The organism is Serratia silvae (assembly GCF_023282985.1).
Taxonomy (GTDB): domain Bacteria; phylum Pseudomonadota; class Gammaproteobacteria; order Enterobacterales; family Enterobacteriaceae; genus Chania; species Chania silvae.
The window spans coordinates 1-113,276 of record NZ_JAGQDC010000015.1; the positions used below are offsets into that span (position 1 = coordinate 1).

Below are 113,276 nucleotides of genomic sequence, written 5' to 3' on the forward strand. Positions count from 1 at the left end.
GCTGGCAACAAAGGATAAGGGTTGCGCTCGTTGCGGGACTTAACCCAACATTTCACAACACGAGCTGACGACAGCCATGCAGCACCTGTCTCACAGTTCCCGAAGGCACCAATCCATCTCTGGAAAGTTCTGTGGATGTCAAGAGTAGGTAAGGTTCTTCGCGTTGCATCGAATTAAACCACATGCTCCACCGCTTGTGCGGGCCCCCGTCAATTCATTTGAGTTTTAACCTTGCGGCCGTACTCCCCAGGCGGTCGACTTAACGCGTTAGCTCCGGAAGCCACGCCTCAAGGGCACAACCTCCAAGTCGACATCGTTTACAGCGTGGACTACCAGGGTATCTAATCCTGTTTGCTCCCCACGCTTTCGCACCTGAGCGTCAGTCTTTGTCCAGGGGGCCGCCTTCGCCACCGGTATTCCTCCAGATCTCTACGCATTTCACCGCTACACCTGGAATTCTACCCCCCTCTACAAGACTCTAGCTTGCCAGTTTCAAATGCAGTTCCCAAGTTAAGCTCGGGGATTTCACATCTGACTTAACAAACCGCCTGCGTGCGCTTTACGCCCAGTAATTCCGATTAACGCTTGCACCCTCCGTATTACCGCGGCTGCTGGCACGGAGTTAGCCGGTGCTTCTTCTGCGAGTAACGTCAATCCAACAGCGTATTAAGCTATTGGCCTTCCTCCTCGCTGAAAGTGCTTTACAACCCGAAGGCCTTCTTCACACACGCGGCATGGCTGCATCAGGCTTGCGCCCATTGTGCAATATTCCCCACTGCTGCCTCCCGTAGGAGTCTGGACCGTGTCTCAGTTCCAGTGTGGCTGGTCATCCTCTCAGACCAGCTAGGGATCGTCGCCTAGGTGAGCCATTACCTCACCTACTAGCTAATCCCATCTGGGCACATCCGATGGTGTGAGGCCCTAAGGTCCCCCACTTTGGTCCGAAGACGTTATGCGGTATTAGCTACCGTTTCCAGTAGTTATCCCCCTCCATCGGGCAGTTTCCCAGACATTACTCACCCGTCCGCCGCTCGTCACCCAGGAGCAAGCTCCTTGTGCTACCGCTCGACTTGCATGTGTTAGGCCTGCCGCCAGCGTTCAATCTGAGCCATGATCAAACTCTTCAATTAAAAGCTTGATTTGCTTCAACTCGTGAAGCGATGCTCGAAAATTAACTTTCGTAATAATTCATTCGCATGAATTACTGCTTGGTCACTCTTCAAGACTTGATATTTTTTTGCTACCGAAGTAGCTGGATATCGTCTTGTGAGTGCCCACACAGATTGTCTGATAAATTGTTAAAGAGCGTTCGTTACCGGGAAGTATCTCGGTAACGCGGGAGGTGCATGTTACGCTTTCCCGCTGAAGAGTCAACCTTTTTCTCTTACGAGACGCGGTGTTTTCACCGGGTTGCTTCTTCCTGGCTGGGCGACATTCTTTGCTATAAAGAGTTCGTTGTTCCCGGTCAGTGGAGGCGCATTATAGGGAGTTCTCAGAACGCCGCAACCCCTAAATTCATTTTTTTTGCTGACCGTCGAATGTTTAAGCAAAATCCCATTAAAGCGGCAGTTTTTTCAACGATTTAAAGCCATAACCCTGCAAAACGGGCAATAAAGCATCGGTGTCTTCATTCAGCGCCATGCAATACGCCAAATTATCTTCCTGAGTTGAGACCAGGTTTTCCTGATTAGAGATAAGCCAGGCGGCTCTGCGGGCAATCGCCGCACCCGAATCCACCAGACGCGTCCCCTCAGGCAGGACTTGCATCAGCTCTTCAGATAATAGAGGGAAGTGAGTACAGCCCAACACGACCGTATCTGGAGGTTCGCGCATACTCAACCACGGCTGCAATATTTTCTTCAGCGTTGCCAGCGGTACCGGTTCACCATGCAGTTTGGCTTCTGCCAGTTCCACCAGCTCAGAAGAGCCTAACAGTTCGATTTTGCAATCCGTCGCAAAACGCTCGATCAGTTCATGAGTATAAGCACGCTGAACCGTACCGCGTGTGGCCAGCAAACCGACGATACCGTTGGCGGTCAGTTTGGCTGCAGGCTTGATCGCCGGCACCACACCCACCACCGGGAAAGCAAAACGCTCACGCAGTGCGGGTAAGGAAACGGTACTGGCGGTATTACAGGCGATGATGACGATTGCCAGGGGATGGCGCTGCTGAACCGCACTGACAATTTCCAGCACGCGCTCAACGATAAACTCTTCGGATTTCTCACCGTAGGGGAATGCCACGTTATCGAAGGCATAGATATAGTGGAGATCCGGCAGCAGTTGCCGAACCTCCTGGTACACCGACAACCCGCCGACGCCGGAATCAAAAACCAGCGCCGTCGGGCGAGGAGCCGCAGTGGCGTTAGAAGGTATAGCTGCCAGTGAGGTAGTACTCTCTTCCTGGAGTAGCGTAGCCATAAGCCGTCTCATAATCTTTATCAAACAGGTTGGCAATTCTACCACGAACTGTCAGCTGAGAGGTTATTGGATATGTGGCGCTCACGTCGACCGTGCTGTAACTCGGCAATACGCGCTGCTCAGGGTTATAAGTAGAAGAGATATTGTCGTAACGCTTACCGTAGTATTGATACGAGATATCCATGTCCAGGTTGAACATCGTCCAATCCAACTGATATTTGGCCTGACGTTTCGAACGGCGTGCCAACACCTCATCGGTCTGGTCATTACGCGGATCGATATATTGCAGCGTCAAGCGGTGGGTGAACATCCAGGTATCAAAGCTACCCGTCCATTCCACACCTTTAATCGTTGCCTTATCCACATTGTAATACTGCCCCTGATAGGTCACCGGGTCAGAATCATAGTTGATCAGGTTCTGGATTTTGTAATGATAAGCAGACAAACGCCAATCCAACGGCCCGGTCAAACCTTCCAGACCCATTTCCCACTGTTTGGACTCTTCCGGCTTGAGGTTGCTATTGGAATCAATGCCAAAGCGTTTTGAACCATATTGCTGGCCCAGCGATGGCGTCAGGAAACCCGTACCGTAAGACAAGGTGGCTCGATAGCCATCAACAAACTCCCAACCTGCCGCGGTCTGCCAAGTGCCGTGCCAACCAAAGTCACCTGCCTTGTCTTCACGCCCAGAGGCTTCCAACGTCACGCTGCCAAACTGCTGCTGGCCACTCAGGTACAGGCCCGTGTTGTCTCTTTTATAGGTATCGGCAAAGGAATTGTCGGAAGAAGTCAGGCGCTGTTGCTGGAAATCGGCACCGGCGGTAACGCTGCCGTGCTCGAAAGCATAGGTGTTGCCCCATTGCAGGTTACGCTGATCCATATCATCCAGCGTAGTGCTGATGCCATAACGGCCATTCTGGCTGCTGTAGTTGTAATCCTTCTGTTTCTGATAGCTGCCCGTCAGCTGAGAGGAGAAAGCCCCAGACAGGAAACGCAGCCCCAAATCATAGGTGTGGCTATACAGACGGTCTTCATCATTACTGTACTGCGGGCTGTAAGGTACACTGCCGACATCGTAGTCCGAGTTATTGGTATAACCATAACCCCGCACGAAGCCTGAGAAATTCTGATTGAACTGCTGTTCCAACCCGCCCCAGAAGCTTTTATTACGGAAACCATCACGATCGCTGTCGACCGAATAAGGCGAGCCTGGCTTCACATTGAAGCCGTTGGTCATCTGATAGCTACCCGCAACGGTAGCAACAGTGTTATCAAAACGCTGGCGCAAGGCACCATCGTACTGCTGGTATCCTTTAGAACCGATACCCGCCTGAACTTTGCCGCCCTCTTTATCCGTCTGGGTAATGATGTTGATGACCCCGCCGATGGCACCAGAACCGTAAATGGCCGAGCGTGGCCCACGGATAAACTCCACACGCTGAACCAACGCCAACGGAACCTGGTTAAAATCGACGCCGTTGCTGATCCCCAAACGGGCCATTGGCACGCCGTCGATCAGTACCAATACATGACGAGCTTCAGTGCCGCGCACCGAGAGGGATGAACCCTGCCCCATACCACCGTACTGTGAAATATCGACACCCGGCAAACGACGCATCACATCATTGAGGCTTTTGGCCTGCCAGCGATCGATATCTTCGCGGGTTACCACATCGGCAGGCGCCAATACGGAAGAGACCGGTTGAGGGAAGCGATTAGCGGTAACCACCAAATCATCGCTGCTTTTAGCCGTAGTGTTTTCTTGCGCCCATCCAGAAAATGCCGTCACGGAGGAGACCACCGCCAGCAGTGTATTTTTTATCATTGTCATTATAAAAAGCATCCAAACTTCATTGGGGATGCCGCAGGGCCACGGCCGGTAGTTCGCGACGGCTATGGATATTGCGACGTACACCGGTAGGTTTTCGGGCTTGGGATTTGCCGATTGCCTGTGGCAACCCGCACCGGGCGATGACTTCCCATCCTGCAGTGGACAGTGTCTGCGTCATTAAAACGCTATCGCCGTGACTTCCCCATACCGCTGCGCGTCAGCTCCAGATTTGCACTGGATTCCCTTTTCACTCGCTGCTTGAGACCGGACGGCAATGCTACAATCAATGAAAATGGATGTCTAGATTGCCAACAGTGTTTCAAAATAGCACCACAACAAAACTGGACTTCACCGACTGATTCCCTACAATCCCCGCTGATCCAATTTGCCTGACGAGAGAAACCATGACGCCCGAGAATTTGCCCATTGAACGCTATGACGACCAACTGGCGGAGAAAACAGCCCGCCTGAAGACCATGATGTCACCGTTCACGGCGCCCGAGCCGGAAGTGTTTCGCTCGCCAGTCAGTCACTACCGGATGCGTGCGGAATTCCGCATCTGGCATGATGAGGACGATATGTACCACATCATGTTCGATCAGCAGACCAAGCAGCGTATCCGTGTCGATAGCTTCCCGGCGGCCAGCGAGCTGATTAACCGCCTGATGAGCGCCCTGATGGTGGCCCTCAAGCCCAACCCGGTGCTGCGCCACAAGCTGTTCCAGATCGATTATCTTTCTACGCAGAGCGGTAAAATCATTGCCTCGCTGCTGTATCACCGCAAGCTGGACGAACAATGGCAGCAAGATGCCACTGCACTACGTGATGCGTTACGCACAGACGGCTTCGATGTACAGCTGATTGGCCGCGCCTCGAAAATGAAAATCATGCTCGATCAGGACTATGTCGACGAAGTGCTGCCGGTTGGTGGCCGCGAAATGATTTATCGCCAGGTCGAAAACAGCTTCACCCAGCCCAATGCGGCGATGAACGTGCAAATGCTGGAATGGGCGCTGGATGTGACCCAAGGTTCAAAAGGAGATCTGCTGGAGCTGTATTGCGGTAACGGCAACTTCTCGCTGGCCCTGGCCCGCAACTTCGAGCGGGTGTTAGCCACTGAAATTGCCAAACCTTCGGTGGCGGCGGCGCAGTACAACATCGCGGCCAATCATATCGACAACGTGCAGATTATCCGCATGGCGGCAGAAGACTTCACCCAGGCAATGAACGGCGCTCGCGAGTTCAACCGGTTAAAGGGGATCGATCTGAGCAGCTATAACTGTGAGACGATTTTCGTCGATCCGCCGCGCAGCGGGCTGGATGAGGAAACGGTGAAGATGGTGCAGGCCTATCCACGCATCCTTTATATCTCCTGCAACCCGGAAACCCTGTGCGCCAATCTGAGCACCTTGCAGAACACGCATAACGTTACCCGTCTGGCGCTGTTCGATCAGTTCCCTTACACCCATCATATGGAATGTGGCGTATTGCTCGAACGCCGCTGATCTAGACGGGTTCAAAAACAAAAAAAGGCACTCCGCAGAGTGCCTTTTCTCGATAAAACCATTTTTAATGCTGAACAGTGACGGTATTGCGTTTCTTTAACTGGAAACCAATCCAGAACACCAACACCACACAGACAATCGAGGGCAGGAAGTTCGAGCCGATCTGCGGGTATTCCGCACGCACGATCGCGCTATATCCCAAGATGCCCAACAGGAAACAGCCGGCCGCCAGTTTTGGCATGCCATCCGGCATTGGCTGGTTCAGGTAACGCTGATGCAGGCAATACACCGCCAACACCAAAGCAATCAACGGGAAGGCTGAAAACGACACCACCGAGCTGAACAGCGCGGCAAAGGAACCGTTTACGGACAGGCCGGCAATCAACGCCAGCAGTAAAGTACCATTCTCACGGCTTAGTTTTTCCATGACTTTCACCTTGTTATACGTGGGATACAGATGCTTTTTCTTGCTCGCGGCGATACCAGTAATAGGCTCCTTTGGAGATCATCCGCAGTTGCAACACTAACCTTTCTTCAAGCTGCCGCCGTTGTTCAATATCAATATCCAGCGCTTCCGCACCGGCACTGAACACGATTGTCACCATAGCTTCCGCCTGCGCCTCGGTAAAACTGCGCGGCATATGGTTTTCCAGCTCCAGATAATCTGCCAGTTCGGCGATAAAATGTTGGATTTCCCGTGCTACCGCCGCACGAAACGCAGCCGAGGTGCCAGAACGTTCACGCAGCAACAGCCGGAAGGCGTTGGGGTTATTGCCGATAAACTCCATAAAGGTCGATACCGACGTGCGGATCACGCTGCCGCCTTTGGCAATACGCTGGCGTGCCTGGCGCATCAACTGGCGCAGCATCAGGCCGCTTTCGTCAACCATGGTGAGCCCAAGCTCATCCACATCGCGAAAATGGCGATAGAACGACGTGGGCGCGATGCCCGCCTCTCGCGAGACTTCACGCAGGCTCAGGCTGGCAAAACTGCGCTCGGCACTCAGTTGGCTGAAAGCCGCCTCAATGAGGGAACGACGAGTGCGTTCTTTTTGTTGTGCTCTGACGCCCATTTGCATATCCGGATGACTTCCCTTCTTCAGTCTAACGCCGCAGAACTGGCAATATAGCAAATTTATTGCAACAGCATTGATACAAACGCGCTTTGTCACAGTTCTGGGCCGCACCGATTGTGCTTTGCCACAAAAAGGCTAATGGTAATTGGGCACACAGCGCTATGATGTTAAGATACCGTTGTAAATTTGTATAAGAACAGGTCTCTCCTACATGCAACAACACTATCAATTTGATGCCATTATCATCGGCTCCGGCCCTGGTGGTGAAGGCGCAGCCATGGGTCTGGTGAAACAAGGTGCTCGCGTGGCCGTGATCGAACGGTACAATAACGTGGGCGGTGGATGTACTCATTGGGGAACTATCCCCTCAAAAGCCCTCCGCCACGCCGTCAGCCGTATTATCGAATTCAACCAGAACCCGCTTTACAATAACTCCCGCACCCTTAGTGCCACCTTCCCTGACATTTTACGCCACGCCGACAGCGTGATTAACCAGCAAACGCGCATGCGCCAAGGGTTCTACGAGCGTAACCAGTGTAAGCTGTTCGCCGGTAACGCCAAGTTTATCGACGCCAACACCGTCAGCGTAAGCTATATGGATGGCACGCAGGATACTATCCGCGCCGACCATATCGTGATCGCCTGTGGTTCGCGCCCTTATCATCCTAACAGCGTTGATTTTAACCACTCGCGCATTTATGACAGCGACTCCATCCTGGAGCTGAACCACGAACCGCGCCACGTGATTATCTACGGTGCAGGGGTAATTGGTTGCGAATATGCTTCTATCTTCCGTGGTTTGAACGTGAAGGTGGATTTGATCAACACCCGCGATCGGCTGCTGGCGTTCCTCGATCAGGAGATGTCAGACTCTCTGTCTTATCACTTGTGGAATAACGGCGTGGTGATCCGCCACAACGAAGAGTTCGAGCAGATCGAAGGCACTGACGATGGCGTGATTGTGCATCTGAAATCCGGCAAGAAAGTGAAGGCAGATTGCTTGCTTTACGCCAATGGTCGTACCGGTAACACCGATGCGCTTGGCCTGGAAAACGTGGGTCTGGAATCAGACAGCCGTGGCCTGCTGAAGGTCAACAGCATGTATCAGACCGCCGTGTCCCACATTTATGCCGTGGGTGACGTGATCGGCTATCCGAGCCTGGCATCTGCCGCTTATGATCAGGGCCGCATTGCCGCTCAAGCCATCTCCTCAGGGGAGGCCAGCGGGCATCTTATCGAAGATATTCCAACGGGCATCTACACCATTCCGGAAATCAGCTCCGTCGGCAAAACCGAACAGGAACTGACGGCGATGAAAGTGCCCTATGAAGTGGGCCGCGCCCAGTTCAAACACCTGGCCCGGGCGCAGATTGCCGGCATGAACGTGGGTAGCCTGAAGATCCTGTTCCACCGTGACACCTTGCAGATCCTGGGGATCCACTGCTTTGGTGAGCGCGCGGCAGAGATCATTCACATCGGTCAGGCGATCATGGAACAGAAAGGTGAAGGTAATACCATCGAGTATTTCGTCAATACCACCTTCAACTATCCGACCATGGCCGAAGCCTACCGTGTGGCAGCGCTAAACGGCTTAAACCGCCTGTTTTAAGTTCGCGTCCAGATAGTTCTGCATGTGTTCGCGAATAGCCTCGGCCAACTGCTCGTAGCGGCTACGCAGCGGGGAGCCGGGGCGATACACCAGAGCAATGGTGCGCTTCGGTTCCGGTTTGTAGCACTCCAGATAGCAGACGCCGTCACGCTCGCGCTCACGCGGTACTGCCAAGGCGGGCAACAGCGTTATCCCACTGCCTGCGGCAACCATATTACGCAGCGTTTCCAGACTGGTCGCGCGGAAGTGGGTATCCTCATCCGCACCGGCCTGGAAGCAGAAGCCCAGCGCCTGATCGCGTAAACAGTGGCCATCTTCCAGCATCAGCAGTTTTTCGCCCGCCAAATCGGCCATCGCCACGCGTTCGCGCTGCGCCCACGGATGGTCGGAATAGACTGCTAATTGCATCGGCTCATCGAACAAAGGCACTTCAATAAAGGCTTCGGTCTCTTTCACCAAGGCAAGAATAGCGCAGTCCAACTTGCCGCTGTCCAGCTGTGCCAGCAGTTGATGGGTTTGTGCTTCGTGCAGGTACATTTCCAACTTGGGAAAGGATTTATGCAGCGTCGGGATAATCTGCGGCAGCAGATAAGGCCCCACGGTAGGGATCAGGCCGATATGCAACGGCCCGGACATCGCTTCCCCTTGCTGGCTGGCCATTTCCTTCAAGACTTTGACTTCGCGTAGCACGGTGCGCGCCTGCTCCACCAGCAGTAAGCCTGCCTGCGTGAATAACACCTTGCGGCTGGTCCGTTCGAGCAACATTACGCCCAACTCGTCTTCCAGCTTGCGGATCTGCCCACTCAATGTAGGTTGGCTGACATGGCATGAGTCGGCAGCGCGCCGGAAATGGCGGTGCTCGGCCAAGGCGACCAGATACTCTAAATCACGAATATTCATTGTTTCCCTCCTGGCCATGATAGCTCATGGCGATAGATAAGATAGCAACGAGTGATTAGAACTATCAAGCCCCGCAGTGAATAATGTCCACCAACGAAGCGCAACGGCGCCAACATAAAAAATTCATTTTTCTAATTAAGGGGTTAATTCATGTTTACCAGTCAAGAAGGCAAAAAAGTCCCTCAGGTTACCTTCCATACTCGCCAGGGCGACCAATGGATCGATGTCACCACGGATGACCTGTTCAAAGACAAAACCGTGATCCTGTTCTCCTTGCCGGGCGCGTTCACCCCAACCTGCTCATCAAGCCATTTGCCGCGCTATAACGAACTGTCCAGCGTGTTCAAGCAACACGGTGTTGACAGCATCCTGTGCGTATCGGTAAACGACACCTTTGTGATGAACGCCTGGAAAGCGGACCAACACGCCGAGAATATTACCTTCGTACCGGACGGCAACGGTGAATTCACCAAAGGCATGAACATGCTGGTTGAGAAAGCCGATCTGGGCTTTGGCCCACGTTCATGGCGCTACTCCATGCTGGTGCGTAACGGCGTGGTAGAAAAAATGTTCGTCGAGCCAAACAAGCCGGGCGACCCGTTTGAAGTCTCTGACGCCGACACCATGCTGAAGTACCTGGCACCTGAATTCAAAGTGCAGGAATCGGTCTCCCTGTTCACCAAGCCGGGCTGCCCGTTCTGCGCCAAAGCCAAACAAATGCTGCAAGATCGCGGGGTTCAATATGAAGAAATCGTATTGGGCCAGGACGCTACCACGGTCAGCCTGCGCGCAGTCAGCGGTCGCGCTACCGTGCCACAGGTGTTTATCGGTGGTCGCCACATCGGTGGTAGCGACGACCTGGAAAACTTCTTGTCAGCCTGAATGATAAAAAGTAAACCCGACGGGTCTCAGGCACAGTTCAACAATCTGTCGCCTGAAAAACCAACGGCATAGAAGCAATGTGACTTTTGGCGGGTGCTGACCCGCCCTTTTTTTATACCCGATGGCACGCCATAGGGTATCCAGGAGCGGATATGAAACTGTTGAATGTCGACGTCGCCGTTATTGGCGGTGGCACTGCCGGACTAGGCGCTTACCGCGCTGCAAAACTTTCTACCCCCAGCGTAGTGATGATTGAGGGCGGGCCTTTTGGCACTACCTGTGCCCGCGTTGGCTGTATGCCTTCCAAATTACTGATCGCTGCGGCAGAAGCGGTGCATCAGATCGAACGGGCTCCAGGGTTTGGCATCCACCCGGCGGGAAAAACCACCATCAATGGCCGTGAAGTGATGGATCGCGTCAAACGCGAACGTGATCGCTTTGTTGGTTTTGTACTGGAAGGGGTCGATAGCATCCCGGCCGCAGACAAAATTCAGGGCCATGCCCGCTTCATTGACGACAATACCTTGCAGGTTGACGAGCATACTCGCATCGTCGCGCAGCGTATCGTGATCGCCACCGGCTCCCGCCCTAGCTGGCCTGCGCCGTGGAACGACCTGGGCGACCGCCTGATCGTCAACGACGATGTGTTTAACTGGGATGATTTACCACAGTCCATCGCGGTATTTGGCCCAGGAGTGATCGGATTGGAGCTGGGCCAGGCGCTACATCGCCTTGGCGTTGCCACTAAAGTGTTCGGCGTTGGCGGCGCTGTTGGCCCGCTGACCGATAGCGTAGTACGGGAATATGCCGCTAAAACGCTGGGCGAGGAGTTCTATCTCGACCCGGATGTCAAAGTAGACATCATGCAGCGTGAAGGCGACAAAGTGTTTATCCGCTACCAGGATCTGCACGGCCAAACGCAGGAAATGATGGTGGATTACGTGCTGGCCGCCACCGGTCGCCGACCGAACGTCGACAAGCTGGGGTTGGAAAATACCACTCTGTTGCTGGATGCCAAAGGCGTGCCACAGGCCGATCGCTTAACCATGCAAACCAGCGTGCCGCATATTTTCATCGCCGGAGATGCCAGCAACCAATTACCGCTGCTGCACGAAGCCAGCGATCAGGCTCGTATTGCCGGGCACAACGCGGGCAGCTTCCCTGAAGTGACGCCAGGCCTACGCCGCAGTGCGATTTCCGTGGTGTTCTCAGACCCGCAAATCGCCATGGTCGGCTCAACCTTCCGTGAACTGAACCAGAAATTCAGCGCCTGTGGCTGCTTTGAAGTGGGTGCCGTATCGTTCGAAAACCAGGGCCGTTCGCGGGTGATGCTGCGCAATAAAGGCATCTTGCACGTGTATGGCGAACAAGGAACCGGTCGCTTCCTGGGGGCTGAAATGATGGGGCCGGACGTAGAACATATCGCTCACCTGCTGGCCTGGGCACATCAGCAACAGATGACCATCGACCAAATGCTGGATATGCCGTTCTACCACCCGGTGATCGAAGAAGGGCTGCGTACCGCGCTACGCGATCTGCAAGCCAAGCTGAAACTGGGTGAGTCCGAAGCGGAACGCTGCCAGCGTTGCCCTGGCGAATAAGCCTTTCGCTCCGCTATTAGCCACCAGCCACCGGGCCTTCGCGCCCGGTTTTTTGCGTATGGCATTCCAGCCTTGAATCTCCTTGCTTGCCGAGTTTTGGTTTTAGCGTCATTTTTATGCTCCTTTATCTTGAAATGATACTATTATTGATACTAATATAGGAGCAGCTAAATGAAAGGACTCAGAGAAACCATTGACGATCTGCAACAGCGGCAAGCCAATATCAAATTCAACGCATTGGTAAAGATCTGCACCTACTGGTTTGGGCCACCCCGCTTGAACGGTGGCAGTCACAAGGTCTACAAAATGCCTTGGCCGGGGGATCCACGCGTGAATATCCAACGTGCAGATAGCGGTATGGCAAAGGTATATCAGGTCAAACAGGTGATCAGCGCGCTGATCAAACTGGAGGAAGAACATGGAAAAACATGAGCACTACACTTACCGCATCACTTGGTCAACTGAAGATAGCGAGTATGTCGGCCTCTGTACGGAGTTTCCCTCTCTGTCATGGCTGGCACCTACCCGCACGGCAGCGCTGGACGGTATTGAAAAACTGGTCCGCGATGTGATTGCCGATATGCTCACCCAGGGCGAAACGCCGCCAGAAGCGCTGGCAGAGAAAAACTTTAGTGGGAAACTGGTACTGCGGATGACACCGGAACAACATCGCCGTCTGGCGATTAATGCTATGGATGAAGGCGTTAGCCTGAACCGTTATTTGTGCGCTCGGCTGGCAGGGTAAGGGCAGCATTGCGCTGCCCTCGCGTAACTTAGAACAGGCGTTTTTTCGCCTCGGCGATCGCATAGGCAACCTGCTGAGGAGAAACACCGCCCTTGGCCGCGCGCTTATCCAGGCAAGATTGTAGCGACAGGATCGGATAAACGTCGTCGCCAATCACGCTGTTGAATTTCTGCAAATCGCTCAACGGCAGGTCTTCTAACGGCTTGCCCTGGCGGATCGCTTCCACTACCGCTTCGCCCACAATGTGGTGCGCTTCGCGGAACGGCACACCTTTGGCAACCAGATAATCGGCCAGTTCGGTGGCGTTGGCATAACCTTGCTGAGCCGCTTCCTGGCAGCGCGAACGCTTCACCTGAATGCCGTCCAGCACCAATACCGCCATCTGCAAGCAGTCCATCCAGGTGTCGAGCGCGTCGAACAACCCTTCTTTGTCTTCCTGCATATCTTTGTTGTAGGCCAACGGCAGGCCTTTCAACGTCATCATCATGCCGGTCAAAGCCCCTTGCACGCGGCCAGACTTGCCACGGATCAGCTCTAACGCGTCCGGGTTTTTCTTCTGTGGCATCAGGGATGAACCTGAGGTCACGCGATCTGAAAGCTCGACAAACGCCGCTTCGCCGCTGTTGAAGAAGATCAAATCTTCGGCAAAGCGCGACAGGTGCACCATACTGATGGCGGCATTGGACAACAGCTCCAACACGTGATCGCGATCGGAGACGCTGTCCAAGCTGTTGCGCGTGGCAGAGGCAAAGCCCAGCCAGCCAGCCAGTTGTTCACGGTCGATCGGATAAGCAGTTCCGGCCAAAGCACCGCTACCTAGCGGGCTGACGTCCAGCCGTTTCAACGTATCCTGCAAGCGGCTTTCATCACGCGCCAGCATCTCTACGTACGCCAGGCACCAATGGGCAAAAGTCACCGGCTGGGCACGCTGCAGGTGAGTGTAACCCGGCATCACCGCATCCTGATTAGCTTCGGCGGTCTCTACCAACGCCTGTTGCAACTGTACCAACGCCTGATGCAGTTCGCTGACCTGGTGCTTGCACCACAGTTTCAGATCGGTGGCCACCTGATCGTTACGGCTACGGCCGGTATGCAGCTTTTTGCCCAGATCGCCGACTTTATCGATCAGCTTCTGCTCAACCCAACTGTGAATATCTTCTGCATCGCTGTTGACGATCGCCAGAGGATCGGCCTGCACTTCTTCCAGCAGCACGTTCAGCGCCTGCTCAAGCTGCTGTTGCTCTGCTGACGTCAATACGTTGACGGTCACCAGCGCTTTTGACCAGGCGACGGAGCCCACAATATCCTGTTCCGCCAGGCGATAGTCGAAGCGCAGGGAATCATTTAACTGCTTGAACCGCTGATCCGCTGCCTGACTAAACCGTCCGCCCCAAAGTGCCATAATCTTGCTCCTGAATAAGTATGCGAAAGGGCGCAGCATGCTGCGCCCTCAAATTGACGCTAAACCAACGACGTTACTTTTTCTTCTCGTTCAACGCGCGAATACGGGAAGAGAGCGAGAACAGACGGATAAAGCCACCCGCATGGCTGTGATCGTAAACTTCGTCTTCGCCAAAGGTCGCAAATTCTTCTGAGTACAGGCTGTTGGCCGATTTCTTCTGGATCGCCGTCACCTGGCCTTTATACAGTTGCAACACCACTTCGCCGTTAACTTCTTCCGCCAACGCTTGGGCGGAAGCCTGAATAGAACGACGCAGCGGAGCAAACCAGCGGCCATCGTAGACCACGTAGGACATTTCCAGGCCCAACTGCTCACGCCATTTAAAGCTATCACGATCCAGCACCAACTGCTCGATCCCACGCAGCGCAGCAACCATAATTGTGCCCCCTGGGGTTTCATAGCAACCACGGGATTTGATCCCTACCAAGCGGTTTTCTACGATATCGATACGACCCACGCCGTGTTTGGCACCCAGCACGTTCAGGATTTCCAGACATTTGTACGGGCTCATCGCTTCACCGTTAACGGCAACAACGCAGCCTTTCTCTACGGTGACGGTCACTTGTTCTGGCTTGTCCGGTGCTTCCAACGGATCGACAGTCCAAACCCAGCAATCTTTATTTGGTGCATTCCACGGGCTTTCCAGTACGCCGCCTTCGGTAGAGATGTGCCAGGCGTTTTCGTCACGGCTGTAGATCTTCTCCAGCGAAGCGGTGGTAGGGATATTACGCTCTTTCAGATAATCCAGCAGGGCCTCACGGGAACGCAGATTCCACTCACGCCAAGGCGCGACCACCTTCAGGTGCGGAGCCAGTGCAGTATAGGTGGTTTCGAAACGCACCTGATCGTTGCCTTTACCGGTTGCCCCGTGGCACAACGCATCGGCACCCACTTTCAGCGCCAGCTCAACCTGAGCTTTGGCAATGATCGGACGCGCCATTGAGGTACCCAGCAGGTAGCTGCCTTCGTACAGAGCGCCGGTCTGCAGCACCGGATAAACGTAGTCACGGATAAACTCTTCACGCAGATCGACAACATGACACTCAGAGGCACCAGATTGCAGAGCTTTCTGCTCAACGCCTTCCAGATCGCCGCGCTCCTGGCCGATGTCCGCCACAAAGGCTACCACTTCACAGCCACCGTAGTTCTCTTTCAGCCATGGAATGATGGCCGAAGTATCCAGGCCGCCGGAGTACGCCAGAACGATTTTCTTGATGCCTTTGTTTTGCATTGTGTTATTCCTTGTTAATTCTAAATTTAAGCGAGGATCCGGGTGCCAATCGACACACCATTAAACAGAGCAGGAAGCTTTTCGGCATTACGCCAGCTGGCGATATCCACCGGGCGGCCAAGAGTACGTGCAGCATCCAGCGCCGCATTAACCTTCACCACCATACCATCGGTAATGATGCCTTGAGCAATCAGTTGCTCGGCTTTTTGTGCTGTCATTTCCGCGATACGCTGCCCTTTGCCGTCGAGAATACCGCTGACATCCGACAGCAAGATTAAATCCGCCCCCAGCGTGGCGGCCAAGGCCGTCGCAGCCTGATCGGCGTTCACGTTCATCAGTTGCCCTTCGGCAGTAATGCCGATGGAGCTGACCACCGGAAGGTAGCCAGCGCCCAACAAGGTATTGAGCAGCGCAGGCGTTCCTGGCACTGCATGGCCCACGTGGCCCAGCGCTGGGTCCAGTTGCGTAACCGCAACGCTGCCGCCGTCTGCCAGGCTCAGGCCAACCGCATTAATTTTGTGCTTCACCGCCCAGGCCAGCAGGGTTTTATTGGCCGTTCCTGCCAGTGCGCCAGTGATGATGTCGATCTGATCAGCGGGAGTAACGCGCAGGCCGTTCTTCTTCACTACTGGCAGGGAGAGCTGCTTCATCAGCTCATCCACAACACAGCCACCGCCGTGAACGATCACCAGCGGACGCCGATGTTCCTGGCGATAGACATCCAGCGCGGTAAACAAACGCTCCAGCGCTTCTTCACTGTCCAGTAGCACGCCACCTAGTTTGATAATCAATGGATTCATTGCTGTTTACTCACGCTGATTTAAAGTAAGGATTGGGTTTCCGGGAAGCCGAAACGGATATTCAGACACTGCACCGCCTGAGCTGCCGCACCTTTCAGCAGGTTGTCTTCTGCGGCTACGGCGATCAAATGCTCGCCCTGCACGGCAAAGCCGATATCACAGAACGGCAGGCCCACCACGGATTTCAGTGCTGGCACCCCTTGGTCATACAACCGCACCAACGGTTTTTCGTCATACGCCGCATGGTAAGCCGCTGCTACATCCTGCGCAGTGACGCCCTTGTTAAGACGGCAGGTGATGGTTTCCAGAATACCCCGTGGGAAGTTACCCAAGTGTGGAGTAAAGATGACCGGCACCCCGAGATGGGCAGAAATCTCTGGCTGATGACGATGATTGAACAGGCCGTAAGGTTGCAGGCTGACTTCACAAAAACTCGTGGTGACGCTGGCTTTACGCCCTGCACCACTCACGCCGCTGACGGCGTTGATGACCGGCCATTGATCCAGGTTCAGCAATTGCTTGTCTAGCAGCGGTTTGAGCGCTAACTGCGCCGCCGTTGGGTAGCAGCCCGGCACGGCAATCAGCTGCGCCTGCTTGAGCTTTTCACTCTGCCACTCCGCCAGGCCGTAAACTGCCTGCGCCAGCCAATCGGCATGCTGGTGTGTAAAACCATAATACTGTTGATAAAAATCAGCATCCTGCACGCGGAAGGCACCGGAGAGGTCGAACACCACACAACCCGCGGCCAGGAATGCTGGCGCGATATCGTGGCTCACCTCATGGGCGGTCGCGAGGAAAACAACATCGATGCCTTTTGCCGCTGCGGCAACGTCAACCAGCGGTTGTAATGGCAGATCGACGATGCCTTTTAATTGAGGGTGCAGTTCGGAAAGCAATTTTCCTGCATCTGCACTTTGCGCTGAAACCGCTAAAGCGGTTATGTTCATGTGTGGGTGGCGATTCAGGTAAGCCGTGAGTTCTGCTCCGGCATAACCGCTGGCACCAACAATCAGCGTATTCAACATGTGGCCTTTCACCTTCTTGGCTAGCAATCTAAGAGTCACTGGCGACCCTGGTAGCAGGGCTTGGTCGCGTTGTTGCGCGGTTCACCCACGTGGTTGAGCGTGATGTTTTTATCAACATCCGGGTTGCAGGTTCCCTTACGCTCTAGCTTACTGTATTTTTATTCAAAATAAATGCATGAATATTGATACTATCCTAACCAAAGGCTGTCAACAGTGAAGATGAAATTACCTCCATTTATTGAGCTGTACCGGGCGTTGATCGCCACTCCATCGATCAGCGCCACCGATGGCGCCCTCGATCAGAGTAATGAAGCATTAATCAACTTGCTGGCTGGCTGGTTCAACGATTTGGGCTTCCGCGTCGACGTGCAGCCCGTGCCGGACACCCGCAACAAATTCAACCTGCTGGCCAGCCTTGGCGAAGGCAGCGGCGGCCTGCTGTTGGCGGGGCATACCGATACGGTGCCTTACGATCAGGGGCGCTGGACACGAGATCCCTTTGCCCTGACCGAGCACGACAACAAGCTGTACGGGCTGGGCACCGCCGACATGAAGGGTTTCTTCGCCTTTATCCTGGATGCCGTGCGTGATATCGATGCCAGCAAGCTGACCAAGCCACTGTACATTTTAGCCACCGCCGATGAAGAAACGACGATGGCTGGCGCACGTTACTTTGCTGCCTCCAGCAAGATCCGCCCGGACTTTGCCATCATCGGTGAGCCAACCTCACTGCAACCGGTGCGCGCGCATAAAGGCCATATCTCCAGTGCGATCCGCATCGTCGGCCAGTCGGGACATTCGAGCGATCCGGCGCGCGGCGTCAACGCCATCGATCTGATGCATGAGTCCATCGGGCATCTGATGGAATTGCGCAAAACGCTACAGGAGCGCTACAACAACCCGGCGTTTGCGGTGCCTTACCCGACAATGAACTTCGGCCATATCAGCGGCGGCGATGCGGCTAACCGTATCTGCGCCTGCTGTGAACTGCATATGGATATCCGCCCGCTGCCGGGGATGACGTTGGATAACATCAACGAACTCCTGCATGAAGCGTTGGCGCCGGTAAGCCAACGCTGGCCAGGCAGCTTGACGATCGATGAACTACATCCGCCGATCCCAGGCTACGAATGCCCAACCGACCATCACATGGTGGCGGTGATTGAAAAACTGCTGGGTTCACGCACCGAAGTGGTCAACTACTGCACCGAAGCGCCGTTCATCCAAGAAGTATGCCCAACGCTGGTGCTCGGCCCTGGTTCGATCAACCAGGCGCATCAGCCGGATGAGTATCTGGACACCGCGTTTATTGAGCCAACGCGTAAGCTGCTGGGCCAGTTAGTCGACCATTTCTGCCGACAATAAACCTTAGTAATAACATGGGAATGCGTTACCAATCCCTACCTATTAAGAAGTAGTGATTTAAGCCGATAAGCCAGACTGATAACCGGCAGCGCGTAATTAAATTTCAGAAAATACGCCGAATTTGATGTTTTTTTGCTAAAAATAGTGTCAATTGATGATTGGACAGGCACGTGATCGACGAAAACCGGCAGGCTGCGACGGCACGTGAAATTTACTTACAAGATGAAAAATCACGTACTCATCGTGTTCAGGTCGTGGCGAAAAACGCCACGATCGGAGGATGATAAGTATGCAAAGAACTGGGTCAGGGATTATATGAACGAACAATATTCGGCAATGCGAAGTAATGTCAGTATGCTCGGCAAACTGCTAGGCGATACCATTAAAGAAGCGCTGGGCGAGCATATTCTCGATCGCGTTGAAACTATCCGTAAGCTTTCCAAATCTTCACGTGCCGGTAACGAGGCACATCGTCAGGAGCTGCTCTCAACGCTGCAGAACCTGTCTAACGATGAACTGCTGCCCGTTGCCCGCGCCTTCAGCCAATTCCTTAACCTGACCAACGTTGCCGAGCAATACCACAGTATCTCGCCGCACGGCGAAGCGGCCAGCAACCCGGAAGCCTTGGCGCAGTTGTTTACCAAGCTGAAAGACAACAAACTCGATAATAAACAGCTGCAAAAAGCGGTGGACGATCTTTCCATCGAGCTGGTACTGACCGCTCACCCAACGGAAATCACCCGCCGCACCCTGATCCACAAGCTGGTTGAGGTGAACACCTGCCTGAGCCAGTTGGACCATAACGATCTGGCCGACTATGAGCGCAATAAAATCATGCGCCGTCTGCGCCAACTGGTCGCGCAATCCTGGCATACCGACGAGATCCGCAAAAATCGTCCTTCCCCGGTCGATGAAGCCAAGTGGGGCTTTGCCGTGGTGGAAAACAGCCTGTGGGAGGGCGTACCGGCCTTCCTGCGCGAGTTCAACGAACAGTTGGAAAACTCCATTGATTACCGCCTGCCAGTAGAAGCCGTGCCTATCCGCTTCACCTCCTGGATGGGTGGCGACCGCGACGGCAACCCGAACGTAACCGCTGAAATCACGCGTCACGTGCTGTTGCTGAGCCGCTGGAAGGCCTGCGATCTGTTCACCCGTGATATCCAGGTGCTGGTTTCCGAACTGTCGATGACCGAATGTACCCCGGAGCTGCGCGAACTTGCCGGTGGTGACGAAGTACAAGAACCTTATCGCGAATTGATGAAGCAACTGCGCAGCCAACTGATGAGCTCCCAGGCCTACCTTGAAGGCCGCCTGAAGGGCGAACGCGTGCTGCGTCCGCACGATCTGCTGGAAAATAACGAGCAGTTGTGGGAACCGCTGTACGCTTGCTACCAATCTTTAGTGGCCTGTGGCATGAGCATTATCGCCAACGGCCAACTGCTGGACACGTTGCGCCGCGTACGCTGCTTTGGCGTTCCGCTGGTGCGCATCGACGTACGTCAGGAAAGCACCCGCCATACCGAAGCCATTGCCGAACTGACCCGTTATCTGGGCCTGGGAGATTATGAAAGCTGGTCAGAAGCCGACAAACAGGCGTTCCTGATCCGTGAGCTGAACTCCAAGCGTCCATTGGTGCCACTGAAGTGGGAACCGAGTGCAGACACTCAGGAAGTGCTGGAAACCTGCCAGGTGATCGCCGAAGCGCCACAAGGTTCGATCGCCGCCTACGTTATTTCCATGGCACGCACCCCGTCCGACGTCTTGGCCGTGCACCTGCTGCTGAAAGAAGCGGGTTGCCCATTCGCCCTGCCGGTCGCCCCGCTGTTCGAAACCCTAGACGATCTGAACAACGCCGACGACGTGATGACCCAGTTGCTGAACATCGACTGGTATCGCGGCTTTATTCAGGGCAAACAGATGGTCATGATTGGCTATTCCGACTCGGCAAAAGATGCTGGCGTGATGGCTGCCTCCTGGGCGCAATACCGTGCACAGGACGCGCTGATCAAAACCTGTGAGAAGGCAGGAGTGGCGCTGACGCTGTTCCATGGCCGTGGTGGTTCAATTGGCCGTGGTGGTGCACCTGCGCACGCCGCTCTGCTGTCACAACCGCCGGGTAGTCTGAAAGGCGGCCTGCGCGTAACCGAACAGGGCGAGATGATCCGCTTTAAATTCGGCCTGCCAGAAGTCACCATCAGCAGCCTGGCGCTATACGCCAGTGCGGTGTTGGAAGCCAACCTGCTGCCGCCGCCGGAGCCTAAGCCAGAATGGCGCACGCTGATGGATGAATTGTCCGAAACCTCGTGCAACATGTATCGCAGTTACGTGCGTGAAAACCCAGACTTTGTGCCTTACTTCCGCGCCGCTACGCCTGAGCAGGAACTGGGGAAACTGCCATTGGGGTCGCGCCCGGCCAAACGCCGCCCGAACGGCGGTGTTGAAAGCCTGCGTGCTATTCCGTGGATCTTCGCCTGGACGCAGAACCGCTTGATGCTGCCAGCCTGGCTGGGTGCTGGTGCGGGCCTGCAAGAAGCAGTGAAGGCCGGCAAGCAGGAGCAGTTGGAAGCCATGTGCCACAACTGGCCGTTCTTCTCTACTCGTATCGCAATGCTGGAAATGGTGTTCGCCAAAGCCGATCTGTGGCTGGCGGAATACTATGACCAGCGCTTGGTAGACAAGTCACTGTGGCCGCTCGGCCAGCAGTTACGCGATCAATTGGCCAGCGATATCAAGGCGGTGCTGACCATCGCCAACGACGATCACCTGATGGAAGACCTACCGTGGATCGCCGAATCTATCGCGTTGCGCAACGTCTACACCGACCCGCTAAACGTGTTGCAGGCCGAGTTGCTGCACCGTTCACGCCAACAGGAACAACCGGATGCCCGCGTTGAGCAGGCTCTAATGGTCACTATCGCTGGCGTAGCTGCCGGGATGCGCAACACCGGCTAATATTGCTTCATCATTTGCTGCAAGCACCGATGCGATCGGCGTCGGTGCTTATTTCCCTCCCCGGTTATCCCCGTTCCTAATCTGCGGATTTTTGTCCTAGTCGTCACTCAGGGCGAGTTATCAATGCTATTATTGCTGACACTCATTTTGAGTCCAGGCTCCGTTTGGCCGCACCTTTTTATACCCTATGGATTTCAAGTTGCAGCTAGGCGACAAGCTTACCCATCCCCAGGAGCTTACTATTGTAAGTGACTGGAGTGAGTGAGCGCAGGTAACAACGCTGCAGCTTGAAAGACGACGGGTATATGCGATGAATTCAGTCAGGAAGAGATAAACGATGGGCGATAAGACCAATATCACTGAAACAGATTTCGTTGATCGTTTAATCCAGGAATGGTTAGACACGGTACCTACTTTAGATTTGTCTGGCCTGCCGGTGATCGCCAGGATCGTGCGCATGAGCCACTATATCTCGCAGTTTGTCGATGCCAACTTCGCACGCTATAACCTGACTATTGGTGAATTCGAAGTGCTGGCTGCCCTGGCCCGCAACCCCGACCGCCAACTTTCGCCCAAAGATCTGCAAGAGAAAATCCTGATTTCCTCCGGCGGCCTATCCAACCGGATTAATCGCCTGGAAAATAAAAAGTATATTGTCCGCATGCCCGATCCTTCGGACAGACGCGGCGTGATCGTTAAAATCACGCCGGAAGGCCGGAAATTAACCCTGGAAACGGTAGAAACTCATGTGGCGATCGAAAAAGCCTTGATCCAGGGGCTGGGCGCAGAAGATCAAGACCAGCTGGCGGATCTACTGAAGAAATTGATCCTCTCGCAAAAATCACAGTTGAACGAAAAAACCAAATCAGCCTAATAATATCAACAAACTCGTTAGGGTGAGGGCATCTATTGATTGGGCGCTCTCTCACCGCGCAATACCAACCACAGTCCGGCTAAAATCAGGCATAACCCACCAAAGGCCAACATGCTGATCGGCTCCCTTACCACCACGATCGCCAGCGCAAAGGCCACGATCGGCTCAAACAATCCCAAAGCAACACAGGTCGCCGCACTCATGTGTTTCAATGCCAGGGTAAACAGCAGGTAGGCGATGCCGGTGGTACAAATCCCCAGATAAGCGATGATCAGCCAGGTTGGCAAGGTCAGTGACGGCGTACCCGCCATCCTCCAAGCCACCGGCACGGCGATCAGCATGGCGATGGCAAAGGTGTGTTTGGTGATGGTTAACGGTGACGCGATGGCCACCAGCCGCTTGCTAAGCAAGGTATACAGCGCATAGCAAAAACCGGCCCCCAGACAGGTCATCAGCCCGACCGGGTTAATCACCCAGGAAGCCGATTGTGAAAGCACCATCCAGATCCCACCACTGGTGGCACACAACACCCCTCCCCACCACAATGCGCTCGGTGACTTTCTCAACCAGACGGCTTCCAATATGCCAGCCCAGATCGGCGCGCTACCAATCGTCGTGGCTGTGCCCACGGCTATCCCGGTAGCTTTTACCCCGGCAAAGAAAGCCAGATTATATAGCCCCATGCACACCCCGGCACCGACCACAAAGCCCCAGTACAGATGGCGTTGTGCCGAAACCTGCTGCCCTTCGTCGCTGGCCGTTGCCGTATTTTTAGCCTGGCGGTAAGCAAACAGCAGTTGGAAGAATAGGCAAGCTAGCACCAGCCTCAGTGCCCCGAGCCAGTAAGGCGACGCCGAGCCGGGTGCCAGGCTTTGCGCCGTTCCCACCGTGCCCCACAAGAAAGCAGCAGATAATGTTAACAAAACGCCAATTAAAGAGAACTTTTTCATACTGGTGGCTTATCCGTAGGCAGAACATCCGTAGAAATTTATCTTCACGTTAAGATACTTTCTTTGCATAGTAAATGCCGAATTTCTTGCCCAATAAGGAACCCACAATAAATGCAATTAAGATCAAAATTACCGGTACTATTCGTTGCAGGTAATAGACAAAGCTCTTACCTTCTTAAAAGTATCTTCACAGAAAGATATTTATCATGAAGATTGATGATGACAGGGGAAGCAAATGGATGTAGCACTAATAATCAGCTTGGCAGTGCTCGTGGTGGCCGGTTACGCCATTGCCAAGAACTACGACACCAAGCTGGTGTTGTTTAGCGCAGGGATCGTACTCATGTTGGCGGCAGCCACCTTGGGTTTACCTATTTTGAGTGTCGGGACAGGAACAGGCACCGTCTGGCTGGATCCGTTAAAACAAATCGAGCTGGATTTCATCAAGCAGTTTAGCCGGGCAGGCATCATCATCATGGTGCTGTTCGGCTTTTCCGCTTATATGTCGCACATTGGCGCAAACGATGTCGCGGTTAAAATCATGTCAAAACCCATCGCCAAGATCCGCTCCCCCTATATTCTAGTACCAATCGTGTTCTGGATAGGGTCACTGCTGTCGTTGATCATTCCCAGCGCCGCCTCTCTTGCCGTGATTTTAATGGCCACGCTTTACCCCATTCTGCGCGTGGCAAAAATGTCCTCACTCAGCGCCGCTGGGGTCATTGCCACCACCGCTACCATCGTGCCCACACCGCTGGGTGGCGATAATGTGGTCGCAGCCAAAATCCTGGGTTTCGAGCACGTGGTGGACTACGTCACTATGCACCATGCCGTTATCTCACTGCCGGTGCTGGTCATTATCGGCATCGCGCACTATTTCTGGCAAAAGTACATGGATAAACGCCAGGGTGCAGCCGCATTTACCGACGTCGATGAAAGTAAATTGACCACCAACAACCAACTCCCTCCGGCTTACTACGCCCTGTTCCCGCTGATCCCGTTATTCCTGATCGTGTTATTCGGCCTGTTCTTCCGCCAGATCAAAATCGGCCTGGTGGAAATTACCCTGTTCTCTTTTGCCTTGGCTTTTATTGTCGAACTGATCCGCAAAGGCGACCTGCGTGAGCAAATGAAGAACTCATCGCTGTTCTTCACCGGCATGGGGCAAGGTTTCTCACAGGTTGTAGTGTTGATCGTTGCTGCCAGCACCCTGGTAGCCGGGTTGACTGCCATCGGGGCCATCAGCACTGTGGCCTCGCTGGTTAAAGAGGTCAATAACGTCGGGATCGGCCTGATGTTTATCTTCTCCGGCCTGACCGCGCTGATCACACTGATCAGCGGTAGCGGTAATGCGGTGTTCTACTCCTTTATTGAGCTTATTCCGTCCATCGCCACGCAGGCTCACGTCGATCCGGTGATGATTGCCTTGCCTATGCAGCTGACCTCAAACCTGATCCGCGCGATATCGCCAGTCTCTGCGGTGGTGATCATCGTGGCATCAGTAGTCAAAGTCAGCCCGATTGAGGTGGTCAAAAGAACCTCGGTGCCGTTGCTAGTCGGGTTCGTCGCCACCCTGATTTTCACGCTGATCCGCTATTCATTCTGAGGAAATGACCATGAGCACTATCGCCCCCCGCACCCTGATTAACTGGCGGCGTCAATTTCATGCTTACCCGGAAACCGGCTGGACCGAATTTGCCACCACCGCCCGCGTGATCCAGACGTTGGAATCCATGGGGCATCAGGTGTTAACCGGGACACAGGTTATCAATCCCGACTTTGTCCGTGGCTACAATCAGCAGGCGGTAAAGAACTCGCAGGCCGCTGCTAAAGCCGCCGGCGTTGATGAGGGCATTTTGCTCAGGATTGGTGATTACACCGGTTGTGCTGCGGTTTTCGATACCGGCAGACCTGGCCCGGTGGTGGCGCTGCGTTTTGAACTGGATTGTGTCAACGTGCAGGAGTCAACCTGTACGTCCCATACGCCGCAGCAGGAAAACTTCGCCTCTAGCCAACCCGGATTTATGCATGCCTGCGGCCACGACGGCCACATGGCGATAGGACTCGGCGTGGCGCAATGGCTGATGGATCACCGTGACCAACTACATGGCTGCGTCAAGCTGCTGTTCCAACCGGCGGAAGAAGGCGTGCGGGGTGCGCGTCCAATGGCTGAAAGCGGCATTCTGGACGATGTGGACTTCTTTGCCTGCGGCCACCTGGGCTGTGACATCCCCAGCAACACCATCGTAGCTGCGCCGGAGAAATTCCTCTCGACGCTGAAGATCGACATGAGCTTCCAAGGCAAAGCCGCCCATGCCGGTATGGAGCCCCATCTGGGTAAAAACGCCCTAGCAGCGGCCTGCCACACCACGCTGCAACTCCTTAGCCTGCCGACACACGGCGAAGGTATGACGCGCGTTAACGTCGGGGTGCTACACGGCGGCGAAGGGCGCAACGTCATCCCAAGCCATGCGCAAATGCAGGTCGAAGTGCGGGGCGAGAACGAAAAAATCAATAACTTCATGTATGAAGAAGCGATGCGCCGCGCCCAGGGGGCCGCGCTCAGCTTTGACGTGCAGCTCGAAACCCAGATCATGGGGGAAGCGGTCAACTTCGTGCCCGATGATGAAATGACGGAGCTGATCATGTCCATCGCCAGGGACATCCCCTCAGTGGAACACGTGCAACGCAGCATGAACTTTAACGGCAGCGATGACGCCACCGTGCTGATCAAGCGAGTGCAGTCTCACGGCGGCAAGGCGGCCTACTTTGTGATTGGCTCCGATCTGAAGGCGGGCCACCACCAATCCGAGTTTGATATCGACGAAGACCAGCTGTTCACTGGCTATACCCTCTTCACCCAGTTGCTTGAGCGCCTCTTGCTGGCCCGTTGAACGCGGCCTATTTTCCAAGGAGAGAGAAATGAACAAATCGACACTGGCCGTTCTGTTGGCAAGCACGCTACTCGCCCTGCCGGTAGCCGCACAGACGGGGAAACCCCAAGTCACCATCCTGGCGACCGGCGGCACCATTGCGGGCAGCTCAGCCTCCAAGACGGACACCACTGGTTATAAGGCGGGGGCCGTCGGCATTGATACCCTGATCGCCGCCGTGCCTGAAATGGCGCAGGTTGCCGAGGTGAAAGGTGAGCAAATCTCCAATACCATCAGCGGCGACGTCAATGACCAGGTTCTGCTTACCCTGAGCAAGCGAGTCAATCAGCTGTTGAACCAACAGGGGCAGCAGGGCGTCGTCATCACGCACGGCACCGATACCTTGGAAGAAACCGCCTTCTTCCTCGATTTAACCGTTAATAGCAAACAACCCGTGGTAATGGTTGGATCGATGCGCCCGGCAACGGCCATCAGTGCGGACGGCCCAATGAACCTGCTGGAAGCGGTGACGCTAGCCACGGCCAAGCAGGCAGAAAACCGGGGAACGCTGGTGGTGTTAAATGACCGCATCGGCTCCGCCTTTTACACCAGCAAAACCAACTCCACCACGCTGGACACTTTTAAAGCCACGGAACCCGGCTATCTGGGGCTGTTTGTCAGCGGACAACCCAAATTCTACTACACCGCCGCCCAGCCAATCGATAAGCGCTATTTTGACATCAGTAAACTCACCAACCTGCCGAAGGTTGAAATACTCTATTCCTACCAGGCACAGGACACCGCCATCCTGAATGCGGCTCTAAAGAGCGGCGCTAAAGGCATTGTCATCGCCGGTAATGGCAACGGGAACGTGTCTACCAGTGTGGAGGAGGCCATTGGCAAGTTACACCAGCAAGGTATCCCGGTGGTGATGTCCACGCGTACCGGCGCAGGCTATGTCAGAACGTAGCGCCCCTTCGGGGCGAGCACGGCAGCAAAGCTGCCTCAACCGTCCTTAAGACCCTGCCTCACATCAACGCCGGCGGCAGCTGATCGTGCCCAGCCCCTCGCGATGGCGCCCCCCACTGCCGCGTTGACGCCCGCATAAATTAGCACGCCTGCGACGTGAGCCGGCTGACGCCGAGGCTCTTTTCCCATGCCCTGCCACCCTCTATACTCTGCACAATGTATATTCCGCGACCCGCAAAGCTGCTGTTCCAGCATGACGACGGCTGGAGCCAGTACCTGGATAAACATGGCGACACCCTCAGCGACTGGACCAAACTCGCCGTCGAGCGCATGCTCGCCTGCGGCACCTGCCTCATGGGCATTCGTCGTTACTGCTGTGCCTCACAGCACAGTACCCATTCCCGCTTCTTCTGCCAGAGCTGCAAGTCCAAGGCCTGCAGCAGTTGCGGCCTCAAGGCCACCGAGCAGTGGATTGCCGAGCAACAACACATCCTGCCCGACTGCGACTGGCAGCATATCACCTTCACCATGCCCCACTTGTTGTGGCCGTTCTTCAATAACAACTGGCCCTTGCTCAACGACCTGTTTCGCTGCGCGACCCGCGCCATGCTCCGCTGGGCACGCCGGCAGGGTATCGAAGTCGGCATCTTCTGTGCTCTCCACACCTACGGCCGACAGCTCAATCAGCACCCACATATCCACGTCTCCGTCACCCGCGGCGGGCTCGACGTCAAACACAGCGCCTAGCGACAGCTGTTCTTTAAAAAGAAACAGGTAGAGCACATCTGGCGCAACGCCGTTATTTACCTGCTGCGTGACAACTATGCGCGCATCAACCCCAGTGGCCTGCCGGGCCTAGGCCATATACGTAACGAGGAGCGGTGGTACCGCTACCTCCATGCGCAATATCGTCGAGCATGGAAAGTGCACTTTGCCAAAAAGACCCGGGGCGCGTGGCACAGCGTGAAATACCTTGGCCGTTATCTGAAACGCCCGCCGGTGGCGGCCTCCCAGCTCCGGCATTACCGCGGCGGCGCTGTGGTTCATCAATATTACGACCACCGCACGCAGCAGCACAAATGCCAGAAAATCAGCCAGGAAGAGATGCTGCGGCGCTATATCAGCCATATTCCGGCACGGCATTTTAAGATGGTGCGTTACTACGGCTTTTTGGCCAACCGCAAACGGGGCCAACTGTTGCCGAAGGTCTACGAAGCGCTGTCGATGACGGTGCGGGATAAGCCCAAACGGCCCGGGTTCGCGGTGTTGATGAAATGCTGGCGCAGGGCCGGGTAGACGGTAGCTGGCTGAAGCACCTGAAACAACTGCAAAAAACGCAGGTGCTAATCCTGGACGATCTCGGTCTGGAACCCCTGAGCAACGCGCAATGTAACGACCTACTGGAAATAGTGGAAGACCGGTACGGACACCCTGGTGGTGAGCCAATTCCCGGTAGATAAGTGGCACGGGCTGATGGAAAGCCCGACAACGGCAGATGCGATCCTGGACAGACTGGTACATAACGGCCACAGGCTGGTACTGCAAGGAGAATCGATGAGGAAAAGCAAAACAGCAGTGGAAAGCGAGGAAAAAACAGGTTAAAAAGCAGTAGAAAAAGTTAGAGCATCCCGGTTGACCGAATGGATACGAAATACGTGATCGAACTTCGATGCCAATCCGTGATCGAACAGAGCGGAATACGCAGGGATTGTCACCTGCGGAACAATTTTATCTGTTGGCTGCCTAAATAACCGGCAGCGCCACTTTTGCTAACTTCTTACGCTAATGCGACAGAGCCCCACCGACGACCCACTGAGCGTTTATGTCGGCGAAACGCCTTATCCAGCAAGGGCACCAGGCGGATGACCCAGCGGTGAAGCGTGGAATGGTCAACGACAATGCCGAGTTCTGTCATCATTTCTTCCAGGTTGCGCAAACTCAGGGCGTAAGCGAGATACCCGCGAACACACTGGGCGATAACATCAGTGGGGTAATGCAGGCGACGGAAGGCTTTTCGGATCAGAGACATGGGCAGGCAACATCGTAAAAAAACAGCATATTACCTGACGACGCCTTAATGCGACAGAACCCAATAAATGCCTTTGAGAGACTTCTGTAAAAATATCATAGACAGAAGCCCATTTGATAGAAATGCCGTGCAGGCAGATAGGCTAATATAACGTATTGTTTTTTTCTCGGGATATGGATATTACGGATGAAATTTACCGAACTGAAACCTTCACCACACCTTCACCCCTGGATTAGTCGATACTGGTCCTGGCAGGACGAGATACAACTCCCCCCTCTGCTACCAGGTAGTGGGGCTGAACTCTTTTTTTTCTGGCGGCAGAAAATTAAAATTTCAGATAAAAAACAAAGTTTTAGCAGCCACCAGCGCAGCGTCATTCTGCTACCACGTAATAACCACTTTCATTTCCATTCCGAGGTGCCTGTAAGCTTCATTGCCGTTAGATTTCGCGTTAGTGCATTACGTCACTTTTGTCCTCAGAATGAAGTTGAAATGGCAGATACCTTTCTTCACCCGGCTGATATATGGGGAAAAAGTATCTTACAGTTAGAAGATCAACTCAGCGAGACCCAAAATTTGACAGGGCAAGTTAAGATAATTGAAAATTTCTTAACTGAGAAACTAAATCGATATCATAGGGATAATCACCCCTGGTTAGATGCCGCAGCTAAAATGATGTATTACGAGCATAAAACGGCCTCTCAGCAGGATTTTGTTGCGTTATCTGGTTTTGGTCGTCGCTATTTTCAGCAGGTATTTAGGCAACATTTCGGCATAACCCCCTGTCATCTCCATCGTATCATCCGTTTAGAGCAGCTTACCCGCCATCTTTTACTTAACTGCCAGCGGGATTATCTGGACAGTGCCCTAGATTATGGATACTACGACCAGTCGCACTTCATAAAGGATTTTCGTCATTTTATCGGAACTACGCCGAGTGTTTTTTTTCTGGAGCATAACTTCTGTTCGCATTTTTACAATCCGCCCATTGTGCCATGAACTAACCTACTCCTTCTCACAACAGCGACAACTATGTTGCTATTTAACATTAAATAAAGGAATAGATATGTCTCTTAAAGCGGCGTTTATTTTCTTGGCTCCAGAAGGTAATGCAGATATCCACCATAGCAATGTGGTCACTGACAGTGTCAGTGTTAACACGTATGCCGTCAGGAGTTATCAGGCAGCCTGTGAACTTTCTCAAAAACTGGTTTTACAAAATATCACAGCCATTGAATTATGCGGTGGATTTGGTATCGAGGGCGTGGCAGCTGTAAAACGTGCTATTGAAGGCAGGGCTGTTGTCGGTGTTGTTCGTTTTGATTGTCACCCAGGGCTTCAGTATCAGAGTGGCGATACTTTGTTCAAATAATGTCAGACATGCATGTGTGCTCAAAGTGTCACCTTTGGGCACTTTTATCGGCTCTGTCACATTAGCGTAAGAAGTTAGCAAAAGTGGCGCTGCCGGTTATTTAGGCAGCCAACAGATAAAATTGTTCCGCAGGTGACAATCCGTAAGCGTATAGCGACGGCCGTATTGACAGCCACCGGGTAGCTTATTCTCTTGATGGTTAGGAATCTGGATCAAATTTTTTGAGGATTCCTGACCATGAACGACTCAATCAACGGTTGCAGAATGGACACCGGCTTTTCGGTCGGATGATGACGATTGCCGGTGTATTCCCAGGGCTGCACATCAGAGCGGGGTTGCGCCGGCAACGCCGGGCGCCCTTTTGCCAAAATGTAGGCACATTCATGCTGGTAGCCGACAAAGGCCGATTTGGAGGCGTAGGGTTTGGTAAACACCATATGTCCGACGACGCGGAACCCGGCCTGTTTCCAGGCGACCATAAAGGTGCCGCGTGTGGGATTTTTAAAAGGGGTGCAGACGGACTTCGCTCGTCTGCTGACGCAGGAATAATCCGGGCAACGAAGCGGGAGCTTCATTAACGTAAAAATGGAATCAATGAAGCCCTGAGCGGCACGTAGCGTGAGGCGAAAGACGCGTTTGAGCATCAGTACAGTGGAAATAGCTAATGCAGAATAACGTTATGGACGCCCTCGTGAAGCGGTTTTTGGGTCGTCGTACCAGGCCTGGATGGCCGACTCATCAAGCCAGAATGTCAGTGAACCCCGATTGACGAGAGCCTTGTTGTAGGCGTTCCAGTTGGTGATTTTGAACTTTTGCTTTGCCACGGGATACCGCCAGAGGGGCAGGAATGTGGTGATCTGATCCTGATTGCGGCCAAAAGTTCGATTTATTCAACAAAGCCGATGGGAGGCTCCGCCAGCCGTGGCAACCATACGCCAAACGCGGAGTTTAATATCTACGTGGATCCCGAGGCCGCCAGCATGGTGTTTGCCAGCGGTATCCCGATTGTCATGTGCGGGCTGGACGTCACCAACCGGGCTACGCTCACCGCCGAGATGATCGCCAGCTTACCCACGCTGAACCGCACCGGGGCCATGCTGCATAGCCTGTTCCAACACTATCGGGGTGGGAGTATGAGCCGTGGGTTGAAGATGCACGATCTGTGCGCTCTGGCCTATCTGGCAAAATCCGAGTTATTTACCACTCAGGCCTGCCATGTGGCGGTAGAGACGCAAGGTGAACTGACTAGAGGAACGACCTGCGTCGATCTGGCCAACCGTCTGAAACTGCCAGCCAATGCCGAAGTCTGTCTGGAAATCGATGTCGAAGGATTCCGGCAGTGGTTCCTGGAGATGCTCACCCACCCGGCCGTTCCTTGATGATGGCGCGGTTGCCGCAACGGCAACCGCAATCTATCAGCCAGCCACTGCACAAGGGCGCACGCCCAGGGTATGGCAGATGGCGTAACTCATTTCCGCACGGTTTAGCGTATAGAAGTGGAAATCTTTGACCCCTTCGCGGCTGAGGATCTTCACCATATCCATGGCGATATTAGCACCGACCATCTTGCGGGTTTCCGCATCATCATCCAGCCCGGCAAACATGCTGGTCATCCAGCTTGGCACCCGCACGTTGGTCATGGTGGCAAAGCGCTGGAGCTGCTTGAAGTTGGAGACCGGCAAAATACCCGGCACGATTTCGACATCAATACCGGCGGTCACACAGCGGTCACGGAAGCGCAGATAGCTTTCAACGTCGAAAAAGAACTGGGTGATGGCACGGTTGGCACCGGCATCGATTTTACGTTTCAGGTTGATCAGATCTGACTGTGCGCTTTTTGCTTCCGGATGCACTTCCGGGTAGGCCGCAACGGAAATATCAAAATCGCCAACGTCTTTGAGCAGTGTGACCAGATCTGTCGCGTACATTTCCGGCTTGCCACCGCCTGGTGGTAAATCGCCGCGCAGCGCGACAATATGGCGGATACCGCTGTTCCAGTAATCGGTAGCGATCTCACGCAGTTGCGCCGGGCTGGCATCAATACAGGTCAGGTGAGGGGCAGCTTCCAGGCCGGTACGCTCTTTGATCCCCTTGATGATGCTGTGAGTACGGTCGCGCTCACCGGAGTTGGCACCGTAGGTCACAGAGACAAACTTGGGTTTGAGGCTGCTCAGGCGATCGATCGACTGCCACAAGGTGTCTTCCATCTCGCTGGTACGCGGCGGGAAGAACTCAAACGACACGTTAATCTGGCCGTTTAACTCTGCCAGACTCTGATTCAGCGCTTCCCGCTGGTTTGCGTGATAAAAACTCATACCCTGTCCGCCTCTTATCGATCACTGTTTTGCTTCGTTATAATAAGCGTCTATACGTTTAGACGTCTAGATAGAAAATGCCGGATGTTGCCTGAAGAGTCAACAGGAAAGTGAGGGGGATACGATGATTAATCCTCACGCAGGATGAGAGAATTTCATGTTGAATGATTGAAGGGGGGCAGCGCAGCGCCACCCCCGAGGCTAAAGTGAGGATTTAAAGCAGTTGTGCCAAGCGGTTAAGGTCGGACTGGATGGCTCCAGCAGTCACGTCGCGACCGGCCCCTGGCCCACGGATCACCAGCGGGTTGTCCCGGTACCAGCGGCTTTCGATGGCAAACACGTTGTCACAAGGCAGCAGCGAAGCCAGCGGATGTTCTGGCCGCACGGCCTCAACGCCAACGCGCGCTTTGCCATTGGCATCGAAACGCGCCACATGGCGCAGCACCAGGCCCATTTCGTTGGCCGCTTCGAAGCGCTGTAACATTTGCTGATTCAGCGCATCGCCGTTCTCGAAGAACTGATCGATCGAGCCTTGCTCCGTGCCTGCAGGCACCAGCGACTCCACACGCACCTGATTAGGTTCAATGTCATAGCCCGCCTCACGCGCCAGGATGACCAGCTTACGCATCACGTCTTGCCCAGACAGGTCAACACGCGGATCCGGTTCCGTCAGCCCCTGCTGCCACGCCTGATCCACCAACTCGGTGAACGGTACCGTGCCATCAAATTGCAGGAACAACCAGGACAGCGTGCCGGAGAAGATACCGCTGATCGCCAGAATGCTGTCCCCGCTGTCGCGCAGATCGCGCACGGTATGGTTCACCGGTAACCCGGCCCCCACAGTGGCGTTATACAGCCAGTGGCGGCCCGTTTTGGCAAACGCATCGCGGATCTGGCGGTAATTGGCGCTGCACGAGGCCCCCGCCAGCTTGTTGGCACTGATCACATGGAAGCCATAGCTGGCAAAGTCCAGATATTGCTCCGCCAACTCCTCGCTGGCGGTGACGTCGAGCACCACCAGATCGTCGAACGGGTGTGCCCGCATCCACAGGAACAGCGACTCTTCGTCCAGCTCCTGCGCTTCATCTTCAAAGAACGCCAGCGCGCGGCTGGCATCCAGCCCTTCGTAATTGAGCAGGCTACGGCGGCTGTCCACCACCCCGGCCAGGCTAAACTCAAAGCCACTACGCGCAGAGATATTCTTCTGTTCGCGAGCAAACAGCTCCAGCCAACGCGAACCAATATTGCCTTTGCCAAACAACACCAAGCCAATACGCTTTTCCGCACGGAACAACGTTTGGTGCAGGCCCTGGATCAGCAGACCGGTTGGACCCTGACGCAGCACCGCCACCAAGCTGATACCATCCTCAGCCTGCCAGATGAACTCCACCGGCTGGTCCTTCAACTGCTGATAGAAACGGTGGCTATGCAGCGGATTCTTGCACACGCCCGCCCCCACCAGCGCGACCAGCGCCAACCCTTCACGCAGTTGCAACTCACCAGGTAACCCGGTCTCCTGCAAAATACGCAGCACGCTGCCCACCACTTCCGAGGTGTAGCACAGCTGGATCAGGTTACGGTCAGGATGCACCCCTATGGCCAACGGTTTGATCTGCGCACGCTTGAGCACCAGATCCAACTCTTTCTGCGCCAGCTTGAAGTCATGCTGCGGCGCAACGCTGAGTTCGATCAGGCAGACATCATCGTGGCTGGTGACAATTTTGGCTCCGGTACCGGAAGCCAGCACGCGCTCGATACGGGTTGAGCCCTGCTCCGGCTGATAGCTACAGCGCAGTTGCAAATCGATATCGCTGCCAGACACCGGCTGCAAGGTGCGGGTATGCAGCACCGGAGCCGCCAGACGGGCCAGTTCACTGGCCTCATCCAGGCGCAACAGCGGCAGCAGGCAGGCATCTTTCACTTTGCGCGGATCGGCGCTGTAAACCCCGGCCACGTCGCTCCAGATGGTGACTCGCTCCACGCCAGCCAATGCGCCAACCTGCGTGGCGGAATAGTCACTGCCGTTGCGCCCCAACAGCACGGTTTCACCGCTGTCATTACGCGAAATAAAGCCGGTCACCACCAGACGTTTGCCCGGATGTTGTGCCAACAGTTGCTGCAATAGCGGATAGGAACGGCCTTCGTCAACCTGCGGCTGTGCTGCACGTTCAGCACGGAGGAAATCACGCGCGTCCAGCCATGCCGCTTGCATGTCCTGCTTGTTCAGCACCGCAGCCATCAGGCGGGCTGACCAGATCTCGCCGTGCCCCACCACTTCGGCATACACCGCATCATCAACCTTGCCGTCCAGCAGGATCGCCAAGCGCTCAAGATCGTGGATAAATTCGGCAATCAGCGGTTCCGCCGTCTCCGCAGGCAACAACCCGCCGATCAGTTCACTGTGGTAACGGCGCAGCGTTTGCTGCACCTGATGCGCGGAAAGACGATCGCTCTGGCTGAGCTTCAGCCAGCTAATCAGTTGGTTGGTGGTGCTACCCGCCGCCGACACCACCATCATGTCACCCGGCTGGCTGTATTCGGCCATGATCCCGGCCACCCGCAGATAACACTTCACATCTGCCAGGCTGCTGCCGCCAAATTTGTGCAGTTGACGCCCGCTAACCGGCCCTGCTACCGCAATTGCATTCATGACTTACCTCGTAGCCGCCGCCTGGAAGGCTTGTTCCAGATCGGCAATCAAATCTTCGCTGTCTTCAATCCCCACGGAAACACGCAGCAGGCTTTCGGAAATCCCCGCGGCGGCACGCGCTTCTGGCGCCATACCGGCGTGAGTCATGGTTGCCGCATGTGAGATCAGGCTTTCTACGCCACCCAGGGATTCCGCCAGCGTAAACAGCTCCAGAGCAGACAGGAAACGGCGCAGCAGCGCTTCATCTCCGTCCAGTTCAAAGCTGAGCATGGCACCGAACCCACGTTGCTGACGGCACGCAATCTCATGGCCAGGGTTTTCTGGCAAGGAAGGATGATACAGCTTTTTGACTAAGGGGTGCTGCTGTAAATAGCCGACAATCGCCTCGGCATTATGTTGTGCCGCCTTGATACGCGGCGACAGGGTACGCATCCCCCGCAATAACAAATAGCTATCGAATGCCGCGCCGGTGACGCCAATATTGTTGGCCCACCAGGCCAGTTCAACCGCCAGATCTTTATCTTTAGCGATCACCGCGCCCGCGACCACGTCGGAGTGGCCGTTGAGGTATTTGGTACAAGAGTGGACGACCAGATCGGCACCCAGTTCGATCGGCTGTTGCAGCGCCGGGCTGAGGAAGGTGTTGTCTACCACGGTCAGCGCACCGGCTTCATGGGCAACTTTACAGATGGCGGCAATATCCACTACGCGCAATAGCGGGTTGCTTGGGCTTTCGATCAGCACCAACTTCGGCTTTTGTGCCAATGCCTCACGCAGTGCAGCTTCATTCCCTTGATCGACAAACAGCACCCGATACGCCCCGCGTTTGCTCAGGCTATCGAACAGGCGGTAGCTGCCGCCGTAGCAATCATGAGGGGCCACCAACAGATCGCCCGGTTTGAGAAGTACCGTGGTCACCAGATGGATCGCCGACATCCCGCTTCCGGTCATCACCGCACCCGCACCTCCTTCCAACTCCGCCAGCGCACGCTGCACGACATCACGCGTCGGGTTCCCACGGCGTGAGTAATCATGGGCTCGGGGTTGGTTGAAATCGGTGAAGTTATAGGTGCTGGAAAGGTGGATCGGCGGGACGACGCAGCCGTACTGTTCGTCATCATTCAGACCGCTACGTACGGCAATCGTGGCTGGTTTACGCGTCATAGGGTGGCTCGGCTCTCGGAAAGTGGGGGAATGAGGCCTAAAGATTAACCGCAGCGGATATGGACGTCAATACATCTGGACATCTAAACTTCTTTGCGTATAGATTGAGCAAAGGGACAATACTCGCTAAAATTATGGCGGTTTGTGATGACGATGAGATGTTAATCCAGAATGTATATTAAACGACCAGAATCAGTGATCCTTATCGTGTAAGATTGACATTTATTTAGTGAGCACAGTGAAGATCGGGCATAATTGGCCGGTTTTTAGAATTTTGTATTTTTCAGACAATTTTAAGGTGTCCCATGGCTGAGTGGAACGGCGAGTATGTCAGCCCTTACGCTGAACACGGTAAAAAGAGCGAGCAAGTCAAAAAAATCACGGTATCCATTCCGCTGAAGGTGCTGAAAATCCTGACGGATGAACGGACTCGTCGCCAGGTAAACAACCTGCGCCACGCCACCAACAGCGAACTGCTGTGTGAAGCATTCCTGCACGCCTTTACCGGCCAGCCGCTGCCGAACGATGAAGACCTGCGCAAAGAACGCAGCGATGAAATCCCGGAAGCCGCGAAAGTACTGATGCGAGAATTGGGTGTCGACCCTGATACCTGGGAATATTGATATGGCCGCTATCTGTTGAATACCGATGGCATAAATCAAGAGAGGGGCACTCCTCACGGAGCGCCTCCTCCCAAACTGCCGTCTTCATACATTTTGACTGTTCCCCGCCCTACCTTCACCTCACAGCCCATTACTTGCTTTTAGTTAAACAGGCTGCAGAAACGTATCTTTACTCCATGTTTCTGGTGTTCCACTGCTCACGCCTTCAGCCAGCAGTCCCTCGATATTCAGATCAAGGGGCTTAAAGAGGCGGGGGTGAAAGCCAGAAAGTTTATAATTCACACTAGGCCGATTACCGTACCCCTTACCGTCAAAGCCGAGCCGAATAAATGCGCGAAGGCGTTCGGCAATATCAGCATCATTGGTGGTAATAAAACCGCCTTCCCCTGTTGAAAGCAGTTTGTACTCATGGGTACTGAAGCAACCAATACGACCTTTTAACCCTTCCCTTCCACAGGGCGTTGATGCACCAAAAGACTGTGCTGCATCTTCCAGAACAGGAACGTTAAACCGTTCAGACAGTGACAGCATGGCTTTTGACGTACCGGGATTCCCCCACATTCCACAGGCGATGACCACCTTCAGACCTTTTTCCAGTTCACATTCCAGCTGCTCCATCCCCATTCAAGATAGGAGTCTGTTGTATCACCTGCCAGAGGAAGAAATACCGGAGTGATATAATCAATCAGGTCGATGTCAGGATCCGCCGGTGAGATGAATTTTAGTGCGCTGCATTTATGTGGTTCGGTATTGACGGGTTGCCCCTGCCAGCTGACAGCTTCCATAAATACGTCGATGACCCGACGATCTGCGGTTCTGCGGTGCATCATGGAGTGAAATACCCAGTCCGTTTCCGGGACGTTCAGGCCCGTTTCTTCTTTTAACTCGCGACTGGCCGCAGCGGTCAGAGACTCACCTTCATCAACGTGCCCGGCAGGGAACGACCATTTGCCATCAGCATAGCCGGTGTTTGCCCGCCTGAGCATAAGCACATGACTGCCATCGCGGACGATGCAGTAAATTGCCAAATAGGGACGTTCGCGTTCAGTTGTCATTTAACTGACTCTCCTGTTCATTGTTTGTGTCATTCCCATCGCAATAATTGAAATGATGACGAGTATTTCACCGGCCAGCTGGAGTTGACCGCCTGCATAGCCGAAAAAGGGTAGTGATATCAGCGTGACGACCACTGGTGACAACGCACGTAGCGCTGTGGCAACATGAAAATCAATGCTTCCCGCTGATTTAATGTAGGCAAACATCGAGTAAAAGATGAACGCGGCACTCAATACGCTGTAAACGACGCCCTGAATCGCAATCTCACTGAAGTACCATTCCCCTTGATGACCGGCAAAACAACTGACCAGTACCAGCAGAAAAAAACCGTTGATTCCCAGAGGCGCACAGGGATGAACATCAGCAGTTTTCTTTTTCAATACGGCGTAATTAAGTGCAAAAAACAGTGAAGAAAGCAGAGTAAACATCACTGCTTCGAAGGTAACATTACCTGTAGCGTCAGGCAGAGAAGAAAGTGCCACCCCAGAAATGCAGGCCAGCAGCACAAAAAGCTTTGTCATTGTCAGTTTTTCGCGAAACCACAGCACTGATATCAGTGTGCCGAAAATAATGTAGCTACGTGCAATGAAGGAATGCGTTCCCGGCGTCAGTTGTTCAAGCCCCTTGTAGAAACACCAGGTACCAAGCGTATTGAAGATAACCGATGCCATACCATTGCGCGAACAGAGATACCGGGCCATCTCGCTCAGGCGGGCATGCATTAACGCCAGAGCAATAAATGTCAGGGAATAAATAATAAGAAAAGCATTTTCACTGACCCGGCTGAAGCTGACTTTAGCCAGTAGCACGGAGAGTGCATTCAGAAAAATGGAAAGAAGCTGATAATACATGGATCACCACAGGTAGTTTTTTATGATATCAGCGATTTTGCTGATGATGATGTTTTTCTTATGCAGGGATGAGGGAGAACGCCCTCGTGCCAGATCGTGGTGTATTCTCTGAATAGAAATTTCACCTGTCCGCATACAATAAACCAAATCCTTTTAATAATTTTAATTCGACAGTAAAGTTTGACTCTCGATTGTTACTGAAAAATTTCGTCAATATTGCAAATGAAAGACAGATAGAGCGCACAAACGCTGGGCAGAAGAAAAAAAAGGAAGCAGTACTTGCAAGGTGAGAGTGGAGAAATAAATATCAAGATTAACAATGATTACATTGTTAGCGTACGTTTTCGCTCCATTGGCCCTCAGACCCCGTGGAGGGTGTTTTGAACATGGCGGCAATCTAATGAATTGCACTGAGTTTGCTCTAAAAACGAAAAAAGGCGCCCGAAGGCGCCTTTTTCATCTGACGATAAGAAAACTTATTTCTTAACGCCTGGTACGCTGAAACGCTTGTTGAAGCGGTCAACGCGACCACCGGTAGCAACATCACGCTGCTTGCCAGTGTAGAACGGGTGGCATTCGCCACAAACGTCCAGGTTCAGATCGTGACCCACGGTAGAGCGGATTTTGATCACGTTACCGCAAGAGCAGTTTGCAGTAACTTCGTCGTATTTAGGGTGAATACCTTTTTTCATGGGAGAACCTCAGTTAAGGCCGTGTCGCTATCCAGCCCTGTTCCGCCAGACACCACACGTGGTTGATAATAGGTTTTGATATGGGATTATACCAAAGGCGGCAAATTATACAGAATAAAATGTAGCGCGCAATCGGATCCGTACATTTGCCAGCCTACCGTGTAAACTAGCCAACACTTTTTTCTACCTGGACAGCCACATGCCTGTTGTACACGTTGCTCTACCGGTTCCCCTTGCCCGCACCTTCGATTATCTGCTGCCCGCAGGCCTGCAGCCGATCATCGGCGCGCGCGTCAGTGTGCCTTGGGGAAAGCAACGGGCGATAGGCATCATCACCGGCAGCAGCGAGAGCAGTGAACTGCCGCAGGAAAGGCTCAAGCCCATCGATAGCCTGCTGGATAACGACTCGCTGTTCACCACCAGCCTGTGGCGCATCCTGCTATGGGCCAGCGAATACTACCATTACCCGATCGGTGAAGTGTTGTTCCATGCGCTGCCTATTCTGCTGCGTCAGGGTAAGCCCGCAGAGGCCGCTCCGCTGTGGCAATGGTTTGCTACCGAACAGGGGCGCGCAACCCCGCCGGAAAGCCTGAAGCGTGCGCCAAAGCAGCAGCAGGCACTGGCGGCACTGCTGCAACGCCCGGTGTATCGCCATCAGGTCAGCGAACTGGGGCTGACTGAAAGCGCACTCCAGGCGCTGCGTGCCAAAGGCTTGATCGACCTGCGTTCGCAAACAGTGGCAACGCAGGATTGGCGGCCGGGCTTTGCCGTGCTCGGTGAACGGCTGCGGCTCAATACCGAACAGGCCACCGCCGTGGGTGCTATCCGCAGTGAAGACGACCAGTTTGCCGCCTGGTTACTAGCCGGGGTCACCGGCTCCGGCAAAACCGAGGTTTACCTCAGCGTGCTGGAAAATATCCTGGCGAAAGGTAAGCAGGCACTGGTGTTGGTGCCGGAGATCGGCCTGACTCCGCAGACCATCGCACGCTTTCGCGAACGCTTCAACGCGCCGGTAGAAGTTCTGCACTCAGGCCTGAACGACAGCGAACGGCTGGCCGTCTGGCTGCGCGCGCGCAGCGGTGAAGCCGCCATTGTGATCGGCACCCGTTCGGCGTTGTTCACCCCCTTCTCGCGCCTTGGGGTGATCATCATCGACGAAGAACACGACAGCTCCTATAAACAACAGGAAGGCTGGCGCTATCATGCTCGCGATCTGGCGGTGTTCCGCGCTCACGCCGAAAACATCCCACTGGTGATGGGCTCGGCGACACCGGCGCTGGAAACGCTGCACAACGTGCAGCTAGGCAAATACCGGCAGCTCAAACTGACCCAGCGGGCGGGCAACGCCAAACCGGCCAATCAGCATCTGATCGATTTGAAAGGCCTGCCGCTGAAGGTTGGGCTCTCTCAGCCCCTGCTGAAAAGCATGCAGTATCACCTGAAGAACGGCAATCAGGTGATCCTGTTCCTTAACCGCCGTGGCTATGCCCCCGCGCTGCTGTGCCATGAGTGTGGCTGGATCGCCGAATGCCAGCGCTGCGACCATTACTATACGTTTCACCAGCATCAACGCCAGCTACGCTGCCACCACTGCGACAGCCAGCGCCCGGTGCCACATCAGTGCCCGCAGTGCGGTACCACCAACCTGGTTTCCGTCGGCGTCGGTACCGAACAGCTGGAGAACGAACTGGCTCCCCTGTTCCCGGAAACCGCCATTACCCGTATCGATCGCGATACCACCAGCCGCAAGGGGTCACTGGAACAGCATCTGGCCGATATTCACCGTGGCGGCCCACGTATCCTGATCGGCACACAAATGCTGGCCAAAGGCCACCACTTCCCAGATGTCACTCTGGTGGCGTTGCTCGACGTGGACGGCGCGCTATTCTCCGCCGATTTCCGTTCTGCCGAGCGTTTTGCCCAGCTCTATACTCAGGTTTCAGGCCGTGCCGGGCGGGCGGGCAAGCAGGGCGAGGTGCTGCTGCAAACCCATCACCCGGAGCACCCGCTACTGCAAATCCTGCTGCAACAGGGCTACGACGCCTTTGCCAAGCAAACCCTGGCCGAACGTAACAGCGTCTTTCTGCCGCCCTATACCAGCCACATCATCGTGCGTTCGGAAGATCACGATAACCAGCAGGCACCGCTGTTCTTACAGCAGCTACGCAATCTGTTGGAAGCCAGCCCGCTGAAGGATGATTCGCTGTGGGTCATGGGCCCGGTTCCTGCCCTGCAACCCAAACGCGGGGGTCGCTTCCGCTGGCAACTGTTGTTGCAGCACCCATCCAGAAAACTGTTACAGCATCTAATAAAAAGCACGTTGCCATTGATTGGCACCTTGCCACAGGCGCGTAAAGTTAAATGGACGTTAGACGTTGATCCCATTGATAGTTGAGTGAGAAAATTCTCAATTGCACTGGCAAAGGCAAACGTTTACACCACAATTTGCGAGCGAACTCGAAAAAACCTTCCTGCGTCACACTTTTCATGCAAATTAGGTAACAAAAGCGATCCGTAATCTGTTTAGAATGTCGGTGAAGGCATTTTTCAGCCAGGCAATGGAATGCTTGAACGTGGATGACGCTAAAAATAACACCACCACCGCATGCCAGAATTTGTGAGCAAACTGAAGTAACCGCGTTAGCTGGGTGCTGACGCAAGGAGAAAGGCGTTGGAACACAAGCAAGAACTACCCATGGCGACCATGAAAGACGTTGCCGAAATGGCCGGCGTTTCCACGGCAACCGTGTCGCGTGCGCTGATGAATCCGGAAAAGGTGTCAACGCCAACGCGCCAGAAAGTGGAACAGGCCGTGCTGGCCGTGGGTTACTCCCCTCATGCCCTGACACGCAATATCAAACGCAATGAATCCCGCACTATCCTGGTGATCGTCCCGGATATCTGCGATCCGTTTTTTGCAGACGTGATCCAGGGGATCGAGCAAACGGCAGCGCAGCAGGGTTATCTGGTGCTGATCGGAGACTGCGCGCAGCAGAACCAGCAGGAACGCACCTTCGTTAACCTGATCATCACCAAACAAATCGATGGCATGCTGCTGCTCGGCTCCAACCTGCCTTTCGACGCCAGCAAGGAAGAGCAGCGCAACTTGCCGCCAATGGTGATGGCCAACGAGTTTGCACCGGAGCTGGAACTGCCAACGGTGCATATCGATAACCTGACCGCTGCGTTTGAAGCCGTACATTATCTGCACCAGCTTGGGCATAAACAGATCGCCTGTATCGCCGGGCCAGAGCAGATGCCGCTGAGCCATTATCGGTTGCAAGGCTACATTCAGGCGCTACGCCGTAATGGCATTACCGTCGAAAGCAGCTATATTACCCGGGGTGATTTCACTTACGAAGCTGGCGCGCAGGCATTAGCCTCGCTGATGGCGCTGCCGAAACCGCCAACGGCGGTCTTTTGCCACAGCGACGTCATGGCGATCGGCGTCTTGTCCCAGGCGAAAAAGCTGGGCTTGCGAGTACCGCAGGATCTGTCGATTGTCGGCTTTGACGATATCAAGCTGGCACAGTATTGCGATCCGCCGCTGACCACGGTGGCACAACCCCGCTTCCAGATTGGCCAGCAGGCGATGTTGCTGCTGCTGGAACAGTTGCATGGGCAAACCGTGAACAGCGGTTCCCGGTTACTGGACAGTGAATTGATCATCAGAGGCAGCACCGCAGCCCCTAAACGCTAGTCAAATATTTTCGGGTTAAGTAACATGGCTGACCCAGCGCCTGCCAAACCGGCGTAATGATTATTGTTGTGGTCATTTTGCCAGAACTGCTCCCCGGAGCCTGCCGACAAGGCAGCAAGCTGACGCAAAATGGCCGATAAAATAGCTAGAGGATAGGTTTTAACCTCATCACGACACAGCGGAATTATAGTGGCACAGAGAGACTATGTAGGCCGCGGGCGCTCAGGAGCAGCGCGGCGCAAGACCCCCAGCCGTAAAAAACGCAGTTCTCCAAAGGTATCCAAAACCGTGGTGGCGCTTGCCGTCGCCATTCTGGTTGTCTTTATCGGTGGTCTTTATTTCATTACCCACAACAAACCGGACGAAACGCCGATTTTGCCTACGCATGGCACACGCCCGGGCAACGGTCTGCCACCGAAGCCGGAAGAGCGTTGGCGTTACATCAAAGAGCTGGAGAACCGCCAGATCGGCGTCAAAACACCTACCGAGCCGACGGCTGGGGGAGAGGTCAATTCCAAAACTCAGTTGACCGACGAACAACGCCAATTGCTGGAGCAGATGCAGGCCGATATGCAGCAGCGTCCAACGCAGCTGTCTGAAGTGCCTTACAACGATCCTTCACAACTGCGTAACGGTGGGCGTCAGCAACAGGTACAACCGCCGGTACAGCAGCAGATAGCGCCACCAGTGCAGCAACAGCAGGTCACTCAGCCTCGCAACCCGTTCAACAACGGCGCTGCACCCGTTCAACAACAACCGGTGCAGCAGCCGAAGCCGCAGGTACAGCAACCAAAACCACAGGCAGTGACTCCGCCGGTGCAGACCCGTCAACCGGAAGCAGCACCGAAGCCAGAAGTGAAAACGGAAGCGGCCAAGCCGGAAACCAAACCTGAGTCGAAGCAGAAGTGGATGGTGCAATGTGGTTCGTTCCGCGCAGCCGATCAGGCCGAGTCGGTGCGGGCACAGCTGGCGTTTGAAGGGGTTGAAAGCCGGGTCACCACAGGCGGTGGCTGGAATCGCGTGATGCTCGGCCCATACAGCAGCCGCGCAGCCGCAGACAAAACCCTGTCGCGCCTGAAGGGCATTGGCATGTCAAGTTGCATTCCCCTCTCCGTTGGGGGTTGAAAAGCGTCAATCTCCCCCCATCTATACTCTCAATATGCCTCGTAGTCTCTGCCAACGCAGAGGCTGCGGGGACTTCTTTCCGTCTGCAACGAGGGTCTGCTCGTGACAACAATTGTAAGCGTACGCCGCAACGGCCAGGTAGTGATCGGTGGCGATGGCCAGGCCACACTGGGCAACACGGTAATGAAGGGCAACGTCAAAAAAGTCCGTCGCCTGTATAACGATAAAGTGATTGCCGGTTTCGCCGGGGGTACGGCTGACGCTTTTACCCTGTTCGAACTGTTCGAGCGCAAGCTGGAGATGCACCAGGGCCATCTGGTGAAAGCGGCCGTTGAGCTGGCGAAAGACTGGCGTACCGACCGCATGCTACGCAAGCTGGAAGCACTGCTGGCAGTAGCCGATGAAAATGCCTCACTGATCATCACCGGTAACGGTGACGTGATCCAGCCTGAAAATGATTTGATTGCTATCGGTTCTGGTGGCCCTTATGCCCAGTCTGCCGCTCGTGCGCTGTTGGAAAATACCGAATTAAGCGCTCGCGAGATCGTGGATAAATCCCTCAACATCGCCGGTGACATCTGTATTTACACCAACCATTTCCACACCATTGAAGAATTGCCTTCCAAAGCGTAAGGATCGAATACCATGTCTGAAATGACCCCGCGCGAGATCGTCAGCGAACTGGACAGCTACATTATTGGCCAAAACAAAGCCAAACGTGCTGTCGCCATTGCCCTGCGCAACCGCTGGCGCCGGATGCAGCTCAACGAGATGCTGCGTCACGAAGTCACCCCAAAAAATATTCTGATGATCGGCCCGACCGGCGTCGGTAAAACCGAGATCGCCCGTCGTCTGGCTAAACTGGCCAACGCTCCCTTCATCAAGGTAGAAGCCACCAAGTTCACCGAAGTGGGCTATGTGGGTAAAGAAGTGGACTCTATCATCCGCGATCTGACCGATGCCGCCGTGAAAATGGTGCGTCTGCAATCGATCGAGAAAAACCGCACCCGTGCGGAAGAGATGGCAGAAGAACGCATTCTCGACGTGCTGATCCCACCGGCCAAGAACAATTGGGGCCAGCCAGAAGAACATCAAGAGCCTTCTGCCGCACGTCAGGCATTCCGCAAGAAGCTGCGTGAAGGCCAGTTGGACGATAAAGACATTGAGATCGATCTGGCTGCAGCACCGATGGGCGTGGAAATCATGGCCCCTCCGGGCATGGAAGAGATGACCAACCAGCTACAATCGATGTTCCAGAACCTTGGTGGGCAAAAACAGAAGCCCCGCAAGCTGAAGATCAAAGAAGCCTTCAAACTGCTGATCGAAGAAGAAGCCGCCAAGCTGGTGAATCCGGAAGAGCTGAAAGAGCAGGCAGTGGAAGCGGTTGAGCAACACGGTATCGTGTTTATCGATGAGATCGACAAAATCTGTAAGCGCAGCGGCCAGAGCTCCGGCCCAGACGTGTCCCGCGAGGGCGTCCAACGCGACCTGCTGCCGCTGGTGGAAGGCTGTACGGTATCGACCAAGCACGGCATGGTGAAAACCGATCACATTCTGTTTATCGCCTCCGGTGCGTTCCAGACCGCCAGCCCTTCCGACCTGATCCCGGAACTGCAAGGCCGTCTGCCAATTCGCGTTGAGCTGCAAGCGCTGACCACGGAAGATTTTGAGCGTATCCTGACCGAGCCAAGCGCGTCGCTTACCGAGCAGTACAAAGCGTTGATGGCCACCGAAGGCGTCACCATCGATTTCACCGCTGACGGTATTCGCCGCATCGCCGAAGCCGCCTGGCAGGTTAACGAAAGCACCGAAAACATCGGCGCGCGTCGTCTGCACACCGTACTGGAGCGTCTGATGGAAGATATTTCGTACGATGCGAGTGAAATTGGTGGCCAATCCATTACAATTGACGCCGAATACGTACGCAATCATCTGGATGAACTGGTAGCGGATGAAGATCTGAGTCGTTTTATCCTATAATCGCTCTATCACTGTCCTGTCAGTTATCTTTGTGGGAGGCATTGCCTCCCACATTTGTTTTTAACGGACACCGTCTTTTGACTTACTGAAGCGAAATATGAGCTCATCAACCACCACCACCCCGGCCAGAGCCTGGCTGGAAAGTTTACGACCACGTACCCTGCCATTGGCCTTTGCCTCTATCGTTGTCGGTTCCGCGATTGCCGCCTGGCAGGGCAGCCTGAAGCCCGGTGTGGCGCTGTTGGCTCTGCTGACCGCAGGTCTGCTGCAGATCCTCTCCAACCTGGCCAACGATTACGGCGATGCAGTAAAAGGCAGCGATAAAGAAGACCGTATCGGTCCATTGCGTGGCATGCAAAAAGGCATGATCACCCAAAGCCAGATGAAACGGGCCTTGATGCTGACGGTGGTGTTGATCGCCATTTCCGGTTGCTGGCTAATCGCCGTCGCCTGTGAAAAACCCAGCGATGTGGTGGGCTTTCTGGTGCTGGGCGGGTTAGCTATCGTCGCGGCCATTACCTATACCGTGGGCACCAAACCTTACGGTTATCTGGGGCTAGGCGATATTTCGGTATTGGTGTTTTTCGGCTGGCTCAGCGTGGCAGGTACTTACTATCTACAGACTCACACTTTCGACAGCGTCGTGATGCTGCCAGCCACCGCCTGTGGCCTGTTGGCAGCAGCGGTGTTAAACATCAATAATCTGCGCGATATCGAAAGTGACCGCGCCAACGGCAAAAATACTCTGGCCGTTCGCCTTGGCCCACAGAATGCGCGCTATTACCACGCAATGCTGCTGATTGCCGCCGTGGTCTGCTTTGCCCTGTTCACCCTGCTTAACCTGCACAGCCTATGGGGCTGGCTGTTTGTGCTGGCCATCCCGTTTCTGTATCGACACGGTATGCGTGTCTTACGTGACCCTACGGCCGTCGGTATGCGTCCGATGCTGGAACATATGGTCAAGGCCGCCTTGCTTGCCAACGTGCTGTTTGCTATTGGTGTGGTGCTCAGTTAGGTGAAACTCAGGTGCCAGAGCGCATACTGGCACTGATGATTTTGCCAACGGGGCGAATAAAGGGATATACTGGTTATTCCAGCGGCAAACAGACGTAAAATCCTATGAAATACGATACTTCCGAACTTTGCGATATCTATCAGGAAGAGGTCAACGTAGTTGAGCCTCTGTTCTCCAACTTTGGCGGGCGTACTTCATTTGGCGGGCAAATCACTACGGTGAAATGCTTCGAGGATAACGGCCTGCTGTTTGAACTGCTCGAAGAAAACGGCCTTGGCCGCGTGTTAGTGATCGACGGCGGCGGCTCGGTACGCCGTGCCCTGATCGACGCGGAGCTGGCCCGTCTGGCGACTCAGAACGAATGGGAAGGCATCGTGGTTTACGGTGCGGTGCGCCAGGTGGACGATCTGGAAGAACTGGACATCGGTATTCAGGCGATGGCAGCGATCCCGGCAGGGGCCACCAGCGAAGCAATAGGCGAAAGTGATATCCGCGTTAATTTCGGCGGTGTTACCTTCTTCTCTGGCGATCATCTGTATGCCGACAACACCGGCATCATCCTTTCTGAAGATCCGCTCGATATCGAGTAACCGCAGAAAATGACAAAGGGCGCCTGAGGCGCCCTTTTCGTTGGTGCTAATGGATCAGACTTCTTCCATTTTACCCAGCAATGCGCGCAAACGATCTTGCCACACGTGCTGCTCTTCTTTCAGCTGCTGGTTTTCACGCACCAGTGATTCGTGATTACCCGCAGCGCTCTGGACTTCCTGAGACAGGGAATTATTTTTCTCTTTCAGCTCTTCAATTTCCATCTGCAACAGCGTGATGGTATCAATCGCCTGCTGAACTTTTGCTTCCAGTTTTTCAAATACTTCAAATGACATTCTTCAGTCCCCTCATGATAGCAAGGCGTACATCCATAAGTAGCGCCGCAACATCAGCTGCAGCTACTGCGAATATGCTCGCGTAACCAACAGGCCCAACGCCTGTCTCGATAAAACCTTTCCCGCAATAAAAACGATTGTAAGTAGCCAGCCTCCCAGTGTCTAGCAACATACCGACCCAACGCGCACTCTGTTGCAATTTTCCCACTGTGGCTATCGGTCAAAACTGAAAGTCACCGCGGCCAAGCGGCAGGGTTGTTAACAAATAGAGACAAAATAACTGGTCAGATCACCTTTTTATGGTGCAGAAAGAACACCAAACAACGCGAATTCGCTCAATTTTATGACGAGGTACACACATTTTGATTTCGCTATTTCTCGTTTATGCTCGTTAACGATAAATTTACATCACGCCCTCAACCGATAAGGGGACGTGAAGAAAAACTCTGTAGCCCAAGGCCAAAACGCCAACGCGTCAAGCCTAGATAACCTATAACCGTCGTCTGCAGGACAATAACATTATGAGCCAAACCATCAGTCCGACCTTAAAAGGCCAGTGCATCGCTGAATTCCTCGGCACCGGTCTGTTGATTTTCTTTGGCGTAGGCTGTGTTGCAGCGCTGAAACTGGCAGGTGCCAGCTTCGGCCAGTGGGAAATCAGCATCATTTGGGGCCTGGGGGTGGCGATGGCCATCTATCTGACCGCCGCCATTTCCGGGGCTCACCTGAACCCGGCTGTCACACTTGCGCTGTGGCTGTTCGCCTGCTTTGATGGACGCAAAGTACTCCCTTACATCGTTGCGCAGATTGCAGGTGCCTTCTGCGCAGCTGCACTGGTCTACGGGCTGTATTACAGTTTATTCTTCGATTATGAAGCCGCCCATCAGATGGTACGTGGCAGCAATGAAAGCCTCGAGTTGGCCGGTATCTTCTCGACTTATCCCAACGCGCATATCTCCGTCGGCCAGGCCTTCCTGGTAGAAACCGTGATCACCGCCATCCTGATGTGCCTGATCCTGGCGCTGACCGACGATGGCAACGGCATTCCACGTGGCCCGCTGGCACCGCTGCTGATCGGTATTCTGATTGCCGTTATCGGTGCCTCTATGGGACCATTAACCGGCTTTGCACTGAACCCGGCGCGTGACTTCGGCCCGAAACTGTTCGCCTATCTGGCAGGCTGGGGCAAGGTCGCCTTCACCGGCGCTCGCGACATCCCTTACTTCCTGGTGCCAATCTTCGGCCCCATCGTCGGTGCCGGTTTGGGCGCCTTTGGTTATCGCGCGCTGATCGGCCGCCATCTGCCTTGTGACGTTTGTGTCGAGGAAGCACAACCCGCCCCTAAATCAGAACAACGTAAAGCGTGATTGGCACGGCTTTAAACGGTTAACCACAGTAGGACTAAAAATGATGACAACCGAAAAAAAATATATTGTCGCCCTCGACCAGGGAACCACCAGTTCACGTGCCGTAGTGCTCGATCACGATGCCAATATTGTTGCGGTTTCTCAGCGTGAGTTCACCCAGATCTACCCGAAGGCCGGCTGGGTAGAACACGACCCAATGGAAATCTGGTCCTCACAGAGTTCCACCTTGGTCGAAGTGCTGGCCAAGGCCGATATCAGTTCCGACCAGATCGCCGGGATCGGTATTACCAACCAGCGTGAAACCACCATCGTCTGGGAAAAAGAGACCGGTAAACCGATTTATAACGCCATTGTCTGGCAGTGCCGCCGCACCGCCGACATCTGTGAAAAACTCAAGCGCGATGGCCTGGAAGAGTATATCCGTCACAATACCGGCTTGGTGGTTGACCCTTACTTCTCGGGAACCAAGGTCAAATGGATCCTCGACCACGTCGAAGGCGCTCGCGAACGTGCCAAGCGCGGTGAACTGCTGTTCGGTACCGTCGACACCTGGCTGGTGTGGAAGATGACCCAAGGGCGGGTTCACGTAACCGACTACACCAACGCCTCGCGTACCATGATGTTCAACATCCATGAGCTGGACTGGGACGATCGTATGCTGGAAGCGCTGGATATCCCGCGCGCCATGCTGCCAAAAGTCCGCCCTTCTTCCGAAGTGTATGGCCAGACCAACATCGGGGGTAAAGGCGGGACGCGTATTCCTATCGCCGGGATCGCCGGTGACCAGCAGGCGGCGCTATATGGCCAACTCTGCGTCCAGCCGGGTATGGCGAAAAACACCTACGGCACTGGCTGCTTCCTGTTGATGAATACCGGCAAGGAAGCAGTACGCTCCAGCCACGGCTTGCTGACCACCATCGCCTGCGGCCCACGCGGGGAAGTGAACTATGCGCTGGAAGGTGCGGTGTTTATTGGTGGCGCCTCTATCCAGTGGCTGCGTGATGAGTTGAAATTGATCAGCGATGCCGCCGACTCTGAATACTTCGCCACCAAGGTCAAAGACAGCAATGGCGTCTACGTAGTACCCGCCTTTACCGGCCTGGGTGCCCCCTACTGGGACCCGTATGCCCGTGGCGCCATCTTCGGCCTGACCCGTGGTGTCAACAGCAACCACATCATCCGCGCTACGCTGGAGTCTATCGCCTACCAGACCCGCGATGTGCTGGATGCCATGCAGGCCGATGCCAATACCCGTCTGCAATCGCTGCGTGTGGACGGTGGTGCGGTAGCCAACAACTTCCTGATGCAGTTCCAGTCCGATATCCTCGGCACCCGTGTCGAGCGTCCTGAGGTGCGTGAAGTGACGGCGTTGGGCGCGGCCTATCTGGCCGGGCTGGCGATTGGCTACTGGAGCGATCTGGATGAGGTGAAGAGCAAAGCCAACATTGAGCGTGAATTCCGGCCGGGAATCGAAACTACCGAGCGTAATTTCCGTTACAGCGGCTGGAAAAAGGCCGTGGCTCGTGCACAAGCCTGGGAAGATCACGACTGATTCGTTTTACCCTGCAACAGCGCTGCCTACGGGCAGCGTTTTTTTTGCCTCGCCCTGCCTCCTTCCCCCTGTGGTAAACTTTGCCAATATTTTCTTCCCTTTACTCACTGACAGGTTTGCCATGAAACGTGAATTAGCCATCGAATTTTCCCGCGTTACCGAAGCCGCCGCACTTGCGGGTTATAAATGGTTGGGACGCGGCGACAAAAACGCCGCCGACGGTGCCGCCGTCAATGCCATGCGCATTATGCTCAACAGGGTGGATATCGATGGCCGGATCGTGATCGGTGAGGGTGAGATTGATGAAGCCCCGATGCTGTATATCGGCGAAAACGTCGGCACCGGGCTAGGCGATGCGGTGGATATTGCCGTCGATCCCATCGAAGGCACGCGCATGACCGCAATGGGGCAATCCAATGCCCTGGCGGTCCTGGCAGTAGGCGATCGTGGCACATTCCTCCACGCACCTGATATGTATATGGAAAAGTTGGTCGTCGGCCCGCAGGCGCGTGGAGTGATCGATCTCAACTTGCCGCTAGCCACCAACCTGAACAACGTCGCGGCCCGCCTAGGCAAGCCATTGAAGGAGCTAACGGTGATCACGTTGGCTAAACCGCGCCACGATGCGGTGATCGCAGAAATGCAGCAACTCGGGGTGAAGGTTTTCGCTATTCCCGACGGTGATGTCGCAGCGTCGATCCTGACCTGTATGCCGGAAAGTGAAGTGGATGTGATGTACGGCATCGGTGGCGCGCCGGAAGGTGTTATCTCCGCTGCGGTGATCCGTGCGCTGGATGGCGATATGCAGGCCCGCCTGCTGGCTCGTCATCAGGTCAAAGGGGATAACGAAGATAATCGCCGTATCGGCGAGCAGGAGCTGGCCCGCTGTAAAGAAATGGGCATCGAAGCCGGTAAGGTGTTGGTGCTGGATGAAATGGCGCGCAACGATAACGTGATCTTTGCCGCGACCGGCATCACCAAGGGCGATCTGCTGGAGGGCATCAGCCGCAAAGGCAATATAGCCACCACCGAAACCCTGCTAATCCGGGGCAAATCGCGCACTATCCGCCGTATCCGTTCGACCCACTATCTGGATCGCAAAGACCCCGCGCTGCACGAATTCCTGCTATAACGCTTAGGGGCGCAAGCACGCGCCCCTTCTCGATCAGGCGGTATGTCCCTGATGCTGCATGCGGTTCGATAGCGGCCACCAGCACAGCAGGATTAGCAGCGCCATGGCAAACATCAGCAACCCAAGGCTGAACTGCCCGGTTTGCGGCAGCATGGCTGACAGCCAGGTAGCCAGGCCAGACCCCATATTCTGCATTCCGCCCACCAGAGCACCCGCCGCCCCAGCCAGATAAGGGAACGGCTCCATCGCGCCAGTGGTCGCCAAGGGGAATAGCATCCCGGCACCGAAGAAGAACAGCGCCGCAGGCACGATCAGCGTCCAGATGTTCATCACCCCGAACCAACCAGGGATCCACATCATCAGCCCCGCCAGCAGGCAACTGATCACCGAATGCCACATCAAGCTGTGGAAGGATTTGCCGTCACGCCCGGCATACCAGGCACCAAAGAACGCCGCCGGGATCGGCAGGATAAACAGAATACTGACGGTCAAACCGCTCAGCCCCAACACCCCGCCCATCAACACGCCGCAGCTGGCTTCAAAGACGGCGATCCCGGCCAGAGCACCGATCAACATCACCAAATAGCAGCTGAAGGTGCCATCCGCCAGCAGTTGGCGGAAGCTGGAAAACATGCGGCGTTTTTCCGTTTGCTGCGGCCGGGTTTCTGGTAGCCAGCGGAACATGGCAAACGCCACACCGGCACAAAGCACCAGCAGAAAGGCATAGCAGGCCCGCCAGCCAAACATCATCGCTAACCCCCCACCAATCACCGGAGCCAACAGCGGGCTGACCAGAATACCCATATTCAGCAGGCTATTCGCATAACGCAAGGAAGTGCCCGCATACAAGTCGCGCGGCATGGTTCTAGCCATCACGCCTGCTACGCCGGTACCCATCCCCTGAACCGCGCTGGCGGCCACTAACATCGATAGGCTATTGGACAGCAAAGCGCCCAAGGCACCGAGCAGGAAAATCATCATGCCAGCCAGGATCACCGGGCGGCGGCCAATACGATCGGAAAGCGGCCCGTAGATCAATTGTGAGAAGCCGTAGGTCAGCAGATAAGCCGCCATAACGCGCTGCACGGAGCCGGAGGGCACCGAGAAATCGCGGGCAATATCGGCGATAATCGGCACATAAATGGTTTGCGCCATCTGACCGACGGCAACCAGCAGGATCAGCATCACCAGCAGGTGGAAATTCTCAACTTTTCTCATTATCTTCATTAAATTATTCAATCTTGCGACACTCAACCCCGCCCAATACCCCAGGGGGAACCACAGAGCAGCTTCTCAGCGTCGCATAAGCTAACAAATCTGATTTTTTTAGCGAGTTTCGGACAAATATAGATCGCCGTCACACTGGCACCTATCGCTACCAGTCTCGTAAATCAAACTGTACGTTTCCCCGTCGTCTTTCAAACTGGTCGCGATAGCATGGATGCGTAAGAGCGACCAGTTTGAAAGACGACGGGGATATAACAGGAAAGAGTTAAAAATGATAAGCTTGCGGTAGTTAAGCTTTAGCACTTAATCGATAATTATTTCCATCAACTTGAAATAAGATACCGCCACAGGGATTTGGGTTTTATGAAAACACCAGAGCTGATTTTATTGCAGTTAAAAACCTTGGGTCCTCATTCTGCCAAAATGCTGGCAGAGCGGCTTGAAATCACGCCGATGGGGATCCGCCAGCATCTGCAATCCCTTGAACAACGTGAGCTGGTTTGTTACGAGGAAACGCGTGCCAAAGTAGGCCGCCCGACGCGTTATTGGTCACTGACCCAGCAGGGCCACGCCCAGTTTGCCGACGGACACGATCGGCTTTCGGCTATTTTGCTGGAGTCTGCGCATGAGCTGTTCGGCGCCAACGGCATAGAAAAGCTGATCCGCGTTCGAGAGGATAAACTCTATCACCGGTACGCTGATGAGCTGGCTGAGGAAGAAGACCATCTCGGCAAGCTCAACCGCCTGGTTAACCTGCGCCAGCGTGACGGCTACATGGCGGAACTGTTGGAAAGCCCACAGGGTATGTTGCTGGTGGAAAACCACTGTCCGATCGGCGTGGCGGCCCATACTTGCAGCAACCTGTGCAACTCCGAACTGCAACTGTTCCATCGCCTGTTTGGTAAAGGCTACCGGATAGAACGTACCGCACACGCCATCTCCGGCTCACGACATTGTGCTTATTTGATCCGACCACGGGAGCGTTAAAAGTATGGCTGAATGGGTTAATGGCAAAGTGACAGGGGTACAACATTGGACCGATGGCTTGTTCAGCATCACCGTCAATGCCCCGATCGACAGTTTCACCGCCGGGCAATTTGCCAAGCTGTCACTGGAAATCGACGGCGAGCGCGTTCAGCGCGCCTATTCTTACGTTAATGCCCCCAGCGATCCCAACCTGGAGTTTTATCTGATCACGGTGCCGGAAGGAAAACTCAGCCCAAGGCTTCATCAGCTGCAGCCCGGCGCTGAAGTACTGGTCACCAAAGAAGCCGCCGGATTCTTTGTGCTCGAAGAAGTGCCAGACTGCGACACCTTATGGATGCTGGCGACTGGCACTGCCATCGGCCCTTATCTGTCGATTCTGCAAGAAGGCAAAGATCTGGAGCGCTTCAACAACCTGGTGTTGGTGCACGCCGCACGATTTGCCCGCGATCTCAGCTACCTACCGCTGATGCAGCAGCTGCAACAGCGTTTTAATGGCAAACTACGCATTCAAACCGTAGTCAGCCGCGAAGAGGTGGCCGGCTCATTGACCGGACGCGTTCCGGCTCTGCTGGCGAACGGGCAGCTGGAAGCGGCGATTGGTTTGACCCTGGATGCCGAAACCAGCCATGTGATGCTGTGCGGCAACCCGCAGATGGTGCGAGATACCCAGCAAACGCTGAAAGAGAAGCACCAGATGCGCAAACACCTGCGCCGCAAGCCAGGCCACATCACCAGCGAGCATTACTGGTAGTTCAGCGGAATTTTACCGGTTCGGCCTCGGGTCCGAATCGGTTATCCCCTGGAGTACCAAGAAAAGCCCCCAGATCGATAGCCATCATCACCACAATCAACGTCGGTATAAAACGCCCAACGCCCCACTGCCATACCGGCAGCAACATCTGCCAGTTACCAGCCGCCAATATCCACGCCAGGATCAGCAGCAACGCCCACCAGCCCTTTTTATTACGATCGTGCAGGCGCTTGACCAGCACCGCCGCCGTTGGCCACAGCAGCGCCACAATACAAAAGGCGATGGTCTGGATCGCCACCACATCGTAGCTGGCAAGCGTGAAGGCCACCACCATCAGCACCACCCAGACTGCCATCCAGATCCAGAAGTCGCGCCGCCCGATGCGGCCATTAAATGAAAAACACCATTGCTGTAAGGTCATCGATTCATGCACTCTTGGCCTGCCCATATTCTGCGCCGCAGTGTAACATAGGCCATACCGGGTTGAGCTAGCCCCGGCAAAGCGCAGACCATCGCACCGCCTTGCATCAGCAAACGACAATCACGCGGAATTTTTGACAATTCGCCCGGGTTATCGTTTTAATCGGAGTCATCTTTGTTACCGATGCCGTATACCATGCTGAAAAAAATCATCGTTATAACCTGCCTGTGCTCCCCCATCGGCAGTGCTTGGGCCGATCCACCGGATACGCCTACCGAAGCCCCGGCGAACGCCCCCTACTTACTGGCTGGCGCCCCCACCTTTGATCAGACGGTGGTGCAATTTCGCGAAAAGTACAACCGCGACAACCCAACGTTGCCGATTGGTGAATTCCGCGTCGTCCCCTCCAGAGAGGATGACTCTCCTTTGCTAACCCGCGCGGCCAGCAAGATTAATGAAACCCTGTACGCCTCTACCGCGCTGGAAAAGGGCACCGGTAAAATTAAAACCATGCAAATTACTCATTTGCTGTTGCAGGATGGCGAAGAAAAAGCCGCCAAAGCCATCGCGGTGAACTACATGGCCGCCCTGAGCCGCCAGTTTGAACCGGCACTCACCGTGGAAGAAAGCATCATCAAGGTGAACAACCTGCTGGAAAAGGGCAAAGGCTCCTACTTCTACCAGCAACAGGCCGGGGCAATACGCTATGTGGTGGCAGATAACGGCGATAAGGGGGTAACTTTCGCCGTTGAACCGATTAAGCTAACGCTATCTGAACCCTGATACCCCAGCAATTAATGACAAAAAGCAAAGCCTTTGCGCTGATTCATCTCTATACTGTTGGGCAGGTAAACTGCCTGTCCGGCAGTTGTCATTTAGACTATCGCGTCCCCTTTTTGGAGGAAAACACATGCGTCATCCATTAGTAATGGGTAACTGGAAGCTTAACGGCAGCGTTCACATGGTTAACGAACTGATCGCCGCCTTGCGTAAAGAACTGAGCAGCGTTGACGGTTGTGGCGTAGCCATCGCACCTCCGGTGATGTATCTGGATCTGGCCAAGCACGAACTGGGTGGCAGCCGCATCGCTCTGGGCGCACAGAACGTCGACATCAACCTGTCTGGCGCCTTCACCGGTGAAGTTTCTGCCACCATGCTCAAAGACGTGGGTGCTGAATACATCATCATCGGCCACTCAGAGCGCCGTACCTATCACAAAGAAACCGACGCAGCGATCGCAGAGAAATTTGCCGTGCTGAAAGCCGCTGGCCTGATCCCAGTGCTGTGCATCGGTGAAACCGAAGCAGAAAACGAAGCGGGTAAAACCGAAGAAGTTTGTGCACGCCAGATCGACGCCGTGCTGAAAACCCAGGGCGCTGAAGCGTTCAAAGGCACCGTCATCGCTTATGAGCCAGTGTGGGCTATCGGTACCGGTAAATCTGCTACCCCAGCACAAGCTCAGGCAGTGCACAAATTTATCCGTGACCATATCGCCAAACAAGACGCTGCGGTCGCAGCCGAAGTGATCATCCAGTACGGCGGTTCCGTGAACGATAAGAACGCCGCAGAGCTGTTTGCTCAGCCAGACATCGACGGCGCGCTGGTTGGCGGCGCATCACTGAAAGCAGATGCTTTCGCCGTGATCGTCAAAGCCGCTGCCCAGGCGAAAAAAGCCTGATTCTATCCGGCCTGAATAACAAAACCCCGGCTTGCCGGGGTTTTTTATGGCCAAAATGTGGCGATCAGCGCTTGCTGATTTCGTCAAATATCCCGCCGGTGGCAAAGTGTACCTTCTGCGCTTCAGTCCAGCCGCCAAAAGTATCATCCACGGTGAACAGCTTCAGTTTTGGGAACTGCTCGGCAAATTTGGCTGCAGTGGCTGCGTCACGCGGACGGTAGTAGTTCTTGGCCGCAATGGTCTGCCCTTCCGGTGAATACAGATACTTCAGGTAAGCCGTGGCCACATCACGGGTGCCGCGCTTATCAACGACCTTATCCACCACCGATACCGTCGGTTCGGCCAGAATGGATTCGCTCGGGGTGATGATTTCAAACTTGTCTTTGCCCAGCTCTTTCTCTGCCAGCAAGGCTTCGTTTTCCCAGGCGATCAGCACATCGCCGATACCGCGTTCAACGAAGGTATTGGTTGCGCCACGCGCGCCGGAATCCAGCACTTCCACATTGCGGTACAGTTCTTTAACGAACTCCTGAGCCTTGGCTTTATCGCCACTGTTCTGGTGCAGAGCATAGCCCCAGGCAGCCAGATAGTTCCAACGAGCACCGCCAGAGGTTTTCGGATTCGGGGTAATAACCGATACGCCGGGCTTCACCAGGTCAGCCCAATCATGGATCTGTTTTGGGTTGCCCTTACGCACCAGGAAAACGATGGTCGAGGTATAAGGTGCTGAGTTGTCCGGCAAGCGCTTGATCCACGCTTTATCAATGCGACCACGCTCGGCAATGGCGTCTACGTCGTAAGCCAACGCCAGCGTGACTACATCCGCTTCGATGCCATTAATTACCGAGGTCGCCTGCTTGCCGGAACCGCCGTGTGACTGACGCACGGTAACCCGATCACCGGTCTGCTGCTGCCAATACTTACCAAACGCCGTGTTATATTCTTGGTAGAACTCACGCGTTGGATCGTATGAGACGTTCAGCAGCTGAATATCTTTCGCTATGGCTCCCGATGCCAACAGCAGTAAAGTCAGACCCACACCCCATTTTTGCATTGCCGTTCCCCCAGAAAATGACGCAACCTCAAGCGGTTGATTTAGCATCAAAGCCTGCCAGAAACTTCCCTCACAATTAAAGAATAAAAAATGTGGTACTAGACCATTCTGGAATATAGCGATCACAGACAAAAAAAGCCTCCCAAACGGAGGCTCCAGATTGATGACCAAGTGGCAATGCTGCGGGGCGGATTTAGTACAGCTTTTTCGCCGTTTCCAACCAGTCACCTTTGAACGGACGCTTCATGTTTTCAATCGCGTCAACGATGTCGTGGTGCACCATCTTCTCGTTCTGGATCCCTACGCAGCGGCCACCGTAACCTTGCAGCAGCAGGTCGATGGAATAAGCACCCATGCGGGAAGCCAGAATACGATCATAGGCAACAGGTGAACCACCACGCTGAATGTGACCCAATACGGTCGCACGGGTTTCACGCTTGGTTTCCTGCTCGATATGGCGTGCCAGTTCGTCGATATCACAGATATGCTCGGTGATCGCCACGATGGCGTGCTTTTTACCTTTGGCGATCCCGGCTTTGATTTCGTCAACCAGATCGTCACGGCTGAATTCGATTTCCGGCAGGACGATAAATTCACAACCACCGGCAATGGCCGCCGCCAGGGTCAGGTCGCCACAGTAACGCCCCATCACTTCTACGATGGAGATACGTTGGTGCGATGAAGAGGTATCGCGCAAGCGGTCAATGGCTTCCACCACGGTTTCCAGCGCGGTGAAGTAACCGATGGTATAGTCGGTGCCTGCAACGTCGTTATCGATGGTGCCAGGCAAACCGATGCAAGGGAAGCCCTCTTCGGTCAGGCGCTTCGCACCCATATACGAACCGTCACCGCCGATCACCACCAGCGCATCAATGCCGCGGTTCTTCAGGTTTTCAATCGCCTTGGCGCGCACGCTGTCATCCCTGAACTCTGGAAAACGCGCAGAACCCAAGAAGGTACCGCCGCGATTGATCATGTCAGACACGCTATAGCGGTCTAATTGCTCCATGCGATCTTCGTACAAACCAAGGTAGCCATCGTAAATACCAAATACTTCCAGACCTTCTGTGAGCGCAGCACGCACAACGCCACGAATGGCAGCGTTCATACCTGGGGCGTCACCGCCGCTCGTCAGTACACCGATTTTCTTGATCATGACTACCTCTGAACTGTAGATGCAATTTCTTAAGAATTCTGTATTCGCCGACTCACCGGGCGGCGCAAAACCAGCTTTACGGCTTTTATTACTGGATATTATAACAAAAACACCCAGCTGAATTGATTCAGGTCACGCAACATCAAGGAAAAAAATCCACATGGCACGGCGTGCTAACACCGTGATTTCTCAATCCACCCAACATTGACCTATGTCTGTTGATTATAGTTCCCAATGCCCCTGTCGGCCCTGAGGAACAACAGAACAGGGATCTTGGTGAATAATCACGTCGGCTCCAGGAAAACGATGCAACAATGCCTGCTCCACCTGTTCTGCCAGAATATGCGCCTGCATCAACGGCAGGGCGTCTTCCATTTCCAGATGCAACTGGATAAACCGCGTTGGTCCAGACTGCCGCGTACGCAGATCGTGCGCACCTTTCACACCCGGCCAAGACGACACCACATCGATAATTGCCTGACGCTCTTCATCCGGCAAGGCGCGATCCAGCAGGGACTGCACCGCCTCGTACCCCATACGCAGCGCGCTATAGAGAATATAAACCCCAATGCCCAGGGCAAACAGCGCGTCCGCACGGTGAAATCCGTACCAGCTTAGCCCAAGTGCTATCAAAATAGCACCATTCATCATCACATCTGACTGATAATGCAGCATATCGGCACGTACCGCCTGGCTGCGCGTTTTTCTGACTACCCAGCGCTGATAGGTCACCAGGATGAGAGTGCTAATCAACGCAATGATAGTCACTGCTATCCCAATACCCGGCGAATTCAGGGGCTGTGGGGAATACAGATGCTGGAAGCCGGTCAAGAACAGGAACAGGGCAGAACCGGAGATAAACATGCTTTGCGCCAGCGCCGCCAGAGACTCGGCCTTGCCGTGACCGAATGTATGCTCTTCATCAGCTGGCTGCAACGAGTAGCGCACCACCAGCAGGTTGGTTAACGATGCGGCAATATCCACCAACGAATCCACCAAAGCTGCCAACAGGCTGACCGAGCCGGTGAGATACCAGGCAACGACCTTGATCAGCAGTAGAACGGAGGCCATCCCGGTGGCGGCTAAAGCAGCGGACTGCACCAACCGCGCGTATTGCTGTTCCATAAAAAACCCCAACCAAAGTTTATCGACTTCAGTATAACGGAATGTCAGGCAAAAAAAGTCCCGCCATGATGACGGGACGATCGGGAAATCCAACAATAACTACTTCGTCAGCAGGGTGTTGCCCTTATTAGTTATGCAAGCTTCATCCGTTCATTTAGGGCTTCGACAATAAACGCGTTAATGGAAACCTGATGCTCGGCGGCAGCCAAGGTTAAACGCTCGCCAAAGGATTCGGGATAGCGCAAGGTGAAGGTTTTAATTTTTTCTTCGCGCACATAGGGTTCGATCCCGTTCTGAAGACAATCCTGTAGGTATTCACGCAGTGAAATCTCACCTTCGGTCTGTAGCCCGGAGATGCTGTCTGCCACAAAATCACAATACCCAGACAGGCCGAGAAATTTACCCCTGAATGAGCGCAGCTCAGGAATATAGCTGATGATTGCAGGTTGCCCGGCAATCATCATGGTGTTTGGTATGTTGCAGACTTTCATAAGCTTACTCCTAAAACTCTCTAACCATTCCCGTAAACTGACTACCGCGCCTTTATCAGTATCCGGTGACGGATGCGGGCGGTGGAATCTAGCAAGGCTCCCTTGTAACAAGAACCTTACCCGAGATCCATTACCCTGTTTTACTTCTCCCCCCAAAGCCACTATCAAAGATTCTATGCTTTTCCATTTAATACCGGACGGTGGCGGAGTGGTGAATACCTGTTGCAGGGTTTCTCTCTGCTTTTTCCGTAAAGCCTCAACCTTGCTTTTCATACCTCATCCTTGACTTCGCATAATGAAGTCATTTTACGCTTCACAGCCATGAAGTCAAATAATGAAGTCACTCATCAGCTACTCAAGGGAAGAGTGGGATGCTATCTGCCCCTCAACACCAGAGTGTCAATGAGCAACGACCTCGTGTCTAAAAGCTGGGGAATACTTGGTCTTAAAAACGGCTCTCTTACTCGTTAGTTATTCAACTTTCGGGGGGGCAGTTCAACTGTTGGGGCTTTCTTAGGATACAAAAAAGCCAAACCGTAGGCTGACTGTGATGATCTTAGCTTATTGGTGAGTTACTGAAACACGCAAGATCTACCGGATGGGCTACCAATAATACGGGACATTCTTTCACAAATGATGGTCACTTTCTGGCCCTTTTTTAAGTTTATCGCAGCGCCTTTTTGAGAATTCTTCATCCCCATTAAAGCAGGCATAAACTGGTTATTTGTTTTCAGGTGGATCACTACGGAGCCAGTGAAATCTTTATCGATTGATTGAACAATGCCGGTAACAGCAATTAATTTCCCCTTCATCTGCTCATCAATAGCAACCTCATTCTCCTCGTATGCGTTGAAAAGCTTATTGGCTGTTGTCTGGAAAATCTCTTTCTCAGGCTTGGCGCTTCTCTTTTGACTGCTGGTTTTCGCTTCTGATGGTACTGCCGCTGATGATACCGGTGCTGATGTTACCGGTGCTGATGATTGGTCTTCACCTTTTCCAGAGAAATGCCCAATAATAATCAATGCAATAAATATATATAACATCCATTTCAATAACTTTTTCATATGTATTCCTTTAAGAAAGTTTATATTTACGGGGGTAGGCGATTCTATTAAATAAATTTACAGAATTCTAGGTTCCGTGTTGTCGTTTGCCATCGCTATGTAACCTGGCTGCACCTAGACTGGCTAACGATCGCCCACCACTCAGCCGTCGCCAGACCGCGGTAAAAGAGCCGCAGGTAAAGCAAATGGATGCTTTTTAAAACATCAAGTTAACCAAATAATGAGTCGCGCCGGCTGTCCGATTTTTTACATAACGTTGCAATCCATTGCACGCAGTGCAAGACCGGCAGCACGTCAAAACTCCAGATAGGGTGTAGGGTGGTGGTGGGTGGTTGTGCTTATCCGTAACGCGCCATACCCGGCGCACATAAAAAAAACCCCCTCATCATGAGGGGGAAGACAGGGATGGTGTCTATGGCAAGGAAAAACAGGGGGTTACTCAATCATACTCAACTTCTGGGCAGAAGTTTGCTGCAAACCAGAAATCTGTTGCTTCATCAGCTGCACACGCTGCTGATGCTTCTGGTCTAAAACACTTTTTTGCTCTGGCGTCAGCAGGTTATACATTTGGTTGCGTACCCGGGCCATTTCGACCTGGCGCTTAACCTGTTCCTGGGCCATTTTTTCCGCCTGGGCCTGCACGGCGGCTTCATCAAATTTATCTGCGGTGACCAGCTTATGCATGGTTTCCACTTCGTCTACATTAACACCAGGCAGATCGTAACGGGCCTGGCGCATCAAATCGCGCATTTGCTGGCGTTGCTGCTCACTCAAGCGGACGCCGTCGAACATGTGATTCTGGCCAAGCGCTCTCAACAGTGCATCATTAGCAGGAGGTTGGGCAGTTTCCGGTGTAGTATCAGCAGCAAAGGCAGCGGTAGAACCTAATGCCAATATTGATGCCATAACTACTGCGGTCACCTTAACCATTTTTACTCCTCGAGCTTTCTCACTTTGCGAATCAACGAGGAGCAGTGTATCGCTGCACCTGCAAACATGCGTCAGTGCATGTAAAACTACGTAAAGTCATGGAATGGCAACAGTTGATGACGTATTTTGCGTCAGGAGGTAAATCACTTATGAATAAAATTCTGTTAGTTGACGACGACCGCGAGCTCACCTCGCTGCTGAAAGAACTGCTTGAAATGGAAGGCTTTAACATCGTCGTGGCCCACGACGGTGAACAGGCGTTGTCGTTACTGGACAGCTCCATCGATCTGCTGTTGCTCGATATCATGATGCCGAAGAAAAACGGTATCGATACGCTGAAAGAATTGCGTCAGCACCACCAGACGCCAGTGATCATGCTAACCGCTCGCGGCAGCGAATTAGACCGGGTACTTGGCCTGGAACTGGGCGCGGACGACTACCTGGCAAAACCTTTTAACGATCGCGAACTGGTTGCCCGCATCCGGGCCATTCTGCGCCGTTCCAACTGGAGCGAACAGCAGCAGAATGTGGATACCAGCGCACCTACGCTGGACGTTGACGGCCTGCAACTGAACCCTGGCCGCCAGGAAGCCAGCTTCGACGGGCAAGTGCTGGATCTGACGGGCACCGAATTTACCCTGTTATATCTGCTGGCACAGCATCTCGGCCAGGTAGTTTCCCGTGAACTCCTCAGCCAGGAAGTGCTGGGCAAACGCCTGACACCGTTCGATCGCGCCATTGATATGCATATCTCCAACCTGCGGCGCAAACTGCCGGATCGCAAAGACGGGCATCCTTGGTTCAAAACCCTGCGCGGACGGGGCTATTTGATGGTATCTGCAGCATGATCAACAGCTTGACGGCACGCATCTTCGCCATTTTCTGGTTCACATTAGCTCTGGTGCTGATGTTGGTGTTGATGGTGCCCAAACTCGACTCCCGCCAAATGACCACGCTGTTGGAAAGCGAACAGCGGCAGGGGTTGATGCTGGAACAGCACGTCGAAGCCGAACTGCAAAACGATCCGGCCAACGACCTGATGTGGTGGCGCCGCCTGTTCCGCGCCATCGAAAAATGGGCACCGCCGGGCCAGCGTCTGTTGTTGGTGACCAGCGAAGGGCGAGTGATCGGCGCACAGCGCAACGAAATGCAGATCGTACGCAACTTTATCGGCCAGTCGGACAACTCAGACCAACCGCAAAAGAAAAAATATGGCCGCGTCGAGCTGGTTGGCCCGTTCTCGGTGCGCGATGGTGAAGACAGCTATCAGCTGTACCTGATCCGCCCGGCCAACAGCTCGCAGTCCGATTTTATCAACCTGATGTTCGACCGGCCGCTGCTGTTGCTGATCGTCACCATGTTGATCAGCGCCCCGCTGTTGCTGTGGCTGGCCTGGAGCCTGGCTAAACCGGCGCGTAAGCTGAAAAACGCCGCCGATGATGTGGCTCGTGGCAACCTCAAACAGCACCCAGAGTTGGAAGCCGGGCCGCAGGAATTCCTAGCCACCGGGGCCAGTTTCAACCAGATGATCAGCGCACTCGAAAGGATGATGACGGCCCAGCAACGGCTGATTTCCGATATCTCCCACGAATTGCGTACCCCGTTAACGCGCCTACAGCTGGCAACCGCCTTGATGCGCCGCCGCCACGGCGAAGGCCATGAACTGGCGCGTATCGAAACCGAAGCCCAACGGCTGGATTCGATGATTAACGATCTGCTGTTGCTATCCCGTGGCCAACAGAAAAGCGAGCTGGTACGCGAACTGCTGAAAGCTAGCGAACTGTGGGCCGACGTGCTGGACAACGCCAGTTTCGAAGCCGAACAGATGGGCAAACAACTGGAGGTCACCTCCCCTCCTGGCCCATGGACGATTTACGGTAACGCAGGAGCCCTGGACAGCGCGCTGGAGAATATTGTTCGTAATGCCCTGCGTTACTCCAATACGCGTATCGCGGTGGCATTCAGCGCCGATAATCAGGGGATCACCATCGTGGTGGACGATGATGGCCCTGGCGTCAGCCCAGAAGATCGTGAACAGATTTTCCGGCCGTTCTATCGCACCGATGAAGCACGCGATCGCCAATCCGGCGGCACCGGGCTGGGTTTGGCCATCGTCGAATCCGCCGTCAATCAACATCGCGGCTGGGTGAAAGCGGAAGACAGCCCGCTAGGTGGCCTGCGCCTGGTGTTGTGGTTGCCGCTGCATCAGCGTTAATCGCCAGCACCCAAAGATTTTGCTATCCTGCGCCCCTCGTCATGAGGGGCTTTTTACATGCTGAATATCGTTTTATTTGAACCTGAAATTCCACCGAACACCGGCAACATCATCCGCCTGTGCGCCAACACCGGTTTCCAACTGCATCTGATCGAACCTATGGGCTTCCCGTGGGACGACAAACGCCTGCGCCGTGCCGGGTTGGATTATCATGAATTTGCCTGCATCAAGCGCCATGCCGACTATGCCGCCTTCCTCGCCAGCGAAAATCCACAGCGGCTGTTTGCTCTCACCACCAAAGGTACACCCGCGCACAGCGCGGTCAGCTATCAGGCTGGGGACTATCTGCTGTTCGGCCCGGAAACCCGTGGCCTCCCTGCCAGCATTCTGGATGCGTTGTCCGCACAGCAGAAGATCCGTATTCCCATGCAGGCCCAAAGTCGCAGCATGAACCTGTCCAACGCCGTTTCCGTAGTGGTTTATGAAGCCTGGCGCCAGCTGGGTTATGCGGGTGCGCAGCTCAAAGAATAACCCACATTGGGCGATCGCCTGCCAGCCAGACATCGCCCGACCGCCGCCCTGCCAAATTTGTGATCGTCAGCACCCACACCCGCTGAATTTTGCCATGCTCCCCCATCCTCCGGCAGCCAACCGAAGGTTCCTTCCCTGGTGCCTCTTTAGACTCCCTGTTCATCCGTGGTCTCTGCGTTCTACGTCACCGCGCTAACAACAACAAGGATAACAAGATGAACAACGCCATTCTGCTAGGGATACTCTGGCACCTGGTCGGGGCAGCCAGTGCGGCCTGCTTCTACGCGCCATTCAAACAGGTCAAAAACTGGTCTTGGGAAACCATGTGGTCGATCGGCGGTTTCGTTTCCTGGCTGATCCTGCCCTGGGCCATCAGCTATATGCTGCTGCCCGATTTTTGGCAGTATTACGGCTCATTCAGCATCGCCACCCTGCTGCCGGTGTTCCTGTTCGGCGCCATGTGGGGGATCGGTAATATCAACTATGGCCTGACCATGCGCTATCTCGGGATGTCGATGGGGATTGGTATCGCCATCGGCATCACGTTGATCATCGGTACGTTGATGACGCCGCTGTTGCAGGGCCGCTTTGAGCTGCTGTTCGGTACCGCCGGTGGTCGCCTGTCGCTGGTTGGAGTGTTTGTGGCGCTGATCGGCGTGGTGATCGTCAGCTATGCGGGCCTGCTGAAAGAGCGAGCCATGGGCATTCGCGCCGAGGAGTTCAACCTCAAAAAAGGGCTGGCGTTGGCGGTGATGTGCGGCATTTTCTCCGCCGGCATGTCCTTCGCCATGGACGCGGCCAAACCGATGCATGAAGCCGCCGGAGCACTGGGCATCGATCCGTTGTACGTTGCCCTGCCGAGCTATGTGGTGATTATGGGCGGCGGCGCGCTGATCAACCTGGGCTACTGCCTGATCCGCCTGGCTACCCTGAAGAATATCTCGGTGAAAGCCGATTTCTCGCTGCCGAAAAAACTGCTACTCGCCAACGTGCTGCTCTCAATGCTGGGCGGTCTGATGTGGTATCTGCAATTCTTCTTCTACGCCTGGGGCCACGCCAAGATCCCGGCACAATACGACTACATGAGCTGGATGCTGCACATGAGCTTCTACGTGCTGTGCGGCGGCATCGTCGGGCTACTGCTGAAAGAGTGGAAATGCGGGAGCAGAAAGCCGGTGGCGGTACTGTGCCTCGGTTGCCTGGTGATCATCCTGGCGGCCAACATTGTCGGCCTTGGCATGGCAGCCTGAGGACGAGCTAGCCAATAAACCGCTGGCGATACTCACGCGGAGTCATTCCGGCCTCGCGCGTGAATACTACGGAAAAGTAGTTACTGTCTTCAAACCCGCATCGGGCGGCAACATCGCTGATGCGGTATTCGCTACGGCGTAGCAGACGTTTGGCCTGGCATAAACGGAGCTGGCGCAGATAGTGGTTGATAGTCATGCCGGTTTGCTGGCGGAACAACAGCTTCAACGCCCGTTCGGTAAGCTGGTGACGTTGGCAAAATGCCGGTAGGTCAAAATCGCCGTCGATGCCGCTTTGCAACGCCGCCATCAACAAGTCCAACTGTTCCCCATCCGGCAACATATGCACGCAGTCCACCGCATAGCGATAGCGTTTGATCACGATCGCCAACTGCAGCAACAAAGCCTCCGTCAATTGGATCGATAACGAATCGGTTTTACGGCTCTCCTGGGAAAGCTGGGCAATAATCGGCCGGGCCTGCACCATGCCTTGGGTAGAGAGCCGCCAGTAGCGCTCGCTGGTGGTATCAAACGGCGGCAGCAGGCTTTCCCACTGTGCATTCAACCGCAGGCGCTCTGGGCAATAGATAATATTATCCAGCACCAGATCGTGTACCGACTCGTAGCTATGACAATCGCTGGCACGGATATAAAAAATATCCCCACAGGTGATCCGGTAAGGGCGATCATTCAGCACGTGCAGGCCATTGCCCCGCCAAACGATAACAATCTCGCAAAACTGGTGAGTATGCGTGGCAAATCCCATCTGGGGATAGCGCTCTGCCACAGCCACCGGCATCTGTTCAGAGGGCAGGTAATCGCGGCTCTCTAACAGTAATGTCTCCCTCATCTCACACCTTTCCTATTTGGCACGACTGGGCATTATTGCCGAACCCACGGCGAGGAAAATTGACGCACTCGTGATTTTCACGCTGCTAGCGCATACCTCGTAGCGCACGGGGTGGGCAGGTAAACTCACGTTTGAACAGGGTAGAAAAATGGTTGCTGTCGCCGAAACCACAGCGAAAAGCGATATCGGTGATGCTGCTATCGCTGTGGCACAGCATATGGCGAGCCTGTAGCAAACGCAGGTGGGTCAGATAGCGCTGTGGCGTCATGTTGGTGTGCTGTTTCAGCTGCCGGTGTAGCGTACGCAGCGGGATGGCAAAGCGATCAGCCAGTTCTGACCATTCAATCGATTCAGCATAGTGGCCCTGTAGCCAGTCCAACAACTGATGCAAACGCCCTTCCTGATCGTCCCCCTGGCGCGCCAGGCAGCCCTGCCACAGCTGCACCAGCAGTTGCATGAACACGCTTTCATGCAGCGCAATCTCTTCTGGCCGCTCACCTGCAGGAGCCGCCACCAGCAGCGCAATCAACCCCTTGACCTGTTGCAGCACTTGCTGGCTGATGCGCCAATGGGCCGGGTAGACACCATCGGCCTCACGCGGCAGGAACTGCTCCACGCCGGAGACAAAGCGGAAGGCATCCGGCGCCCGGAACAGGATATTGGTCAGGATCAGGCCGTCGGTCTGTTCAAACAAGTGGCGATCGTGATCGCGCACAAAACAGACGCAGCCACTGTTCAAGGTATAAGGGTTGCCATTAAATACATGCACCCCCGCCCCCTGTTCGACAATCACAATTTCGTAAAAATCATGGTGATGTTCTGGAAAAGCCTGCTGCGGCTCGCGGGGTTCGATCACCACGGGCGCACTACAGGAAGGGAAAAAATCACTACTGTGCAATAGGTTCATCTTGCCCCCCGGAGCTTTGGCGCGGCGGGATTACCGCGCAACGTCGGTTATCGATAGTAAGAGAAGCGTCCGGTAACAAACCTTAAGGTTTTGACCGAAAAGTGCGCTAAAGCTGCGCGTTTTTTAAGAAAGCCGTAGCAATGTTGAGAAATGCGTACAAGGTCACAACCGGGCGAAAACCGGCCCGAGTCGCAAACTGTGAGCTACTTCACCTTTACCTTTGCCATTTTGCCAATCCCCCTCTGGCGTTGGCAGTGGCGAGAAGGCCCGGGCAGCGGCAACTTCCTACACTGCTCGCATCAAGCAATCACGGGCTTTCTCTCATGACTATTCGCAATACTGTCGCCATCGACCTTGGAGCCTCCAGTGGACGTGTGATGCTGGCGAGCTATCAACCAGAGCAGCAACAACTCAAGCTGCGTGAAGTCAGCCGCTTCACCAACCGTTTGCAGCACCGGGCAGGGCAAGACTGCTGGGATCTGGATGCGCTGGAAGGCAACATCCGTCAGGCGCTGGCGCAGCTTGATGCAGAAGGCATTCGCCTTGATAGCATCGGCATCGATACCTGGGGCGTGGATTTTGTGCTGTTGGATGCCCAAGGTGAGCGGGTCGGCCAGGCCGTTTCTTACCGTGATGCCCGCACCCAGGGGCTGATGGCAACAGCCCAGCAGGATTTGGGCCGCAGCAATATCTATCAACGCACCGGCATTCAATTCCTGCCTTTCAATACGTTGTACCAACTGCGTGCCCTGCGCGAACAGCAGCCAGAACTGTTAGATCGCGTGGCTCACCTGCTGCTGATCCCGGATTACCTGCACTTTCGCCTGACGGGGGAGCTGAACTGGGAATACACCAATGCCAGCACCACCCAGCTCCTGAATATTGAAAGCGATCAATGGGATGAGGAACTGTTGGCCTGGGCCGGGGTACCTGCCAGCTGGTTTGGCAAACCGACACCGCCAGGCAACCGTGTGGGCTATTGGACCAGCGCCAGTGGTCAGCAGATCCCGGTGATTGCCGTGGCAACGCACGACACCGCCAGCGCGGTACTTGCCACGCCATTACAAGACGCCAATGCCGCCTACCTCAGCTCCGGCACCTGGTCATTGATGGGCATCGAAAGCCCGATCCCGGTGGTTCACCCGGCGTCATTGGCGGCCAATATCACCAATGAGGGCGGCGCAACGGGCTATCGCGTGCTGAAAAACATCATGGGCCTGTGGCTGCTGCAACGCGCTACTCAGGAATTGAACATCAGCGATCTGCCTGCCCTGATCGCTCAGGCGGCCCAACAGCCAGCCTGCCGTTCATTGGTGAATCCCAACGACGACCGCTTTATCAACCCGGCCAACATGTGCCAAACCATTCAGGACAGCTGCCGCGAGCGCGGGATGCCGGTGCCGGAAACCGCAGCCCAACTGGTGCGTTGTATCTTCGACAGCCTCGCCATGCTCTACCGCCAGGTCGCGCAGAAGTTGGCGACGATGCATGGCCGCCCGCTCAGCCATCTGCATATCGTCGGCGGCGGCAGCCAGAACCATTTTCTTAATCAGCTGTGTGCCGATGCCTGCGGGCTAGCCATCAGCGCCGGGCCAATCGAAGCCTCAACCCTGGGCAACGTCGGCTGCCAGTTGATGGCCTTGGACGCCGTCAGCGACATTGGGCAATTCCGCCGCATCGTGGCACGAAACTTCCCACTACAACACTTTACCCCTCGCGACAATCCAGACTTTGCCGCCCACTGGTCGCAATTTCAGTCGTTGAGTCAATTACCTAAGGAACTTTGCATATGAAAAGCTCGATCAATCAAGCTTGGGAACTGGCAAAACAGCGCTTTGCTGCCGTTGGCGTAGACGTTGAAGCCGCGATTAGCGCAATGGAAACCCTGCCAGTGTCGATGCACTGCTGGCAAGGTGATGACGTGGCCGGGTTCGAAAATCCGGAAGGCTCCCTGACTGGCGGCATTCAGGCCACCGGCAACTACCCGGGTAAAGCGCGCAACGCCAAAGAGCTGCGGGCCGATCTGGAGCAGGCGCTGGCGCTGATCCCTGGCCCAAAACGCCTGAACCTGCACGCGATCTATCTGGAGTCTGATACGCCAGTAGCCCGTAACAAAATTGAGCCACGCCATTTTAAAAACTGGGTGGAATGGGCCAAACAGCACCACCTGGGTCTGGATTTCAACCCGTCGTGCTTCTCACACCCGCTGAGCGCCGACGGCTTCACGCTTTCTCACGCCAACCCGGAAATCCGTCAGTTCTGGATTGAACATTGCCAAGCCAGCCGCCGCGTCTCCGCTTATTTTGGCGAACAGCTCGGTACGCCTTCGGTGATGAACATCTGGATCCCGGACGGCATGAAAGACACGCCGATCGATCGCCTGGCACCGCGCCAACGTCTATTAAGTGCGCTGGACGAAGTGATTAGCGAAAAACTCGACCCGGCACACCATATCGACGCGGTGGAAAGCAAGCTGTTCGGGATTGGCGCAGAGAGCTACACCGTGGGTTCCAATGAGTTTTATCTCGGCTATGCCACCAGCCGCCAGACCGCACTTTGTCTGGATGCAGGCCACTTCCATCCGACCGAAGTGATTTCCGACAAGATCTCCAGCGCCATGCTGTATGTACCGCGCCTGCTACTGCACGTTAGCCGCCCGGTGCGCTGGGACAGCGACCACGTAGTGCTGCTGGACGACGAAACACAAGCCATCGCCGGTGAGATCGTGCGCAACAACCTGTTCAACCGCGTCCACATCGGCCTGGACTTCTTCGACGCCTCCATCAACCGCATCGCCGCCTGGGTGATCGGCACCCGCAACATGAAGAAAGCCCTGCTGCGTGCGCTGCTGGAACCAACCGAGATGCTGCGCAAGATTGAAGAGAACGGCGATTACACCGCCCGTCTGGCCTTGCTGGAAGAACAGAAATGCCTGCCGTGGCAAGCCGTGTGGGAAACCTACTGCCAACGTAATGATGTCCCGGCCGATGCCAGCTGGCTCAACAACGTACGTAACTACGAACAACAGATCCTCAGCCAACGTTAAGGGTAGCGCAATGCAACAGATAGTTTCTTCCTGGTTCGTCCAGGGCATGATCAAAGCCACCAGCGATATGTGGCTCAAAGGCTGGGATGAACGCAACGGCGGCAACGTCAGCCTGCGGCTTTTGGCGGAAGATGTTGAGCCTTTCCGTAGCGACTTCGTGGCCGAGCCGCGCTGCGTAGAGCTGACGCAACCGGCAACCGAGCTGGCCAACTGCTGGTTCCTGGTCACCGGTTCAGGTAAGTTCTTCCGCAACGTGCAGTTGGCACCGCAAGAGAATCTGGTGCTGTTGCAACTGAACCACAACGGCACCGCCTACCACATCCACTGGGGGCTTTCGAAAGGAGGGTTGCCGACCTCGGAACTGGCGGCGCATTTCCAATCGCACATCGTGCGTATGAACGTTACCTCTGGCCGTGATCGCGTCATCATGCACTGCCATGCTACCAACCTGATCGCTCTGAGCTTTGTGCAGGAACTGGACAACGCCAGCTTCACCCGCCTGTTGTGGGAAGGCAGCACCGAGTGCCTGGTGGTGTTCCCAGACGGCATCGGCATCGTGCCCTGGATGGTGCCAGGAACCGACGGCATCGGCACCCAGACCGCCGAACAGATGCAGGAACACAGCCTGGTGCTGTGGCCGTTCCACGGCATTTTCGGCTCTGGCCCAACGTTGGACGACGCTTTCGGCCTGATCGACACCGCAGAAAAATCGGCCGAGATCATGGTGAAAGTGCTGTCGATGGGTGGCAAGAAGCAAACCATTTCCGGCAGCCAACTGACGGCGCTGGCCAAACGTTTCGGCGTGACGCCACTGGCCGCCGCGCTCAAGGATTGAGACATCGGTGCCCTGCGTCCGCTACGGCGGGCGCATCACAACGGTTTCTCATTTCAGGAGCAATATCATGAGTTTCATGCTGGCATTACCGAAAATCAGTTTGCACGGCTGCGGCGCCATTGAAGATATGGTCAAGCTGCTGGCGCAGAAGCAATGGGGTAAGGCGCTGATCGTCACCGACGGTCAACTGGTTGAGCTCGGCCTGCTGGAAGGCCTATTCAATGCCATGCAGCAGCATGCGCTGCCTTATGCCATGTTCAATGAGGTGTTCCCCAACCCTACTGAAGAACTGGTGCAACAGGGCTGGCAAACGTTCAAACAGCAGCAGTGCGACTATCTGATTGCCTTCGGCGGCGGCAGCCCAATCGATACCGCCAAGGCGATCAAAATCCTGACCGGCAACCCTGGCCCCTCTACCGCCTATTCCGGCGTTGGCAAAGTCAAACATCCGGGCGTAGCCTTGGTGGCCATCAATACCACTGCGGGCACCGCAGCCGAGATGACCAGCAACGCGGTGATCATCGACAGCCTGCGCCACGTCAAAGAAGTGATCATCGACACCAACATCATCCCTGACATCGCCGTGGACGACCCACAGGTGATGTTGGATATTCCCGCCAGCGTAACTGCCGCCACCGGTATGGACGCGCTGACCCACGCGGTGGAAGCCTATGTTTCCGTGGGCGCTCACCCGCTGACCGATCACTCGGCGCTGGAAGCCATCCGCCTGATTAGCAACTGGCTGCCTGCCGCTGTAGATGACGGCAAAAACCTGCAAGCGCGGGAAATGATGGCCTATGGGCAATATCTGGCGGGGATGGCGTTCAACAGTGCCGGGCTTGGCCTGGTGCACGCATTGGCTCACCAACCGGGTGCGACCCACAATCTGCCGCACGGCGTCTGCAATGCCATCCTGCTGCCGGTAATCGAAGAGTTTAACCGCCCGAATGCCGTGGTTCGCTTTGCCCGTATTGCGCAGGCAATGGGGGCGGACACGCAAGGCATAAACGAAGAACAGGCCAGCCATCTGGCGATAGCCGCCATTCGCGCACTTTCGCTGCGCGTAGGTATCCCGGCAGGCTTCTCGGCCCTGGGTATCAAGGAAGCCGATATCGAAGGCTGGTTGGATAAAGCGCTGGCTGACCCATGCGCCCCTTGCAACCCACGCACGGCAGATCGCGAACAGGTTCGTGCGCTGTATTTAGCCGCGCTGTGACCCTTAAGGAAACCCTATGATCCGTAAAGCTTTTGTGATGCAGGTAAACCCGGACGCGCATGCCGAATACCAACAGCGTCACAACCCGATCTGGCCAGAGCTGGAACAGGTGCTGAAGGAGCACGGTGCACACCACTATTCCATCTTCCTGGACGAAGCACGCAACCTGCTGTTTGGCTATGTGGAGATTGAATCTGAAGAACGTTGGGATGCTGTGGCCAACACCGCCGTCTGCCAGCGCTGGTGGCAGCATATGGGCGATGTGATGCCGAGCAATCCCGATCATAGCCCGGTCAGCTCACCGTTACGTGAAGTGTTTTATCTAGATTAATATACCCGTCGTCTTTCAAGCTGTAGCGTTGTTACCTGCACTATCTCACCCCAGTCACTTACTAAACGTAAGCTCCTGGGGATGAGATAGCTTGTCGCCTAGCTACAACTTGAAATCCATAGGGTATAAAATAGGGAGTAGTTAAATCCCGTCGCCTTATTTTTTAACGCCGTGTTATTTCTTGCTATAAATAATAAATGAAGTTCTTTGGCCGATTTTATCGTACAGCGAACGGGCAGAGGAGTTAAACTCCTGGGTCATCCAGTAAACGCGGCTTGACTCTCTCACTTCCGCCTGTTGATAAGCTTCATTAAATAAGCTCTCTGCCACGTTTTGTCCCCGCGCACTTTTATCAACGAACAGATCCTCAATATAACAATAGTTTTTATCACTCCAGGTCGAGGCGTGATAAACCAAATGCATAAAGCCGAGGATCTGCCCCTGATCGTTAACGGCGACCAAGCCGACCAAATCCTGTTTTTGGCACAGGCGGATAAAGGTTTTTTCGGTGATTTCGGCGCTGACATCGGCACGATAAAAGTGCAGATACTGCTGCCACAGATGTTCCCAATCCGCTCTATCTGAAGCGATTATGTCCCTAATGGTAACGCCATTTTTAGTCATCAACATAGTCCTACCCCTGCATGTTCAAAGTGGCGCAAGTATAGGCGATGCCATAGGGCGGGGTTAATGGACCAATCCGCTATAGATACCGGACCATTTCAGCGGCTAATTATCCATCTCGTTTAAACAGCGCGTTAGCAACTGGGAAAACTGCTCAACGTTATAGGCTATCTCAATAGGATCCAGAGCCGCGAAACCCAGCAACCAGCCAGATAAGGGAATATCTGCAGTACAAAACTCGGAAAGGCTTCTCAGGGTTAAATTATACTCAGAAGCACGATAGGCAACAGCTTGCTCAAGCAGTTTATTTTCCACCAGGCAGAGTATTTGCAAGCCGCAGTTAGGCACAATAACCTTCACCTTTAAGCCACAGTGCTTGTTGATCTCGTTAATAAACAGCGCCGCACGGGATGAATATATTTTCTTCATGGTCAGGACATGTTCTCGGTAATGTCCCTGCATAATGAATTTTGCCAGCGTGCGCTGAGCGATCCCCGAAACCTGGCTGTCCGTATTCGCTCGTGCGGCGGTCATGGGTTTTACCAGCGATGCTGGCAGCACCATATAAGCCACATGCAGATCCGGGAACAGGGTTTTACTGAAGGTGCCCATATAAATGGTGCGCTGATGGGGGTCTAACCCCTGCAAACAGGCCGTCGCAATGCCTTGGTAATGAAACTCGCTGTCGTAGTCATCTTCAATGATCCACATATCCCGAGCTTTGGCCGCCTCAATTAATGCCAACCGCCTGGCCAGCGAAAGTGCTCGCCCGGTCGGATATTGGTTGGAAGGGGTGACATAGACAAATTTGCCGTTAACCTGAGAGCGAATGATTTCATCGGTACAGATCCCCTGCTCATCCACGGTAATCGGGATAGGCGTTAGCTGGGCCGCCCGGAAGGCCTTAATCGCACCGGTATACCCCGGATTTTCGATAAAGACGCTATCGTCAGCATCCGCCAGGACCTGCGCACATAAAGACAGCGACTGCTGCGTACTGCTCACAATCAGAATTCGATCGGCCTGCGCCTTCACGCCCCGCTCGGCCAGCAGGAAATCGCAAATCGCCTCCCGCAGGTGAATATTACCCTGCAAGTTGCTGCCCGCCGAGATAGACAGCCCCTCTTCTTTGACGGTTTGCTGATATAGCCTGAGCCAAGTATGGATCGGGAAATTACGGGTTTCAGGCATGCCCGGGCTAAATGCCCGCTGCTGGGACAGGTTGCCTGGTTCAGGCCTGGTATGCTGTGACGATCTCCGGCTCAATGTGAGCTGGCCGCCAGAGGGTGCAGCTGAGTGCTCGCTAGTCAGGCCCAGCAAAGGTTGCTGTCTTTGCGCGACAAAGCTTCCCCGCCCCACTTCTCTGCAAACGTATCCCTCAGTTTCCAGCGCCGTATAACAGTTCTCGATGGTCCCTCGGGATAACTGCAATGAGGCTGCCAACGCACGGCTGGCCGGTAAACGTTGCCCGGTGATGAACTCGCCCTGCTGGATCATCGTCTTGAAAGCAGCGGCCAGAGCCGTAGTTAATGAAACTTCGGGGACTGTTTGCTTGGCGAGGTTTTTTTGCAGCAAGAGAGTCTGGAGCTGCTTTTCGGTCAGGCGGTTCAAGGCGCAGCTCCACGGAGAGAGAAAATAACGCTGTCGTTTATCAGAAGGAAATCGTCACATGATCAATACCGCAAGCTTTTGCATAGCGAGCAATGGTTTCAACGCTCGATTTCGTTACGTTGTTTTCCATTCTGCTGACTGTTGAAGCATTCACACCCATTGCCTTTGCGACTTGTGCACTAGTAAGTCCTGCGATATTTCGCCACTCTGCCAAGGTTGCCTGCAAACGCTCTTTGCGCATTTCATCCTCAATCGCAGCCTTAAACTCGCTGTTTTCCATCATCTCGGCCTGAACTTGCGAATGTGTTTTATACTTTGTCATTGATCATTTCCTCCAGTCGCTGCATGGCCAGATCTATCTCATTTCTTGGTGTTTTTGGCGTCTTTTTAATAAAAATTCTGAGCATAAAGATCCTCTCACCCTTCTGATAAACCCACATGCCACGTGCGATATCTTTGCCCATGGAACGGATCTCATAGAGTCCATTACCTAGGGGCTTTGTATCTGGTTCTCTCAGTTGTCGCGGATCACTTTCAAGCTTGCTGATAATCCGGGACAGTTTTGCCGCAACGGTCGGGGGCAACGCCTTCAATTCCTTTTCCGCTTCGTAGTGATAGATTACTGTAAACATCTTTCCATCCCTGTGTCTTTGCCACTATTGCACTATAATGCAACTTGCATTGTAGTGCAATTTCCATGTCTTTCTTCAGGAGGGCACACAGGGATAAACCGGTATGTGATTTTGTTTCCACATGCCGGTTTACAAGGGGTTTAGTGGGTATTAGAGATAATTAGCAATAACGACTGAAAAGCTATTCAGATACCGTCGCCATACTCAAACCCGTGATTGGCACCGTTGAAGTACTGGTCCATATCCATCGATGGCGTATCGCTTTCCGGGCGGCCAACAATACGTGCGGGCACGCCTGCGGCGGTGGTATGTGGTGGCACGGGTTGCAGCACCACGGAACCGGCACCGATCTTGGCCCCTTTCCCCACTTCGATATTGCCGAGGATTTTAGCCCCCGCGCCAATCATCACGCCTTCGCGGATTTTAGGGTGGCGATCGCCGCTGGTTTTGCCCGTCCCGCCCAGAGTTACCGACTGCAGGATAGAGACATTATTCTCTACCACGGCGGTCTCACCGATCACAATGCCGGTAGCGTGGTCGAGCATGATGCCACAGCCGATGGTGGCTGCCGGGTGAATGTCCACCCCAAAGGCGACAGAGATTTGATTTTGCAGGTAGATCGCCAATGCCTGGCGCCCCTGCATCCACAACCAATGGCCGATGCGGTAAGCCTGCAAGGCATGGAAACCTTTCAGATACAGCAGCGGCGTTGAATATTTATCTACTGCGGGGTCGCGCAGCCGCACCGCCAGAATATCGCGGGCCGCTGAAACGATCATTTGAGCGTCGGAACGATAGGCGTCTTCCACCACCTCACGCACGGCAATCGCCGGCATGATCGGATTGGCCAGTTTGTTCGCCAGAATATAGCTGAGCGCACTGCCCAGATTTTCATGCTTGAGCAAGGTTGCGTGGAAAAAGCTAGCCAGCATCGGTTCACAATCTGCCAGCGCTCTCGCCTCTGATTTAATGCTGCTCCAGACCTGTTCTAACTCTTCTGACGACATCGCTTCCTCTCTACCAAAACAGACTACCCCGCCTGATCCCGGCAGGGTAACCTAATCAAATTGTCGCGGTGCGATACATTGCTGCACCACAGCCAAGGTCAAGCACTGTGCTTTTCGTCTTTCTTGGTGCGCCCAAGCAGAGTTAACGCTGCCTCGCGGGCATTTTTATCACAGTACAGCACCTGATAGATCTGTTCGGTGATCGGCATTTCCACGCCAAAGCGCTGCGCCAGTGCCAATACCTCTTTGGTATTGCGATAGCCTTCAACCACCTGGCCGATGCTGTCCTGCGCTTCCTGCACGCCCTTGCCTTGCCCCAGCATAATACCGAAACGGCGGTTGCGCGATTGATTATCCGTGCAGGTTAACACCAGATCGCCCAACCCAGCCATGCCCATAAAGGTGGAAGGATCGGCACCCAATGCAGAGCCAAGGCGGCTCATTTCCGCCAGACCACGGGTAATCAATGCGGTGCGCGCGTTGGCACCAAAACCGATACCGTCGGACATACCGGCACCGATGGCAATCACGTTTTTCACCGCGCCGCCCAACTGTACCCCGATGAAATCCGGGTTGCTGTAAACGCGGAAGCTTTTGCCACAATGCAGCAGTTGCTGTAAATCTTCGGCAAACTGCTCGTCGGTGGCGGCGAGAGCGATCGCCGTTGGCAATCCGGCCGCCAGCTCTTTGGCAAACGTTGGCCCAGAAACAACCGCCAGTGGGATCGTATCCCCCAGCGCTTCGCGAGCCACGTCTTGCAACAGCCGCCCCGTTTCCGCTTCCAGACCTTTGGTCGCCCATACGATGCGGGCATCCGGGCGCAGATGAGGTTTCAGCTGACGCAATACGTCACCAAACACATGGCTAGGCACCACCACCAGCACATCACGGCTAGCCGCTAATGCACGAGCAAGATCGGTTTCGAGCAACAGGGTATCGGGGAAAGGGACGCCGGGAAGGAACGCCTGATTGCAGCGATCGCGCTGCATAATCTGGATCTGCTCGGGGTTATGCCCCCACAGCACTACCGGATGGCCATTACGCGCCAGCGTAATGGCTAAAGCGGTGCCGTACGAGCCGGCACCGATTACAGTCATTGAAGCATTGACGGTATTCATCAGGCATCCTGATGAGTTTCGGCACTTTCGCCTTCCGCCTGCTGCTGCAAATAGCTCATGAACAGCGCGTCAAAGTTTACCGGTGCCAGGTTCAACTGCGGGAAGGTACCGCGAGAAACCAGGCTGGTGATGCACTCACGCGCATACGGGAACAGGATGTTCGGGCAGTATGCACCCAGGCAATGTGCCAGCTGCGTACCTTCGATACCGGAGATAGAGAAGATACCTGCCTGCTGAACTTCACACAGGAATGCGGTTTCTTCACCCAGAGAGGCGGTAACGGTGACGCGCAGTACCACTTCGTAGACGTCGTCTGCCAAGTGGCTGGAAGCCGTATCCAGATCGAGCTTAACTTCTGGCTGCCATTCTTGCTGGAATACCTGCGGAGCGTTTGGCGCTTCGAATGAGATATCCTTGGTGTAAATGCGTTGGATCTGGAAAGCCATCTCTGTGCTGTTTTGTTCTGACATGTGTGTAATACCCTTGGTTAAATATCCTTATAGACACTCAGTGGTTGCAATACCCACATCTTGGCAGTGGGACCGCCGCTGGTTTACAGCAGCGGATCCAGCCCACCGCGAGCATCAAGTGCATGTAAATCATCACAGCCGCCAATATGTTGGCCGTCGATGAAAATCTGAGGCACGGTGGTTCGCCCACTGCGCGCAATCATTGCTTCGCGCTTGACGTTATCACCATCAATGGCAATCTCGCTAAACGCAGCTCCCTTGCTGTTCAGCAGCGCCTTGGCGCGATGACAGAACGGGCAGGTTGCCTTGGTGTAGATCTCAATGTTAGCCATGGAAACCCCTTCAACAATACTAAAATTTATTTGCCACGGGCCAACGGCAGGTTTTCCCCACTCCAGCCGGCAATGCCGTCTTTCAGGGTATAGACCTGCTCAAACCCGGCTTTGTTCAGGTTTTCTGCGGGTTCGCGCGAGGTGGTGCCATTGGCACAGACCACGATGACCGGCTGAGCCTTGTGTTTATCCAGTTCGCCGAAGCTGCCGGTTTTTATCTCGCTCGCCGTCAGGTTGATCGCGTTGGCGATATGGCCTCTGCGGAAATCATCACGGGTACGGGTGTCGACCACAACCGCATCTTCTTTATTAATCAATCGAGTAGCTTCACCGCGGGCGATCTCTTTAACCTTGGAGAAACGGCTCTTGAAGGTCATGACGATCACGGCAGCCAGCAGACCGACCCAAGCCAGACTAAGTATGGGGTGCCGGCTAACAAATTGCATAATTTCTTGCAGCATGGGGTGTAACAACTCCCGTCAGTTAAGGGAAAAATAAGTCAAGGTTTCAGAGTATACCTGCCGAATGCGTCAAATACAGCCAATAAGCAAACGGGAATGCAGAAACTGCGGAGTACACTGGAAAATTACCGTCATGACGTTGTGAAAGTCGAGGCTGTTCAGCGCATATTTGATCTCTTTGGGCTCTTTTTAGTCGGCCACATTGTAGTATCATCAGGTTTCGGAGGGTGAATAGCCATCATTCCAGCGCCAATGGGCTGATGGCTATTCACAACTTAAAACGATCATAAAGAGGTTACTGCAATGTCGAGCAAGAAAAAGCCCATGGTACTGGTGATCCTGGACGGTTACGGCCACCGGGAAGAGCAACAGGACAACGCGATCCTGAACGCCAAAACGCCGGTCATGGACCGCCTGTGGCAACAACAGCCGCATACCCTGATTGCCGCTTCCGGTCTGGATGTCGGCCTGCCTGATGGCCAGATGGGTAACTCGGAAGTCGGTCACGTGAACCTGGGCGCTGGCCGCATCGTGTATCAGGACTTGACCCGCCTGGATAAAGAGATCAAAGACGGTGACTTCTTCACCAACGCAACGCTGACCAGCGCCGTCGATAAAGCCGTGAAGGCAGGCAAAGCGGTACACATCATGGGCCTGATGTCCCCTGGTGGCGTCCACAGCCATGAGGATCATATCCTGGCGATGATCAAACTGGCCGCACAACGCGGAGCCAAAGCAGTTTACCTGCATGCCTTCCTGGATGGACGTGACACACCACCGCGCAGTGCTGAAAAGTCACTGAAACGTTTCAGTGATGAATTTGCCACGCTAGGCGCTGGGCGTATCGCCACCATCATCGGCCGTTACTATGCGATGGATCGTGATAATCGTTGGGACCGCGTACAGCTGGCCTACGATCTGATGACCCAGGCCAAAGGTGAATACACTGCCGACAACGCCGTGGCCGCGCTGCAGGCTGCCTATGCCCGTGACGAAAACGACGAGTTCGTTAAACCGACCGTGATCCAGGCTGCGGGCGAAGCCAGCGCCGAGATGAACGACGGCGACGCGTTAATCTTCATGAACTTCCGTGCCGACCGTGCGCGCCAGATCACCCGCGCCTTCGTGAATGCCGATTTCGACGGCTTCCCACGTAGCAAAGTAGTTAAGTTCGGTGATTTTGTGATGCTGACCGAATACGCCGCCGACATCAAAACCGCCTGTGCCTATCCACCAGCCTCGCTGGCCAACACCTTCGGTGAGTGGCTGATGAAGCACGACAAAACCCAGCTGCGCATCTCGGAAACCGAAAAATACGCCCACGTCACCTTCTTCTATAACGGCGGCGTTGAAGAGCCGTTCAAAGGCGAAGATCGTATCCTGATCAACTCGCCAAAAGTGGCCACCTACGATTTACAGCCAGAAATGAGCTCCGCAGAGCTGACCGAGAAGCTGCTGGCAGCTATCCACAGCGGTAAATATGACGCCATCATCTGTAACTACCCGAACGGCGACATGGTTGGCCACACCGGTGTCTATGATGCGGCAGTCAAAGCGGTAGAAACGCTGGATAACTGTATTGAACAGGTCGTTGAAGCGGTGAAAGCCGTTGATGGCCAACTGCTGGTCACCGCCGATCACGGTAACGCCGAGCAAATGCGCGATCCGGCTACCGGCCAGGCGCACACAGCCCATACCAGCCTGCCGGTGCCATTGATCTATATCGGTAAAGCCGCCAAAGCGGTGGAAGGTGGCAAACTCTCCGACATTGCCCCAACCATGCTGTCACTGATGGGAATGGAAATCCCGCAAGAGATGACTGGTAAGCCGCTGTTCATCGTGGAATAATCCTTTCCCATGAGGGAGAAGGCGAATTTTGCACTATCAAGGGTAACCCGAAGCGCAAACTCAGGCAGCCAAACGCTGCCTGAACGCTCTGCGCCACGGAAGTTAACCACCATCTGCGCCAGCGTGTTTTTCGCTGGCGCATTGTTGTTGCCATTCACTGGCAACGCTGCGGAAGATAACAAGTCCCAGCTCAAAAACATTCAGCAGAGCATCGCAGAAAAAGAAAAAGCGGTTAAACTGCAGCAACAACAGCGCAGTTCACTGCAAAATCAGCTCAAACTCCAGGAAAAGACCATTGCGCAAGCCAGCCGTTCGCTGCGTGACACCCAAGGTACGCTCGACATACTGGGCAAAGATATTTCCGGGCTGAACACCTCCATCGCCAAGCTGCAAAAGCAACAGTCCACTCAGCAAGAAATCCTCGCCAAACAGCTCGATGCTGCCTTCCGTCAGGGGCAGCACAGTGCCTTGCAGCTGGTGCTCAGCGGTGAAGAAACCCAGCGCAGTGAACGCATGCTGGCCTATTTTGGCTATCTGAACGAAGCGCGCCAGCAGTCCATTGAACAGCTCAAGCAAACCCGTAAACAATTGGCAGAGCAAAAGAGCTCGCTGGTGGCCAAGCAGGGTCAGCAGAAATCGTTGCTTGGTGAGCAACAGACCCAGCAGCAAAAGCTGGAACAGGCGCGTAGCGCCCGTAAAAAAACCCTGACCGCGTTAGAAGCCTCGCTGGAAAAAGATCAGCAGCGGCTGGTGGAACTGCGCCAGAACGAAACCCGTCTGCGCGATCAGATCGCCCGTGCCGAACGTGAAGCCCGCGCCCGAGCCGAACGCGAGGCGCGTGAAGCAGCCAAGGTGCGTGAGCAGGTCAAAGTCAAAGAGCAGCAGGCGAAGAAAACCGGCACCAGCTATAAGCCAAGCGAAGGTGAGCGTTCACTGATGGCGCGAACCGGCGGTTTAGGCAAGCCTGCGGGACAAGCCGTATGGCCGGTGCGTGGCCGCATAGAACATCGCTTTGGCGAACAGCTGCAAGGTGAGTTACGCTGGAAAGGCATGGTGATTTCTGCGGCCGAAGGCAGCGAAGTGAAAGCCATTGCCGATGGTCGCGTGCTGCTGGCCGACTGGCTGCAAGGCTATGGCCTGGTGGTCGTGGTCGAACACGGTAAAGGCGATATGAGCCTGTATGGCTACAACCAGAGCGCTTTGGTTAGCGTCGGGGCGCAGGTGCGTGCCGGTCAGCCTATCGCCCTGGTCGGTACCAGCGGTGGTCAGGGAACCCCATCGCTCTATTTCGAAATCCGTCGCCAGGGTCAGGCCGTTAACCCACAGCCGTGGTTGGGAAGATAGATTTGTACTATAGCAAAACACGTACTGCCCTGTTGCTGAGTGCGCTGCTGTGCGTTGGTGCAGCGCAAGCAGGCAAGCTCTCTATCGTGATCGATGACGTGGGCTACCGCCCACATGAAGAAAACGCCGTACTGCAAATGCCAACGGCGATCTCCGTAGCCGTGCTGCCCAACGCGCCTCATGCCCATCTGATGGCCACCAAAGCCCATAGCCAAGGGCGTGAAGTGCTAATCCACATGCCCATGGCTCCGCTCAGCAAGCAGCCGCTGGAGCGCGATACCTTACAACCCTCCATGAGCAGTGAAGAAGTGCAGCGTATCATCCGTAACGCGGTGAATAACGTGCCTTTTGCCGTGGGCATGAACAACCATATGGGCAGTGCCATGACCTCCAGCCTGCCGGGTATGCAGAAGGTCATGCAGGCGCTGGAAAGCTACCATCTCTACTTTCTCGACAGCATGACCATCGGCAACAGCCAGGCCACGCATGCGGCGGCAGGCACCGGTGTGAGGGTAATCAAACGCAAGGTATTCCTCGACGATACGGCCAACCCGGACGATATCCGCCGCCAGTTTAATCGTGCCGTCGAGCTGGCACGCCGCAATGGATCGGCCATCGCCATCGGCCACCCACGCCCGGCAACGGTGAAAGTGCTGCAACAGATGCTGGCTACGCTGCCCTCCGACATCGTGCTGGTAAAACCCAGCTCGCTGCTCAGTGAGCCACAGCAGAGCGGAAGCGGCTATGTGCCACCATCCAAGCCACACAAACCGCAGCCGAAAAATCCATTCACCGGTGGCATCAAGCAGTGCAAAGTTAAATTGCCGAAGGAAGGCGTGAATGCCAGCCGTGCGCTGGGCATCATTGCAGAAAGCGTGGCACAGTCGCCGGTCGTGGTGGTGATCAAACACCATTGGCGGCACTGGATGGGTTCAGAGCCAACCAAGCCGTAAATTTAAAAGCGGGCGCAGCATGCTGTGCCCGCTTAGCCAATCACTTTAATCCCAGCTCAGTACCACTTTACCCGACTGCCCGGAACGCATGGCGTCAAAGCCCTGCTGGAACTCGTCAATCGAGAAACGGTGGGTGATGATCGGCGTCAGATCCAGACCGGATTGGATCAGTGCCGCCATCTTGTACCAGGTTTCGAACATTTCGCGGCCGTAGATCCCTTTGATAAACAGCCCCTTGAAGATCACCTGGGTCCAGTCAATCGACATATCCGAAGGTGGGATCCCCAGCATCGCAATACGGCCACCGTGGTTCATGGCATTAAGCAACGAACGGAACGCCGGTGGCGCACCGGACATTTCCAGGCCCACGTCAAACCCTTCGGTCATGCCCAACTCGGCCATCACGTCCGTCAGGTTTTCCTTGCTGACGTTTACCGCACGGGTCACACCCATCTTGCGCGCCAGCTCCAGGCGATATTCGTTCACGTCGGTGATCACCACGTGGCGTGCACCAACGTGTTTACATACCGCAGCGGCCATAATACCGATTGGGCCTGCGCCAGACACCAGCACGTCTTCCCCAACCAGATCGAAGGAGAGTGCGGTATGCACGGCGTTGCCAAACGGGTCGAAGATCGAGGCCAGCTCGTCCGAGATATTGTCCGGGATTTTGAAGGCGTTGAACGCCGGGATCACCAGATATTCGGCAAATGAACCTGGGCGGTTTACGCCCACGCCGGTGGTGTTGCGGCACAGGTGCGTACGGCCACCGCGGCAATTACGGCAGTGGCCACAGGTGATGTGCCCTTCGCCAGAAACGCGATCGCCAATGCTGAAGCCTTTGACTTCCTGGCCGATGGCGACCACTTCACCCACATATTCGTGGCCCACCACCATCGGTACCGGAATGGTTTTCTGCGACCATTCGTCCCAGTTATAGATATGCACATCAGTACCGCAGATAGCGGTTTTGCGGATCTTAATCATGACATCGTTGTGGCCCAGCTCAGGCTGAGGCACATCGGTCATCCAAATACCTTCTTCCGCTTTCAGTTTTGCTAATGCTTTCATCGAATTACCTTATGCAATAACGCCAAGCGTCTTACCGATGCGGATAAACGCCTCAACGGCACGTTCAATCTGCTCCGGTGAGTGATCGGCTGACATCTGGGTGCGGATACGTGCCTGACCTTTTGGCACCACCGGGTAGAAGAAACCAGTAACGTAGATGCCTTCCTTAAGCAGTGCGTTGGCGAAATCCTGCGCCAGTTTTGCTTCACCCAACATCACCGGGATGATGGCGTGATCGGCCCCGGCAAGCGTAAAGCCCGCTGCGGTCATTTTTTCGCGGAACAGGCTGGCATTGGCCCACAGACGATCGCGCAGGGCGTCCCCGTCTTCGAGCAGTTCCAACACCTTGATCGAGGCTGCAACAATGGCCGGCGCCAGCGAGTTGGAGAACAGATAAGGACGTGAACGCTGACGCAGCCACTCAACAACCTCTTTCTTGCCAGCGGTATAGCCGCCGGAAGCTCCGCCCAGCGCCTTACCCAAGGTGCCGGTGATGATATCGACGCGGCCCATCACTTCGCAGTATTCATGCGTCCCACGCCCGTTGGCGCCGACAAACCCCACCGCGTGGGAGTCATCGACCATCACCAGCGCATCGTATTGGTCCGCCAGATCGCACACGCCCTTCAGGTTGGCAATCACACCGTCCATGGAGAACACCCCGTCGGTGGCGATCATAATGTGCCGCGCACCGTCCGCCTTGGCCTGCTTCAGTTGCTCGGCCAGTTCACTCATGTCGTTATTGGCATAGCGATAGCGCTTGGCCTTGCACAGGCGCACGCCGTCGATGATCGAGGCATGATTCAGCGCGTCGGAAATAATGGCGTCTTCCGGGCCCAGCAGGGTTTCAAACAGGCCACCGTTGGCGTCAAAACAAGAGGAATAGAGGATGGCATCGTCCATTCCCAGAAAATCGGCAAGCTTTTGTTCCAGCTGCTTATGGCTATCCTGCGTACCACAGATAAAACGCACCGACGCCATGCCGAAGCCATGGCTGTCCATCCCAGCCTTTGCCGCCGCGATCAGCGCCGGGTGGTTAGCCAGCCCGAGATAGTTATTGGCGCAGAAGTTGATCACCTGGCGACCATCGGCCACCGAGATATCGGCCTGTTGGGCCGAAGTGATAATGCGCTCTTGTTTAAACAGCCCTTCGGCGCGAGTGGTAGCAAGCTGCTGTTCCAGCTGCTGGTAAAAAGACGCAGACATTCGGTCATCTCCAGGATAGGGGCATTTTCGGCATATTTTACTGCTTTGTTACTAAACTGACGACATTCCGCCACAGAGAATCTGAAAATTGCAGCAGATATCACGGCAAACCGGCGCATCGTGTAACGGCACGGGATATTAAGAGCCGTACCGATGTTCCCAATGGCATGAAATGCTATTATAGGCAGCATATAGGGTGGAGCATTGTGCACCACCGGGAAGAACACAGGGGTAAACCCAATGATTATCGTCACTGGCGGCGCTGGCATGATTGGCAGCAACATCATCAAGGCACTGAATGACAACGGATATCGCGATATCCTGGTGGTGGATAACCTGAAAGATGGCACCAAATTCGTTAACCTGGTCGACCTTGATATCGCTGACTATGTCGATAAAGAAGACTTTATCGCCAGCATCATGGCCGGTGACGATCTGGGCGAAATTGACGCCATTTTCCATGAAGGTGCCTGCTCCTCCACCACCGAGTGGGATGGCAAATACATGATGGATAACAACTATCAGTATTCCAAAGACATCCTGCATTACTGCCTGGATCGTCAGATCCCATTCCTGTATGCCTCTTCTGCGGCCACCTATGGCGGCCGCACCGATAACTTTATCGAAGAGCGTCAGTTTGAGCAGCCGCTGAACGTTTACGGTTACTCCAAATTCCTGTTCGACCAATACGTGCGCGAGATCCTGCCAGAAGCGGATTCGCAGGTGTGCGGCTTCCGTTACTTCAACGTTTACGGCCCGCGTGAAGGCCATAAAGGCAGCATGGCCAGCGTAGCATTCCACCTGAACAACCAGATCAACCGTGGCGAAAATCCAAAACTGTTCGCCGGCAGCGAAAATTTCAAGCGTGATTTCATCTACGTCGGCGACGTGGCGGCGGTCAACCTGTGGTTCTGGAAGAACGGCGTATCCGGCATCTTCAACTGCGGTACCGGCCGTGCAGAAACCTTCCAGGCGGTGGCCGATGCGGTGGTGGAATACCATCAGTCCGGTGCCGTGGAATACATTGAGTTCCCGGAAAAGCTGAAAGGCCGCTACCAGGCTTATACACAAGCCGATCAAACCAAGCTGCGCGCTGCCGGTTATGACGCACCGTTCAAAACCGTGGCCGAAGGCGTGAAAGAATACATGGCTTGGTTAAATCGTCCCGCTTAAGCGCTGAAGGAAGTCACTCACGGTATGAAAATACTGGTCATTGGCCCTTCGTGGGTTGGCGATATGATGATGTCGCAAAGTCTCTACCGCACCCTGAAGGCCGAGTACCCGTCGGCAGAAATAGATGTGATGGCACCTGCCTGGTGCCGTCCTCTGCTGGCGCGGATGCCCGAAGTCAACCAGGCGTTGGCAATGCCGCTGGGCCACGGTGCCCTGGCATTGGGCGAACGCCGCCGTCTTGGCCATGCGCTACGCGCTAATGGTTATGACCGCGCCTATGTGCTGCCCAACTCATTCAAATCTGCCCTGGTGCCCTTCTTCGCCAATGTGCCACAGCGTACCGGCTGGCGCGGCGAGATGCGCTACGGCCTGCTCAACGATCTCCGCGTGCTGGATAAAGCGGCATTCCCACTGATGGTACAGCGCTATGTCGCGCTGGCCTATGACAAGCAGCGGATACAGCGCGCCGAAGATTTACCGCAGCCGATACTCTGGCCACAGTTGCAGGTCAGTGACGAAGAGATTGCCGAAACCACTTCGGCGTTTAATCTCACCGATCACCGGCCCATTATCGGTTTTTGCCCAGGCGCCGAATTCGGCCCGGCCAAGCGCTGGCCGCATTACCACTACGCCACGCTGGCGCAGATGCTGATCGACGCAGGCTATCAAATCGCCCTGTTTGGCTCAGCCAAAGACCACGAGGCCGGTGAGCAGATCCGTGCCGCCTTGGCGGAAAAGTCTCGCGATTTCAGCTTCAACCTCGCCGGGGAAACCCAGCTCGAACAGGCAGTGATCCTGTTGGCCTCCTGCCGGGCCGTGGTCAGTAACGATTCCGGCTTGATGCACGTTGCAGCGGCGTTGAACAAACCTCTGATAGCCTTGTACGGCCCAAGCAGCCCGGACTTCACGCCGCCGCTATCCCATCAGGCCAAGGTGATCCGCCTGATCAGTGGCTATCACAAGGTACGCAAAGGCGATGCTGACCAGGGTTATCACCAGAGCCTGATCGACATCCAGCCACAGCAGGTGTTAGACGCGCTGACGCCGTTACTAGCCGCCAGCGAGGAATAATCATGCAGGTTCTGATCGTAAAGACCTCTTCGATGGGGGATGTGCTCCATACGCTGCCAGCCTTGACCGACGCGATGCAGGCTATCCCCGGTATCCGTTTCGATTGGGTGGTAGAAGAGGGGTTCAGCCAGATCCCGAGCTGGCATCCGGCGGTAGACCGCGTGATCCCGGTGGCCATTCGCCGCTGGCGTAAAAACTGGTTCGGCAGCGAAACGCGCCAACAGAGATGCGATTTCAAGCGCCAGGTGCAGGAGCGCGACTATGACATCGTGATCGACGCCCAGGGCCTGATCAAGAGTGCGGCGTTGGTGACTCGCATCGCCCACGGCAGCAAACACGGCCTGGACTGCAAAAGCGTCCGTGAGCCTTTTGCCAGTTGGTTCTATAATCATCGCCATGAGATCGACAAGCAGCAGCATGCTGTGGAACGCATTCGCGAGCTGTTCGCCAAGAGCCTGGGGTATGCGAGGCCGCAAAGTACGGGCGATTACGCGATTGCCGCTCGCTTTCTAAGCCAACCGCCAGCCGATGCCGGGCAATATCTGGTTTTTCTACACGCCACTACGCGGGATGAAAAACACTGGCCAGAGGCAAACTGGCGCGAACTGATCGCGCTGATCGCTCCGAGCGGCATAAACATCAAGCTACCTTGGGGGGCTGAGCACGAACGCCAACGCGCTTTACGGCTGGCAGAAGGGTTTGAACACGTTGAAGTGTTGCCCAAGCTCAGCCTGCAACAGGTTGCCGAAGTGCTGGCTGGGGCAAAAGCCGTGGTGTCGGTCGACACCGGGCTAAGCCACCTGACCGCCGCGCTGGATCGCCCGAATATCACCCTATTCGGCCCGACCGATCCGGGGCTGATTGGGGGTTACGGGCAGAATCAGCATGCCTGCCGCCCTGATACGGGGAATCGCATGGCTGATATTTCAGCACAAAAGGTTGCCATGTTAATGAAAAACGGGATGTCGCTGTGATAAGAACATTATTCAAGCAGATTTATCGCTATACGCATGCCCGTTCCTTTCGGCATAACGAGAATCTATGGCCCTACGTAAAGATTAACCGTGCTACCAGTGGAGAGATCGTTGAGCTGCGTTATAAGCAGCAGCAAATACCGATAGTACAACTCTCTGACATGAAAGGAAATTTTTCCGGCGATATCCTGCTAACCGCTACCGGTCCTTCAGTGAAAAATCTTTGCCTGGAGAAGTTTCCCTCCATGCCTGCTATGGGGGTTAATGGTGCCTACTTCCTGCGGGATCGCGTCGATTTTAAATTCTATATCATTGTGGACATGGGGTTTATTGATCAAAAACCTGAAATTCTCAGCAATATTATTGACGACCCGCAGTTAATATTGTTCACCACAGTGTATGGTGTGGTTAAAATCGTCGAGAAGTTCGGTTTAAAACGAGTTAAATGCCAGCTTGCAGTAATTGAAGACGCCGCGTTTAAAATCTACCAACCCAAGATAACCAACGATAAATTGTGGTCGATGTATAGTAATAATAACAATGTTTTTTTTGCCGCTGATCGGAAGGATATCGCTTTCACTTATGATATTCGCAGCGGCATCTTCGACGCAGGAACTGTCGTTTACTGGGCACTACAGATCCTGACCTTCCTCGGCTTTAAGCAACTGTATATCATAGGGTTGGATATGAATAACTTCCACCAACCACGCTTTTATGAAACCACAGAAAATAAATTGCCTACCAATTTGGAAGTGAAAGTTTCCCACCTGGTTATGCCCTCCTTCCATCATGCCAGCCAAATTATGAAAGCCAAGAAGATCGCTGTAAAAAATCTTTCAGTCACCAGCGCTATCAGCAATGAAATTTTCGACAAGGTTGATTCAAATGAACTTTTCAAATAATGCCTTTCATCCGAAAAAGCTATATATAACGCTATTTTTCCTTTTTTCTTTTTTCAGTGCCATTTTTTGTAGCGCTACCAAAGTTAATAATCTGTTCCATCTTTCAGCTATTTTTTTCATTATCACCTTGTATTTAGATAAAGATCTCAGACTATCTTTTTTTCGCAATCGAGATATCCGTTGCGGCCTGGCACTTATTGCCGCGATGTTGATCTACTTCACCTTGAGTAACCTATGGTCAAACGAGCCATTTAATATAGAATCTACCCTAACGCATAGCGTTTATCTACTGCTATATTTGGCAATGTTGATCACCGTTATTAATGGCCAGAAACGTAACCTCTTGTTCACCACAATTATTTTGGGGTTAACCATCCTGTGCCTGTATTCGATATTTTTTGATTACAGCGACATACTGACAAACCGCTCCTTACCGAAAAGTAATCCTGGTCCGGATAATGTGATCGACTTAGCTGGTTTAGCTGGAATAGGTGTGTTCCTCTGCCTGATCGTTTTTCGCGAAAAGCAAAGTAAATTGATGCTAATCGCCATTTCGATACTATTTGCCACAATGCTGCTTACTCAAAGCCGCGGGCCTGTACTTTCTTTGCTGATTGCCCTGATGGTGACACTACCCTATAATCATTTGAAATTGAAACACTTCGCTTATTTTCTGCTCGTATTATTCACCCTGAGTTTAATCATTATCCTTACAGAATTGGGGCATTTACTGATCGCTCGCTTCCAGGAAATGTACGTTCAAAGCTTTCTGCGTTTAAGCATCTGGCACCATACATTCGACTTGGTAAAGCAAGCACCTTATTTTGGCTATGGATTCAACTATGAGCTAGATTTCACCAATTATTCTGGCGAACATATCCACACCACACACAGCCTTTACTGGGGGACATTGCTAAAAGGCGGAATTGTGGGGCTGGGAACGTTGCTCGCGGTATTAAGTTATTGCGGATTTCTGGCTATACAACATCTACACAACGGCAGAAGATTGGAAGCGGGGTTATTTATCTTCGCGCTATTGTTTTATACCTCACAGGGTATGTTCATGATAGGTAACCCAGCTGAATTTTGGTACCTGTTCTGGTTCCCGCTAGGGGTTCTCATGACCACCAATTTAAACTCCCGTACTTATTGAGTCCGGGCTGAGCCACCCATTCGGTGGCTCTATTTTACATTCTAATAAGCTATCTTCTGTGTTGCAGATGCTTTAACCATCTTCGCAATCTGCTCTCCTATCCGTTGGGTAATCAGCTCAATCGGTACATCGCTCACGTTCATCTGATCCGTCACAAGTTGCACTGCATTATCATAATTGGGTGACCAGATGACATGCCCAGGTAAACCAGTATCCTTGAGCTTTCGTTGGTTATAAATCGCGACCAATCGTTTGTTGAATGCGCAGGCCATATGCACCACCGACGTATCCGGGGAAATAATCAAATCAGCCCTTTTTACTATTTCTACCGCCGTGTTTACAGTACTGCCGGGAATATAAATACACTCGGTAATATTGAGAGAGGCAACCTTCGTTTCCTGGCCGATGAGGAGTACCTGAACATTGATATTCAACGAGTTGATAAAATCAACGATGTTCACAATTTGCGCATGGGAGAAGTCTTTGTCTTCAGAACCAGTGAACGGATTTACTGCGATCAGATAATCATAATAAAGCTCTGCCAAGGCTGCATCGACCTTATCGATAGACACCGATGTGGGCTTTAAAGCATAGCTATATTCTTCACAACCAACACCCAACAAACGTAACACTCTCTTATGTCGTTCAGTAACGTGCTTTTCGGCGTCAAGGAAATCAATCGAGGTGTCATACATTGAAAAAAAATTCTTGTTAAAACCAATGACGTGTTTGGCACCCAGCTTATGGATTAGCCTGCAGCGTTCATAGGTGGTAACATCATCGAAATCAATCACCACATCAAAATTTTCTTTCTTGAGCACACTCAGCGATGCGCGACGCCGATACAGATAGCATTTGGTTACGTACTGCAGACCAGAGAGTAAATTTGCACAAGCAGGCCCGGATAGAACAGAAACCTTGTGACCAGCATCAGCAAGCTTCTTAATAGCCCCGGTAGCAACCACCATATCACCGATTTTATCGTCCAGACGCAGTAACAAAATTTTTTTTGCATTTACCCAATCGAAATTTTCGCCGTTCTTCTTTTTAGACCAATTACACCAGGCAAGAAGAAGTTGTAGCTTCAGCTTCCTCAACACTACATTTTTATTCCTGGTAATTTTTCCAAATGGCTTCATCGTTAATAGCTCACTGTATCGGTATAATATCGTTGAAATTGCTCACATCATTAAAATCCGGTGTCTCGGTTATTCGGCAATTAATTTCATTGTCCGCTCCATGACTTCAGCGCTGGAGATAATGCTTAATGGTTGATGACACTGCTCTTCACTTAGGTTGAGCGATTCTGCTGGCACATATATTACCTGATGACGCTCGATATTCTGATACGGCCCTGTTTGGTGTGGGTCGGCCGTAACAAACAGGCTGACGGTTTTGGTTTTCAAAGCAATAGCAAGATGTAACGGCCCAGTGTCTCCAGTAACCAGCACATCCATATTTTTCATCACAGCCAGTAATTGCGGCAGCGTTGTCTTACCAATATAACTGATAACCCGCCCCTGCTCTTCCTCCGTCAACCCCGCTATGAACTCACTCTCAAACACCTGCTCTTTCGGCGTGCCGATCAAAGCAATCGAGTATTCAGGTGAGCGTGCCAGCAGCATTTTAGCCAAGCTGACAAAGTGGTTCACTGGCCAACAACGTAACGGTTCGGATGCCCCCATCTGGAAACCAACCACGATTTTTCCCGGCTGTTTCTGCTGCAGCGGGAAATCGATCGGGATAAACATTTCCCGGTTTTGTGTATCGCAGCCTAACTGACCAACCAAATCCAATTTACGCTGGATCAAATGACCGCCACCTCGAACACTGGAGCCGGTCAGCCAGTGATTCACGCCAGTCAGCTCATTTTTATAAACATCTTTGAATAGATACTCGCAACCTGAAAAAATCGCCGTGATGATGTCATAAGGGGCTTTTGAATGTAGTACCACCACCAGCTGCGGCCGTCTTTTCTTTAGCTGGCAGATAACCTTGAGCATATCCTTGGCTTTGTGATCCCAATAAATCACGTGATCAAAATAGCGGCTGGTGCCGACCAGACCACCGTTTTTATAGCTGGAGACCAGGGTGAACTTGGCTGCAGGATAACGCTCACGGAGCGCACGGATCGCTGGCGTGTTGAACATCAAATCGCCCAGCGCAGTGGTTGAGAAAATAGCAATGCGGTCAAACTCGCGGCTTTTATCGAACGAGTGTTTATCTTTAAAATTACTGCCAAACTTTGTATAAAGCCGGAGACAAGCATTCACCAGCTTGACTTTCCATTTTTTCGACATGTTAATTCACTTTCAGTTGATAGTATTCAGCCAAGGTCATGCCAACCGTGCGCTGTTGCAACCAGGCAAACAGCTGCTCCAAATCGCGATATAACGCGTCAATATCCTGCTCGGTCTTAAACGTCGGGCTGCCTCCCGGCATAAACTCGGAGGAATGCAGCATAAACTCGACATAATCGTGCCCCTGCGCCAGAGAGCGTTCGGCCACCAGTTTCATCTTGTCCAGATTGTTACCTGAGGGGCGCAGCCAATGCACCGACGGTGAGCGTTTTTTACCCCGCAGGCGGTCATAGCCCTGCTTCACCGCATTCATCAGCGCCGAATGTTTATACTGAATGCTCATGGGCACTTCCAACAGCGTGGAATCACCGGGTTGGGCGATATTGGCCGGATCGATAAAATAGGCCTTCGAGGGGAAATGACGATAGTCGGTCCCACCGTTGCCCTGCGGATTACCGGGCGAATATTGCCAGTTAACGCGCGGAGTGACGGAACAATCGACCTGATAGCCATATTCCAGCAACAATGAGGCATAAAACTCATTAAACGCCCAGCGCCCGGCACGGTGGCTGAGCATCTTGGTCTGGAAGGTATCCTCCAGCAGCTTGGTCATATGATCGACCTTGGCGCGAATTTGGTCGGCTGGGTATTCGATCAGATAGGGTTTATGCCGCCAGTCATCTTCGGTGAGCGGCGTCAGCGGCGGACTGTTCCAGGCGTGCAGGTGCATTCCCACTTCGCCGGTGCCGCGCGCTATCACGTCGCGGGCAAATTCAACGTACTGTGCATCCACCGCCATTTCATAGTTGGTCAGGTAAACCGGCTTGCAGGCGTATTTTTCACACAGCGTCTGAAAGCGCGGTAAAAAACGCGTGTTCTCGGTCGAAATGCGGTCGTGGTTTTGCCACAGATTATCGCCTTCGGTATCAATCGTGATAAGAAACGCCGGTTTAGTCATACATTGGGAGCCTGATAGTCACAGATTTACATTATGTTACGCAGCCCCATTCCTCAGGGCAAACGACTTTATCGCCTCGTTTGGACAACATTGAGCCGTAATTGTCACCCCACGCCACTATTTTTTTCTGCACAGGCAAGAAAACCGAGCAACAGTAGCCACATGCAATCGGGTCATTTAGAATCAAAGATTGGTTTCCCTGAAAGCGACTGACTATGAACGACGCGCCAGCCCCTGTTTCTGCCACGCCCATACAGCGTATTCTGATCGTCAAGCTGCGCCATCATGGCGATATGCTGCTGACCACTCCGGTCATCAATACGCTGCGGCAGAACTATCCCGACGCTCAGATCGACATCCTGCTGTACAAAGAAACGCGGGATATGTTGGCGAGCAACCCGGCGCTATCGCAAATATTTGTTATCGATCGCCAGTGGAAAAAGCAGGGCACCAAGGCACACTTGGGCCACGAACTGCATCTGATCCGTCAGTTGCAGGCACAACGCTACGATCTGGTGGTCAACCTGGCCGATCAGTGGCGCAGCGCGTTGATTACCCGCCTCACCGGGGCACGCATTCGGCTGGGGTTCGATTTCCCCAAGCGCCGTGGCATCCTGTGGCGCTATTGCCACACTCAGTTGGTGCCGGTAGCCGGACACGAACATCTGCATACCGTTGAACAAAACCTGTCGCTGCTGCAACCGCTGGGTTTACCTGAGCAAAACCAGCAGGTCACCATGAGCTACAGCCCGCAAGATTGGCAGGCCAGCCACCAGCTTTTGCAACAAAATGGCGTCACCGGTAGCTATATCGTGGTACAACCCACCTCGCGCTGGTTCTTTAAATGCTGGAGCGAAGAAAAAATGGCGGCCACCATTAGCGCATTGCAGGCCGAAGGGCACCAATTGGTGCTCACCTCGGGGCCGGATGCCAAAGAGCAAGACATGGTGGCGCAAATATTGAAACAGTGCCCACAGCAAGGGGTAGTTTCTCTGGCCGGGCAGTTGACCCTGCGTCAGTTGGCGGCGTTGATCGACCATGCCAAACTGTTTATCGGGGTTGATTCTGTCCCCATGCATATGGCGGCGGCATTACAGACGCCCTGCGTGGCGCTGTTCGGGCCCTCTAAGCTGGTCTTCTGGCGCCCCTGGCAGGTTATCGGCCAGGTGATTTGGGCCGGGGACTACGGCAACCTGCCGGACCCGGATGCTATTGATACCGGTACCGATCAGCGCTACCTGGACCTTATTCCTACAGACGTGGTGATTGCAGCCGCGCGGAGCACGCTTGCATGAAAGCATTTCGCCTGGCGATTGTTCGCCAAAAATACCGCCCGGACGGCGGGGCAGAACGTTTCGTTTCCCGTGCCCTGGAGGCGCTGGAACAACAAGATCTGGATCTGAACGTCATTACCCGCGAATGGCAGGGGGACGTCAACCCAAACTGGCACATCCACCTGTGCAACCCGATGAAGTTCGGGCGCATCAGTCGCGAACGCGGTTTTGCCGAAGCGGCTCGGGCTTTGTGGCAGAAAGAGATCTTCGATCTGGTACAAAGCCATGAACGCATCCCCGGCTGTGATATCTATCGCGCCGGTGACGGCGTCCATCGCCGCTGGCTGCTGCAACGGGCACGCCTGTTGCCGGAGTGGCGGCGCAAATGGCTGTTCTCCAACCGCTATCACCGCTATGTGATGTGTGCCGAACGCGCCATGTATGCCGCACCAGAGCTGAAAGCGGTGATCTGCAACGCCGAGATGATCAAACGGGAAATCATCGCCGATTTCGGCGTGCCTGCCGATAAAATCACGGTGATCTACAATGCCATCGACAATCAGAAATTTTTACCGGCGAATGAGCTACAGCGGCAACAGTTGCGGGCGCAGTATCAGATCCCGCAACAGGCGCACTGCCTGATCTTTGTCGGTTCTGGCTTTGAACGTAAAGGGTTGGCAGCCGCTATTCGTGCCGTTGCCGCCTCCAACAGCTACCTATTGGTGGTGGGCAAGGATAAAGCAGAAAAGCGTTACCGCTCACTGGCACAAAAGCTGGGTTGTGGTGACCGGGTGCGTTTCATGGGCGTACAGAAACAGACGTTGCCATTCTATCAGGCCGCCGATGCCCTGTTGCTGCCAACGCTGTACGATCCGTTCCCCAATGTGATTTTGGAAGCCATGTCATGCGGGCTACCGGTGATCACCAGCACCACCTGCGGTGGCGCTGAGTTCATCACTCCGGGGCAAAACGGCTTTGTCTGCGATGCGCTGGACATCAGCGCCCTCACCAACGCTATCGTTGCACTACCACGGCAAGCCCTGGGATCGAGCATGGGAGAGGCGGCACGGCTGCGTATCATGTCGGCCACACCAGCACACCTCTCAGAACAGCTCATATCGCTGTATAACCGACTGCTGGACTAACTTATGCGTATTCTGATGATTATCGACGGCCTGCCGGGCGGCGGAGCGGAAAAAGTGGTACTGACCCTGTGCCAGGGCATGCAGCAGTTGGGGCATGATGTCAGCCTGATCTCATTGCGCGACGTCTGCAACTACCCGATCCCCACCGGCATTGATTATCAGGTGCTCACCGACAACTGTCGATCGCCTTGGCGTAAGCTGACCGAGCTGGCACGCCGCGCCGCGATGTTGGATCGCGCGATTGCCGCCAACGAGCAGCAGCACGGCCGTTACGATCTGGTGTTTTCCAACCTGCATAAGACCGATCGTATCGTCAGCCATAGCAAAGTGCTGGACAGCACCCGGCTGTGGTTCTGCATTCACGGTATCCTGTCCACCTCCTACCTGGGTCACCGCACCGGCCTCGATCGCTGGCTGAAACGCCGCAAGGTCGCGGGCGTCTACCAACGGCAGAATATCGTTGCCGTTTCACAGGCAGTGGGCAATGACCTACAGCAAAACCTGGGGATTGCTCCAAACCGGCTGGCGGTGATCAACAACCCGTTCGATATCGCCGCCATCGAACAGCAGGCGGCAGAACCCTGTGAACTGGCGGGTAAAGACTATCTGGTGCACGTAGGCCGTTTTCATCCCCATAAACGCCACGACCGCCTGCTGAAAGCCTACGCCCTGTCTGGTATTCAGGCCCCCTTGGCGCTGGTAGGTACCGGCAATGAAACGCATATCAACGAGATCAAACATCTTGCCGCAGAGTTGAACATTAGCGATCGCGTGCTGTTCCTCGGTTTTCAGGCTAACCCCTATCCCCTGATCAAACACGCTGCGATGCTGGTGCTCAGTTCAGACAGTGAAGGGTTCGGTAACGTGCTGGTTGAAGCCTTGCTGTGTGACACGCCGGTCGTCAGCACCCGTTGCCCTGGCGGGCCTGAGGAAATTCTGGAAAAAGCGGGGTTAACTCGTGCGCTGGCAGAATTAAATGAAACCTCACTGGCGGAGAAAATGGCAGAGATTTATGCTCAGCCGCCGGTCATTAATCACCAGCAGCTACTGAGCTATGGCCTGGAGCCTATTTGCCAACAGTACCTGGCGTTAAAGAAATAAGTCTAGGCAGGTTTACCCTGCCTGGTTGTTAATTAATTCAAGGCCTGTATTTCTTGCCAAACCTCATCGACAGTAACATCGACGCAATCACCCGACTCGGTTTGCAGGATCCGATATTGCCCGCTCCACGGATGCCAAGACTCTTTATCCGTATCGCCAAAGAATACCACCATGCTTTTATTCAGTGCCGCGGCCAGATGCATCTGGCCACCGTCGCTGCACAGTACCCTGTCGCATAACTCGAAACCGGCCAACAGTTCGCGTACCGAGGCCGTTGGGTAAAGCGCTACCCTTTCATTCTGGCAGCCAGCCAATAACTGCTCGGCTCGCTTTTGATCGCCGATATCATCAGGCGTCAGCGTCCCCTGCGGTGACCAGAAGATCAGCACGCCGGTGGTGGGATCGGCAACCAGGCGGTTGATGATTTCGGCATAGCGCTCAATGGGCCAGCGCCGTTTTGGGCTGCGGCTGCTGATATGCACGGCAAACACCCGCTCAACCGGGGGCAACAGGCTATGCAAACGTTGCTGCGCTTGCTGCTGCTCTTCCGCAGTGAGGAAAACCTTCACCGGGGGAATGGGAATGGAGTGATCGGTGATGGCAGACAGGTAGCTGAAAGTGTGTTCCACCTGATGCTTGCCGTGAAAATCCGCCGCGCGGAAAGGATGATGAATTTCACTGGTACCAAGATCTGCACCAATAATATTTTTAACCCCGGCCATTTTTGCCAGGCGCAGGCTATATTTGCACCGCACCGGGTTAGCCAGAATGGCCGCATCAAACTTGATTTTTCTCAGCTGCAAAAATATCATCAGCCGTTCAAAATAGACTCCCAAGGTAGTCTCATTCTTGGCCTTGTGTTTGGCCTTCTTATAAACAAACACCTTGGTGAGATGCGGGTTATTTTTCACCACATCCTGGCTGACTTTATTGATAAGCAGATAGAGGTTGGCGTCAGGGTAAGCGGTTTTCACCCCTTCAATCAGCGGGGTAGTACACACGAGATCACCAATATTGTCGCGGCGGATAATTAAAATATTCTTCATTACAAACCTATCGGCGACATCTCTCGCCTGTTGTCCCAACCTGACACCGAGCCACCAAGTTAGCGCCTTTCCCTTCCGGTTATGGTACTATTCTGGATAACCCATATAAATGAAATTGATAGAATGCTGCTCCGTTTATATCAGGTACTACTCTACCTTATCCAACCCCTGATCTGGCTCCGCCTACTGCTGCGCAGCCGCAAAGCACCAGCCTACCGTAAACGCTGGGCGGAACGCTATGGTTTCTGCGCCGGGAAAGTAGTATCGGGCGGCATTATGCTGCATTCCGTTTCTGTTGGCGAAACCCTGGCGGCGATCCCGCTGGTTCGCGCCCTGCGCCATCGTTACCCTTATTTGCCGATTACTGTGACCACAATGACGCCAACGGGTTCCGAACGAGTGCAATCCGCTTTCGGTAAAGATGTGCATCACGTCTATCTGCCTTACGATCTGCCGGGTTCGATGCGCCGTTTCCTCGATCAGGTAGATCCCAAGCTGGTGATCATCATGGAAACCGAGCTGTGGCCCAACCTGATTAACGCCCTGCATCAGCGCCAAATCCCGCTGGTGATTGCCAACGCGCGTCTTTCTGCCCGTTCAGCGGCTGGCTACAAGAAAATCGGCGGTTTTATCCGTGATATCCTGCGCCGTATTACCCTAATCGCTGCGCAAAATCAGGAAGACGGCGAGCGCTTTATCGAACTGGGCCTCAAACGTTCACAGCTGACCGTCACCGGCAGCCTGAAGTTTGATATCTCCGTAACGCCAGAGCTGGCTGCCAGAGCCGTTACGCTACGCCGCCAATGGGCACCACGCCGCCCGGTGTGGATCGCCACCAGTACCCACGAAGGTGAAGAAACCATACTGCTGGAAGCCCACCGCCGGTTGCTGGAAAAACACCCCGACCTATTACTTATCCTAGTGCCACGCCACCCTGAGCGCTTCCCAACCGCCAAAGAGCTGACGCAAAAAGCGGGCTTCAGCTACACCACCCGCAGCAGCGGCGAAATCCCTTCCGGCAGCACGCAGGTCGTGATTGGCGATACCATGGGCGAACTGATGCTGCTGTACGGCATTGCCGATCTGGCCTTCGTCGGTGGCAGCCTGGTTGAGCGCGGGGGGCATAACCCACTGGAAGCGGCCGCCCATGCCATTCCGGTGCTGATGGGCCCACATACGTTCAACTTCAAAGATATCTGCGCCAAACTCTCCGAAGCGGGCGGGATGATCACCATCAGCGATGTCGATTCGTTGGTGAAAGAGATAGAAACACTGCTGACCGATGAAGATTATCGCCGCTATTACGGCCGCCACGCGGTTGAAGTGTTGTATCAGAACCAGGGGGCGTTGCAACGCCTGCTGCAACTGTTGGAGCCACACCTGCCGCCACGGAGCCACTGAATGAGCCACCGTAACAGCCTGTCGGTAGTGATGATTGCCAAAAACGAAGCCGAGTTGCTGAGCGAGTGCCTGCAATCGGTCGCCTGGGCTGATGAAATCATCGTGCTCGACTCCGGCAGCAGCGACAGCTCCGTCGCTTTGGCGGAAAGTTTGGGTGCCAAGGTATTTACCCATACCGATTGGCAAGGCTTCGGCAAGCAGCGGCAGAAGGCGCAAAGCTACGCCACTCAGGATTACGTACTGATGATCGACGCCGACGAGCGCGTCACGCCAGAATTGCGCCACTCCATCGAGCAGGTATTAGCCAACGCCGACGATAACGTCGTCTATAGCCTGGGCCGCCGTAACCTGTTTCTTGGCCGCTTTATGCGCCACAGCGGCTGGTACCCCGATCGGGTCAACCGGCTGTATGCCAATCAGCGCTATCGCTATAACGACGACCTGGTCCATGAATCCCTCAACACCGGCGGCGCAAAAGTCGTGCCACTGCAAGGCGATCTGCTGCACCTGACCTGCCGTGACTTTTTTGCCTTCCAGCGCAAACAACTGCATTACGCCGAGCAGTGGGCAATCCAACGCCACCAGGCCGGTAAGCGCTGCGGTTATCTGTCGATTCTCACCCACACGCTGGGTGCGTTCTGCAAAACCTGGCTGCTGCGGGCCGGTTTCCTCGACGGCAAACAGGGCTTGCTGTTAGCCGTGGTCAACGCGCAATATACCTTCAATAAATATGCCGCACTGTGGGCATTGGGCCGCAACTATTCAGAGAAGTGAACCATGAGCAGCAAAGCCATCTACCCAGGCACCTTCGATCCACTGACCAACGGCCATCTGGATCTGGTCACCCGAGCCTCACTGATGTTTGATCACGTGATCCTGGCCATTGCCGCCAGCTCGAGCAAAAAACCGCTGTTTACGCTGGAAGAACGCGTTGCCTTGGCCACGCAGGTGACCTCTCATCTGGATAACGTCGAGGTGCTGGGGTTCAGCGAGTTGATGGCGCACTTCGCCGCCCATCAGAACGCCAATATTCTGATACGCGGCCTGCGTGCGGTGTCCGACTTTGAATATGAATTGCAACTGGCGAACATGAACCGCCATCTGATGCCAACGTTGGAAAGCGTGTTTCTGATGCCTTCCGAGCAGTGGTCATTTATCTCTTCTTCCTTGGTGAAGGAAGTGGCACGTCATGGCGGCGACATCGCACCGTTCTTGCCGGATGTCGTCACCAAAGCGCTGATGGAAAAGCTCGCCGCGAAGTAATCAGTGCTGGCAGCGGCGGCAGAAGAAGGTGCTGCGCTGCCCGTGTTTGGCGCTCTCGATCGGTGTGCCACAGGCGCGGCAGGGTTCACCTGCCCGGCCATAGACCTGCAGTTCCTGCGCAAAATACCCCGGCTTACCGTCCGACTGCAGGAAGTCACGCAGCGTTGTTCCCCCTTGTTCAATTGAACGCAGCAACACCGCCTTGATGGTTTCGGCCAACAGATCCGCCTGCGCCTTGGTCAAGGATCCCGCCTGACGATCCGGTAGGATCCCGGCGGTAAACAGCGATTCGCTGGCATAGATATTCCCCACGCCAACCACCAGCTTGTTATCCATCAACCAAGGCTTGATCAGCGTACGCTTATTACGTGATTTCTCGTACAGGTAGGTGCCATTAAACTCTTCGCCCAGAGGTTCGGGGCCAAGATGAGCCAATACGTTGCTGGTGGCCAGATCTTCACACCACAGCCACGCACCAAAACGGCGCGGGTCGGTGTAGCGCAGGATAAAACCGTTGCTCATCACCAGATCGACATGGTCATGCTTACCTGCCTCGGTTTCCTCTGCCAGCATACGTAAGCTGCCGGACATCCCCAGATGCACGATAATCCAGCCGTGGTCCAACTCGATCAGTAGATACTTGGCACGGCGCTGTACGCTGCGCACCGGCCGATCGCTCAACGCCAGGATCTGCTCGGAGACCGGCCAACGCAGGCGAGCGTTACGCACCACCGCATACTGGATGTTGTGGCCAACAAGATAAGGCTCAATGCCACGGCGGCTGGTTTCGACTTCTGGTAATTCAGGCATGACTGGCTCCCTCTCTGCGTTTTTCTACTTTACCCTATGAATTTCAAGCTGTAGCTAGGCGACAAGAGCGTTAACTCCCTGGAGTTTACTTAGGTAAATGACAGGGATTCACGCTCGCAGGTAACAACGCTACAGCTTGAAAGGCGACGGGTAGCTTTATAAATGAAAAAACCCGGCCGAGGCCGGGTTTTCATTAATCCACTAAAATTATTTAATTTTAGCTTCTTTGTAGATCACGTGTTGACGGACAACTGGATCGAATTTCTTCAGTTCCAATTTTTCCGGCTTAGTACGCTTGTTCTTCGTGGTGGTATAGAAGTGACCAGTACCAGCAGAAGAAACCAGCTTGATCTTCTCGCGAACACCTTTAGCCATGATGCAGTTCCTTAATACTTCTCACCACGGGCACGCAGATCGGCCAAGACCGTCTCAATACCCTTCTTATCGATAACACGCATACCTTTAGCAGATACACGCAGAGTTACAAAGCGCTTCTCAGCCTCAACCCAAAAACGGTGTGAGTGCAGGTTAGGCAGAAAACGGCGTTTGGTCGCGTTCATTGCGTGGGAACGGTTGTTACCGCTCACCGGGCGCTTGCCAGTAACTTGGCAGACTCGTGACATGTCTTATTCTCCAAAAATCAAATCAGCTCGAGCTTCGTATAGGGTATGGCCGCCTCGTCAGGCTTTTAGAGCCCATCTCAGCAAACTTCATACTGAGGAGACTCTCGTCATCAGGTCAGAAACCTCACATCAGGTTGGAAACCTGCTGAGATAGGCTCTTAACGCCAAACCCAAGATTCTCAAAGGTGGCGTAGTATACGCTCTGAAGCGTAAGTGCTCAAGTCCCGAACAGCTAAAGATCCCTCAAGGATCGCGAAAAAGTTGCTTATAGCCATCCGCGCTCGGCAAAAGAGACGCATTCACCCCGGCCTATCACCAAATGATCGAGCACTCGGATCTCCAATAACTGGCAGGCATTAACCACTTGCTCGGTTATCAAACGGTCGGCGTGACTGGGTTCAGCCTTACCCGAAGGATGATTATGCGCCAGAATGAGGGCTGCTGCATTAGCCTTCAACGCCGCACGCACAATTTCTCTTGGGTGGACAACGACGCTGTTGATGGTACCAGCAAACATCTCCTGATGGCGAATAACCCGGTGCTGATTGTCTAAAAACAACACTAAAAACACCTCTCGCTCATGGTTAGCCAGCAAACTGTGTAGGTAATGCTGGGTAATTTTTGGGTTCAGCAGCGCATTTTCCAGCAAATGGGGGCCGGAAAACAGCCTGAGTGCTAATTCGGAAATTGCCTGCAACTGCGCATAGGTGGCAATCCCCAGCCCTTTCTGACTACGAAATTGTTCGTAGTCCGCCGAAACCAGGTGATACAGCGAACCAAAGTGCGCCAGCAGCTGTTCAGCCCGCTGTGAGACGTGCACCCCAGGTAGCCCGGTTCGCAAAAAGATCGCCAGCAGCTCCATATCGGATAGCGCCGCAGCGCCATCACGCATCAATTTTTCCCTGGGTGCCAAAGCCCCAGGCCATAACGACATATCCTGACGGCTCATTGCCACCTCCCTGCCTGCTACAGCAGCATGTCACGGGGAATTTCATCGCGCGACAGGTGATTGATAATATTGCGAAGTGTTACGAAAAACCGCATGTAACTGGCTGCATACACAGCAGAATCGCTCAACCTGGCAGCGGTTATGCTAAAATGTTCGCCTCTTTCGGTTTTCAATCGGACAATCATGATGACGGGACTTTCCGGCAAACATATTGTGCTTGGCATCAGTGGCGGTATTGCCGCTTACAAATGCCCTGAGCTGGTGCGCCGCCTGCGCGATAGAGGCGCCGAGGTAAGAGTGGTGATGACCAGCGCAGCCAAAGCCTTCATTACCCCACTGACGCTGCAGGCCGTTTCCGGTTATCCGGTTTTCGACGATCTGCTGGATCCCGCAGCAGAAGCCGCCATGGGCCATATTGAATTGGGTAAATGGGCCGATCTGGTGATCCTGGCCCCGGCCACCGCCGATCTGCTGGCCCGCGTTGCCGCCGGCATGGCCAACGATCTGCTGACCACGGTCTGCCTGGCCACGGATGCTCCGATCGCGGCAGCACCGGCCATGAACCAGCAGATGTACCGCGCCGCCGCCACTCAGGCCAATCTACAGACCCTACAAGGGCGTGGTTTGCTGCTGTGGGGGCCAGACAGCGGTAGCCAGGCCTGTGGCGATATCGGACCGGGCCGCATGCTGGATCCGTTGGCGATAGTGGAGCTGGCTAACGCTCATTTCTCTGCACCGCAGGATCTGCAACATTTAAAGATTATGATCACCGCAGGCCCCACCCGTGAGGCACTGGATCCGGTGCGTTTCATCAGCAACCACAGCTCCGGCAAGATGGGTTTTGCTATCGCGAAGGCCGCCGCCGCTCGTGGTGCGCAAGTGACGTTGGTCGCCGGGCCGGTCAACCTGCCTACACCGCCTTGGGTTACCCGTGTGGATGTCGTCAGCGCGCTGGAAATGGAGCAAGCCGTGCAACAGCACGCCACGCAGCAGAACATCTTTATCTCCTGCGCCGCCGTGGCGGACTATCGCGCCGAACAGATTGCCGATGAGAAAATCAAAAAGCAGGGTGATGAAATCACCCTCAAGATGATCAAGAATCCCGATATTGTCGCGGGCGTTGCCGCGATGAGCAAAAATCGTCCGTTTGTCGTCGGGTTTGCGGCTGAAACCCAGAATGTGGAAGAATACGCGCGACAAAAACTACTGCGTAAGAAACTGGATTTAATCTGTGCTAACGATGTATCGCTTGCAGAGCACGGTTTTAACAGTGATACCAATGCCCTGCATCTTTTTTGGCAGGATGGAGACAAGCGCCTGCCGCATAGCGACAAAGCACTCCTTGGCCAACGTTTACTAGACGAGATAGTCAGCCGTTATGATGAAAAAAATCGACGTTAAGATCCTTGACCCACGTATCGGTCAAGATTTCCCATTGCCGACCTATGCCACCCCAGGCTCTGCCGGGCTTGATCTGCGCGCCTGTCTGGACAGCGCGGTTGAGCTGGCACCAGGCGAAACCACCCTGCTGCCTACCGGCCTGGCTATCCACATCGCCGATACCGGTCTTGCAGCAGTGATCCTGCCACGCTCCGGTCTGGGCCATAAGCACGGCGTAGTGCTGGGTAACCTGGTTGGCCTGATCGATTCCGATTATCAGGGCCAGTTGATGGTATCCGTATGGAACCGTGGTCAGAAATCCTTCACTATCGAGCCGGGTGAGCGCATCGCACAGATGGTATTTGTGCCAGTGGTACAAGCCGAGTTTAATCTGGTGGAAGAGTTCGATAGCAGCGAACGTGGTACCGGTGGCTTTGGCCACTCGGGTCGCCAATAGATTGCGCCCGTAACAGGATAATTGGCAGGGATGGCGTCTACAATGCGGCACGGTTGGTACCGCACGGAGAATAAAGGTCTGCAAGACCATATACCCTATGGATTTCAAGTTACAGCCAGGCGACAAGTTTGTTCATCCCCAGTCACTTACTTTTGTAAGTGACTGGGGTGGACACAACGCTGTAGCTTGAAAGACGACGGGTATGACCTAAAAACACCGCACAACAGCGATCATATAAGCCGCACAGAGTTTGCTCTGCAACGGCCGGTGCGCGGGTTTTCGCAAATCTATACCCGAAGAGATTGAGGGGATAAGCCGTTTTAGCAAGGGTCTAATCAAACATGGCAGAAAAAGAAAATACCAAAAGGAATCGGCGTGAGGAGATATTGCAGGCGTTAGCCCAGATGCTGGAATCCAGCGACGGCAGCCAGCGCATTACCACAGCCAAGCTTGCCGCAAACGTTGGTGTCTCTGAGGCTGCCCTTTATCGGCATTTCCCCAGCAAGACGCGGATGTTTGACAGCCTGATCGAGTTTATTGAAGACAGCCTGATAACGCGTATCAACCTGATCTTGCAGGATGAAAAAGAGACGTTCAACCGTCTACGCCTGATTGTGTTGTTGGTGCTAGGGTTTGCAGAACGCAATCCAGGCCTGACCAGGATTATGACCGGCCACGCGCTGATGTTTGAGCAAGATCGCCTGCAAGGCAGGATCAACCAGTTGTTCGAGCGTATAGAAGCGCAACTGCGTCAAGTATTGAAGGAACGTAAGCTCCGGGAAGGAAAAGGCTTTATCGTCGATGAAACCTTGCTGGCGAGCCAGATACTGGCTTTCTGTGAAGGGATGCTGTCGCGCTATGTTCGCTCCGAATTCCGCTACCGCCCAACGCAGGATTTCGATGCCCGCTGGCCGCTGTTAGCGGCACAACTGCAATAATAAAGGATTGAATCGGTAGTACTCCATAGCCGTTTATACCCTATGGATTTTGAGTTGGCCGCTCTTGCGCATCCCTGCGCTCGCGGCATTTGTACATCCATGTACATCACAGCTAGGCGACAAGCTTACTCATCCCCAGGAGCTTACTTTTCGTAAGTGACTGGGGTGAGTAAGTGCAGGTAACAACGCTGCAGCTTGAAAGACGACGGGTATAACCGGGTTTAGCCCGGCGTTATTACTTTAAACCCCGTACTGCTCGCGATAGGCCCGCACAGCCACCAGGCTTTCTGCCATTTCCGGCTGTTCTTCCAGGTAAGCAATCAACTCCTTGAGCGTAATAATCGAGATCACTTTGCAGTGATAATCACGCTCCACTTCCTGGATCGCAGAAATGTCGGCACGGCCACGTTCCTGACGATCGAGAGAAATCAGCACACCGGCCAAGCTGGCATTATGGGCACTGATAATTTCCATCGATTCACGAATGGCCGTCCCGGCGGTGATCACATCATCCACCAGCATCACACGTCCCTGCAGCGGGCTGCCTACCAGCGTGCCACCTTCGCCATGCTCTTTGGCTTCTTTACGGTTGAAGCAATAAGGCACATCGCGATTGTGATGTTCCGCCAATGCCACAGCGGTGGTGGTCGCGATCGGGATACCTTTGTAGGCAGGGCCAAACAGCAGATCGAACTCGATGCCGGAATCCACCAACGCTTCGGCATAAAAACGCCCTAACAGCGCCAGATCACGCCCGGTATTAAACAGGCCGGCATTGAAGAAATAGGGGCTGGTACGGCCGGATTTCAGGGTGAACTCGCCGAACTTCAATACCTGCTTGCGGAGCGCAAACTCGATAAACTGGCGCTGGTAGGCTTTCATTACTGCTTCTCCTAATTTGGTCGGTAACTTTGGTTCTATTTTCCGGGCATAAAAAAGGCGACTGCTTGGTCGCCTTTAAAAATCAGTCTGCCAGCGCCGCTTTCTGCGCCTGGAAGATGGTTTCGATGCCCCCTCGGGCCAGCGCCAGTAGCGCCAATAGCTCATCGTGGCTGAACGGCTCACCCTCGGCGGTGCCTTGCACCTCGATCATGCGGCCATCTTCCATCATCACCACGTTCATATCGGTTTCTGCGGCGGAATCTTCCACATACTCCAGATCGCACAGCGCTTCGCCACCAACGATACCTACCGAAACCGCAGCCACCATCCCTTTCATCGGATTGGCTTTCAGTTTACCGGCGGCAACCAGCGCATTCAGCGCATCGGCCAGCGCCACACAGGCTCCAGAGATAGAAGCGGTACGGGTGCCGCCATCGGCTTGCAGCACATCGCAGTCCAAGGTGATGGTGAACTCACCGAGCTTTTTCAGATCCACTGCAGCACGCAGTGAACGAGCGATCAGACGCTGGATCTCCAACGTACGGCCACCCTGCTTGCCTTTAGCCGCTTCGCGGGCATTACGGCTGTGGGTTGAACGCGGTAACATACCGTATTCTGCGGTGATCCACCCTTGTCCCTGGCCTTTCAAGAAGCGCGGAACGCCCTCTTCTACCGTGGCGGTGCACAAAACTTTGGTATCGCCAAACTCAACCAGCACTGAACCTTCAGCGTGTTTCGTGTAGTGACGGGTCAGTGTCAGGGGGCGAACTTGTTGTGGTGCTCTGCCTGCAGGACGCATGGGCTCTCTCCGGCTTCTTATTAACGTTTGGCTGCGCATTATACGGGCTTCGTGACGTTATGCCTATCCTGCCCGCAGGTGCAACGCTATAATCGTTCCATCTTTTCCTATTTACGGGTACGCACAATGATCCGCAGCATGACCGCCTACGCCCGGCGTGAAATCAAGGGTGAATGGGGCAGCGCAGCTTGGGAGCTGCGTTCCGTTAACCAACGCTACTTAGAAACCTACATCCGCCTGCCTGAGCAGTTCCGCAGCCTTGAGCCGGTGATCCGCGAGCGTATCCGTGGCCGCCTGACGCGCGGCAAAGTGGAGTGCAACCTGCGCTTTGAGCTCGACCCAAGTGCACAAAGCTCGATGATCCTGAACGAAAAACTGGCCAAGCAGCTGGTTGAAGCAGCCAATTGGGTCAAAATGCAGAGCGACGAAGGGGAAATCGATCCGATCGACGTCCTGCGCTGGCCGGGCGTGATGTCCGCTCAGGAACAGGATCTGGATCTCATCAGCAACGAGCTGATGCAAGCGCTGGAAGGCGCACTGGATGATTTCATCGTGGCTCGCGAAAGCGAAGGCACCGCGCTGAAAGCCCTGATCGAGCAACGCCTCGACGGCGTGAGCGCCGAAGTGGTCAAAGTACGCGCCCAGATGCCTAATATCCTGCAATGGCAGCGCGAACGTTTGGTCAGCAAGCTGGAAGAAGCCCAGGTGCAGCTGGAAAACACTCGCCTGGAGCAGGAACTGGTGCTGATGGCACAGCGTATCGACGTCGCCGAAGAGCTGGACCGCCTGGAAGCCCACGTCAAAGAAACGCACAACATCCTGAGGAAGAAAGAAGCCGTTGGCCGTCGCCTCGACTTTATGATGCAGGAATTCAACCGCGAATCGAATACGCTGGCGTCCAAGTCGATTAATGCCGAAGTGACTACCTCAGCGATTGAGCTGAAGGTGCTGATAGAGCAGATGCGCGAGCAGATCCAGAATATTGAGTAAGTATTAAGTCGCTACCACTGGGTAGCTAAAAACCTTAGAGCCCGCACATTAGCGGGCTTTTTTGTAGTGATGAACTAGCATAACGAATCAAGAAAGTGCACACTTTTCATACACCAAGATACGCTCCTATCGCTGTTCCCCTGCTATTAGTTATACCGATATCGCATATCTTGTCACGGGAACTATCAGCCAATCATTTCAGCATCATGGAGATTTGAGATGAACAAACAGCACCAGCCTTTCGAAAACCTTCGCCTTCACACTGAAGATGGTAACGAGTATTGGTCAGCAAGAGATTTAGCTCCTTTACTGGAATATAAGGACTGGAGGAACTTTCTGAATGTTTTATCCAGAGCGACCCAAGCCTGTGAAACCAGCAACCTGGAGGTTTCAGACCATTTCGTTGAAGCCACCAAAAAGGTATTGCTAGGTTCTGGAGCTTACCGTGAATTAGATGATGTTCTACTATCTCGATATGCATGCTACTTGGTTGTGCAGAATGGTGACCCAAACAAACCCGTTATCGCTGCTGGACAGACCTATTTCGCCATCCAAACCAGACGACAAGAACTTGCTGATGATGAAACCTTCAAACGCCTGCGTGAAGATGAAAAACGACTTTTCCTGCGTAATGAGTTAAAAGAACATAACAAACAATTGGTTGAAACCGCACACTTGGCAGGGGTGGAAACAACTCTGGATTTCGCCATATTTCAGAACCATGGCTATCAAGGCCTATACTTCCAGGTAACCCTGTCCAAGAGAAACCGATAAGATAACGCCACCGAGCAACTGGTTTATATCTTCAATCGCGTTTTCAACCCAGCGAATCTGACTATCATAGATATCGAAAGGTAACGATAGATCATTTGAAAGCCACAGATCATCGAACTTGGACCAGGCCACGGCTATTATCTGGCCGTTATCAAACACCAGCCTGATAGGTAAATCATTCAATGGTTCCCACTGGTCAAAAAAGATCTCTGCAGTAGAGTAACCCACCAATGTTGCCCCCATGCACTTCCCAAATACCTTTTGTATTACTGCAACTTTGTTCACGCACCCTCCCGGTATCGCAAGTTCTGTTTCTCCGGCTCATCATTACCACTACAATAGCCGCCCCGGCAAGATAGACGAGCACGGTTTGGGACATCAATAACCCTAAGGAAAGCGTACAAATGCCAAAAATAAAAAGCCAAGAAACTCTGGTACGCGAGCGTAAGCGCTGGGTGGTGCTTGCGATACTGGTGATAATCATTACTGGCTGTTACCAGTGGTGGAAACAAGGGACACTGCGATACGAAGAGTGGAGCCCCAACCAGCAGTATGTGGTGCGCTATTATAAAACCTTCGAGTTTATTCCGCGCTTCACCATGCCTGGCGATGGCGGGCATTACTCCGGCTACATGCGGGTTTATGACCGAAACGGCAAGCAGTTCTACGAAGAGTATTCCGACCTGCTCGACTTTGTCGAAGGTCCATTCTGGGCAAAAGAAGGCGTCTATTGGATGGGTAACGACAATCAGGACATCGTTCGCCTACCCACTTCACCGGTAGATTGAAGCTTGCGGACAAGTGGCCTCCAGAAGGGAGGCTTAACCCGGTCAGCTATAAACGGCGGCCTGTTCTTCGGTGATCAGCTCCATCTTTTCAAGCCGAACCGCAATGCCGCGCAGTGAGCGCCCAAACGCCACGCTTAACGCCTCTATCGTTTTGCCACCGCTGTAGCCTTCCTCCAATAGCTTCCTGTCTTCTTCCGACCAGGGGAAATTGAAGTTGGCGGGCCTGCCTTCGGCAATATTTTTCTGCCGCCGCTCCTCGGGCGATAACTTCGCCTTTTTCACACGTTCCCGCTCGGCGTGAAACTCACCTGCCAGGGCAAACAACATCCGGATCGTCTCTGGGGAATGAACCAGCGAAGTATGATTCAAAAACTCCCCCGTTTCAGGGTTAATCCCCCTCGCCAGCGCACGCAGCGTCAAGTAGGTCTGCATCATGGTTTCCGTCCTTCAAAAATCTATCCGTCATTCTCGCAGCTCGTTCCCTGCCTATTTTCGCTCATAAAACGATCGACTCAACGAGTTGATCGGATCACGTGTTAATTTTGCGAAGCAAATTCCAAATTAACTCCATTTTTTGCAAGAAAATAACCACTTAAAAACAATAACCATCCGAAAAACAGGATATTTAATACCGTCGGTAATTCTCGCGACAATCAATGAAAAGCATTTTTTAAAATAGCATCGGGGTACGCCACATAAAGTTTTACATGGTAACTAATTAGATTAATTTATCTTTCCCTAGACATCGTCTGAAAGCGATAAATTAAGGATTACTCACCACGGCGCTGGCTACTTATTAAGGAGTATT

108 protein-coding genes, 1 rRNA gene, 7 pseudogenes and 1 riboswitch are annotated in these 113,276 nt (G+C 54.2%); of the genes and pseudogenes, 61 read left to right on the top strand and 55 right to left on the bottom strand.

All coding sequences use genetic code 11. The features are described 5' to 3' along the window. The 3 genes from KAJ71_RS16870 to btuB form a co-directional block, all read right to left on the bottom strand. A 16S ribosomal RNA gene (locus tag KAJ71_RS16870) occupies window positions 1–1,130 on the bottom strand; the annotation flags it as partial. 427 nt (window positions 1,131–1,557) lie between these two features. Then, window positions 1,558–2,421, bottom strand: a complete 864-nt coding sequence (murI, locus tag KAJ71_RS16875) for a glutamate racemase (RefSeq protein ID WP_248946799.1) — start codon at window positions 2,419–2,421, stop codon at window positions 1,558–1,560. Next, window positions 2,366–4,246, bottom strand: coding sequence for a TonB-dependent vitamin B12 receptor BtuB (gene btuB / locus KAJ71_RS16880; protein WP_375540742.1), 1,881 nt, complete (start codon window positions 4,244–4,246; stop codon window positions 2,366–2,368). The genes murI and btuB overlap by 56 nt, the downstream gene beginning before the upstream one ends. Window positions 4,247–4,320: 74 nt before the next feature. Continuing rightward, a riboswitch (cobalamin riboswitch) is annotated at window positions 4,321–4,533 on the bottom strand. A 123-nt stretch (window positions 4,534–4,656) separates the two neighbouring features. On the opposite strand from btuB, the gene trmA reads away from it, so the two are divergent. Further along, entirely contained in the window at window positions 4,657–5,757 is a 1,101-nt protein-coding gene (trmA, locus tag KAJ71_RS16885) for a tRNA (uridine(54)-C5)-methyltransferase TrmA (RefSeq protein ID WP_248946801.1), read from the top strand. 64 nt (window positions 5,758–5,821) lie between these two features. On the opposite strand, the gene KAJ71_RS16890 is transcribed toward trmA, so the two are convergent. Continuing rightward, on the bottom strand, window positions 5,822–6,184 hold the full coding sequence (locus tag KAJ71_RS16890; protein ID WP_248946802.1) for a YijD family membrane protein: 363 nt from the start codon (window positions 6,182–6,184) through the stop codon (window positions 5,822–5,824). 13 nt (window positions 6,185–6,197) lie between these two features. After that, entirely contained in the window at window positions 6,198–6,830 is a 633-nt protein-coding gene (gene fabR / locus KAJ71_RS16895) for an HTH-type transcriptional repressor FabR (protein ID WP_024482854.1), read from the bottom strand. 214 nt (window positions 6,831–7,044) lie between these two features. Between fabR and sthA the strand changes: the two genes are divergently transcribed. Then, window positions 7,045–8,442, top strand: a complete 1,398-nt coding sequence (sthA, locus tag KAJ71_RS16900) for a Si-specific NAD(P)(+) transhydrogenase (protein ID WP_248946803.1) — start codon at window positions 7,045–7,047, stop codon at window positions 8,440–8,442. Here sthA and oxyR read toward each other — a convergent pair. Continuing rightward, window positions 8,425–9,342, bottom strand: a complete 918-nt coding sequence (gene oxyR / locus KAJ71_RS16905) for a DNA-binding transcriptional regulator OxyR (RefSeq protein ID WP_021181915.1) — start codon at window positions 9,340–9,342, stop codon at window positions 8,425–8,427. The genes sthA and oxyR overlap by 18 nt on opposite strands. Before the next feature lie 150 nt (window positions 9,343–9,492). Here oxyR and KAJ71_RS16910 point away from each other — a divergent pair, with 150 nt between their 5' ends. The 4 genes from KAJ71_RS16910 to KAJ71_RS16925 all read left to right on the top strand — a co-directional run bounded on the left by KAJ71_RS16910 (window position 9,493) and on the right by KAJ71_RS16925 (window position 12,570). Further along, window positions 9,493–10,224 (top strand): glutathione peroxidase, encoded by a 732-nt coding sequence (locus KAJ71_RS16910; RefSeq protein WP_248946804.1) that lies wholly within the window; start codon window positions 9,493–9,495, stop codon window positions 10,222–10,224. 152 nt (window positions 10,225–10,376) lie between these two features. After that, window positions 10,377–11,825 carry a dihydrolipoyl dehydrogenase gene (locus KAJ71_RS16915; RefSeq protein ID WP_248946805.1) on the top strand — a complete coding sequence of 483 codons (1,449 nt, stop codon included), beginning with the start codon at window positions 10,377–10,379 and terminating at the stop codon, window positions 11,823–11,825. Between the two features lie 171 nt (window positions 11,826–11,996). After that, a complete protein-coding gene (locus tag KAJ71_RS16920; RefSeq protein WP_174334868.1) occupies window positions 11,997–12,257 on the top strand; it encodes a toxin HicA in 261 nt (86 codons plus the stop codon). Further along, complete coding sequence (locus KAJ71_RS16925) at window positions 12,244–12,570, top strand: type II toxin-antitoxin system HicB family antitoxin (RefSeq protein ID WP_248946806.1); 327 nt, start codon at window positions 12,244–12,246, stop codon at window positions 12,568–12,570. The genes KAJ71_RS16920 and KAJ71_RS16925 overlap by 14 nt, the downstream gene beginning before the upstream one ends. A 28-nt stretch (window positions 12,571–12,598) precedes the next feature. On the opposite strand, the gene argH is transcribed toward KAJ71_RS16925, so the two are convergent. From argH to argC, 4 genes are all read right to left on the bottom strand, one after another. After that, window positions 12,599–13,972 carry an argininosuccinate lyase gene (argH, locus tag KAJ71_RS16930; RefSeq protein ID WP_248946807.1) on the bottom strand — a complete coding sequence of 458 codons (1,374 nt, stop codon included), beginning with the start codon at window positions 13,970–13,972 and terminating at the stop codon, window positions 12,599–12,601. A gap of 73 nt (window positions 13,973–14,045) precedes the next feature. Beyond that, entirely contained in the window at window positions 14,046–15,263 is a 1,218-nt protein-coding gene (locus KAJ71_RS16935; protein ID WP_248946808.1) for an argininosuccinate synthase, read from the bottom strand. Window positions 15,264–15,289: 26 nt separating this feature from the next. Continuing rightward, window positions 15,290–16,063, bottom strand: coding sequence for an acetylglutamate kinase (gene argB, locus KAJ71_RS16940; protein WP_248946809.1), 774 nt, complete (start codon window positions 16,061–16,063; stop codon window positions 15,290–15,292). A 20-nt stretch (window positions 16,064–16,083) separates the two neighbouring features. Beyond that, a complete protein-coding gene (gene argC / locus KAJ71_RS16945) occupies window positions 16,084–17,088 on the bottom strand; it encodes an N-acetyl-gamma-glutamyl-phosphate reductase (protein ID WP_248946891.1) in 1,005 nt (334 codons plus the stop codon). Window positions 17,089–17,307: 219 nt separating this feature from the next. Between argC and argE the strand changes: the two genes are divergently transcribed. The 3 genes from argE to KAJ71_RS16960 all read left to right on the top strand — a co-directional run bounded on the left by argE (window position 17,308) and on the right by KAJ71_RS16960 (window position 22,279). Continuing rightward, window positions 17,308–18,453 (top strand): acetylornithine deacetylase, encoded by a 1,146-nt coding sequence (argE, locus tag KAJ71_RS16950; protein WP_248946810.1) that lies wholly within the window; start codon window positions 17,308–17,310, stop codon window positions 18,451–18,453. Between the two features lie 315 nt (window positions 18,454–18,768). Beyond that, on the top strand, window positions 18,769–21,405 hold the full coding sequence (ppc, locus tag KAJ71_RS16955) for a phosphoenolpyruvate carboxylase (protein WP_248946811.1): 2,637 nt from the start codon (window positions 18,769–18,771) through the stop codon (window positions 21,403–21,405). 337 nt (window positions 21,406–21,742) lie between these two features. Then, window positions 21,743–22,279 carry a MarR family winged helix-turn-helix transcriptional regulator gene (locus tag KAJ71_RS16960; protein WP_248946812.1) on the top strand — a complete coding sequence of 179 codons (537 nt, stop codon included), beginning with the start codon at window positions 21,743–21,745 and terminating at the stop codon, window positions 22,277–22,279. 32 nt (window positions 22,280–22,311) lie between these two features. Here KAJ71_RS16960 and KAJ71_RS16965 read toward each other — a convergent pair whose 3' ends face one another. Beyond that, the gene (locus tag KAJ71_RS16965) at window positions 22,312–23,229 is read right to left on the bottom strand and encodes a DMT family transporter (protein ID WP_248946813.1); all 918 of its coding nucleotides are present in this window, start codon (window positions 23,227–23,229) and stop codon (window positions 22,312–22,314) included. A gap of 235 nt (window positions 23,230–23,464) precedes the next feature. Here KAJ71_RS16965 and dcuC point away from each other — a divergent pair, with 235 nt between their 5' ends. From dcuC to KAJ71_RS16990, 5 genes and pseudogenes are all read left to right on the top strand, one after another. Further along, complete coding sequence (dcuC, locus tag KAJ71_RS16970) at window positions 23,465–24,835, top strand: C4-dicarboxylate transporter DcuC (protein WP_248946814.1); 1,371 nt, start codon at window positions 23,465–23,467, stop codon at window positions 24,833–24,835. Between the two features lie 10 nt (window positions 24,836–24,845). Continuing rightward, window positions 24,846–26,123 (top strand): amidohydrolase, encoded by a 1,278-nt coding sequence (locus KAJ71_RS16975; RefSeq protein ID WP_248946815.1) that lies wholly within the window; start codon window positions 24,846–24,848, stop codon window positions 26,121–26,123. A gap of 28 nt (window positions 26,124–26,151) precedes the next feature. Further along, complete coding sequence (locus tag KAJ71_RS16980) at window positions 26,152–27,072, top strand: type II asparaginase (protein ID WP_248946816.1); 921 nt, start codon at window positions 26,152–26,154, stop codon at window positions 27,070–27,072. A 215-nt stretch (window positions 27,073–27,287) separates the two neighbouring features. Next, window positions 27,288–28,346: pseudogene (locus KAJ71_RS16985) on the top strand (IS91 family transposase); the annotation flags it as partial. Beyond that, a pseudogene (locus tag KAJ71_RS16990) lies at window positions 28,343–28,673 on the top strand (ATP-binding protein); the annotation flags it as partial. The pseudogenes KAJ71_RS16985 and KAJ71_RS16990, both read left to right, overlap by 4 nt. A gap of 196 nt (window positions 28,674–28,869) precedes the next feature. On the opposite strand, the pseudogene KAJ71_RS16995 reads toward KAJ71_RS16990, so the two are convergent. Then, a pseudogene (locus KAJ71_RS16995) lies at window positions 28,870–29,100 on the bottom strand (IS6 family transposase); the annotation flags it as partial. Window positions 29,101–29,286: 186 nt separating this feature from the next. Between KAJ71_RS16995 and KAJ71_RS17000 the strand changes: the two are divergent. Continuing rightward, window positions 29,287–30,099, top strand: a complete 813-nt coding sequence (locus KAJ71_RS17000; RefSeq protein ID WP_248946817.1) for a helix-turn-helix domain-containing protein — start codon at window positions 29,287–29,289, stop codon at window positions 30,097–30,099. 67 nt (window positions 30,100–30,166) lie between these two features. Next, window positions 30,167–30,472 carry a DUF6506 family protein gene (locus tag KAJ71_RS17005; RefSeq protein WP_248946818.1) on the top strand — a complete coding sequence of 102 codons (306 nt, stop codon included), beginning with the start codon at window positions 30,167–30,169 and terminating at the stop codon, window positions 30,470–30,472. Window positions 30,473–30,912: 440 nt separating this feature from the next. Here the strand turns inward: KAJ71_RS17005 and KAJ71_RS17015 are convergent. Next, window positions 30,913–31,296 (bottom strand): annotated as a pseudogene (locus KAJ71_RS17015) (transposase); the annotation flags it as partial. Between the two features lie 78 nt (window positions 31,297–31,374). Here KAJ71_RS17015 and KAJ71_RS17020 point away from each other — a divergent pair. Then, window positions 31,375–31,851: pseudogene (locus tag KAJ71_RS17020) on the top strand (nucleoside hydrolase); the annotation flags it as partial. A gap of 36 nt (window positions 31,852–31,887) precedes the next feature. Here the strand turns inward: KAJ71_RS17020 and metF are convergent. The 3 genes from metF to metB all read right to left on the bottom strand — a co-directional run bounded on the left by metF (window position 31,888) and on the right by metB (window position 36,601). After that, the gene (metF, locus tag KAJ71_RS17025) at window positions 31,888–32,787 is read right to left on the bottom strand and encodes a methylenetetrahydrofolate reductase (protein ID WP_248946819.1); all 900 of its coding nucleotides are present in this window, start codon (window positions 32,785–32,787) and stop codon (window positions 31,888–31,890) included. Window positions 32,788–33,001: 214 nt separating this feature from the next. After that, window positions 33,002–35,437, bottom strand: a complete 2,436-nt coding sequence (locus KAJ71_RS17030; RefSeq protein WP_248946820.1) for a bifunctional aspartate kinase/homoserine dehydrogenase II — start codon at window positions 35,435–35,437, stop codon at window positions 33,002–33,004. Window positions 35,438–35,440: 3 nt separating this feature from the next. Further along, window positions 35,441–36,601, bottom strand: a complete 1,161-nt coding sequence (gene metB / locus KAJ71_RS17035; protein ID WP_248946821.1) for a cystathionine gamma-synthase — start codon at window positions 36,599–36,601, stop codon at window positions 35,441–35,443. Between the two features lie 305 nt (window positions 36,602–36,906). Between metB and metJ the strand changes: the two genes are divergently transcribed. After that, window positions 36,907–37,224 (top strand): met regulon transcriptional regulator MetJ, encoded by a 318-nt coding sequence (metJ, locus tag KAJ71_RS17040; RefSeq protein ID WP_006317756.1) that lies wholly within the window; start codon window positions 36,907–36,909, stop codon window positions 37,222–37,224. A gap of 144 nt (window positions 37,225–37,368) precedes the next feature. On the opposite strand, the gene KAJ71_RS17045 is transcribed toward metJ, so the two are convergent. The 4 genes from KAJ71_RS17045 to rpmE form a co-directional block, all read right to left on the bottom strand. Further along, window positions 37,369–37,842, bottom strand: coding sequence for a DegT/DnrJ/EryC1/StrS family aminotransferase (locus KAJ71_RS17045; protein ID WP_248946822.1), 474 nt, complete (start codon window positions 37,840–37,842; stop codon window positions 37,369–37,371). Beyond that, complete coding sequence (locus KAJ71_RS17050) at window positions 37,806–38,279, bottom strand: NUDIX domain-containing protein (protein ID WP_248946823.1); 474 nt, start codon at window positions 38,277–38,279, stop codon at window positions 37,806–37,808. The genes KAJ71_RS17045 and KAJ71_RS17050 overlap by 37 nt, the downstream gene beginning before the upstream one ends. Continuing rightward, a complete protein-coding gene (locus KAJ71_RS17055; protein WP_248946824.1) occupies window positions 38,280–39,131 on the bottom strand; it encodes a DMT family transporter in 852 nt (283 codons plus the stop codon). It lies immediately after the preceding gene. 476 nt (window positions 39,132–39,607) lie between these two features. After that, window positions 39,608–39,823, bottom strand: coding sequence for a 50S ribosomal protein L31 (gene rpmE / locus KAJ71_RS17060; RefSeq protein WP_024482871.1), 216 nt, complete (start codon window positions 39,821–39,823; stop codon window positions 39,608–39,610). A gap of 199 nt (window positions 39,824–40,022) precedes the next feature. On the opposite strand from rpmE, the gene priA reads away from it, so the two are divergent. The 7 genes from priA to rraA all read left to right on the top strand — a co-directional run bounded on the left by priA (window position 40,023) and on the right by rraA (window position 48,233). Beyond that, window positions 40,023–42,218, top strand: a complete 2,196-nt coding sequence (gene priA / locus KAJ71_RS17065; RefSeq protein ID WP_248946825.1) for a primosomal protein N' — start codon at window positions 40,023–40,025, stop codon at window positions 42,216–42,218. Window positions 42,219–42,494: 276 nt separating this feature from the next. Further along, on the top strand, window positions 42,495–43,523 hold the full coding sequence (gene cytR / locus KAJ71_RS17070) for a DNA-binding transcriptional regulator CytR (protein ID WP_024482873.1): 1,029 nt from the start codon (window positions 42,495–42,497) through the stop codon (window positions 43,521–43,523). A 189-nt stretch (window positions 43,524–43,712) separates the two neighbouring features. After that, entirely contained in the window at window positions 43,713–44,648 is a 936-nt protein-coding gene (gene ftsN / locus KAJ71_RS17075) for a cell division protein FtsN (RefSeq protein ID WP_248946826.1), read from the top strand. A gap of 102 nt (window positions 44,649–44,750) precedes the next feature. Continuing rightward, window positions 44,751–45,281, top strand: a complete 531-nt coding sequence (hslV, locus tag KAJ71_RS17080; protein WP_021807222.1) for an ATP-dependent protease subunit HslV — start codon at window positions 44,751–44,753, stop codon at window positions 45,279–45,281. 12 nt (window positions 45,282–45,293) lie between these two features. Further along, window positions 45,294–46,628: an ATP-dependent protease ATPase subunit HslU gene (gene hslU / locus KAJ71_RS17085; protein ID WP_248946827.1), complete on the top strand. Its 1,335-nt coding sequence runs from the start codon at window positions 45,294–45,296 to the stop codon at window positions 46,626–46,628. 97 nt (window positions 46,629–46,725) lie between these two features. Next, window positions 46,726–47,643 (top strand): 1,4-dihydroxy-2-naphthoate polyprenyltransferase, encoded by a 918-nt coding sequence (locus KAJ71_RS17090; RefSeq protein ID WP_248946828.1) that lies wholly within the window; start codon window positions 46,726–46,728, stop codon window positions 47,641–47,643. Between the two features lie 104 nt (window positions 47,644–47,747). After that, window positions 47,748–48,233 (top strand): ribonuclease E activity regulator RraA, encoded by a 486-nt coding sequence (gene rraA, locus KAJ71_RS17095; RefSeq protein WP_248946829.1) that lies wholly within the window; start codon window positions 47,748–47,750, stop codon window positions 48,231–48,233. Between the two features lie 54 nt (window positions 48,234–48,287). On the opposite strand, the gene zapB is transcribed toward rraA, so the two are convergent. After that, window positions 48,288–48,527, bottom strand: a complete 240-nt coding sequence (gene zapB, locus KAJ71_RS17100; RefSeq protein WP_021181887.1) for a septal ring assembly protein ZapB — start codon at window positions 48,525–48,527, stop codon at window positions 48,288–48,290. Window positions 48,528–49,048: 521 nt separating this feature from the next. Here zapB and KAJ71_RS17105 point away from each other — a divergent pair. The 3 genes from KAJ71_RS17105 to glpX all read left to right on the top strand — a co-directional run bounded on the left by KAJ71_RS17105 (window position 49,049) and on the right by glpX (window position 52,578). After that, on the top strand, window positions 49,049–49,894 hold the full coding sequence (locus KAJ71_RS17105; protein WP_248946830.1) for an MIP/aquaporin family protein: 846 nt from the start codon (window positions 49,049–49,051) through the stop codon (window positions 49,892–49,894). 43 nt (window positions 49,895–49,937) lie between these two features. Beyond that, window positions 49,938–51,446, top strand: a complete 1,509-nt coding sequence (gene glpK, locus KAJ71_RS17110; RefSeq protein WP_248946892.1) for a glycerol kinase GlpK — start codon at window positions 49,938–49,940, stop codon at window positions 51,444–51,446. Window positions 51,447–51,567: 121 nt separating this feature from the next. Next, the gene (gene glpX / locus KAJ71_RS17115) at window positions 51,568–52,578 is read left to right on the top strand and encodes a class II fructose-bisphosphatase (protein ID WP_248946831.1); all 1,011 of its coding nucleotides are present in this window, start codon (window positions 51,568–51,570) and stop codon (window positions 52,576–52,578) included. 33 nt (window positions 52,579–52,611) lie between these two features. Here the strand turns inward: glpX and emrD are convergent, their stop codons facing one another. Next, complete coding sequence (emrD, locus tag KAJ71_RS17120; protein ID WP_248946832.1) at window positions 52,612–53,796, bottom strand: multidrug efflux MFS transporter EmrD; 1,185 nt, start codon at window positions 53,794–53,796, stop codon at window positions 52,612–52,614. 372 nt (window positions 53,797–54,168) lie between these two features. Between emrD and KAJ71_RS17125 the strand changes: the two genes are divergently transcribed. Next, window positions 54,169–54,792, top strand: coding sequence for a helix-turn-helix transcriptional regulator (locus tag KAJ71_RS17125; RefSeq protein ID WP_248946833.1), 624 nt, complete (start codon window positions 54,169–54,171; stop codon window positions 54,790–54,792). Window positions 54,793–54,796: 4 nt separating this feature from the next. Continuing rightward, entirely contained in the window at window positions 54,797–55,543 is a 747-nt protein-coding gene (fpr, locus tag KAJ71_RS17130) for a ferredoxin--NADP(+) reductase (protein ID WP_248946834.1), read from the top strand. A gap of 1 nt (window position 55,544) precedes the next feature. Here the strand turns inward: fpr and KAJ71_RS17135 are convergent, their stop codons facing one another. After that, window positions 55,545–55,964, bottom strand: coding sequence for a DUF805 domain-containing protein (locus KAJ71_RS17135; protein ID WP_248946893.1), 420 nt, complete (start codon window positions 55,962–55,964; stop codon window positions 55,545–55,547). Window positions 55,965–56,159: 195 nt separating this feature from the next. Here KAJ71_RS17135 and KAJ71_RS17140 point away from each other — a divergent pair, with 195 nt between their 5' ends. Continuing rightward, window positions 56,160–56,747: a DUF1454 family protein gene (locus KAJ71_RS17140; protein WP_248946894.1), complete on the top strand. Its 588-nt coding sequence runs from the start codon at window positions 56,160–56,162 to the stop codon at window positions 56,745–56,747. A 127-nt stretch (window positions 56,748–56,874) separates the two neighbouring features. After that, window positions 56,875–57,642, top strand: a complete 768-nt coding sequence (gene tpiA, locus KAJ71_RS17145) for a triose-phosphate isomerase (RefSeq protein ID WP_024482884.1) — start codon at window positions 56,875–56,877, stop codon at window positions 57,640–57,642. A gap of 64 nt (window positions 57,643–57,706) precedes the next feature. On the opposite strand, the gene KAJ71_RS17150 is transcribed toward tpiA, so the two are convergent. From KAJ71_RS17150 to cpxP, 7 genes and pseudogenes are all read right to left on the bottom strand, one after another. Further along, window positions 57,707–58,696, bottom strand: coding sequence for a sulfate ABC transporter substrate-binding protein (locus KAJ71_RS17150; RefSeq protein WP_248946835.1), 990 nt, complete (start codon window positions 58,694–58,696; stop codon window positions 57,707–57,709). Between the two features lie 193 nt (window positions 58,697–58,889). Continuing rightward, window positions 58,890–59,852 (bottom strand): 6-phosphofructokinase, encoded by a 963-nt coding sequence (gene pfkA, locus KAJ71_RS17155; RefSeq protein WP_021181876.1) that lies wholly within the window; start codon window positions 59,850–59,852, stop codon window positions 58,890–58,892. A 222-nt stretch (window positions 59,853–60,074) separates the two neighbouring features. Continuing rightward, window positions 60,075–60,977, bottom strand: coding sequence for a CDF family cation-efflux transporter FieF (fieF, locus tag KAJ71_RS17160; RefSeq protein WP_248946836.1), 903 nt, complete (start codon window positions 60,975–60,977; stop codon window positions 60,075–60,077). 131 nt (window positions 60,978–61,108) lie between these two features. Beyond that, on the bottom strand, window positions 61,109–61,468 hold the full coding sequence (locus tag KAJ71_RS17165; RefSeq protein WP_248946895.1) for a type II toxin-antitoxin system HicB family antitoxin: 360 nt from the start codon (window positions 61,466–61,468) through the stop codon (window positions 61,109–61,111). 3 nt (window positions 61,469–61,471) lie between these two features. Then, window positions 61,472–61,741: pseudogene (locus KAJ71_RS17170) on the bottom strand (type II toxin-antitoxin system HicA family toxin); the annotation flags it as partial. A 299-nt stretch (window positions 61,742–62,040) separates the two neighbouring features. After that, complete coding sequence (locus KAJ71_RS17175) at window positions 62,041–62,532, bottom strand: OB-fold protein (protein ID WP_248946837.1); 492 nt, start codon at window positions 62,530–62,532, stop codon at window positions 62,041–62,043. Between the two features lie 435 nt (window positions 62,533–62,967). Then, window positions 62,968–63,462: a cell-envelope stress modulator CpxP gene (gene cpxP, locus KAJ71_RS17180; RefSeq protein ID WP_248946838.1), complete on the bottom strand. Its 495-nt coding sequence runs from the start codon at window positions 63,460–63,462 to the stop codon at window positions 62,968–62,970. Window positions 63,463–63,611: 149 nt separating this feature from the next. Between cpxP and cpxR the strand changes: the two genes are divergently transcribed. The 4 genes from cpxR to rhaT all read left to right on the top strand — a co-directional run bounded on the left by cpxR (window position 63,612) and on the right by rhaT (window position 67,458). Next, entirely contained in the window at window positions 63,612–64,310 is a 699-nt protein-coding gene (gene cpxR, locus KAJ71_RS17185) for an envelope stress response regulator transcription factor CpxR (RefSeq protein WP_248946839.1), read from the top strand. Next, the gene (cpxA, locus tag KAJ71_RS17190) at window positions 64,307–65,677 is read left to right on the top strand and encodes an envelope stress sensor histidine kinase CpxA (protein WP_248946840.1); all 1,371 of its coding nucleotides are present in this window, start codon (window positions 64,307–64,309) and stop codon (window positions 65,675–65,677) included. Before cpxR ends, cpxA begins: the two co-directional genes overlap by 4 nt. 57 nt (window positions 65,678–65,734) lie before the next feature. After that, a complete protein-coding gene (gene trmL / locus KAJ71_RS17195; protein WP_248946841.1) occupies window positions 65,735–66,208 on the top strand; it encodes a tRNA (uridine(34)/cytosine(34)/5-carboxymethylaminomethyluridine(34)-2'-O)-methyltransferase TrmL in 474 nt (157 codons plus the stop codon). A gap of 215 nt (window positions 66,209–66,423) precedes the next feature. Beyond that, window positions 66,424–67,458, top strand: a complete 1,035-nt coding sequence (gene rhaT / locus KAJ71_RS17200) for an L-rhamnose/proton symporter RhaT (protein ID WP_248946842.1) — start codon at window positions 66,424–66,426, stop codon at window positions 67,456–67,458. 7 nt (window positions 67,459–67,465) lie between these two features. On the opposite strand, the gene rhaR is transcribed toward rhaT, so the two are convergent. Together rhaR and rhaS are read right to left on the bottom strand one after the other, a co-directional pair. Continuing rightward, on the bottom strand, window positions 67,466–68,305 hold the full coding sequence (gene rhaR, locus KAJ71_RS17205; protein WP_248946843.1) for an HTH-type transcriptional activator RhaR: 840 nt from the start codon (window positions 68,303–68,305) through the stop codon (window positions 67,466–67,468). Window positions 68,306–68,390: 85 nt separating this feature from the next. After that, window positions 68,391–69,212 (bottom strand): HTH-type transcriptional activator RhaS, encoded by an 822-nt coding sequence (rhaS, locus tag KAJ71_RS17210; RefSeq protein ID WP_248946844.1) that lies wholly within the window; start codon window positions 69,210–69,212, stop codon window positions 68,391–68,393. A 377-nt stretch (window positions 69,213–69,589) separates the two neighbouring features. Between rhaS and rhaB the strand changes: the two genes are divergently transcribed. The 5 genes from rhaB (at window position 69,590) to rhaM (ending at window position 74,640) form a co-directional block, all read left to right on the top strand. After that, the gene (gene rhaB / locus KAJ71_RS17215; RefSeq protein WP_248946896.1) at window positions 69,590–71,005 is read left to right on the top strand and encodes a rhamnulokinase; all 1,416 of its coding nucleotides are present in this window, start codon (window positions 69,590–69,592) and stop codon (window positions 71,003–71,005) included. Then, window positions 71,002–72,258, top strand: a complete 1,257-nt coding sequence (locus KAJ71_RS17220) for an L-rhamnose isomerase (RefSeq protein WP_248946845.1) — start codon at window positions 71,002–71,004, stop codon at window positions 72,256–72,258. Before rhaB ends, KAJ71_RS17220 begins: the two co-directional genes overlap by 4 nt. Before the next feature lie 10 nt (window positions 72,259–72,268). Further along, window positions 72,269–73,093, top strand: coding sequence for a rhamnulose-1-phosphate aldolase (rhaD, locus tag KAJ71_RS17225; RefSeq protein ID WP_248946846.1), 825 nt, complete (start codon window positions 72,269–72,271; stop codon window positions 73,091–73,093). 67 nt (window positions 73,094–73,160) lie between these two features. Continuing rightward, window positions 73,161–74,309: a lactaldehyde reductase gene (fucO, locus tag KAJ71_RS17230; protein WP_248946847.1), complete on the top strand. Its 1,149-nt coding sequence runs from the start codon at window positions 73,161–73,163 to the stop codon at window positions 74,307–74,309. A gap of 16 nt (window positions 74,310–74,325) precedes the next feature. After that, the gene (rhaM, locus tag KAJ71_RS17235; protein ID WP_248946848.1) at window positions 74,326–74,640 is read left to right on the top strand and encodes an L-rhamnose mutarotase; all 315 of its coding nucleotides are present in this window, start codon (window positions 74,326–74,328) and stop codon (window positions 74,638–74,640) included. 174 nt (window positions 74,641–74,814) lie between these two features. Here rhaM and KAJ71_RS17240 read toward each other — a convergent pair whose 3' ends face one another. The 9 genes from KAJ71_RS17240 to KAJ71_RS17280 form a co-directional block, all read right to left on the bottom strand. Continuing rightward, window positions 74,815–75,270, bottom strand: coding sequence for a GNAT family N-acetyltransferase (locus tag KAJ71_RS17240; RefSeq protein ID WP_024482896.1), 456 nt, complete (start codon window positions 75,268–75,270; stop codon window positions 74,815–74,817). Between the two features lie 99 nt (window positions 75,271–75,369). Continuing rightward, window positions 75,370–76,875 carry a MocR-like pyridoxine biosynthesis transcription factor PdxR gene (gene pdxR, locus KAJ71_RS17245; protein ID WP_248946849.1) on the bottom strand — a complete coding sequence of 502 codons (1,506 nt, stop codon included), beginning with the start codon at window positions 76,873–76,875 and terminating at the stop codon, window positions 75,370–75,372. A gap of 40 nt (window positions 76,876–76,915) precedes the next feature. Then, the gene (locus tag KAJ71_RS17250; protein ID WP_024482898.1) at window positions 76,916–77,197 is read right to left on the bottom strand and encodes a helix-turn-helix domain-containing protein; all 282 of its coding nucleotides are present in this window, start codon (window positions 77,195–77,197) and stop codon (window positions 76,916–76,918) included. After that, window positions 77,184–77,507, bottom strand: coding sequence for a type II toxin-antitoxin system RelE/ParE family toxin (locus tag KAJ71_RS17255; protein ID WP_024482899.1), 324 nt, complete (start codon window positions 77,505–77,507; stop codon window positions 77,184–77,186). The genes KAJ71_RS17250 and KAJ71_RS17255 overlap by 14 nt, the downstream gene beginning before the upstream one ends. A 185-nt stretch (window positions 77,508–77,692) precedes the next feature. Continuing rightward, complete coding sequence (gene cysE, locus KAJ71_RS17260; RefSeq protein ID WP_021181867.1) at window positions 77,693–78,514, bottom strand: serine O-acetyltransferase; 822 nt, start codon at window positions 78,512–78,514, stop codon at window positions 77,693–77,695. A gap of 98 nt (window positions 78,515–78,612) precedes the next feature. Beyond that, window positions 78,613–79,632, bottom strand: a complete 1,020-nt coding sequence (gpsA, locus tag KAJ71_RS17265; protein WP_024482901.1) for an NAD(P)H-dependent glycerol-3-phosphate dehydrogenase — start codon at window positions 79,630–79,632, stop codon at window positions 78,613–78,615. Further along, on the bottom strand, window positions 79,632–80,102 hold the full coding sequence (secB, locus tag KAJ71_RS17270) for a protein-export chaperone SecB (RefSeq protein ID WP_248946850.1): 471 nt from the start codon (window positions 80,100–80,102) through the stop codon (window positions 79,632–79,634). The genes gpsA and secB overlap by 1 nt, the downstream gene beginning before the upstream one ends. A gap of 83 nt (window positions 80,103–80,185) precedes the next feature. Beyond that, entirely contained in the window at window positions 80,186–80,434 is a 249-nt protein-coding gene (grxC, locus tag KAJ71_RS17275; protein WP_024482902.1) for a glutaredoxin 3, read from the bottom strand. Between the two features lie 26 nt (window positions 80,435–80,460). Further along, window positions 80,461–80,895 (bottom strand): rhodanese-like domain-containing protein, encoded by a 435-nt coding sequence (locus tag KAJ71_RS17280; protein WP_248946851.1) that lies wholly within the window; start codon window positions 80,893–80,895, stop codon window positions 80,461–80,463. A 303-nt stretch (window positions 80,896–81,198) separates the two neighbouring features. Between KAJ71_RS17280 and gpmM the strand changes: the two genes are divergently transcribed. Genes gpmM through KAJ71_RS17295 form a run of 3 tightly spaced genes read left to right on the top strand, consistent with a single transcriptional unit; the run spans window position 81,199 to window position 85,040 of the window. Then, window positions 81,199–82,743: a 2,3-bisphosphoglycerate-independent phosphoglycerate mutase gene (gene gpmM, locus KAJ71_RS17285; RefSeq protein WP_248946852.1), complete on the top strand. Its 1,545-nt coding sequence runs from the start codon at window positions 81,199–81,201 to the stop codon at window positions 82,741–82,743. A 9-nt stretch (window positions 82,744–82,752) separates the two neighbouring features. After that, a complete protein-coding gene (gene envC / locus KAJ71_RS17290) occupies window positions 82,753–84,087 on the top strand; it encodes a murein hydrolase activator EnvC (protein ID WP_248946853.1) in 1,335 nt (444 codons plus the stop codon). Window positions 84,088–84,089: 2 nt separating this feature from the next. Beyond that, complete coding sequence (locus KAJ71_RS17295; protein WP_248946854.1) at window positions 84,090–85,040, top strand: divergent polysaccharide deacetylase family protein; 951 nt, start codon at window positions 84,090–84,092, stop codon at window positions 85,038–85,040. Between the two features lie 45 nt (window positions 85,041–85,085). Here KAJ71_RS17295 and tdh read toward each other — a convergent pair whose 3' ends face one another. Both tdh and KAJ71_RS17305 read right to left on the bottom strand, forming a co-directional pair. Continuing rightward, window positions 85,086–86,111, bottom strand: coding sequence for an L-threonine 3-dehydrogenase (gene tdh, locus KAJ71_RS17300; protein WP_021181859.1), 1,026 nt, complete (start codon window positions 86,109–86,111; stop codon window positions 85,086–85,088). 9 nt (window positions 86,112–86,120) lie between these two features. After that, window positions 86,121–87,317, bottom strand: coding sequence for a glycine C-acetyltransferase (locus KAJ71_RS17305; RefSeq protein WP_248946855.1), 1,197 nt, complete (start codon window positions 87,315–87,317; stop codon window positions 86,121–86,123). Window positions 87,318–87,557: 240 nt separating this feature from the next. On the opposite strand from KAJ71_RS17305, the gene rfaD reads away from it, so the two are divergent. Genes rfaD through KAJ71_RS17330 form a run of 5 tightly spaced genes read left to right on the top strand, consistent with a single transcriptional unit; the run spans window position 87,558 to window position 92,590 of the window. Then, window positions 87,558–88,490: an ADP-glyceromanno-heptose 6-epimerase gene (gene rfaD, locus KAJ71_RS17310; protein ID WP_248946856.1), complete on the top strand. Its 933-nt coding sequence runs from the start codon at window positions 87,558–87,560 to the stop codon at window positions 88,488–88,490. 24 nt (window positions 88,491–88,514) lie between these two features. Beyond that, on the top strand, window positions 88,515–89,561 hold the full coding sequence (rfaF, locus tag KAJ71_RS17315; RefSeq protein WP_248946857.1) for an ADP-heptose--LPS heptosyltransferase RfaF: 1,047 nt from the start codon (window positions 88,515–88,517) through the stop codon (window positions 89,559–89,561). 2 nt (window positions 89,562–89,563) lie between these two features. Further along, a complete protein-coding gene (gene rfaC / locus KAJ71_RS17320; protein ID WP_248946858.1) occupies window positions 89,564–90,535 on the top strand; it encodes a lipopolysaccharide heptosyltransferase RfaC in 972 nt (323 codons plus the stop codon). Beyond that, on the top strand, window positions 90,535–91,437 hold the full coding sequence (locus KAJ71_RS17325) for a WaaZ-like lipopolysaccharide core biosynthesis protein (protein WP_248946897.1): 903 nt from the start codon (window positions 90,535–90,537) through the stop codon (window positions 91,435–91,437). The genes rfaC and KAJ71_RS17325 overlap by 1 nt, the downstream gene beginning before the upstream one ends. Then, window positions 91,421–92,590: an O-antigen ligase family protein gene (locus KAJ71_RS17330; RefSeq protein WP_248946859.1), complete on the top strand. Its 1,170-nt coding sequence runs from the start codon at window positions 91,421–91,423 to the stop codon at window positions 92,588–92,590. Before KAJ71_RS17325 ends, KAJ71_RS17330 begins: the two co-directional genes overlap by 17 nt. A 41-nt stretch (window positions 92,591–92,631) precedes the next feature. Here the strand turns inward: KAJ71_RS17330 and KAJ71_RS17335 are convergent, their stop codons facing one another. From KAJ71_RS17335 to KAJ71_RS17345, 3 genes are all read right to left on the bottom strand, one after another. Then, window positions 92,632–93,729, bottom strand: coding sequence for a glycosyltransferase family 9 protein (locus KAJ71_RS17335; protein ID WP_248946860.1), 1,098 nt, complete (start codon window positions 93,727–93,729; stop codon window positions 92,632–92,634). A gap of 69 nt (window positions 93,730–93,798) precedes the next feature. Then, window positions 93,799–94,890: a glycosyltransferase family 9 protein gene (locus KAJ71_RS17340; RefSeq protein WP_248946861.1), complete on the bottom strand. Its 1,092-nt coding sequence runs from the start codon at window positions 94,888–94,890 to the stop codon at window positions 93,799–93,801. A gap of 1 nt (window position 94,891) precedes the next feature. Continuing rightward, window positions 94,892–95,848, bottom strand: coding sequence for a polysaccharide deacetylase family protein (locus KAJ71_RS17345; RefSeq protein ID WP_248946862.1), 957 nt, complete (start codon window positions 95,846–95,848; stop codon window positions 94,892–94,894). Between the two features lie 215 nt (window positions 95,849–96,063). On the opposite strand from KAJ71_RS17345, the gene rfaQ reads away from it, so the two are divergent. From rfaQ to KAJ71_RS17360, 3 genes are read left to right on the top strand one after another with little or no spacing between them, the layout of a single operon-like run. Further along, window positions 96,064–97,143, top strand: a complete 1,080-nt coding sequence (gene rfaQ / locus KAJ71_RS17350) for a putative lipopolysaccharide heptosyltransferase III (RefSeq protein ID WP_248946863.1) — start codon at window positions 96,064–96,066, stop codon at window positions 97,141–97,143. Next, on the top strand, window positions 97,140–98,267 hold the full coding sequence (locus KAJ71_RS17355) for a glycosyltransferase family 4 protein (protein ID WP_248946864.1): 1,128 nt from the start codon (window positions 97,140–97,142) through the stop codon (window positions 98,265–98,267). Before rfaQ ends, KAJ71_RS17355 begins: the two co-directional genes overlap by 4 nt. A 3-nt stretch (window positions 98,268–98,270) precedes the next feature. Continuing rightward, the gene (locus KAJ71_RS17360; RefSeq protein WP_248946865.1) at window positions 98,271–99,368 is read left to right on the top strand and encodes a glycosyltransferase; all 1,098 of its coding nucleotides are present in this window, start codon (window positions 98,271–98,273) and stop codon (window positions 99,366–99,368) included. Between the two features lie 32 nt (window positions 99,369–99,400). Here KAJ71_RS17360 and KAJ71_RS17365 read toward each other — a convergent pair whose 3' ends face one another. Further along, window positions 99,401–100,414, bottom strand: coding sequence for a glycosyltransferase family 9 protein (locus KAJ71_RS17365; protein ID WP_248946866.1), 1,014 nt, complete (start codon window positions 100,412–100,414; stop codon window positions 99,401–99,403). A gap of 123 nt (window positions 100,415–100,537) precedes the next feature. On the opposite strand from KAJ71_RS17365, the gene waaA reads away from it, so the two are divergent. From waaA to coaD, 3 genes are read left to right on the top strand one after another with little or no spacing between them, the layout of a single operon-like run. Beyond that, window positions 100,538–101,815 carry a lipid IV(A) 3-deoxy-D-manno-octulosonic acid transferase gene (waaA, locus tag KAJ71_RS17370; protein ID WP_186580558.1) on the top strand — a complete coding sequence of 426 codons (1,278 nt, stop codon included), beginning with the start codon at window positions 100,538–100,540 and terminating at the stop codon, window positions 101,813–101,815. Beyond that, complete coding sequence (locus tag KAJ71_RS17375; RefSeq protein ID WP_248946867.1) at window positions 101,816–102,589, top strand: glycosyltransferase family 2 protein; 774 nt, start codon at window positions 101,816–101,818, stop codon at window positions 102,587–102,589. Between the two features lie 3 nt (window positions 102,590–102,592). Then, window positions 102,593–103,078, top strand: coding sequence for a pantetheine-phosphate adenylyltransferase (gene coaD, locus KAJ71_RS17380; protein WP_248946868.1), 486 nt, complete (start codon window positions 102,593–102,595; stop codon window positions 103,076–103,078). Here the strand turns inward: coaD and mutM are convergent, their stop codons facing one another. From mutM to radC, 4 genes are all read right to left on the bottom strand, one after another. Further along, entirely contained in the window at window positions 103,079–103,888 is an 810-nt protein-coding gene (gene mutM, locus KAJ71_RS17385; protein ID WP_248946869.1) for a bifunctional DNA-formamidopyrimidine glycosylase/DNA-(apurinic or apyrimidinic site) lyase, read from the bottom strand. A gap of 207 nt (window positions 103,889–104,095) precedes the next feature. Beyond that, window positions 104,096–104,263 carry a 50S ribosomal protein L33 gene (gene rpmG, locus KAJ71_RS17390; RefSeq protein WP_004392084.1) on the bottom strand — a complete coding sequence of 56 codons (168 nt, stop codon included), beginning with the start codon at window positions 104,261–104,263 and terminating at the stop codon, window positions 104,096–104,098. Window positions 104,264–104,274: 11 nt separating this feature from the next. After that, the gene (gene rpmB, locus KAJ71_RS17395; RefSeq protein WP_004931195.1) at window positions 104,275–104,511 is read right to left on the bottom strand and encodes a 50S ribosomal protein L28; all 237 of its coding nucleotides are present in this window, start codon (window positions 104,509–104,511) and stop codon (window positions 104,275–104,277) included. 265 nt (window positions 104,512–104,776) lie between these two features. Continuing rightward, window positions 104,777–105,460: a RadC family protein gene (gene radC, locus KAJ71_RS17400; RefSeq protein WP_248946870.1), complete on the bottom strand. Its 684-nt coding sequence runs from the start codon at window positions 105,458–105,460 to the stop codon at window positions 104,777–104,779. Window positions 105,461–105,643: 183 nt separating this feature from the next. Here radC and coaBC point away from each other — a divergent pair, with 183 nt between their 5' ends. From coaBC to slmA, 3 genes are all read left to right on the top strand, one after another. Continuing rightward, window positions 105,644–106,861 (top strand): bifunctional phosphopantothenoylcysteine decarboxylase/phosphopantothenate--cysteine ligase CoaBC, encoded by a 1,218-nt coding sequence (gene coaBC, locus KAJ71_RS17405; protein WP_248946871.1) that lies wholly within the window; start codon window positions 105,644–105,646, stop codon window positions 106,859–106,861. Continuing rightward, entirely contained in the window at window positions 106,839–107,297 is a 459-nt protein-coding gene (dut, locus tag KAJ71_RS17410; RefSeq protein ID WP_039996197.1) for a dUTP diphosphatase, read from the top strand. Before coaBC ends, dut begins: the two co-directional genes overlap by 23 nt. Before the next feature lie 341 nt (window positions 107,298–107,638). Beyond that, the gene (gene slmA / locus KAJ71_RS17415; protein ID WP_248946872.1) at window positions 107,639–108,235 is read left to right on the top strand and encodes a nucleoid occlusion factor SlmA; all 597 of its coding nucleotides are present in this window, start codon (window positions 107,639–107,641) and stop codon (window positions 108,233–108,235) included. Window positions 108,236–108,475: 240 nt separating this feature from the next. Here the strand turns inward: slmA and pyrE are convergent, their stop codons facing one another. Then, the gene (gene pyrE / locus KAJ71_RS17420) at window positions 108,476–109,117 is read right to left on the bottom strand and encodes an orotate phosphoribosyltransferase (RefSeq protein ID WP_248946873.1); all 642 of its coding nucleotides are present in this window, start codon (window positions 109,115–109,117) and stop codon (window positions 108,476–108,478) included. A gap of 82 nt (window positions 109,118–109,199) precedes the next feature. Then, a complete protein-coding gene (rph, locus tag KAJ71_RS17425; protein WP_024482927.1) occupies window positions 109,200–109,916 on the bottom strand; it encodes a ribonuclease PH in 717 nt (238 codons plus the stop codon). 126 nt (window positions 109,917–110,042) lie between these two features. Here rph and KAJ71_RS17430 point away from each other — a divergent pair, with 126 nt between their 5' ends. Then, window positions 110,043–110,906 carry a YicC/YloC family endoribonuclease gene (locus tag KAJ71_RS17430; RefSeq protein WP_248946874.1) on the top strand — a complete coding sequence of 288 codons (864 nt, stop codon included), beginning with the start codon at window positions 110,043–110,045 and terminating at the stop codon, window positions 110,904–110,906. Window positions 110,907–111,125: 219 nt separating this feature from the next. Then, window positions 111,126–111,647 (top strand): annotated as a pseudogene (gene dinD, locus KAJ71_RS17435) (DNA damage-inducible protein D); the annotation flags it as partial. Here the strand turns inward: dinD and KAJ71_RS17440 are convergent. Beyond that, a complete protein-coding gene (locus tag KAJ71_RS17440) occupies window positions 111,642–111,965 on the bottom strand; it encodes a hypothetical protein (RefSeq protein ID WP_248946875.1) in 324 nt (107 codons plus the stop codon). The pseudogene dinD and the gene KAJ71_RS17440 sit on opposite strands and share 6 nt — an antisense overlap. A gap of 119 nt (window positions 111,966–112,084) precedes the next feature. On the opposite strand from KAJ71_RS17440, the gene KAJ71_RS17445 reads away from it, so the two are divergent. Beyond that, complete coding sequence (locus KAJ71_RS17445; RefSeq protein ID WP_248946876.1) at window positions 112,085–112,468, top strand: hypothetical protein; 384 nt, start codon at window positions 112,085–112,087, stop codon at window positions 112,466–112,468. Window positions 112,469–112,510: 42 nt separating this feature from the next. Here KAJ71_RS17445 and KAJ71_RS17450 read toward each other — a convergent pair whose 3' ends face one another. Then, window positions 112,511–112,900, bottom strand: a complete 390-nt coding sequence (locus KAJ71_RS17450) for a hypothetical protein (protein WP_248946898.1) — start codon at window positions 112,898–112,900, stop codon at window positions 112,511–112,513. Between the last annotated feature and the right edge of the window lie 376 nt (window positions 112,901–113,276).

What these genes read in the sequence shown, in the direction of transcription:
- KAJ71_RS17090 (WP_248946828.1), top strand. Translation starts at nt 46,726, where the DNA reads ATGAGCTCATCAACCACCACCACCCCGGCCAGAGCCTGGCTGGAAAGT.
- rhaM (WP_248946848.1), top strand. Translation starts at nt 74,326, where the DNA reads ATGATCCGTAAAGCTTTTGTGATGCAGGTAAACCCGGACGCGCATGCC.
- zapB (WP_021181887.1), bottom strand. Translation starts at nt 48,527, where the DNA reads ATGTCATTTGAAGTATTTGAAAAACTGGAAGCAAAAGTTCAGCAGGCG.
- KAJ71_RS16910 (WP_248946804.1), top strand. Translation starts at nt 9,493, where the DNA reads ATGTTTACCAGTCAAGAAGGCAAAAAAGTCCCTCAGGTTACCTTCCAT.
- KAJ71_RS17045 (WP_248946822.1), bottom strand. Translation starts at nt 37,842, where the DNA reads ATGGAGCAGCTGGAATGTGAACTGGAAAAAGGTCTGAAGGTGGTCATC.
- fabR (WP_024482854.1), bottom strand. Translation starts at nt 6,830, where the DNA reads ATGGGCGTCAGAGCACAACAAAAAGAACGCACTCGTCGTTCCCTCATT.
- btuB (WP_375540742.1), bottom strand. Translation starts at nt 4,246, where the DNA reads ATGATAAAAAATACACTGCTGGCGGTGGTCTCCTCCGTGACGGCATTT.
- KAJ71_RS17240 (WP_024482896.1), bottom strand. Translation starts at nt 75,270, where the DNA reads ATGTTGATGACTAAAAATGGCGTTACCATTAGGGACATAATCGCTTCA.
- KAJ71_RS17445 (WP_248946876.1), top strand. Translation starts at nt 112,085, where the DNA reads ATGCCAAAAATAAAAAGCCAAGAAACTCTGGTACGCGAGCGTAAGCGC.
- KAJ71_RS17335 (WP_248946860.1), bottom strand. Translation starts at nt 93,729, where the DNA reads ATGAAGCCATTTGGAAAAATTACCAGGAATAAAAATGTAGTGTTGAGG.
- KAJ71_RS17305 (WP_248946855.1), bottom strand. Translation starts at nt 87,317, where the DNA reads ATGTCTGCGTCTTTTTACCAGCAGCTGGAACAGCAGCTTGCTACCACT.
- rhaR (WP_248946843.1), bottom strand. Translation starts at nt 68,305, where the DNA reads ATGAGGGAGACATTACTGTTAGAGAGCCGCGATTACCTGCCCTCTGAA.
- dcuC (WP_248946814.1), top strand. Translation starts at nt 23,465, where the DNA reads ATGGATGTAGCACTAATAATCAGCTTGGCAGTGCTCGTGGTGGCCGGT.
- gpsA (WP_024482901.1), bottom strand. Translation starts at nt 79,632, where the DNA reads ATGAATACCGTCAATGCTTCAATGACTGTAATCGGTGCCGGCTCGTAC.
- ppc (WP_248946811.1), top strand. Translation starts at nt 18,769, where the DNA reads ATGAACGAACAATATTCGGCAATGCGAAGTAATGTCAGTATGCTCGGC.
- rhaD (WP_248946846.1), top strand. Translation starts at nt 72,269, where the DNA reads ATGCAACAGATAGTTTCTTCCTGGTTCGTCCAGGGCATGATCAAAGCC.
- tdh (WP_021181859.1), bottom strand. Translation starts at nt 86,111, where the DNA reads ATGAAAGCATTAGCAAAACTGAAAGCGGAAGAAGGTATTTGGATGACC.
- argE (WP_248946810.1), top strand. Translation starts at nt 17,308, where the DNA reads ATGAAATTACCTCCATTTATTGAGCTGTACCGGGCGTTGATCGCCACT.
- KAJ71_RS17220 (WP_248946845.1), top strand. Translation starts at nt 71,002, where the DNA reads ATGAAAAGCTCGATCAATCAAGCTTGGGAACTGGCAAAACAGCGCTTT.
- rfaF (WP_248946857.1), top strand. Translation starts at nt 88,515, where the DNA reads ATGAAAATACTGGTCATTGGCCCTTCGTGGGTTGGCGATATGATGATG.
- rfaQ (WP_248946863.1), top strand. Translation starts at nt 96,064, where the DNA reads ATGAACGACGCGCCAGCCCCTGTTTCTGCCACGCCCATACAGCGTATT.
- fpr (WP_248946834.1), top strand. Translation starts at nt 54,797, where the DNA reads ATGGCTGAATGGGTTAATGGCAAAGTGACAGGGGTACAACATTGGACC.
- argB (WP_248946809.1), bottom strand. Translation starts at nt 16,063, where the DNA reads ATGAATCCATTGATTATCAAACTAGGTGGCGTGCTACTGGACAGTGAA.
- KAJ71_RS17135 (WP_248946893.1), bottom strand. Translation starts at nt 55,964, where the DNA reads ATGACCTTACAGCAATGGTGTTTTTCATTTAATGGCCGCATCGGGCGG.
- coaBC (WP_248946871.1), top strand. Translation starts at nt 105,644, where the DNA reads ATGATGACGGGACTTTCCGGCAAACATATTGTGCTTGGCATCAGTGGC.
- KAJ71_RS16980 (WP_248946816.1), top strand. Translation starts at nt 26,152, where the DNA reads ATGAACAAATCGACACTGGCCGTTCTGTTGGCAAGCACGCTACTCGCC.
- argC (WP_248946891.1), bottom strand. Translation starts at nt 17,088, where the DNA reads ATGTTGAATACGCTGATTGTTGGTGCCAGCGGTTATGCCGGAGCAGAA.
- KAJ71_RS17355 (WP_248946864.1), top strand. Translation starts at nt 97,140, where the DNA reads ATGAAAGCATTTCGCCTGGCGATTGTTCGCCAAAAATACCGCCCGGAC.
- KAJ71_RS17030 (WP_248946820.1), bottom strand. Translation starts at nt 35,437, where the DNA reads ATGAATGCAATTGCGGTAGCAGGGCCGGTTAGCGGGCGTCAACTGCAC.
- tpiA (WP_024482884.1), top strand. Translation starts at nt 56,875, where the DNA reads ATGCGTCATCCATTAGTAATGGGTAACTGGAAGCTTAACGGCAGCGTT.
- KAJ71_RS16915 (WP_248946805.1), top strand. Translation starts at nt 10,377, where the DNA reads ATGAAACTGTTGAATGTCGACGTCGCCGTTATTGGCGGTGGCACTGCC.
- fieF (WP_248946836.1), bottom strand. Translation starts at nt 60,977, where the DNA reads ATGGAACAGCAATACGCGCGGTTGGTGCAGTCCGCTGCTTTAGCCGCC.
- oxyR (WP_021181915.1), bottom strand. Translation starts at nt 9,342, where the DNA reads ATGAATATTCGTGATTTAGAGTATCTGGTCGCCTTGGCCGAGCACCGC.
- KAJ71_RS17125 (WP_248946833.1), top strand. Translation starts at nt 54,169, where the DNA reads ATGAAAACACCAGAGCTGATTTTATTGCAGTTAAAAACCTTGGGTCCT.
- KAJ71_RS17365 (WP_248946866.1), bottom strand. Translation starts at nt 100,414, where the DNA reads ATGAAGAATATTTTAATTATCCGCCGCGACAATATTGGTGATCTCGTG.
- trmA (WP_248946801.1), top strand. Translation starts at nt 4,657, where the DNA reads ATGACGCCCGAGAATTTGCCCATTGAACGCTATGACGACCAACTGGCG.
- KAJ71_RS17345 (WP_248946862.1), bottom strand. Translation starts at nt 95,848, where the DNA reads ATGACTAAACCGGCGTTTCTTATCACGATTGATACCGAAGGCGATAAT.
- rhaT (WP_248946842.1), top strand. Translation starts at nt 66,424, where the DNA reads ATGAACAACGCCATTCTGCTAGGGATACTCTGGCACCTGGTCGGGGCA.
- KAJ71_RS17005 (WP_248946818.1), top strand. Translation starts at nt 30,167, where the DNA reads ATGTCTCTTAAAGCGGCGTTTATTTTCTTGGCTCCAGAAGGTAATGCA.
- glpX (WP_248946831.1), top strand. Translation starts at nt 51,568, where the DNA reads ATGAAACGTGAATTAGCCATCGAATTTTCCCGCGTTACCGAAGCCGCC.
- KAJ71_RS16890 (WP_248946802.1), bottom strand. Translation starts at nt 6,184, where the DNA reads ATGGAAAAACTAAGCCGTGAGAATGGTACTTTACTGCTGGCGTTGATT.
- rph (WP_024482927.1), bottom strand. Translation starts at nt 109,916, where the DNA reads ATGCGTCCTGCAGGCAGAGCACCACAACAAGTTCGCCCCCTGACACTG.
- sthA (WP_248946803.1), top strand. Translation starts at nt 7,045, where the DNA reads ATGCAACAACACTATCAATTTGATGCCATTATCATCGGCTCCGGCCCT.
- KAJ71_RS17375 (WP_248946867.1), top strand. Translation starts at nt 101,816, where the DNA reads ATGAGCCACCGTAACAGCCTGTCGGTAGTGATGATTGCCAAAAACGAA.
- murI (WP_248946799.1), bottom strand. Translation starts at nt 2,421, where the DNA reads ATGGCTACGCTACTCCAGGAAGAGAGTACTACCTCACTGGCAGCTATA.
- cysE (WP_021181867.1), bottom strand. Translation starts at nt 78,514, where the DNA reads ATGTCGTCAGAAGAGTTAGAACAGGTCTGGAGCAGCATTAAATCAGAG.
- KAJ71_RS16920 (WP_174334868.1), top strand. Translation starts at nt 11,997, where the DNA reads ATGAAAGGACTCAGAGAAACCATTGACGATCTGCAACAGCGGCAAGCC.
- pfkA (WP_021181876.1), bottom strand. Translation starts at nt 59,852, where the DNA reads ATGATCAAGAAAATCGGTGTACTGACGAGCGGCGGTGACGCCCCAGGT.
- KAJ71_RS17055 (WP_248946824.1), bottom strand. Translation starts at nt 39,131, where the DNA reads ATGTATTATCAGCTTCTTTCCATTTTTCTGAATGCACTCTCCGTGCTA.
- hslU (WP_248946827.1), top strand. Translation starts at nt 45,294, where the DNA reads ATGTCTGAAATGACCCCGCGCGAGATCGTCAGCGAACTGGACAGCTAC.
- secB (WP_248946850.1), bottom strand. Translation starts at nt 80,102, where the DNA reads ATGTCAGAACAAAACAGCACAGAGATGGCTTTCCAGATCCAACGCATT.
- pyrE (WP_248946873.1), bottom strand. Translation starts at nt 109,117, where the DNA reads ATGAAAGCCTACCAGCGCCAGTTTATCGAGTTTGCGCTCCGCAAGCAG.
- envC (WP_248946853.1), top strand. Translation starts at nt 82,753, where the DNA reads ATGAGGGAGAAGGCGAATTTTGCACTATCAAGGGTAACCCGAAGCGCA.
- rpmB (WP_004931195.1), bottom strand. Translation starts at nt 104,511, where the DNA reads ATGTCACGAGTCTGCCAAGTTACTGGCAAGCGCCCGGTGAGCGGTAAC.
- slmA (WP_248946872.1), top strand. Translation starts at nt 107,639, where the DNA reads ATGGCAGAAAAAGAAAATACCAAAAGGAATCGGCGTGAGGAGATATTG.
- radC (WP_248946870.1), bottom strand. Translation starts at nt 105,460, where the DNA reads ATGAGCCGTCAGGATATGTCGTTATGGCCTGGGGCTTTGGCACCCAGG.
- rpmE (WP_024482871.1), bottom strand. Translation starts at nt 39,823, where the DNA reads ATGAAAAAAGGTATTCACCCTAAATACGACGAAGTTACTGCAAACTGC.
- dut (WP_039996197.1), top strand. Translation starts at nt 106,839, where the DNA reads ATGATGAAAAAAATCGACGTTAAGATCCTTGACCCACGTATCGGTCAA.
- KAJ71_RS17450 (WP_248946898.1), bottom strand. Translation starts at nt 112,900, where the DNA reads ATGCAGACCTACTTGACGCTGCGTGCGCTGGCGAGGGGGATTAACCCT.
- KAJ71_RS17165 (WP_248946895.1), bottom strand. Translation starts at nt 61,468, where the DNA reads ATGAAAGTCTGCAACATACCAAACACCATGATGATTGCCGGGCAACCT.
- rraA (WP_248946829.1), top strand. Translation starts at nt 47,748, where the DNA reads ATGAAATACGATACTTCCGAACTTTGCGATATCTATCAGGAAGAGGTC.
- waaA (WP_186580558.1), top strand. Translation starts at nt 100,538, where the DNA reads ATGCTGCTCCGTTTATATCAGGTACTACTCTACCTTATCCAACCCCTG.
- KAJ71_RS17000 (WP_248946817.1), top strand. Translation starts at nt 29,287, where the DNA reads ATGAAATTTACCGAACTGAAACCTTCACCACACCTTCACCCCTGGATT.
- KAJ71_RS16960 (WP_248946812.1), top strand. Translation starts at nt 21,743, where the DNA reads ATGGGCGATAAGACCAATATCACTGAAACAGATTTCGTTGATCGTTTA.
- metJ (WP_006317756.1), top strand. Translation starts at nt 36,907, where the DNA reads ATGGCTGAGTGGAACGGCGAGTATGTCAGCCCTTACGCTGAACACGGT.
- KAJ71_RS17330 (WP_248946859.1), top strand. Translation starts at nt 91,421, where the DNA reads ATGAACTTTTCAAATAATGCCTTTCATCCGAAAAAGCTATATATAACG.
- KAJ71_RS17280 (WP_248946851.1), bottom strand. Translation starts at nt 80,895, where the DNA reads ATGCTGCAAGAAATTATGCAATTTGTTAGCCGGCACCCCATACTTAGT.
- KAJ71_RS17175 (WP_248946837.1), bottom strand. Translation starts at nt 62,532, where the DNA reads ATGAAAAAGTTATTGAAATGGATGTTATATATATTTATTGCATTGATT.
- priA (WP_248946825.1), top strand. Translation starts at nt 40,023, where the DNA reads ATGCCTGTTGTACACGTTGCTCTACCGGTTCCCCTTGCCCGCACCTTC.
- emrD (WP_248946832.1), bottom strand. Translation starts at nt 53,796, where the DNA reads ATGAGAAAAGTTGAGAATTTCCACCTGCTGGTGATGCTGATCCTGCTG.
- coaD (WP_248946868.1), top strand. Translation starts at nt 102,593, where the DNA reads ATGAGCAGCAAAGCCATCTACCCAGGCACCTTCGATCCACTGACCAAC.
- KAJ71_RS17430 (WP_248946874.1), top strand. Translation starts at nt 110,043, where the DNA reads ATGATCCGCAGCATGACCGCCTACGCCCGGCGTGAAATCAAGGGTGAA.
- KAJ71_RS17340 (WP_248946861.1), bottom strand. Translation starts at nt 94,890, where the DNA reads ATGTCGAAAAAATGGAAAGTCAAGCTGGTGAATGCTTGTCTCCGGCTT.
- KAJ71_RS17150 (WP_248946835.1), bottom strand. Translation starts at nt 58,696, where the DNA reads ATGCAAAAATGGGGTGTGGGTCTGACTTTACTGCTGTTGGCATCGGGA.
- cpxP (WP_248946838.1), bottom strand. Translation starts at nt 63,462, where the DNA reads ATGGTTAAGGTGACCGCAGTAGTTATGGCATCAATATTGGCATTAGGT.
- KAJ71_RS16935 (WP_248946808.1), bottom strand. Translation starts at nt 15,263, where the DNA reads ATGCAAAACAAAGGCATCAAGAAAATCGTTCTGGCGTACTCCGGCGGC.
- KAJ71_RS16975 (WP_248946815.1), top strand. Translation starts at nt 24,846, where the DNA reads ATGAGCACTATCGCCCCCCGCACCCTGATTAACTGGCGGCGTCAATTT.
- KAJ71_RS16965 (WP_248946813.1), bottom strand. Translation starts at nt 23,229, where the DNA reads ATGAAAAAGTTCTCTTTAATTGGCGTTTTGTTAACATTATCTGCTGCT.
- rfaD (WP_248946856.1), top strand. Translation starts at nt 87,558, where the DNA reads ATGATTATCGTCACTGGCGGCGCTGGCATGATTGGCAGCAACATCATC.
- argH (WP_248946807.1), bottom strand. Translation starts at nt 13,972, where the DNA reads ATGGCACTTTGGGGCGGACGGTTTAGTCAGGCAGCGGATCAGCGGTTC.
- KAJ71_RS17255 (WP_024482899.1), bottom strand. Translation starts at nt 77,507, where the DNA reads ATGTTTACAGTAATCTATCACTACGAAGCGGAAAAGGAATTGAAGGCG.
- KAJ71_RS17140 (WP_248946894.1), top strand. Translation starts at nt 56,160, where the DNA reads ATGCTGAAAAAAATCATCGTTATAACCTGCCTGTGCTCCCCCATCGGC.
- KAJ71_RS17360 (WP_248946865.1), top strand. Translation starts at nt 98,271, where the DNA reads ATGCGTATTCTGATGATTATCGACGGCCTGCCGGGCGGCGGAGCGGAA.
- trmL (WP_248946841.1), top strand. Translation starts at nt 65,735, where the DNA reads ATGCTGAATATCGTTTTATTTGAACCTGAAATTCCACCGAACACCGGC.
- rhaS (WP_248946844.1), bottom strand. Translation starts at nt 69,212, where the DNA reads ATGAACCTATTGCACAGTAGTGATTTTTTCCCTTCCTGTAGTGCGCCC.
- gpmM (WP_248946852.1), top strand. Translation starts at nt 81,199, where the DNA reads ATGTCGAGCAAGAAAAAGCCCATGGTACTGGTGATCCTGGACGGTTAC.
- metB (WP_248946821.1), bottom strand. Translation starts at nt 36,601, where the DNA reads ATGACGCGTAAACCAGCCACGATTGCCGTACGTAGCGGTCTGAATGAT.
- metF (WP_248946819.1), bottom strand. Translation starts at nt 32,787, where the DNA reads ATGAGTTTTTATCACGCAAACCAGCGGGAAGCGCTGAATCAGAGTCTG.
- cpxR (WP_248946839.1), top strand. Translation starts at nt 63,612, where the DNA reads ATGAATAAAATTCTGTTAGTTGACGACGACCGCGAGCTCACCTCGCTG.
- KAJ71_RS17250 (WP_024482898.1), bottom strand. Translation starts at nt 77,197, where the DNA reads ATGACAAAGTATAAAACACATTCGCAAGTTCAGGCCGAGATGATGGAA.
- rpmG (WP_004392084.1), bottom strand. Translation starts at nt 104,263, where the DNA reads ATGGCTAAAGGTGTTCGCGAGAAGATCAAGCTGGTTTCTTCTGCTGGT.
- grxC (WP_024482902.1), bottom strand. Translation starts at nt 80,434, where the DNA reads ATGGCTAACATTGAGATCTACACCAAGGCAACCTGCCCGTTCTGTCAT.
- rhaB (WP_248946896.1), top strand. Translation starts at nt 69,590, where the DNA reads ATGCTGGCGAGCTATCAACCAGAGCAGCAACAACTCAAGCTGCGTGAA.
- cpxA (WP_248946840.1), top strand. Translation starts at nt 64,307, where the DNA reads ATGATCAACAGCTTGACGGCACGCATCTTCGCCATTTTCTGGTTCACA.
- mutM (WP_248946869.1), bottom strand. Translation starts at nt 103,888, where the DNA reads ATGCCTGAATTACCAGAAGTCGAAACCAGCCGCCGTGGCATTGAGCCT.
- KAJ71_RS17050 (WP_248946823.1), bottom strand. Translation starts at nt 38,279, where the DNA reads ATGACAACTGAACGCGAACGTCCCTATTTGGCAATTTACTGCATCGTC.
- rfaC (WP_248946858.1), top strand. Translation starts at nt 89,564, where the DNA reads ATGCAGGTTCTGATCGTAAAGACCTCTTCGATGGGGGATGTGCTCCAT.
- KAJ71_RS16925 (WP_248946806.1), top strand. Translation starts at nt 12,244, where the DNA reads ATGGAAAAACATGAGCACTACACTTACCGCATCACTTGGTCAACTGAA.
- glpK (WP_248946892.1), top strand. Translation starts at nt 49,938, where the DNA reads ATGACAACCGAAAAAAAATATATTGTCGCCCTCGACCAGGGAACCACC.
- KAJ71_RS17105 (WP_248946830.1), top strand. Translation starts at nt 49,049, where the DNA reads ATGAGCCAAACCATCAGTCCGACCTTAAAAGGCCAGTGCATCGCTGAA.
- fucO (WP_248946847.1), top strand. Translation starts at nt 73,161, where the DNA reads ATGAGTTTCATGCTGGCATTACCGAAAATCAGTTTGCACGGCTGCGGC.